The organism is Bacillus horti (assembly GCF_030813115.1).
Taxonomy (GTDB): Bacteria; Bacillota; Bacilli; order Caldalkalibacillales; family JCM-10596; genus Bacillus_CH; species Bacillus_CH horti.
Genome location: NZ_JAUSTY010000002.1, coordinates 115,344 through 230,686 on the forward strand (window position 1 = coordinate 115,344; position 115,343 = coordinate 230,686).

The window sequence follows — 115,343 nt, forward strand, 5'->3', positions numbered from 1 at the left end:
TGAGCTTGAAAAGAAATGGGATCAATTTATGGCTGTGAGAGATGAGGTGCTAAAGGCTCTCGAGCAGGCTAGAAAAGATAAAGTGATTGGTTCATCGTTAGGAGCTGAGCTACATGTTTATCCTGAAACAGGCACAGCAAGCTTACTACAACAGTTTAAGGAGCTAGACAAGCTATTTATTGTATCTGCTGTGACTGTACACGAGGGCAGAGATGCTGCTCCAGAAGAGGCTCTTAAACTAGAGTTGATCGACGTTATGGTTAAACCAGCAGAAGGCGAAAAGTGTGAGCGATGCTGGGTGATTACACCAGAGGTTGGAACGGACACCGAACACCCTTCCCTGTGTCCTAGATGTGCAACAACGGTTAAGGAGCATTATGCTTAAAAGAAATAAGTGAATATATGCCATAGTATTTGTTCAAATAAAGCCTAAGCTACTGAATTATTGGTAGTTAGGCTATTATTTTTTTATTAGAAAAATCACAACATGAAAATGTTCAGATAACTTTGAACTTTTTTGTTTATTTAGAATGATTATTGGGAATGATAAAAATAGCTGAGAGAGGGACTAACAACTAAAGGAGGGAAGACATAATGCGAAGAATTAGAAAAATTTCTTTTGAGGATCTGGTGCTCGAGAATAAGAGGCTACTCTTAACGGATAAGGAAGCAATGGAACGGATTGAAGATAGAATTGAAAATAAACGAGTAAAAAAATAACGAATAAAAAGCTAAAAAGAGAAGTAATATTTTTAGCTAAACAGATGGTAGCTTATACTTGGCTGACCATCTTTTTTAATTTCCTTTGTTACATGATTTACCTTATCTTAACTGTGTGAAAAAGCAAAACATGATAAACAATAATAAAGGAGTACGGAAAATGAATCGGGTAAAATTTGAAAGGGGCACTTTTACATGGAACACCATACTTATGATCATTTACGCCAGCAATTATTAGCTGAAAAGACAGAGCTTGAAGTGAAAGCTAAAGAAACAAATAACTTCCATTTAGAAAGCAGTATGAGGGATAGTGATGGAGAGCTATCCTTGCATGATAACCATCCAGCAGATTCAGCAACTACTATGTATGAAAGAGAGAAGGATCTTTCTTTGTTGGAGCATTATAGATTGCATTTAGAGGATATTGAACAGGCTTTAAAGAGGATGGAGGAAGGGACTTATGGGATATGTCAAAAATGTGGAGAGCCTATTCCTTTAGAACGCTTAGAGGCAATCCCCACAGCTACTTACTGTATCACACATGAATCAAAGTCATCAGACTTTCATGACCCCCCTGTGGAGGAGGAGGTTCTTACAGGATTTGGACAATTTGATTTTGATGGACGAGATAACGAAACGGAGTTTGATGCTGAAGATTCCTGGCAATCGGTAGCGAGATTTAATGAAAGAGAAAATATTGCAGAAACCGATTATGATGAGGATGAAGCAAGGGGTTATGTAGAGCCTATTGATGGATTTATTATTACGGATGGAGATGGATTAACAGCCGAGGAATCTGATTTTGAGTACAATGAGTTATATAGAAAGTACATGGGCAGTGGAGAAGGCTACGGGTTGATCTGGAGGGATGAGATTTTTACATCTGACCAGATGGAAGAAGACAATGGCTAGTTAGTTTGATCGCTGCTAAGAAACAATGGATGGGGATATATGGAGAAAATAAAAAGAAAAGAAACCGTCTGGTGTGACAGCTCCATTCATGATTGATTCATTTACGGAGCTTTTCAAGCTAAGCCGGTTTCTTTGTATTTCGTTTTTCTTTTTATCTAATACCCGAAGAATATCATTTAAGGTTACACAGTCAAAGCTTTTTCTAAAGCAGATTGAGCTATGTCTTTTAGGCTACGTTTCTGGAGTAGCTGTTTCTACCTGAATAGCTACAATTCCTATGATGATAAGTATGATGCCACTAATTTGGATAAGTGTGAGGGTATCACCAAGGAATTGAACTCCTATTAAAGCAACAGACAAAACCCCGACACCTGACCAAATAGCGTAACCAACCCCTATCGTCATCCCGTTTTTCAGACTTAAAGAAAAGGTGAAATAAGAGGATACAGCAAATACTATGGTTATTATTGTTGGAAATGGTGCAGTAAACCCTTCAGAAAACCGCGCCGCAAGTGCTGCAATAATTTCTAAAAAAATGGCTGTTAAAAGATAAAGATAGGCCAACGTAAAACTCCTCCCTAACTTTTAATAAGTTAACGCTAAATGGCTCCAAGCTCTAGCGCAATAACACCAACAATGATAAGCGCGATTCCGTAAACCTGGACTTTTGTTAGATATTCTTTAAAAAAAAGCAGACCAAAAATAGCTATAACCACTACTCCAATACCAGCCCAAATGGCATAGCCAATCCCTATATTGAGGCCATATTGAAGACTTATAGCAAAGAAAAAGTAGGAAGCTATAATGACTATGATGGTTGCCAAACTAGGAAGGAGTTTTTTAAATCCCTCTGAATATCGGCTTGTAATAGCCCCAGTAACTTCAGCAATAATAGTAAGTGCTAAAAAAAGATAGGCCATATCTCAAAACCTCCTTTATATCTCTATGGTTTCAGTATAAATCTCCAATTGCATCATGTATAATGATTAAAAGTTATATTGATATCATTAATAATGATAGAGGTGGGGGAGTTTGACATGGAATTAAGCGATTTAAAGGTTTTTCAAGCGATAGCTGAGGAATCAAGTATTTCAGGAGCAGCGAAGCGGTTAGATTATGTTCAATCTAATGTCACCGCTAGACTACGTAAGCTTGAGGATGAATTAGGCGTTTTGCTTTTTCATAGAAGTGTTAAGGGTCTTACAATTACAGAAAAAGGCCTACTCTTTCGAAAATATGCCAATACGATTTTACAATTAGCCGATGAGTCAATTAGAGTTTTGCAAGATGAGGATAAACCGAGTGGAACATTACGTATAGGGGTTGTAGAAACGGTTACATGTGGTCATTTTATGAATATCATAGCCACCTTCCAAAAGCAGTACCAACAAGTGACATTACGTTTGGAAACAGGAAACTCTGAAGTGTTAATGGAGAAGATCAAGAATTATGAATTGGATGCTGCTTTTGTAACAGGAGATCTAAGCTCATCTGAATTTAGTCTGGATTACGTGCAAACGGATGAGATTGTCCTTTTATCAAAAGAAGAAAAGTCTATCGCTTCATTATTACAATCTAGATGGGCTGTCTCTCCTAAGGGCTGTCCGTTTAGAAGAAAGTTAGAACAGTGGTATCAAGACTCGAAATTAGAGCTTTCTGAGATTATTGAAATCAGCTCACTTGAGACCTTATTAAGCAGTGTTAAGGAAGGAATTACAGCAACAATATTACCAAAATCGGTATTAACCGGATCATATGAGCACCTACATGTTGTCCCTATTCCAGAGGTGTACCGCTACATTGAAACGGGATTGATAAGCAGGAAGGAAAAATACGTTAATCATGCCTATAAAGCTTTTGCAACTTTAGTTCAAGAACGAGGATTATTTTAAAGAAAGTTGTTGAACACCTGGGGATATGCTAAAATTTGAAAGATATTTATTTTGTTTGATGTTCAAGGAGGAGCGCTCGTGGTTGTATTCTATTTTATCCTTGTAGGGATTGTTATTGCTTTGGACCAATGGTCCAAGTGGCTAGTACTGACGAAGATGTCACTAAGGGAGTCCATTCCTATTATTGATGAGGTTTTATATCTAACTTCTCATCGTAATAAGGGGGCTGCATTCGGCATTTTACAGGATCAGCGCTGGTTTTTTATCATTGTTACATCAGTGGTCATTATTGCTATTGCGTATGTTCTTATTAGGCATCGTTCCTCACTCAGAGGTCTTGTATCCTGGTCTCTTGCATTAATTTTAGGAGGAGCAATCGGAAATTATATAGATCGAGTCAGATTTGGCGAAGTAGTCGATTTTGTAGACGTAAAAATTTCACTATTCTCCTTTTACTATGATTTCCCTATTTTTAATATTGCAGACAGTGCTTTAGTGATTGGCGTTGGCTTATTATTACTGGACACAATTATAGATATGATTAAGGAAAAGAAAGAAAAAAAGGCGGCTATTTCAGAATAGCATGTAGACATATTTAAATAGACATATTTTAAAGGGTGAACGCTAGAATGAATACAGCTGTGCAAATTTTTGATTGGAAATATGAAGAAACGAGCTTTGAACGAATAGATACATTTTTATCGGCTGAGCAGAGTGAATGGAGCCGTTCACAGATTCAGCAATGGATAAAGGACGGACTTGTTACGGTGAACGATAAGTCAGTCAAAGCTAACTATAAGCTGAAAATGGGCGACCTTATCGTTGTGCGTATTTTACCACCTAAGGAGCTAAGCATCGAACCTGAGGATATCCCTCTACATATCGTGTTTGAGGATGAAGATGTGATCGTGGTCAATAAACAAAGAGGGCTAGTGGTTCATCCAGCACCGGGGCATTATTCTGGAACACTAGTTAATGGACTTTTATATCATTGTAAAGACTTATCTGGGATTAATGGAATCCTAAGACCGGGTATCGTTCACCGCATAGATAAGGATACATCAGGATTACTCATGGTGGCGAAAAACGACCAAGCTCATGCTGCTTTAGCTGAACAGCTAAAGGAACATACTACGATTAGAAAATATATGGCTATAGTGCATGGTCAGGTTAAGCATGATAAAGGGACAATTGATGCTCCGATTGGCCGGGACCCAAAGAATAGGCAGCAAATGAGCGTGGTAAAAGAAGGAAAGCCAGCTGTTACTCATTTTACTGTGCTAGAAAGATGGCTTAATTTTACTTTAGTAGAGCTGCAGCTTGAAACAGGAAGGACACACCAAATTAGAGTGCATATGAAGTATATTGGTCATCCATTAGCTGGTGACCCGAAGTATGGTCCCTCTAAAACCCTTCCGATTGACGGTCAGGCATTACATGCTCAGGCGCTAGGGTTTAAGCATCCTAGAACTGACCAGGATTTATACTTTGAAGCTCCTCTTCCAGAAGACATGGAAAAAGCGATCACTCTCGCTCAAGAAAATTAACGAGCAACGTGCAAACATCTTGAAGGTTTTTTAAAGTTTGTGTCGAAATATGAGAGATGGATTGTGTATTTCATGAACGGCTGGTGAAGGAAATGTTGTTTGATGGCTTAACGATTACGGAAATAAAACAAAAAATCTCTTCTGCTACTTCTGTGGAGCTTGAAGGGTATATACCACTACTTGAAACGGATTCCCGAGCAGGAGTTCAACGTCTGGCGGATCAATGCAAGAGGAAGGTAGCAGAAGAGCATAGAAAACTCCTTCATTGGGAGACGATTAATCAGGAGGAAAAAAGGCTTCGTGAGAAGGGATTCCTCCATATAGCTGGAGTTGATGAAGTAGGACGTGGTCCATTAGCAGGACCCGTTGTTACAGCTGCTGTCATCCTACCTGCTGGCTTTGAATGTATAGGAATTAATGATTCGAAGCAACTGAAAAAGGAAGAACGAGAGGCTTTTGCCAAGATCATTAAGGAGCAGGCTATTAGTCATTCGATTGCCTTTGTGGATGCACGGGATATTGATCGGCTTAATATTTATCAGGCTACACTACTTGCCATGAAGCAAGCTGTTGAATCCTGTTCTACGCCACCAGATTATTGCTTGATTGATGCGATGAATCCTTCCATTTCTATCCCTTACGAATCCCTCATCAAGGGAGACGCAAAATCTGTTTCCATTGCAGCGGCCTCTATTCTAGCCAAGGTTACGAGAGATCAATGGATGACAGAGATCGCTCAGCTTTATCCGCAATACGGGTTTGAGAACCATATGGGCTATGCGACCCCTGAGCACCAAGAGGCATTGCGTAAATATGGTCCAACCCCCATTCATAGACAAACGTTTATTAAAGCGTTTATTAATGAAAAAAGGGAGGCTGATTAGGATGGCTTTAGGAAATATCTTACAATCCATGTTTCGTACTCCAAGAGCGTCTAATAATCATGTCCTGACACTTACATCAGGACAGGTGGTTAAAGGCGAGGTTTTGCAGCTTTATCCAAATGATCATGCTTTGGTTAAACTAGGCTCTATGCAGGTTCAGGCTAAGCTTGAGGCTCCTCTTGAAGCTGGCTTACGTTCGTGGTTTCAGGTCCAAGGCTCTGCTCACCCCATTACACTTAAGCTCGTTTCTGCGCCTCAGCATTTAGGGCATCAGGGGCAAACTGATTTAGCTCAATTGCTCCAATTTTTCGGAATGAAGTCTTCAGCGTTAGGGGAAAAGCTCCTTCAGTTTTTTCTTCAGGAGCAGTTGCCTATGACCAAGCAAAATGTTCGATCAGGAACGCAGATTCTTGAGCAGCTTGGAACTAGAAGTGAGACTCTCCAAGCGATAAAATTTGCTGTTCAAAAAGGACTCCCTTTATCCAAAGAAATTATTCAATCCCTACAGAGCTTCTCACAAAACTCATCCTTAGCTTATCAAATCAGAGATGTGGCGGCAGCTCTACCCTCACAGGCTAGAGGGGAGCTACAAAACCTACTGCAAAGAATGGGGCAGGATATTGTTCAAAGACCCAACGGTTTATTGCTGTTTTTACAGCGGATGGGTGTCCAATTAGAATCGACCATGTCTAAAGCCATGACATCCTTCACACCTGCACCTGTTCCTCCAACCCCTTCTACCCAACAAGCTTCTGTCGTTCAACCTGTCACTCATACTGGAACACAGGAGCAAGTGACTCAGGCAGGCTTTTCTTCCTCGTCTGGGGCTATTGGCTCACCATCTAGTCCTTCTTCATCTTTATTGGAGAATAATAGGGTAGCCTTGACTCGTGAACAAGGAGGTCAGGTTCCTGGACGAACAGCTGAAGCAAATCCAGGGGCACAGGGTGACAGAGTTCCCACAGAATCTCGACAGGTCAATATGAATGCTCAATCTGTGACAAATGCTTTAATGGATACAGTTTCTAAGGTTACTCAAGCTACCGGTCAACAAGGGCAGCCTGCTAATCATACACCTGTCCAGTCATTTGCGAGTGAAACGGCTGTTTTTACTCGTTCATCAGAAACAGCTCGTGCACAAGAGACAGGACAGGCTAACCAAGGAAGCAATACTACTGTTACAAACAGTTCACAGGGAAGCTCCTCTTCGCAATTTACAGATACTATGCTAAGGGGAACAGAGGCCGGGGGCGGACGCCTTTTTTCAGATATATCTACAGCTAATACTTCTGCTATTCAGAATCAATCTGCGGAGGGACAGCAACCAACAACTTTAAAGTCTTATCTAATGCAGCTTTTACAATCCCAAGAGCTATCCAAGCAGGCAGCTGAAAAGGTACAAGGTCTCATTCATACGATTCAGGGACAGCAGATTCTTCTATCCTCTGAAACACAGCAGCCGATTCAAACGTTTATGTTTCAAGCCTTTTATCCGTTTGGAGCAGAGCTGAGGTCAATTTACGGGCAGATTTCAGGTAAAAAGGAAAAAGGGAAAATTGACCCGGAAAACTGTAGAATGTTTTTTCACTTAGAGCTACCAGAGCTAGGGCAAACTGAAATAGATGTTACCATTCAGTCCAATTATCTAGCTATTACTTTATATAGTAAGCAGGTACCGCACGAAGGACATGAATGGCTAAAAGAAAATGAAGTACAGGTCAAGGAAGCTATGAACCAGTTAGGCTATACGCTAACGTCTGTGAAGTGGAAGGAAGTTCAAATGAATGAACCTATGATGTACCATCCAAGTATTGAAGCATCCCGCCTGTATAGTCAGAGTTCCTTTCAAGGAGTGGATATTCGTTTATGAACAACAGGACGGAGCAGTATAAGAAAGCAGTTGCTTTACACTATCAGCCTGATTCCAGTAAAGCGCCAATGGTCAAAGCAAAAGGGAATGGACTAGTTGCTGAAGAAATTATCAAATTAGCTAAGGAAAACGGAGTGCCTATTCAAGAGGACCCAGCCTTAGTTCAGCTTTTAGCTCAGATTGAGATAGATAAAGAAATTCCTGCTGAGCTTTATGGAGTGGTGGCCGAAGTGATGGCTTTGGTATATAGAATGGAGAAAAAGGCTGCGGGCTGGCATGACTAAACGAAGACAGGCTATAGGAAAATATGGGGAACAGCTCGCACTAAAGCAGTATGAATTGGCCGGGTATTCCCTACTTTTCCACAATTATCGCTGTCCTCTCGGTGAAATTGATTTAATTATGCGTAAAGGCCACACCATATTGTTTATCGAGGTGAGGACTCGCACAAGTACAACATATGGGACAGCTGAAGAATCGGTGACTCCAAGAAAGCAGCAGAAAATACGAAAAGTATCTAGTTTTTTTCTCCAGAAAAACCCTCAATACCTGCAAGTTAATCTCCAGTTTGATGTCGTAACCGTATACCTTGATCTTGATGAAAAGAAAGCGTGGTTTAATCGTATTGAACATGCCTTTTAAACAGTTAAATGATCTTTGACCTATCCCTGTTTTAATCCTATTGTATGTTCTTCTATAGCTATATTCCCATAAGCCCTTCTATCAAGATATTTAATTCCTCAAAGATATAGATCCCTTATGAAATATATGTATTTCTATGCGTTTCCTAATTAGAAAGCCTTCTAATAAAAAACTCACCTCGTATCAATGATTATTACATTCCTAAAAGTTCCCTCTGCGTTTCTCTAATCGTATACAATGCCCAACAATAGATTTTATTTCAATATCATTTGTCACAGTTTAAATTAGCCAAAGGAGGTTTTCTATTTGTATGTAAAATGCTTTAGTGCGTATGTCCATGGTCTTGAAGGTCAGATCATAGAGGTGGAGGTGGATATTTCATCCGGTTTACCTCATTTCGATATTGTTGGTCTTCCAGGCTCTGCTCTGAAAGAAGCAAAGGAAAGAGTACGTTCGGCTATAAAAAATAGCGGATTTCAATTTCCAAACAAGAGAATTACAGTAAATCTAGCGCCTGCAAATTTACGTAAGGAGGGTAGCTACTTTGACCTTGCTATCGCTTTTAGCATTCTTATAGCAGATCAACAAATTAAAAGAACGAAATGGTTAGAGGATCAATTAAATGAAGCGTTGATCATTGGAGAGTTAGCTTTGGATGGTCAGGTTAGAAAAAATATGGGCATTCTGCCTCTTGTGATTGCTGCGAAAGAGAAGCATGTACAGCGTATTATTGTCCCTCAGGATAATGTATTAGAAGCTAACGCCTTACGGGAGGTTCGAGCAACGGGTGTAGCTCATTTAAGGGAATTTGTGCATAATATGCAGCAGGGTAGAGGACAACAAAGAGAGCTAAGAGAAGATGTTGTAAGAGCTGTTAATCCTATGGAAGTTGCTTCTCAGCAGAAGCCTTCAACTCTATGGCAGGGAGAGGATTTCGCTGATATTCATGGTCAGATACATGTGAAAAGAGCTTTTGAAATAGCGGCATGCGGTCATCACCACCTGCTTCTAAGCGGTCCTCCCGGCAGTGGAAAAACCCTCCTTGCCAAGAATTTTGTTTCTCTACTGCCTAAGCTCACAGTAAAGGAAGCCATTGAGGTGACTAGGATTTACAGTGTGGCAGGGTTGTTGAAGGAAGAAGAGGGTCTACGCTGGAAAAGAGCCATTCGCTCCCCACACCATACAACGACCCAAGCGGCCATGATAGGAGGAGGTGTTCCGATCAAGCCTGGTGAAATATCACTAGCCCATTATGGTGTCCTATTTTTAGACGAATTCTTAGAGTTTAGAAGAGGAGTCGTAGAAGCTCTAAGAGAGCCTTTGCAAGAAGGTACAATAACCATAAATCGAAGTCATCATTCGTATCATTTTCCTGCTCATTTTCAGTTAATCCTCGCTTTGAATCCGTGTCCATGTGGATACTATGGGTATGAGACAGAACGCAAGTCGTGTGTTTGCTCTGCCCATCAAGTAGCTAGCTATCAGAATAAGCTCTCTGGTCCACTGTTTGACAGGATTGATATGCACTTAGATGTCCCTCCGATCACCTATCAGGATTTAACCCATGGCAGTAAGGAATCTAGAAAGAAAATCACAGACATCAATTATAATTATACTACTGCTAAAATGCGCTCAAGAATCGAAGAGGGGAGAGAGTACAAGCAATGGCGTTCCCCAACAGCTCCCTACAATGGCTTACTAAGCCCTAAAGAGATCAAGAAAGAATGTGTACTTACTCCTGCTGCGGAGGAATTAATTAAACTTGCTTTTGAACAACTCCATATCAGCGCTCGATCCTATCATAAGATTCTTAAGCTTGGTCGCACTATTGCGGATATGAATAAATCTAAGGACATCGATGAAGTAGCGATTGCTGAGGCTATTCAGTTTCGTGTGCTGGACAGAGGATAAAGTATAAAAGCTTTAATTTCATAATAATAATTTGTATCTTTATTAGATTAATGAGGTAATCATATAATGGATTCTTGTAAAGTTAGTTTATTGATTAAACACGTTAAAGTAAAGTCAATGATTTTTTAGTTTTTTTTATAGCCTTGGTTATTAAAGGAACGGTTATTGCTAATAGTAATATAAATGCCAGAAACATAAAAAATGTATTGTAACTAAAGTATACCAAGTTTGTATACTTATTTAAGCCAATAACTGAATCTTGAATGTAATCCTCAGAATTATACATTCCCCTTTCATGTAAAGCATTTCTTAGATTATTTGGAATCGTGTTGTAGTAATTGATTTGCATTTTAATACCAATAGATATGTATACTAAAATTAAAATTGAAATAATAACTTTAATAGTGGCTTTAAGTCTTAATCTTGAAAACCATTTATATAATTCAATTGCAGTCCAAATGGCAAGAGGTATTATGATTGCTAATGGAATTATTGCTGGATTTCCATTTCCACCTCCATAACTGTTTTTTGTAGTAAATAAATCAACAACACTTAGTAGTAACAAGTTTATTACAATTAGAAAAAGGATTTTATATTTCTTTAACACAAACAACCTCTCCTTATAGGAAATCAGTATAAAATTTGTGTATACTGCTTTATTTAAGGACTATCTCTAAGAAATGCGTGACAAACTAATATGAGGAGCATTAGGTTCCCAAGCAAAGGTCTGTGAAGTAGTTAAATTTCGACCTCCATCTGGTCCTTCACCCTAACATAGTCTACACCAGATGTTTCACTATTCTCTGAAATATATATAAACCCCTCTTTTTTAAGAAAATTTAAATCATTAACGTTTTACCATTTTCCTAATTCCAAATAGTTTTGGCATTACGTTTTAAAAAGCTGAGTTGTTTCACGTTTAGTAAGACCACGATACTTTCTAGCTTTCAGAAATCTATGTTGGAATGTGTCTTCTGGGAGTTTTTTGAATACCCTTAGATAGTATAAAGGTATACCTAGTAGATCTGATAACAACCTTCGTCTCCTCAGTGAAGAAATTACCGCTCGTTTAGCTAAAGACTATGTGAAGAATATTGCCTTAAATGATCAAATCGAACCACAAGCACTGGAAATGGCTGATGTGATGACTACTGGAATCATTCAACAATTCCCATCAAATTTTCTGAGATAATATTTTATATCTAAAAGAAATCATATAGTTAAATTCAAATGATTAGCCCCAATTAAGCTTAAGGGGCTTTTTTACAGTCTAAGGATTTATAAAATTTGATACAATGATTTCTTCAAGTTTTATAAATTCTGGCTGCATGCAAAAGCTTCCTCTAATGATGGACTAGACAACCTCTTCGAGAGGGCTTCGATAGAAGCTTTTCTTACGTTGGTAAGAGGGTTTAAGGTAAATATTAGAATATGTTAAGATAAATAAGTGGAGAAAATTGGATTAAGGGGGGATGAAAAATGGAAGATATGGTTGCAGTACGAAAGAAAAAGAAATTAACATTTCAATGGGTCTTTTATACATACTCTTTTTTAATGCTTCTATTCTATATCGCCTATGTATTTATTACGAACGATCGATTTAGTAAAGCAGATCAGAGAATGTCAGGAAATCCTCTTTCGGGAGCTGAACTTGAAAATATTCGTCAATCATGGATGTGGACACAAATTTTTGAAAATTTGTTTCTCGTGTTATTCTTACTAATGTGTCTCGTCTGTATTTTTATAATATCTTATAAAAAAGACAGGAATTTGTATTATCAATTTATGATGACAAACTCTTCCTTAATTCTAGGAATTATCGCATTAAGTTTCGTTTTTAATCAGACTACAATGTTACCTATTGGTAATCTATTACAGATTATATTTATTCCTATAATCACTTTTGCTATTGCCTACTTTTATTTATTATGGGTATTGAGAAAGAAAAGGGGCCCTAGTTGATTGCATGTATAACTCTTCCATGTTATTATTAAACTAACAAAAGGGCGGTGCGCTACACCGTCCTCATACAACACTCGGGTGGGCAACCTCCTGATAAAACGTGAGAGATAACCTGCACCGTGGCGCTAACCTGGGCAGGTTATTTTCGTTTCAAATAAGTAAGAACAGCGAGGAAGAACATTCCAAGCATAATCACTTCTGAAAGCGAAAAATTCATAAGCATCACCTCCATTCTGAGGCATGCTTATCCCACCCAAGCTCTGTTGTATATGTATATTATACCAAATTTTCAGACACAAGTCCGCAGAAGACATGTGTTTTTTATATGGGGAAACGCTAGTGCATCATAGAGATCTTTTCAAGAATATTATGGATTTATTATTAATCCAGTCAGATACGAGGACTTAGAAATCACCATAAAAGCTCATTATAATCCCTTTAATCCAAAGACTTAATTGGTTTATCACTATATAAGCAACAACAGTTAGTGGTACTACAAATAAAAGACTTTTTAAAAAACCCATATTCATATTAAGAAAGATCTTTGTTCTAGAGTTAAATAATAAGATTGCCAGAAAAAAGCAGACCATTACTGTTTGAAGGACTAATAAAGAACCGTGTAATGGCTGAGTAATGATAACGTATTTGGAGACAACAAATGTATAAAGATGAACTAAATAAAGGTATACTGTCGTCCACCAACCCCATTGTTTCCCAAAAAGTAATCCAATCGTTGGGATCATATAAAATGAGATTTCCCATAGTCCTATAAATGTAAGGTATGCATTGGAAATATTAAAATAAAAAGTCCCTATTGAAATCATTACGATTAGGTGAAACAGACATATGCCTATAATGGGGAGTGGGTAATTTTTCATTAGAGTTCCTCCTGATAGTAAACATTAGTTACCTTGATTAAATGTAAACTCATACTCATTAGGCCAATCGATCCAAATATAATCAGGTCCTCTCATTGTACATATTGTGTTTGAATTAATGTAAGAGAAATCTTCTGAACTGATCTTTTCGTCAATAGTAGGATTTAAAATTTCAGAACGAAGAGTTTTCTTGCTATCATTGTATCTCAGAGTCAATAAGCTTCCAGCGGTTAGGTGTATGTCTTCTAAGATTTTTTCATACTCTAATTCGGTATCTTCATTGAAAGCAGCAGATGAATCAATCTTTTCTTTTACTTATATGTAAGCAAGGTCTTGTTGTTTTAAGTATTTTACTAAATCTCTGTAGTCTTTCTCGTAATCGGCAGTCAAATTAACTTCAGTAGGGAAATCTTCATTACTCAAGTCAATGACAATTTCAGGTACTTCGGCATCGAGGTTAATAGTGACATTCCTATTCATGTACTTGTTGAAAAGCATGTTATAATCCGCACTGTTGAGATCTGCCTCTTGATACCGACTGACAAATACTAGAGGCGAAGGAAGGTATGACTAGAACTGAAAAAAGGTAACGAGAACTAATTGAAATGTTAGAAGAATGCACTGTGGAATAGAAGATCACCTTTTACTCATACTAACAAATAAGGAGCGTGATACGGAAATGAAGAAAAATAAGAAATACTATAAAAATATACAAATTCCCTTAGATCAATGGAACAAAGAAATCGATCCAGCTATTATGTCAGGTCAGCATTGGGAAAAAGAAGGACATTCTGTGGGAGAGGTTGATAGTGGCTGGGCAACTGAAGAGAATCAAGAGCTTTTAGAGGGTAAGCCACCTATGGGAGGTATATTTATGCATCCTGTTCATGATGTTACCTATGATGCAAGTACGGTGCAAGATGATCTAGATGAGGAAGATGGTAATGGTGATTAACAGCTTAAAAACTTCTCCTTTCAAGGGAATAGGTGCAGTTTCAAAAGTATTTCCATGAAAATAAGATAAACCGCAGATATAGACAAAAGCAATGGGAACGGAGTCTAGTTCCTTTGTTTTTTGTCGTATATAGTCTTATAGACTTATTTTCTTTAGCAAAATATAGATCAAAAGAAGGAATTTTTTGATTAACAGAGAAGTAGGTATACTTATATACAGATTTATGGCTAGGAATAGAAAGACTGAAAGGGTGTAGCTTAAGGTAAAAATACAAAATAATTAAACAAAGAAATTGTACATATGTGAACATTGAGCAAAAACACGTAAAAAGACAGACACTTATATAGAGATAGAGAGAGATAAAGATATATTTTAAACAGGGGGCATTCGAAAGGAGTAAAATGTGTGCGAAATTCTTCCAATCGGATCCTTTTAACATGCTTGTATATAGGAGCACTTTCATTACTGTCAGCCTGTAGCCAAGTAGCTTATGAGCCTAAAGACCCCGCTTTGCCTATTGATCAGCCTATTTCAACCACAGAAGAACAGAGTGATGAGGCAGGGGCACTCAGTAGCCTATCCATCTCGAAGGTATCCATCATTTCTCAGGATGGTGTAGAGGTTCCACTAGACTCAACAGAGTTTGAGGCAAAGTGGGAAAGTGTATATAGTAGCTTTGTTCCTTCTGAGCAGGTAGCACAGAGAATGCATTATACGGTCATTAGCTGGAATGATGAAGGACAGCCAGCCGTTATGCAGCTTTATCCAGATTCGCTTAAAGTTGGACAGGATTTCTTTAGTGGGCAGGGTTATGAAAGCTTTCTTCAATGGGTTAGAGAATCCCTTGGTTCCCATTATTTCGGTGAGCTTGATTTAGAAAGAATGACCCTTCAAGCGTTAGATATTGGCATGAAGGCTCAGGTTCCTGAGGCGAAAGCAGATTCACTGTTTTCTTTATTGCAGCAAGCAGTTCTTCAGAAAGGGGACATTAGAATTAAGTCTCCTTTATACCCGTATTACAAGGTGGATGTAGAGTATGGAGGTAAAAAATATCTAAGCTTTGATATTATTACTCCTACCCTCATATCTTTACAGGACGGACAGGACCGATGGTACTATCAACTAAATCAATCTTTGCTTTCTGAGCTAGCTGAGGTTATACCACTGCAGGACTATTCCGTTTATCATGTGAAGCATTTATTTCAGGCTAGCGGGCTTGAAGTTGATGATGGAGAGGCAAAGATTCTCTTAGATGAGGTTACTGACGACCAGCTAAGGATTAGATCACATATTCATGAAATCACAAGGTATTTAGCAACAGCACAGCCGGTTGATTTATTGGAGCATTGGGGTTCAAATGACCAACAGCTTCTAGCCACGTTTACTTACCCAAACGAGCAGAATCAACAGGTGTATATTTATGACCATTATTTTATCTATGAAGATCAGTTTTACGACTTAATGAATGTACAGGAAAGATTTAAAGAACTAGTTGCTAGCTTCCAGTAAAACAAGCATTTAGCATGGCGAAATAAAGTTCGACAAACGTTCAAAGATATTGTAAGCTGATAAAGGAAGAAAAACACTACACAGTCAAATGTCATTGGATAGGAGGACGAAAGATGAATATCCATGAGTACCAAGGGAAAGAAGTACTAAGACAGTACGGAGTTAGCGTTCCAGTTGGAAAGGTTGCTTTCTCTGTAGATGAAGCGGTAGAAGCCGCTAAAGAATTAGGTACACAGGTAACCGTTGTAAAAGCTCAAATCCATGCTGGAGGAAGAGGAAAAGCTGGTGGAGTTAAAGTAGCCAAAAGCCTAGATGAGGTTCGTACTTACGCATCTGAAATTCTAGGGAAGGTGTTAGTAACTCACCAAACAGGTCCAGAGGGGAAAGAAGTAAAGCGTTTACTTATTGAGCAAGGCTGCGATATTAAAAAAGAATATTACGTTGGTGTTGTAGTAGACCGTGGTCGCGTTGTGATGATGGCATCTGAAGAAGGTGGAATGGATATTGAAGAGGTAGCGGCTAACACTCCTGAAAAGATTTTCAGTGAAGTGATTGATCCAGCTATCGGTTTAATGCCTTTCCAAGCGCGTAAGTTAGCTTATGCTATCAACATTCCTAAAGAACTAGTGAATAAGACAGTAAAGTTTATGACAGCTCTATATCAAGCATTTGTGGACAAAGATTGCTCTATGGCTGAAATTAATCCTCTAGTTGTGACTGGAGATGGAAACGTTATGGCTTTAGATGCTAAGCTTAACTTTGACTCAAACGCTTTGTTTAGACATGCAGATATTGTTGAATTGCGTGATCTAGAAGAAGAGGATGAAAAGGAAATTCAAGCGTCTAAATATGACTTAAGCTATATTGCTCTTGAAGGTAACATTGGCTGCTTAGTTAATGGAGCTGGACTAGCTATGGCAACGATGGATATTGTTAAGCATTACGGTGGAGAACCCGCTAACTTCCTTGACGTTGGGGGCGGAGCTACTACTGAAAAGGTTACAGAAGCCTTTAAAATTATTTTATCTGATGAGAGCGTTAAAGGCATCTTCGTCAATATCTTCGGCGGTATCATGAAGTGTGATATCATCGCTAACGGTGTTGTTGAAGCGGCTAAGCAGGTAGGATTAGAGCGTCCACTTGTTGTTCGTTTAGAAGGAACGAATGTAGAACTTGGTAAGAAGATTCTAAACGAATCTGGATTAAACATTGTAGCGGCTGGCTCTATGGCTGACGGCGCTGAGAAAATTGTCTCATTAGTAAAATAAGAAAGGCGGTATAACGAGCATGAGTGTCTTAATTAACAAAGATACAAAAGTAATTGGTCAAGGTATAACGGGTTCTACGGGACTTTTTCATACAAAGCAAGCCATTGAATATGGCACTAAAATGGTTGGTGCTGTAACACCTGGTAAAGGTGGAACAAAGATCGAAGAGATCGATCTTCCTGTCTTTAATACAGTAAAAGAAGCTAAAGAAGCTACTGGAGCAACAGCTAGTGTAGTTTATGTACCTCCTGCTTTTGCCGCTGATGCTATTTTAGAAGCTGCTGATGCTGAGTTAGATTTAGTTATTTGTATTACTGAGGGTATCCCTGTATTAGATATGGTTAAGGTAAAGCGCTATTTAGAAGGTAAAAAGACACGCCTTATCGGACCAAACTGTCCAGGTGTTATCACTCCGGATGAGTGTAAAATCGGGATTATGCCAGGATATATTCATAAAAAAGGTCACGTTGGAGTTGTTTCTAGAAGTGGAACTCTAACTTATGAAGCAGTGCACCAATTATCTACTCGTGGTATTGGACAGTCCTCTGCTGTTGGTATTGGTGGAGACCCTGTTAATGGGACAAACTTTATTGACGTGCTAAACATGTTCAATGAAGATCCAGATACGTATGCTGTGATTATGATTGGTGAAATCGGTGGTACAGCAGAAGAGGAAGCAGCAGCTTGGATTAAAGCAAATATGACTAAGCCTGTTGTCGGATTTATTGGTGGTCAAACAGCTCCTCCAGGGAAGCGTATGGGGCATGCTGGTGCTATCATTTCAGGTGGTAAAGGAACAGCTAGTGAAAAAATCGCAACTCTTGAGTCCTGCGGTGTTAAGGTAGCAAGAACTCCATCTGTTATGGGTGAAACTTTAGTAGGTGTACTAGAGGAAAAAGGTCTTCTAGAAAAGTGTGTGACACATAAAAGTGAATAAACAACGTTAACTTTCAAGAGCTACACCAACGCAGGTGTAGCTCTTTTTATTAAAAAGGAGTGAAGAAGTGGATAAGCTATTTCTAGGTTTAAGCTGTACGCCTGGTGTAGGCTGGAGCACTATTCATAAGCTGTTGAGTCATGGAATGGATCAAGAATCCATGGGCTGGAGTCAGGAGCAATGGAAGCAGCATTATCCTTTTTTAAAGGATGAGCAGTGTAACCAGTTAAGCAAACATGTACATATAGATTTTTTAGAAAAGCTATTGCTTGAATTAAAAGCTAAAGATATTTATCTCATTCCCATTACAGATCCTCGTTACCCTCCTATGCTAAAGGAAATTTTTGATCCGCCATGGCTACTTTTCGCTAAGGGATCAATCTCTCTATTATCCCAACCGTGTCTTTCCTTTGTAGGTTCGAGAAAAACAACAAAATATGGAATTGCTGCAACAGTCAAATTGGTTACCTCATTAGTTCAACAGGATTGGTGTGTTGTAAGTGGAATGGCGTTAGGAATTGATGCGGTTAGTCACCGAGTTGCTTTACAAGAAAAAGGGGCTACCATAGCCGTTCTTGGATCAGGGATTGATATTCCTTATCCTAGTCAGCATAAGCAGTTATATGAGCAAATCACACAGAATGGTTTGATTCTTTCTGAGTATCCTCCTGGGGTTAGAGCACATCCTGGTTTTTTTCCTAAACGAAATCGTATTATTTCGGGTATAAGTTATGGTACAGTGGTGATTGAAGCGAATAAAAGAAGCGGTTCATTAATCACGGCTCAGCTAGCTTTAGAGCAAGGTAGAGAAGTGTTTGCTGTACCTGGGTCAATTTTTGACCAACAATCTATTGGGACAAATCTACTCATTCAGCAGCATGGGGCTAAGCTAGTTTTAGAGCATTCAGATATTACTCAGGAGTTTTCTCATTTAGATCTAAATAATGACATGCAGGGAAATAAAAAAAGACTAAAGATCGAGGAAAAGGTGGATGATATAGAAAAGCGTGTGTTAGCACAGCTCGCCTTTGAGAAAAAGCACGTACAGGAGCTATGTGAAGAGCTTGAGCTTTCTTTTTCAGAGCTATCTAGTCTACTTCTTAGACTAGAAATGAAGAAGCTTGTTCAAGCGTTACCAGGCTCATATTATCAGAGCATTGGTTCATAATTATATAGAAAGAAAAATGTCCAATTATCGATCTTTTAACGATCTAGTTCATGATCTGTTTGACAAATGGAAGATTATTGTTCCATAATGAAGAAGATTTTATTTCACATGAGAGGGGGAGAACATCTCATGGCAGAATCCTTGGTTATAGTGGAATCTCCCGCTAAGGCTAAAACAATAGGCAAATACTTAGGGAAAAAGTTCGTGGTCAAAGCGTCCATGGGACATGTCAGAGATTTACCTAAAAGTCAGATGGGAGTCGATCCAAAGGATAATTTTGCTCCCAAATATATTACGATTCGTGGTAAAGGAAACGTATTAAAAGATTTAAAAGATGCCGCAAAGAAAGTAAAAAACATCTATCTGGCAGCTGACCCTGATCGTGAAGGTGAAGCGATCGCTTGGCATTTAGCGAATAGCTTAAATATAGATCCTAATTCGAAATGTCGTGTTGTATTCAATGAAATTACAAAGGATGCCATTAAAGAGGCGTTTAAGCATCCTCGTCCAATAGATATGGATCTTGTTGATGCTCAGCAGGCTAGGAGAATTTTAGATCGTTTAGTAGGCTACAATATTAGCCCTATTTTATGGAAAAAGGTGAAAAAGGGCTTAAGTGCAGGACGTGTACAATCTGTCGCTGTTAAAATGATCATTGATCGTGAAAATGAAATTAAACAGTTTGTACCTGAGGAATATTGGAGTATTACCGCGAACCTTATTAAGGATAAGGTAGGGTTTGAGGCTAAATATTACGGAGAAAAAGGGAAGAAGAAAGACTTACCTAATGAAGAAAGCGTTAAGGAAGTTTTAGCTAAAATCAAAAATAAACCGTTTGTGATTCAATCCGTTCAAAAAAAGGAAAGAAAAAGAAACCCGTCTCTTCCTTTTATCACAAGCTCATTGCAACAAGAGGCGGCTAGAAAGCTAAACTTCCGAGCAGCCAAAACGATGATGATTGCTCAGCAACTTTATGAAGGGGTTGACCTTGGCAAACAGGGTACAGTCGGTTTGATTACATATATGAGAACGGACTCTACCAGAATTTCAGATACAGCGAAAAAAGAAGCGAAGGATTATATTGTTGGGAAGTTCGGTGAATCCTTTGCTACAAAGGGTCAAGCTCAAGCAAAGAGCAACTCGAAAGCACAGGATGCGCATGAAGGGATACGTCCTACATCGGCTGTCCTTACTCCAGATGAGTTAAAGACTTATCTATCTAGGGATCAATTGAGATTGTATCGCTTAATATGGGAACGTTTTATAGCTAGCCAAATGGCTCCAGCTATTTTGGATACGATGACTGTTGATTTTGATGTGAATGGAGCAACATTCCGTTCCACTGGATCTAAGGTGAAGTTTCCTGGATTTATGAAGGTATATATTGAAGGAAATGATGATGGCAAGAAGGAAGAGGATAAAATTCTTCCTAATATGGATGAAGGTGAAACCGTTAAGGCGAAAGAGATCGATCCTAAGCAGCACTTTACTCAGCCACCACCAAGGTACACAGAAGCAAGACTTGTCCGTACTTTAGAGGAATTGGGTATCGGTCGTCCTTCAACATATGCGCCTACACTAGAAACGATTCAGAAGCGTGGTTACGTAGCATTAGACGAGAAGAGATTCGTTCCTACTGAGCTAGGGGAGATCGTGATCGAGCTCATGGTAGAATTTTTTCCTGAAATTCTTGATGTTACGTTTACAGTTGATATGGAAAGTAATCTAGACCATATTGAAGAAGGAAATGAGAACTGGGTTCGAGTTCTCGATCAATTCTACCAGGATTTCGAGAAGCGAGTTACGTATGCAGCGGAAGAAATGAAAGAGGTTGAACTAGAGGATGAGGTTTCGGACGAGGTTTGTGAGAAGTGTGGCAAACCACTGGTTTATAAGCTAGGTCGATTTGGTAAATTCTTAGCTTGCTCTGGATTTCCCGACTGTCGGAATACAAAACCAATTATGAAGGAAATCGGAGTCGAATGTCCTAAATGTAAGAAGGGACAAATCGTAGAGCGAAAGTCAAAGAAAAGAAGACTTTTCTACGGCTGTAACCAATATCCAGAATGTGATTTTGTATCATGGGATAAACCAATCACAAGAACGTGTCCAAAATGCTCTCAAATGCTTGTAGAGAAGAAGTCCAAGAAGGATACAAAGATTCAATGTGTTGCTTGTGATTATGAAGAAAATAAAGCGTAATGCCATAGAAGGGATTGTAGCAGCATGGGTCAGCAGGTTGTACATGTAATTGGAGCAGGATTAGCAGGAAGTGAGGCAGCTTGGCAAATAGCTAAGCAAGGTGTTCAGGTGCATTTATACGAGATGCGTCCTGTTAGACAGACACCAGCCCATCATACTGAACAATTTGCGGAGTTGGTTTGCAGTAATTCACTTAGAGCGAATCAACTCACTAATGCTGTTGGAGTTTTGAAGGAAGAAATGCGAAAGCTCGATTCTGTCATTATTCGAGCAGCAGATGAGTGTGCCGTTCCAGCAGGTGGAGCCCTCGCAGTAGACAGACATGAATTTGCGGCAAAGGTAACAGAATATGTTCAAGGACATCCGAATATTACAGTGTTTCGAGAAGAGGTAACAGAAACTCCTTCCGGTGTTACTATTATGGCGACAGGACCATTAACTTCTGCTGCCCTATCCGAACAGCTTAAGCAGTTAACTAGTGAAGAATATTTGTATTTTTACGATGCTGCGGCTCCAATTATAGAGAAAGACTCTATCGATATGGAGAAGGTATTTCTAGCTTCAAGATATGATAAGGGTGAAGCGGCCTATCTAAACTGTCCAATGAATGAGGAAGAATTTAATCGGTTCTATGAAGCATTAATGGAAGCAGAGACCGTTCCCTTAAAAGAGTTTGAGAAAGAAATCTTTTTTGAGGGCTGTATGCCTATAGAAGTCATGATAAAGCGCGGGAAGCAAACGGTGTTATTTGGTCCAATGAAGCCAGTTGGATTAATAGACCCTAGAACCGGAAAACAGCCTTTTGCCGTTGTCCAACTGAGGCAGGATAATGCTGCTGGAACCTTATATAACATAGTAGGGTTTCAGACTCATTTGAAATGGGGAGATCAAAAGAAAGTTCTTCAACTCATTCCTGGTTTAGAGCAAGCGGAAATCGTACGTTATGGGGTCATGCACAGAAATACATTTATAAATTCACCTAGACTATTAAACCCAACCTATCAATATAAGGATAACCCTTCTTTATTTTTCGCCGGGCAAATGACCGGAGTTGAAGGATACGTGGAATCTGCAGCCTCTGGACTTATAGCTGGAACGAATGCAGGGCGGTTAGCTCAAGAACTAGAGCCACTTGTTTTTCCTAAGGAAACAGCAATTGGTAGTATGAGTCATTACATTACCTCAGCTAGTCCTACAAACTTTCAGCCAATGAATGCTAATTTTGGCTTATTACCACCACTTGAGAAGAAAATTAAAAACAAACAAGAACGAAATACGGCATTAGCTGAACGAGCACTGACAACAATTCAGAATTTTTCACAAAATATACACACTTAGGATTGCATATGTTTTGTACAGTATGGTACTATTAAGTTGCTATTGAGGGTGATCTTGATGAAAACTGCCAACGAAGATATGCTTCGATCCTTTATAGAATATCTTCAAGTAGAAAAAAATGCTTCCTCACATACGATAAGCAACTATGAACGAGATATTCATGATTTTGTAGAATTTATGAAGCAGCAGATCATCACTGATTTTGCTGCTGTTTCTTATTTCCAAATTAGAGGCTATTTATCAATTTTATACAAGAAAGAGTACAATCGGAGAACCATTGCCCGAAAGTGCTCCAGTTTAAGGAGCTTTTATCGTTTTTTAATGCGTGAGGGAAACCTATCTTTTAATCCGTTTCAACTTGTAACAACGCCTAAACTGGATAAAAGATTACCTCAGTATTTTTACCCTCAGGATTTGGAGCCATTATTTCAAGTATCTGATACATCACAGCCATTAGGTCAACGGAATCAGGCAATGCTCGAAGTCTTATATGCTTCTGGCGTCCGTGTTAGTGAATTAGTTGGTTTAGATGTTCAAGATATTGATTTAGATGTTGGTATGGCATTAGTTTTTGGTAAAGGAGCTAAGGAGCGCTACGTTCCTTTAGGACAATTTGCACTTGATGTCCTAGATTTGTACATCCAAGACGGACGAAAAACACTAAATACTAAAAATGAACAGGCACTATTCCTGAACTATCGCGGTAGTAGAATCACAGATCGTAGTGTTCGAAGGTTATTAACTCAAATGATTGACCAAACTTCTATTAATCAGAATATTACCCCTCATAAATTAAGACATACTTTTGCTACACATTTATTAGAGGGGGGTGCAGATTTACGTTCTGTTCAGGAGCTATTAGGTCATGTTAATATATCAACGACTCAAATTTATACTCACATTAGTAATGAACGACTTAGAGAGGTTTATCGAAGAGCTCACCCTCGCTCAAAATGAAACCTTATAGGACTAAGAAAAACGAATGGATGCATAGATTTATCATGGACTGAAACTGTGATGAGGAAAATGCGTAGAACAAGAGAGGCATCAATAGCGGAAGTGAGCTATTTGGTGTAGGAATGTAGAATTTAGGAGGCGAAAGCGATGGAACACAAATTTCACGCTACAACGATTTTTGCTGTTCATCATAATGGTGAAGCTGCAATGACTGGTGATGGTCAGGTTACTTTTGGGAATGCCATGGTAATGAAGCACTCAGCGAAAAAAGTACGCAGACTTTATAAAAATCAAGTGGTCGCTGGATTTGCTGGTTCTGTAGCAGACGCTTTGACTATTTTTGAAATGTTCGAGGGAAAGCTAGAGGAATATCATGGTAGCTTAAAGCGTGCCGCTGTTGAATTAGCAAAGCTATGGAGAAGTGATAAAGTATTAAGACGTCTTGAAGCGATGATGATCGTGATGGATAAGGAGGATTTATTGCTTATATCTGGTACTGGTGAAGTCATCGAGCCAGATGATGGAATTCTTGCCATTGGTTCTGGTGGTAGCTATGCCTTATCTGCCGGGAGAGCTTTGAAACGCTATGCTCCTCACCTTTCTGCTCAAGAAATCTCAGAAGCTGCTTTAACGATGGCAGGAGAGATTTGTGTCTATACGAATGATCAACTGATTACAGAGGTATTAAAATAATACTCTGACAAGGGAGGGTGTTTTGTTTTGACTAAGCAGGCGTATACTCCAAAACAAATCGTCGAGGAGCTCGACAAATATATCGTAGGTCAGAAGCAAGCCAAAAAATCTGTTGCCATTGCGCTGCGTAACCGATATCGCAGAAGCTTACTTGCTTCTCATTTGCAGGACGAAATTGTTCCTAAGAACATCTTGATGATTGGGCCTACAGGTGTAGGGAAAACAGAAATTGCTCGACGTCTCGCAAAGCTTGTGGGGGCACCTTTTGTCAAAGTAGAAGCAACGAAGTTCACTGAGGTTGGTTACGTTGGTCGCGATGTTGAATCTATGGTCAGAGATTTAGTAGAGACGTCTATACGTATCGTCAAAGAAGAAAGGCTTGTCGATGTTCAAGAACAAGCTGAAATAAATGCGAATGAAAGATTAGTGGATCTCCTTGTTCCTACAAAAAAACAAAAACAATCCTTTAAGAACCCATTAGAAATGCTTTTTGGTGGTCAAGAGGAAGATAAGCCTGATGATAATCAAACAAAGCAAGAAGAGGATCTTATTTTGCGAAAGCGTCAGATGAAGCATAAGCTCGATCTTGGGGAGCTTGAAGATCATCTAGTGGTTATTGAGGTTGAAGATCAGGGTCCAAACATGTTTGAGATTTTCTCAGGTCAAGGCGTTGAACAGATGGGGATTAACATGCAGGATTTGTTCGGTAATATGATGCCTAAAAAGAAGAAAAAGAAAAAGCTCCCTGTCTCTGATGCACGAAAAATATTGACACAAATTGAAGCGAATAAGTTAATTGATATGGATGAAGTGCAACAAGAGTCCATTCGCCGAGCTGAACAAAGCGGAATTATTTTTATCGATGAGATTGATAAAATCGCTGGTAAGCAAGGAAATCAATCAGCAGATGTTTCTCGTGAAGGTGTGCAAAGAGATATACTTCCAATCGTTGAGGGTTCAACTATTGTAACGAAATATGGACCGATTAAAACGGATTATATTCTTTTTATTGCAGCTGGCGCCTTCCATATGGCTAAACCATCTGATCTTATTCCCGAACTCCAAGGTAGGTTTCCAATTCGCGTTGAGCTAACAGACCTTCTGGTTGAGGATTTTATTCGAATCCTTACCGAGCCTAGAAATGCATTAACAAAACAATATACAGCCTTATTAGAGACAGAAGGTATAAAAATAGAATTTTCTGACGAAGCTATAGCAGAGATAGCCAATATTGCCACTCAAGTGAACAGAGATACAGATAATATTGGGGCTAGACGATTGCATACAATACTGGAAAAGCTACTCGAGGACTTATCCTTCGAGGCACCAGACATCACCTTAGAAAAAATCGTGATCACACCGGCCTATGTAAATGAGAAGCTTGGTGGAATTATTAAGAATAAAGATCTATCTCAGTATATCCTTTAATTTTGTTTAATAGATTCCGATATATTTGATATTGATAACAAATGAAAATATGACTAAATAGGAGGCACAGCAATGGAATTATTATCAAGAACTAGACGAATTAACAGCATGCTGCAAGCAGCATCTGGCCCTGTAAACTTTAAAGAAATGGCAGAGGTTCTCAGTGAAGTAATAAGTGCAAACATCTTTGTAGTAAGTCGTAAAGGAAAACTATTAGGAATCTCTATTGCTCAAGAAATCTCAAATGAAAGAATGACACATTATTTAGAAGACAAGCAATTCCCTGAGGATTATACACAAGGTATTTTGAAGATTACGGAAACTTCTGCAAACTTAGATATTGATAGTCCATACACGTCATTCCCAGTTGAAATGAAGTCTTTCTATTCTGAAGCTCTCACAACTGTTGTTCCTATTCTTGGTGGTGGAGAAAGAATTGGGACACTTGTACTTGGAAGAGTGAAAGATAAATTTGAAGATGATGACCTCATTTTAGCGGAATATGGAGCTACAGTTGTTGGGATGGAGATCCTCCGTGAAAGAGCGGAAGAAATTGAACAGGAAGCAAGAAGTAAAGCCGTTGTTCAAATGGCGATTAGCTCCCTTTCCTATAGTGAATTAGAAGCGGTTGAACATATCTTCGAGGAGCTTGATGGAAAAGAAGGTCTTCTTGTAGCAAGTAAGATTGCTGATCGTGTAGGAATTACTCGTTCTGTTATTGTTAACGCTTTGCGTAAGCTTGAAAGTGCAGGTGTGATTGAATCAAGATCACTTGGTATGAAAGGAACGTACATCAAAGTGTTAAATGAAAAGTTAATCGGAGAATTAGAAAAATTAAAGCAATCTTAATAGCCCCAGCCAGCTATATCATGAAATAAAAACAAACAAAGCTAGTAGGAAGTGTTTGATACACCTTCTACTAGCTTTTTGTTTTGATCATTTTTTAGTATGAAAATGTTTATAGACAAAAAGGAAAAAACATGCAACACTTTGTAAGAGTTTGTCAAAAGAAGGATGTAAATATATGTAGTTATCTGTTGGATTTCAAGAGGGCATCTTCCTTATTTTTTAAAAAGTAATTCTAATCATTATGCACAATTAGACCTATTCGGTTAAAATGCTCTGTTTCTGTCTAGGACTTTTAGCCTGTTTTCTTATTTTTCGAAAAAAATAAGAGGATTTTAGCGTATTTTGTAGAATTTTGTTTACTAGAGTTTTAGGAACTTTTCAGGTAAAGGAGGTAGGTTGACTAGTGAATCTTTTTCCAAGCAATTTTCAAAGATTAGAAGGTGCTATGAATGCTGCAACATTAACACAGAAAACCATTTCGTCTAATATTGCAAACGTTGATACGCCAAATTATAAAGCTAAAGAAGTGGCTTTTCAATCCGAGCTAAAAAAAGCTATGGACAGTCAAGCACATTTACGAGCACATAAGACAAATGAACAACACATCTCATTTAGCACTGAGGCTCAACAAACCATACAACCAAAAATAAGAGTTCAAACAAATACACTGTTTAATCACAATGGGAATAACGTTGATTTAGACTATGAAATGGCTCAGCTAGCCAAAAACCAACTGTATTACGACGCAGTTAAGGAAAGACTAAATGGGCATTTAAACAGTTTGAGAACAGTAATTACTGAAGGGAGGTAAGTAGATGAGCTTATTTAGCGCATTAAATAACAGTGCTTCTGCTTTAACAGCTAATCGTTTTCGAATGGATGTTATATCTAGTAATGTAGCCAATGCTCAGACGACTAGAGCAAGGTTTGTGAACGGTGAATGGCAGCCTTATCAAAGGAAAATGGTACATATTGCACCGTCCGGAACAAAAAGATTTGACTCCTTGCTTCAAAAGGCGATGGGCAAACAGGATGAAAGCTCACAGGGTGTAAAAGTAACTAGGATTGTTGAGGATCAAGCTCCATTTAAGCTTGTTTATGACCCCGACCATCCTGATGCTAATGAGGAAGGATATGTGAGTCTGCCAAACGTAGATATAGCTAAAGAAATGGTAGATTTAATGTCGGCTACTAGATCATATGATGCAAATGTAACTGTATTGAATGCAACAAAAAGCATGTTTGTAAAAGCATTAGAAATCGGGAAAGGATAGGAGGCTTAGAATAATATGGATAACATTGGATCCATTCAGTCGACAATATTGTCACCTAGACAGTCAGTAAATACAGTTGAAAAAGAAAGCCAAGGCACCTCTTTTTCTTCCGTTCTTACGGATGCTCTTGATCAGGTAAGTACATATCAGCGCGAATCGCAAGCATTAACTAACCAATTAGTTACCGGGCAGGTCGATGATGTTCATCAGGTCATGATCGCCGCACAAAAAGCGAGTCTTTCTTTACAGCTCACCGTCCAGGTAAGAAATAAGATCGTTGAATCTTACCAGGAGATAATGAGAATGCAGGTTTAATTGGTCGAACTAAGGCGGGGTGAACTATGAGAGAGCAGCTACTAAGAATAAAAGATAGAGGTTTAGAAACGTGGAGCCAGCTGGCAAATCGGCAAAAAGTCATTATTATTGGTATTATTGTCCTTCTACTTGTATCCTTAATTCTCTTGATCAGCTGGGCATCTAAACCGGAATATGCAACGTTATACACAAACCTATCTCAATCGGAAACAGGCGAGATTGTTTCAGAGATTGAATCAAGAGGAATTCCAGTTCAGATAGCTCCAGACGGAAGAAGTGTTAGTGTTCCGCGAACAGAAGTAGAAAGATTAAAAGTAGAATTGGCTTATGCTGGAATACCACGTAGTGGAAACATTAACTATAGTGTGTTCAGTGAAAACATGGGATTTGGTACAACGGATCGTCAATTCGATGTTGTTGAACGAGATGCGATGCAAAATGAATTGCGTTATTTAATTGAACAAATCGATGGGATTGATCAAGCTAAAGTGATGATCACTTTACCAAAGGAAAGTGTTTGGCTCATGAATGAGGAACAAGCTGCAACAGCGTCGGTATTGCTGACTACAAGACAGGGATTGGAGCTTAACCAAGTTCAGGTTCAAGGTCTATATCACTTGATAAGTAAAAGTGTTCCTCAGCTACCAGTTGAAAACATTGTTGTAATGGATCAAAATTGGGGCAGCTATGAGCTTGCAGATCCTACTGAGCTAGATACGACCTTATCACAGCATCAGCAACAACGTCAGGTCATTCGAGATATTGAGAGAGATATTCAAAGAGAATTACAGCAAATGCTTGGTATCATTATGGGCCAAAATCGTGTTGTAGTTTCCGTATTTGCTAATGTGAATTTTGATCGAGAAACACGTGAGGAGCATCTTGTAACACCAACTGCGCCAGACACGAATGAAGGAATTGCTGTTAGTATCGAGAGAATACAGGAATCCTTTGAAGGTCAAGGAGGTACAGTCGGAGGTATCCCTGGAACTGGTGATGGAGATATAGCCGGCTACCAAGGGGCAGAAGGCTCTGGAGATAGTGAGTATGAAAGAATAGAAGAGCGAATTAATCGCGATGTAAATAGGATATTTCGTAATATTGTTGCTAGCCCATATACAATTGAAGACTTGACCATCAATGTCGGCTTTGAGCCTGTTGATCCAGAAACTGATTCTGAGGAGACTGTGGAGGGTATCAGAGGGATTTTGAGATCTGTTGTAAGTACATATATGAGTACAAGCAGCGTAGAGTTTACTCAAGATGAACTAGATCAGAAAATTAATGTCTTCACAAGTACATTCAGCGGCACTCCAGAATTTGAAACACCAACGGCTGAAGCAAACAACATTTGGCTGTACATTCTAGGTGGAGTAGCAGCATTAGCCATCGGAGCTCTTGCTTACGTGTTAATTAGAAATCGTCGTAAGAATGAGGAAGCTGAAGCTGAAGAAGAGATTCCAGCAGCTCCTTTCTTAGAGGAATTTGATTTTGATCAAGAAAATGAAGAAACAGCAAGAAGAAAACGCATTGAAAGATTAGCGAAGAACAAGCCAGAGGAGTTTGTTAAGCTGTTAAGAACATGGTTAGCAGATGACTAGGAGTGAGAGACATGGCTAAAGCATTAAAGGAAATTACCGGGAAGCAAAAAGCAGCTTTGCTTATGGTTTCCCTTGGACCAGAGGTATCAGCGCAAATCTTTAAGCATTTAAATGAGGATGAAATTGAACAACTAACGTTAGAAATTGCAAATGTTCGTAGGGTGGATCAAGCACAGAAAGAATCTATACTGGATGAGTTTAATGAGATGTGTTTAGCTCAGGATTACATTAGCCAAGGTGGTATAGCTTACGCTAAGGATATTCTGGAGAAGGCTTTAGGACAAGAGAAGGCCCTAGGTATTATCAATCGTTTGACAGCCACACTTCAGGTTAGACCATTCGATTTTGCTAGAAAAGCTGATCCTAATCAGATTTTAAACTTTATTCAAAATGAACACTCTCAAACAATTGCCTTAGTTTTATCTTACTTGGAGGCAAGTCAGTCTGCGCAAATTCTATCTGAGCTAACTCCTGAGAAGCAATCAGATGTGGCCAGAAGAATTGCATTGATGGATAGCACTTCTCCTGAAGTGATTAATCAAGTTGAGCGTATTCTAGAGCAAAAGCTATCGGCTACTGTCACTCATGATTATACTCAAGCCGGGGGAGTAGAAGCAGTTGTTCAAGTGCTTAACGGTGTAGACCGTAGTACGGAAAGAACCATTTTAGATGCTCTTGAGATTGAAGATCCAGAATTAGCTGAAGAAATTAAGAAGAGAATGTTTGTCTTTGAAGATATTGTTACTCTTGATAACCGATCCATTCAAAGAGTTATTAGAGATGTTCAGAATGAGGATCTATTACTTGCCCTGAAGGTCTCAAGCGAAGAAGTAAAAGAATCACTATTTGCCAATATGTCCAAACGTATGGCGGATACGTTTAAAGAAGAAATGGAATATATGGGGCCTGTACGCTTACGTGATGTAGAGGAAGCTCAGACAAGAATTGTAGCAACTATTAGACGCCTAGAAGAGGCTGGAGAGGTTATCATTGCTCGTGGCGGAGGAGATGACATCGTTGTCTAACGTTTATAAGTCTAGAGTTGTATCTAGTATTGGTCAAAAGATGCTTTCTCACCAAAAGATTCATAACAAGCAGCAGGAAGATAAATTAATTGGTTTAAATGTTGAGCAGATAAAAAGTGAGATTGAGATTGTAACAGAGCAAAAAAAGGTGCTAGAGCTTGAGGTTGAAGGGTTGCTAGCTCAGCTTAGAGAGCTTGATGAAAAAATCAACACAGATAAAAGGACAGCGCAAGATGAGATTGAGCAATTGTGGCAGACAACGAAGCAAGAAATAGAGCAGCTTTCAGAAGAGACTTTGAAAAGCGCTCAGGAGCAAGGCTTTGAACAAGGCTATCAAGCTGGATATAAGCAAGTGCAGGAGGAATTGGAGCATAAAAAAGTAGAATTGCGTTCCATCGTTGAGAAGGCCTATGAGCATAAAGATAGAATCATCCAAGACTCTGAGCCTTTTCTGCTAGAGCTTAGTGTAAAAATGGCAAAGAAAATTTTACAGCATGAGCTCGAAACATCTGAAAAGCAGATTATAGAAATGATTCAGCATAGCTTGAAATTAGTCAAAGAACGTGGAGATATTGTTATTGAGGTTAATCCAACTGATTATCCTATTCTATTAACACACTTAGATGAGCTAGAGGAGTATCTGGATGATTCACAGGAGCTAAAGGTTATTCCCGCTGACGTTTCTCAGGTTAGTCAAGGCTGCTTCATTCATACCGAACGAGGTACCTATGATGTTACGATTGACAATCAGCTACAGGAGCTGAAAAACCAATTGCTTGCCTTGTTTGAGGAGAGTGTCTGTGAATGATTAACACGACCGAGAATTACCTCAGATGTGTAGAGGAAAGTCAGACTATTAAAAAGCATGGAAAAGTGTCGCAGGTGATAGGATTAACGATTGAATCTGACGGCCCTGAATCAAACATTGGGGAAATTTGCTATATCTACCCCCAGAACAACGGGAATCCAATTGAAGCTGAGGTAGTTGGCTTTAAAGGAAATAAGGTTCTGCTAATGCCGCTAAATGATATTGCACAGATTGGTCCAGGTAGCTTGGTTGTAGGAACAGGGGAGCCACTGCAAATAAAAGTAGGCTCAGCTATTCTAGGGCGTGTCCTTGATGGGAGAGGAAAGCTATTAGATGGTGGTAGATTTCCTAGAGGATTAAAAAACTACTCAACAAATAATCCGCCTCCTAATCCTATGAATCGCCCACGAATAACAACACCTCTTGAGGTAGGCGTAAAATCAATTGATGGCTTGTTGACATTAGGAAAAGGTCAAAGGGTCGGGATTTTTGCCGGAAGTGGTGTAGGAAAAAGTACTTTACTAGGAATGATCGCTAGAAATACGACGGCTGATATTAATGTGATTGCTCTGATTGGAGAAAGGGGTAGAGAGGTTAAAGATTTTATAGAACGTGACTTAGGCCCGGAAGGACTTGCACGCTCAGTTATTGTAGTCGCTACCTCAGACCAACCAGCTCTTCAACGGATTAAGGGAGCTTTAACGGCAACTGCTATTGCGGAGTATTTCAGAGATCAGGGCAAAAATGTGATGCTAATGATGGATTCGGTCACAAGGTTTGCAATGGCCCAGCGTGAGGTAGGCCTAGCTATCGGTGAACCACCAGCAAGTAAAGGCTATACGCCAAGTGTGTTTGCCCTATTGCCAAAGCTGCTAGAACGAGCTGGTACATCAAATCAAGGGTCTATTACAGCTTTTTATACGGTACTGGTAGATGGGGATGATCTAAACGAGCCAATTTCCGACGCTGTTCGAGGAATTTTGGATGGTCATATCGTTTTGGATCGAAAGCTGGCGCAAAAGGGACAGTTCCCAGCTATTAACCCGCTAAAAAGTGTTAGTCGTCTGATGTCGGAAATTGTGGGAGAAGAACATCTATCATCTGCTGAAGCATTTAAGAGCTTACTTTCCACCTATGAATCATCAGAGGACCTTATTAATATCGGTGCTTATAAAAAGGGAGCTAATCGAGATATTGATAATGCCATCCGTATGTATCCTGAGATTCAGAGCTTTTTACGACAGAAAACACATGAGGCTCCTAGCTTTGAAGAAAGCTACCAGACTCTCTATTCAACATTTGGGAAGGGTGACTAAAACTTGTCTACCTATCATTATCCATACCAAAGAATACTAGATGTTAAATCAAAGGAAAAAGAGAATGCTCAACTGCAAATGGCTAAGGCTATTCAGCGTCAGTCTCAGGCCGAAATCAGAATCAATGAACTTGAGCAAAAAATCGGACAAGCTACAGATCGTGTTGAACAGCAGTATGTGGCTGTAACTAGAGTACAGGATTTACAGGGAATTGAAAATTATATGAGTGTTCTGCGAAAGAAGCTGAGCTTTGAAAAAAAAGAAGTCGAATTCGCTAAAAAAAATGTCGATAAAAAGCAGGAAGTTTTGCGAGAAAAGTTGAAAGAAGAAAAGACATGGATGGTGTTAAGGGAAAAGAAAGAAAACGAACACCTTGAAGGATTAAAACATATCGAACAGCAGGAATTAGATGAAATGGCAAGTACAAGCTTTAATCGCCTTTCAGAATCTAAGGGGTGATGGAATGGAAGAGAATGAAAAACCATATGGCAGGCTTCAATGGGTGTTTTATATTGTACTAGTCCCAGCCCTTTTTACATTAATTTTAGTAGGGATTATTTTTACATTCTTAGGCTATAACGTGATTGATGCTACAAAGAGCTTCTTTCAAAACATCCCTGTTGTATCTGCTCTATTTAACTCAGAAGATGATGAAACCGAGGGTGTAGCTGAAGAAACAGAGCCGACGATAAACCTTGAAGAAGAGCTCGCTCAAAAAGATACTGAGCTTGAAGGTGTCCAAACAGAATTGATTGCACTCAAAAGTGACTTACAGCAACGTGAAATGAAAATTTTAGAGCTAGAGCAGACGATTGAAGAAATGACTGTTCAAGAAGAACAAAATGTAATCTCTGCTAAAGAACGTACAAAACAAATTCGGGAATTAGCCCAGCTTTATGGGGGGATGTCTGCAAAACGTGCAGCGGCTATCCTAGAAAATTTAACCTTAACAGAAGCAGCATTAATTATTAGAGAAATGGATTCTCAGCAGCGCTCAGGTATTCTGACTAGATTTGATCCTGCATTTGCCGCTCAGTTAACCGTTACACTTCAAGAGTTAGATACAGTAGACGATCCTGAAATGGCTGCTTTGCAGGAAAGAGTAAAGCTTTTAATGGGGATGCTGAACGATAACTTAGAGGCAACTGATTCTCGAATTCCACTCAATAACATGGTTAACACGCTGTCCCAGCTACCTACGGCTCAAGCGGTAGAAATGCTTACAGAGATGAGTGGGTCAGACGCTGATTTTGCTTTAGCTACAACCTTTTTAGCTATTATGAGTGATGAGAGTAGATCCACGATCTTTGCTCAAATGGATCCAGAAGTAGCTATAAAATTCACCAAAGAGCTAACAAAGCTAAGCCCAGCAAATAATTCGAATGCAAACAGTACAGCTTCAAGTACTACAGCTTCAAGTAATACTGATTAATGATATACCCGATTTGAAAGGAGGTGAAACATATGAATATTGCTCAAAGTTTCTTTTCAACAAGCTCTGCCGTTGAAAGCGCGCTGGCTAGTGGTGTTGTAGGTACATCAGAAAAAAATACCAGCTCTTCAGGATTGTTTTCTCAGCTATTTTCTGCACTAACCGCTGAGACAGGACAAGAGGAAAGCATTGAAGGTCTTTTAGAAAAAATGCTTGGTCTACTTGAGCTTGCCGCTCTTCAGGAGGAAGAAAACAAATCCATGGTTCAGCTGCCAGTCTTTGAATTGAGCTTAGGACAAGGCAGTGATGACGAAGCTACACAGGCATTAAGTGATTATTTGCTTAAGCTTTCGGAGCTGTTAGAATCATTTCCTGAGACTCAAATGGATGAAGAATCAATTGAACTGAATCAGGATTTTGTGGATCAGTTGTATCATCAATTTTTACTGCTACCACAAGGCTTTCTTGAAGCTATCAATGCGCAGCCGTTAGCCGATTCAAAGGATGGTCAACAGCTTGTAGCCGCATTAACAAAGTGGAATAGCCTTTTACAAAGCTTAGTACAACAGCAACAGCAGGGGAGTTCAACTCATCAAGCTCAATTGAGCCCGGTACAAGTTCAACAAGTTCAGCAGGTGGTAGAACAGATGAATAATCAGCCAGCTGTTTTACATGGCCTAAAAGAGAAAATTTCCCAGGTGGCATCGACCATAAATGATTATGCGATCCATGCTGATAAGTTGATCAAAGCTCCTAACTTTGTACCAGCATCTATTCTAAAAGAAGCATCAGAAGCTCAAGCAAAACAGACAATAGCCCCGGTTCCTGTTGCTCAGGAGACTGGTCAAGGCCATAGTCAGGCAACTCAAATTATCAATACTCAGCAGGATACAGCTATCCAAGCGCTACAAGCAAGAGGAATGGAGTCTGTTACAGTGACCAAATCTGCTGAAGCAGAACAGCAGCAAACGGTAAGATTCAGCCATTTAATTGAAGATGTTCAAAAAGTTTTAAAGCAGCAAATTCAGCTTAAGGCGGGTCTAGAAGGAAACCAAATTAGGTTGAAATTAACGCCTGAACATCTAGGTCATTTAGATATTCGCTTAACTACCGTTGAAGGAAAAGTGATGGCTCAGTTTCTGGTAAGCAGTCAGATGGCGAAGGATGCCTTAGAGCTTTCCGTTGGTCAATTGCGAATTTCTCTTCAGCAACAGGGAGTCCAGGTGGATCGAATTGAGATTACCCAGCAGCAATCACAGCAGCAATCTCTGCCCGACCAAAGAGAAAGCCAAAGCTTTGCTCAGCAGCATAATCAATCCAAACAAAAATCTAGCTATCAGGATGATGAACAATCCTTCGGTGAGATGCTAGAAACGGATGAAGTAGAGCAACAAGGTATTGATTTTAGAGCGTAATATTTCCGGTAATTGAAAATGCAAGAAAGGAGAGAGCGTATGAGTGGATTTTATACGATGAATACAAATTCAACTCCTTCTTCGGTGTTTAATAGTGATTATTATAAAAACACGAAAGACTTTCATGAAAGCAGTCAGCTAGGACAGGATGCTTTTCTCAAGCTTTTACTAGCACAGCTTCAGCACCAGGATCCACTAGAGCCTTTACAGGATAGAGAATTCATCGCTCAGATGGCTCAGTTCAGTAGCTTGGAGCAGATGACTAACTTGAATCAATACATGAAGGGTTTCATTGATTTTAATATTAGTACCGCCATTGTGCAGTATTCTCATCTTATTGGTCAAAAGGTGTCCTATAAAGAGGATGCAGATGGGCTTGAGATTGATGGAGAAGGAATTGTTAAAGGAATTTCGATGAAAGACGGTATGCTATCGATAGAACTAGAGAGTGGGGCAAGAATTCCACTGGATAGCATTTATAAAATTGAAGATGTACGTGGAGATACAGATGAAAGCAATTAAGGCTGGACATTCTTATCAGATAAACGCTCATCCTATCCATAAACCGCTCCAGCAGCAAAAAGTAAATAAAGGGCAATTTAAAACCGCATTTGAGCTTCAATTACAGCAGACTTTAATCCATTCGGACGTAAAATTTAGTCAGCATGCACGTACTCGAATGGAAGAGCGAGGAATTGAGATGAATCAAGACTTAATTCAAAAGATTAATCAAGGAGTAAGTAAGGCTCAAACTAAAGGTGCTAAGGAATCACTGTTTCTCATCGATAATCATGCATTTGTAGTGAGCGTCAAAAACCAAACCGTTATTACAGCGATGGAAAGAGACGAATTACAGGATCAAATGGTTACTAATATCGATAGCGCTGTATTACTGTAAAAGACTTTTAGGATAAGACGGCTGGACCTTTAAGGAGGCCGTGTGTTGCTGAATGATCGAAGCAACGCCATGCAAATAGTAGACATTTTATTTTGAGTATGAGAGGGGAAACAAGATGTTACGTTCATTATATTCTGGTGTTTCTGGAATGAAAAACTTCCAAGTGAAGCTTGATGTAATTGGTAATAACATTGCTAATGTTAACACTGTAGGCTTCAAAAAGAGTAGGGTTGTTTTTCAGGACGTTTTAAGTCAAAACATGGCTGGGGCAACAGCTCCTGAGGATGGAGAAAGAGGAGGAATCAATCCAAGGCAAGTAGGACTAGGTTCCCAAATTGGAGCTATTGATGTGATTCACACTCCTGGATCTCCGATGACTACTGGTGTGCCAAACGATTTAATGATTGAAGGAGATGGCTTCTTTCTAGTAAGCCCCCCAGGAAATGAGGAGATGCAATACCTAACAAGGGCTGGAAACTTTACTCGTGACGCATTAGGATATTTAGTTACATCTAGTGGATATTACGTACAGGGTACAGGTGGACCTATCCAAATTGACATGGAAGATTATATGCAGTACGAAATTGCTGCCAATGGTGATGTGATTGGCTATAACGAAGAAGGTGAACCTGAGGTTATTGATACTCTTGTTCTAGGCTTTGTTCAGAATCCTGGCGGTCTAAGAAAAGTTGGTGGTTCATTATATGAAATAACTGCTAACGCCCACTCAGAAGAATTAGAGCCGACAACGATTGAAGATGCTGAAGGAAGAAACGTTAGAATTATCGCAGGTATGTTAGAAATGTCTAACGTTGATTTAACAGAGGAATTTACTGAAATGATTATCGCTCAGCGTGGATTCCAATCCAACTCTCGTATTATCACAACATCCGATGAAATTCTACAAGAGGTTGTTAATCTTAAGCGATAGGAGGTAAGGCTGGGAGAGCCTTCTCCCAGCCCTAACATCTACAATGATTAAAGTGACCAAGCTTAACAAAGAAACATTTATACTAAATGCTTTGTTTATTGAAAGAATTGAAGCTACTCCAGATTCTGTAATCACCTTAACGAATGATAAAAAATTCATTGTTCGTGAGAGTATTGAGGAGATTAATAGCTTGGTAACAGAGTTCTATCAAAAAATTAATCTTTTTCAAGTGATGAAAGAGGTGAATAATCATGACGAATAAACTGTTTAATATGTCTCTAATCATTTTAATTGGTATTGCCCTTCTAGGAGCAGTAGCTGTTGTGTTATGGCAAACAACAGTGAGTGGCCAGAGGGAGGTCATTGTTGATGAGAATCGCCTAAGTGCAGATCAATTCCTTGCACAGAGTGTGCAGACAGAGGAAATTACAACTAATCTAAAGACAAACAATTTTATTATTGTGAAGTTTAACGTCTTAATGGATAGTAAGAAGTCCAAAGAGGAATTTGAAAAAAGAGCGGCTCAAGCTCAATCCATTATCATCTCAACTCTTTCTAGCCTTTCTCCTGAAGAACTTCAAGGTGAAGAAGGTATACAGCTACTAGAGGAGTTGCTCATTGAAGGATTTAATGAGGTTATGCAATTAGGAAGAGTCATTGGTGTCCGTACAATTGATCTAAAAATCCAGTAGTTCACAGTGTAAAGTTCTACAGTTACTGATTAGGAACATCTAGATCATTTCATAAAGGAGGTGAGTTATTTGCCAGAGGTATTATCACAAGGAGAGATTGATGCTCTTTTATCAGCTTTATCCACAGGAGAGATGGATGCTGAGGAACTAAAGAAAGAAGAAACAGAGAAGAAGGTCAAAGTCTATGATTTTAAAAGAGCCCTCCGTTTCTCAAAGGATCAGATCCGAAGTATAACTCGAATATATGAGAATTATGCTAGGCTACTAACGACTTATTTTTCTGCGCAGCTTAGAACCTTTGTTCAAATTACTGTTGCTTCTGTTGATCAATTACCCTATGACGAATTTATTCGCTCCATTCCTAAAATGACTATTTTAAACGTATTTAACGCTGATCCTCTAGAAGGAAGAATGGTTATGGAGGTTAATCCGAATATTGCTTTTGCGATGCTGGATCGAATGCTAGGCGGTCAAGGGAATGGTCTAAACAACATTTCAAGCTTAACAGAAATTGAAACAACGGTTATGGAGCGTATGTTTATAAGAGCTTTACAATCCTTTGAGGAAGCCTGGAAATCTGTATTAGACCTTAATGTAGAGCTAGACGTGTTGGAGATAAATCCACAGTTTATGCAGATTGTATCACCAAACGAAACGGTAGCTGTTGTTTCATTAAGTACTAAAATCGGTGAGTCTACAGGAATGATAAACTTCTGTATGCCTCATGTAACTCTAGAGCCAATTATTCCTAAGCTATCTGCTCACTACTGGCTTTCTACGCAGAAAAAGATTAGGGAACCTCAGGAAAAAGAAGAGCTAGAAAAAAGAGTGAGAAAGACAAAGCTTCCTGTTATCGCTGAATTGGGTCACTCAACGATAAACGTCCAAGAATTTACTCAATTAACCAAAGGGGACGTTATTCGATTAAATGAGTCAATTGGTGATCAATTATGTATAAAGGTTGGTCATAAACCAAAGTTTCTTGCACAACCAGGTACATATAAAGGGAGGGTTGCTGTGCAGGTTACGGAAAAAATAAGCGAGGAGGAGGAATAACGATGACGAGTGACATGCTTTCGCAGGACGAAATTGACGCACTATTGAAGCAAGGCGGAGATGACCAAGCTGATGAAGAGCTAAGTGTCGTGAATTATATCACTGCATTGGAGCAAGACGCGTTAGGAGAAATCGGAAATATAACGTTTGGCACGGCTTCAACTGCTTTATCTACCCTACTTAGCCAAAAGGTTGATATTACTACACCGAAGCTAACCATCGTAAAGAAGGAATCACTAGCAGATGAGTTTCCAATGCCTCATGTTGCTGTCCATGTGAATTATACAGATGGATTCGAGGGTGTAAATTTACTTGTTATGAAAACAGATGATGCAGCCATTATTGCGGATTTAATGCTAGGAGGAGATGGTACTTCTCCAAATCATGATATGTCTAGTATGCACATCAGTGCCGTTCAAGAGGCAATGAATCAAATGATGGGCACAGCTGCAACATCAATGTCAACCATCTTTAACAAAAAGATTGATATCTCCCCACCAGGAGTTGATATGTTTGATCCAAGTGTGGATGAACAACAAGTTTCAATGGTACAAGAGGATATCCTAATAAAAGTGTCATTTAGAATTAAGGTAGGAGAGCTTATTGATTCTAATATCATGCAGCTTATCCCTGTATCATTTGCTAAGGAGATGATTGATTTGCTCATGAATCCTGAGGCTCAAGAATTCTCTGAGGAGATTCAAGAGGAAATCGCTCCTGAGCCTACATCATCCAGCTATCAACCAGCTGCTGAAGTACAGGTTCCACATCAAGAGATTAATTACTCAAGTCAGCCATCAGTGCCAGCTCAGTCACAAAACGTGACAAGTAGGGCAGCTAACGTACAACCTGTCCAATTTGCTAGCTTTGAGCAAAATAGTGCAGCCCATGGGGATATACATAACCTGAATCTACTTATGGATATACCTTTACAGGTCACCGTAGAGCTCGGACGCACTAAAAAGCTTATTAAAGAAATCCTCGAACTCTCTCCAGGTTCAATCATAGAACTAGATAAGTTAGCTGGAGAGCCAGTGGATATCCTCGTGAATAATAAGCTGATTGCTAAGGGTGAAGTGGTTGTTATTGAAGAAAACTTTGGAGTTCGTGTTACAGATATATTAAGTCAGATTGATCGCATTCAAAAACTTCAATAAATAATAGATTCATAAGGAGGAACATACGGTGTCAAAAATTTTAATAGTAGATGATGCAGCGTTTATGAGAATGATGATTAAAGAAATTTTATCTAAAAATGGTTTTGAGGTTGTGGGCGAAGCTAGCGATGGTGTACAAGCTATTGAGAAATACAAAGAGTTAAATCCAGACTTAGTGACAATGGATATTACTATGCCTGAGATGGATGGTATTACAGCCTTAAAGGAAATTAGAAAGTTAAATCCGGATTCAAAAATTATCATGTGCTCTGCGATGGGTCAACAGGCCATGGTTATTGACGCTATTCAAGCTGGAGCTAAGGATTTTATCGTTAAACCGTTCCAAGCAGATCGTGTTATTGAAGCAGTTAGTAAAACTTTAAGCTAATAGAGCGACTTTTTTAGAGAGTGTCCATGGATATATGGAGGAAAGGGTGTACAGCATGACAAGTATTTTTCTAAGACATCGAAGGGTTTGGCAGGTTATTGTCATTATTTGCTTATGTAGTCTACCCCATATATCATTCGCTCAAACCGTGGAAGAGATGTACAACAATGAGCAAAATCTTGAGGGTGAACAGGAAAGTACAGATGGAGTAAATGATTCTTCCTCTTCTGACCCAGAATCTAGCAATGCTTTAGTTGAAGGACAGTCCGATCATCCTATTAAATTAATTGCTACTTTTATTTTTTACCTTATTATTGTCATCATCCTAATTTATGCCCTGGTTCGCTTTCTATCTATTAGGCAGCGGAAAATGCAAAGTAACGGGGTCTTCCAAAATCTTGGTGGGTTGGTATTAGGTCAAAACAAGAGCTTGCAGCTTGTGCAGATTGGACAAGAGCTCTATGTCATTGGTGTTGCTGATCAAATTCAGCTCATTAAAGAAATTAAAGATGGTCCTGAAAAAGAGCTTATTCTACAGCAAATTGCTGAACAGGATAACGCATTAAATACGCGTTTCATGACCTCATTACCTTGGAGGAAGAAGGAGAATCAAACAGACACTCCAAGCTATTCCTTTCAGGATTTATTTAAACAAAGTATTAATCAGCAGAAAGACAGTCAGCTAGTAGCAGAGAGAAAGCTAGATTCAATGAATACAGAGCAAAGAGAAGGTAGAATTAAGTGACAGAATTGATATTCGCAACCCCAGCTAACCTATTAATACCTGGAATTGATTTGAATATTGGAGGTTCTTCAGAGCCTGGTGATGTTGCTGTCACTTTACAGCTTTTACTTCTGCTAACCATTCTTTCTTTAGCACCAGCCATCTTAATTATGATGACGAGCTTTACTCGGATTGTTGTGGTGCTATCGTTTGTACGTACATCATTAGCTACTCAAACGATGCCCCCTAATCAGGTGCTGATTGCCTTGGCTTTATTTTTAACCTTTTTCGTCATGTCACCCGTGTTCGCTGAAATTAATGAGACAGCTCTACAGCCTTATCTAGCTGAAGAGCTTACACAGCAAGAGGCTTTAGATGCAGCAACCATTCCTCTGAAGCAATTTATGGCAAAGCACACACGTGACAAGGATCTTGCCTTATTCATGAAATACAATCAAGCTGAACGACCAAGTTCAATAGAGGAAATTCCTCTGACTATGCTTGTCCCAGCCTTTATCATTAGTGAGCTAAAGACAGCCTTTCAAATCGGATTTATGATCTTTGTGCCGTTTCTAGTGATAGATATGATTGTAGCAAGTACCTTAATGGCGATGGGAATGATGATGCTTCCACCTGTTATGATCTCATTACCATTCAAAATATTATTGTTTGTTTTAGTTGATGGATGGCATTTAGTCGTACAATCACTACTTCTAAGTTTTTAACTAGATCATAAGGGAGAAAGCAAATATGTCACCAAATATGGTTATTAATTTAGCTGAACAATCCGTATACACGATTTTACTAGTAGCTGGACCAATGCTTATTCTTGCACTAAGTGTGGGTTTACTAGTGAGTATATTCCAGGCTACAACTCAGATTCAGGAGCAAACACTTGCGTTTGTTCCAAAAATCGTTGCTGTGTTGCTTTCATTGGTCTTTTTCGGACCTTGGATGTTGAGTACATTGATTAACTTCACAACCAACCTATACGAAAATATTTCTAATATTATAGGGTAAGCTTGAGAGATGATAGAGACTTGGTTAGAGCAACTCTCAGTATTTCTGCTTTTCTTTGTAAGGATGACTGCATTTTTTCTAGCAGCTCCTGTATTTTCGTTTAGGACCCTACCAACAGCATTTAAGGTAGGATTAGGTTTTTTTTCAGCTTTGGTTGCTTTTTCAACAGTAGCAACTGATGTTGAAATTCAGGTTGACGCTGCTTTTATTGTTTTAATTGTTAAAGAGGCTGTTGTTGGTCTTGCTTTAGGTTTTGTGGCGGCATTATTGCTTTATACGTTACAAATTGCTGGAGGCTTCATTGATTTTCAAATGGGCTTTGCTATCGCTAACGTAGTAGATCCACAAACAGGAGCACAGGTTCCAATCATAGGTAACTTCAAATATGTTTTTTCATTACTATTTTTACTTTCTGTTAATGGTCATCATCTACTTATAGACGGAGTTATTCGAAGCTATCAGATGGTTCCTGTTGAAAATATGTTTATTTCAATTGGCTCTGAATCGGTGGCGTTATTTATCACAGAGCTGTTTGTCAGCATCTATTTAATCGCTTTTCAAATTGCCATTCCGATTGTAGGATCATTATTTTTGGTAGACGTAGCAATGGGGCTTATAGCAAGAACTGTTCCACAGCTGAATGTTTTTGTAGTCGGTATTCCTTTGAAGATATTTGTTGGCTTTTTGATGATTTTCCTAACACTAGGCATGTTTTTTTATCTGTTGCAATCCGTTCTAACGAAAATGATTGAAACGATGGGACAGCTCTTGCAGCTTTTTGGGGGCTAAAGAGATGAGTCAATACAGACCAATTAATTTACAATACTTTGCACAGGAAAAAACAGAAAAAGCAACTCCAAAGAAACGGCAAGAACAAAGGAAAAAAGGGCAGGTTGCAAAAAGTGCAGAGGTTGCGTCAGCTCTAATTATGCTTTGTGTATTTCTGGCTCTTTTGTTTCTTGGAGGCTGGCTAGGAGAAATCTTGCTGGGAATATTCAGACATACGATTATAGAATTTGTTCAATGGGACTTCAGTGAAACAAATATCGCGAAAGTGTTCCAGGAATTGTCCTTAGAAGCAGCCAAAGCAGTAGCCCCAATTATGCTAGTTTCCATGACAGCTGGAGTGTTTGCAAATTATATTCAAGTAGGGTTTTTGGTCGCTACAGATCCATTAAAAATGAAGCTGGAGAGAATTGACCCTATTAAAGGGTTCAAACGAATATTTTCTGCAAGAGCATTAGTAGAGTTTTGCAAATCAATTTTCAAAATCTCTTTAATCGCCGTGGTAGTTTTCGGTATATTGTGGAGCAGACGAGATGACATTATGCTCTTGTCACAGAAAAGCGTAGGAAATGCTCTTTCGTATATCGGTGGGCTTACTGTCCAAATAGGCTTGACTGTGGCTGTCATACTCATTTTTATTGCCATGCTAGATTATCTTTATCAAAAATATGACTTTGAAAAGAATATCAGGATGTCCAAGCAAGACATTAAAGATGAACACAAAAAGTCGGAGGGTGATCCTCTAATTAAATCCAAGATTAAAGAAAGACAGCGTCAGATGGCTATGCGTCGAATGATGCAGGAAGTTCCGAAGGCTGATGTTATTATTACAAACCCAACGCACTACGCTATTGCTATTCAATATGATCAGGAGGAAATGGAAGCTCCTGTGGTCATAGCAAAGGGTGTTGACTATCTCGCATTTAAAATAAGAGAGGTTGCTGGCAAGCATAGTATAGTGACAATGGAAAACAAGCCATTAGCTCGTGCTTTATATCAGCAGGTAGAGATTGGGGAAAGTGTACCTGAAGAGCTATATAAAGCAGTAGCAGAGGTGTTAGCGTATGTATATCGCATTAAAGGCAAAGTGTAATCAAGAGATTGATGACCTAGTAGGAGGGAAAACTTGTGGTATTTAGAGATTACATCATATTAATAGCTGTCATCATGATTGTCCTTATGATGGTTATCCCTCTTCCAACTATATTACTTGATATATTAATTATCTTTAATCTAGCCATTGCATTAACGATTATTCTAGTAGCCATGAATACGAAGGAAGCTCTGCAATTTTCAATCTTTCCTGCGTTGCTACTATTAACTACCCTATTTCGAATTGCTTTAAGTGTTTCAACCACTCGTTCTATTTTAACGAATAAAACTGCAGGTCAAATGGTAGAAACGTTTGGACAATTTGTGGTAAGTGGTAGTGCCATTATTGGTTTTATCGTCTTTTTAATCTTAGTCATAGTCCAATTTATTGTTATTACAAAAGGTGCTGAGCGTGTCGCTGAAGTATCAGCTCGTTTTACACTTGACGCGATGCCTGGAAAACAAATGAGTATTGATGCTGATTTGAATTCAGGGTTGATTTCAGATAAGGAAGCACGAGAGAGAAGAACCAAAATTGAAAAAGAGTCTGATTTTTACGGAGCTATGGATGGAGCAAGTAAATTCGTAAAAGGGGACGCTATAGCAGCGATTGTTATTACGATCATTAATATTCTTGGTGGTTTTGCTGTAGGGATGACAGTACATAACTTATCCATGGGTGAATCTATTGAAGTATTCACGATTCTTTCCATCGGTGATGGATTAGTCAGCCAGATTCCTGCCTTATTAATTTCTACAGCTATGGGGATTATCGTAACAAGAGCTGCTTCAGATGGAAACCTAGGGACGGATATTACTAAACAGATTTTTGCCTATCCTAAGTTGCTTTATATTGTGGCTGCTTTTGTAGCGATGTTCGGCTTTCTCCCTACAATTAATCCAATGGTTCCGTTTGCTATTGCTGGTCTTGTTGCCGTTGGAGGATATCAGATGCAGAAGAATCTGAATCGGACTGAAGAGGAATCCTTTGCTGCAGAGGAAGAACAGCAGCTTGAAGAGGTACGCAGTCCTGAGAGTGTAATGAACCTCTTACATGTTGATCCAATTGAATTTGAGTTTGGCTACGGCTTGATTCCATTAGCAGACGCCAACCAGGGTGGAGATTTATTGGATCGAGTAATCATGATCAGGCGGCAGTGTGCTTTAGAACTAGGAGTGGTTGTTCCTGTCATTAGAATTCGGGATAATATCCAGCTTCAGCCGAATGAATATGTGATTAAGATTAAGGGGAACCAGGTGGCAAGAGGTGATCTATTATTAGACCATTATCTAGCGATGAGTCCAGGAGTTGATGATCCTTCCATAGAGGGAATTGAAACGACTGAACCTGCGTTTGGTTTACCAGCATTATGGGTGAATGAAGAGATGAAGGACTTAGCAGAACTGTCAGGCTATACAGTCGTTGATCCTCCTTCTGTTGTTTCAACTCATCTGACAGAAGTGATTCGCAGACATGCTCACGAGCTGTTAGGCAGACAGGAAGTAAAATCGTTAATTGATCATGTTAAGGAAACGGCACCTGCCTTGATTGAAGAGCTTATTCCAAGCTTGTTATCTATAGGAGAGGTTCAGAAGGTGTTAATCAAGCTATTAAAGGAAAAGGTTTCCATACGAAATCTAACTGTTATTCTTGAGACACTTGCCGATTATGCACAATCATCGAAGGATACTGATGTGCTAACTGAATATGTGCGCCAGAATCTTTCCAGACAAATCACTTTACAATTTGCACAAGCAGGTGAGCCACTGAAAGTCATTACAGCTGGCGCTAGCCTTGAAAAGAGATTAGCGGATTCTATTCAGCAAACGGAGCAGGGAAATTATGTTGCTTTAGATCCGGAATCTACACAAAAAATCTACCAGCAGGTGCTAGAACAGGTTCAGAAGGTTCAGCAGACAGGCACTCAGCCTATTTTGCTTACTTCACCGGCAATTAGGATGTACCTAAGGCAGTTTTTAGAGAGATACATGTTTGATCTGCCAATTCTTTCATACAATGAGCTTGAACCAGAAGTAGAAGTGCAAAGCATAGGGGTGGTGAATGTATAATGAAGGTTAAAAAATTTATTGTAAATTCAATGCCTGATGCGATGCAACAAATAAGAAGTGAGCTGGGAAATAATGCGATCATATTGAACACGAAAAAGGTGAAGACCGGAGGATGGCTTGGACTCTTTGGCAAACAGCAGATTGAGGTTATTGCAGCCGTTGATCAAGAAAAGTCTAACTCTACTAACCGCCAACAGTCTGTTAGCCCTCAACAGTCTAAAGGCACTTATAACGGAATTAGCAAAAGCTTTGATAGGCAGCAGAGTTATTTACAAACAGATAAGCCCACACCGATGTCTGATCGTTCAATCCATCTAAGTGATGCCTACAAAGATCAGGAGCAAGTACCGAAAAAGCAGCCTACTCAAGATAAAAATAGTCTTGCTTTTTCGGATCAAGGGGAGCTTCTGCAAGAGCTCAAACAGATGAAAAAGGTCATGTCTAGCTTGATATCAAATCAAGATACTCCTTTACCTGAAGGATTGAAGGAATTAGATAGTCTATTAAGGGCTCAGGAGCTTTTGCCAGAATTACACGCTGATCTCCTAAGTTATGTTCTTGGAACAGCACCAGATAAGAACGACATCTTATCTAAAGAGGCAGTACTAATGGCTGCTAAAGAGTATGTTACTAAGGTTGTTCGTCGAAATGTAGGGCGTGTACCTGTAACTGAAGAGAAACAACAGAGGGTGCAATGCTTTGTAGGACCAACTGGAGTAGGAAAAACAACAACCATAGCAAAGCTTGCTGCCAATATTATGTTTAATGAAAAAAAGAAGGTTGGCTTTATTACTTCTGATACGTATCGCATTGCAGCAGTGGAGCAATTAAAAACGTATGCGAACATTATGCAAATCCCATTAGAGGTTGTTTTCTCACCAGATGACCTTCAAGACGCTTTAACAAGCTTAAGGGAATGTGATGTTATTCTCATGGATACCGCTGGTCGTAATTATAAGCAACAGGAGTATATAGCTGAACTGAGGGAGCTACTCTTGAATGGGAGAGATGATATGCAGGTTCATATTGTTTTGAGCCTGACATCCAAGTATCCAGACATGGTGGCGATTATGGAACAATTTAAACAAATCGAGCTTAATGGTCTTATTTTAACAAAGATGGATGAAACACAGTCTTATGGACCGATCATTAATCTGTTACATCAGTACTCAACACCATTAGCTTTTATGACAAATGGCCAAAACGTTCCTGCTGACCTTATCCATGCTGACGAAGAAACAATCGTAAATTTATTGCTGGGGGAACACACTCATGAAGGATCAAGCTGAACAGCTGCGTAAACAGCTTTTGCAACTCCAGCAGCAGAGTAAGGAGCTTGAGCCACGAAAAACTAAGGTTATTACGGTCTGTAGCGGTAAAGGTGGAGTTGGAAAATCAAACTTTTCTCTAAACTTTGCCCTTGCACTACTTCGACAACAGAAAAAGGTACTAATCTTTGATGTTGACCTAGGCTTAGCTAACATCGATGTCCTCTTAGGTATTCCACCTAGGAGAAACATGTTGCATATGATTGAGCAGGATCTTCCGATTACAGACATCATTGAAGAAGGACCAGAGGGACTTAAATTCATTGCTGGAGGTTCAGGGTTTAATCATTTAATACATCTGGAACAGCAAAAAATTGACAGACTATTTGAGGAACTATCTCATCTTCATGGGCAGGTTGATTACATCATCTTGGACACTGGAGCTGGTCTCTCTAATGAGTCTCTGCGATTTATTCTTGCAGCAGACGATGTCATTGTGGTAACTACACCAGAGCCTACAGCGATTACTGACGCATATGCGGTCTTGAAAATGGTTTACACACAACAACAAAAGCCAAATATTAGGCTAGTTATTAATCGTTGCTCCTCTCATAAGGAAGGTAGAGAGACGGGCCAGAAGCTAAAGCTTGTAACAAGAAGGTTTCTTAATCAGGAGATAGGGGTGTTAGGTTACATTCCGGACGATCCAAATGTGATGAAGGCTGTAAAAAAACAAAAACCTTTTCTGATTCAATTTCCTTCCACCGATGCTTCTGTCGCTTTAAGTAATCTTGCAAGAGCTTATTTGGATCTCCCTATTGAGAATCAGGGTGGAATAAAAAGCTTTTTAACAAAGTTTCTAAAAAGCCGTTCTAAAATAGGAGGATAACCTGATCACATCACCGTCTTTACTATCATCTAGAGGGCTATCATCCTAGAAAGGGGTCAGCAATGTCGAAAATAAAGGTTTTAGTAGTGGATGACTCAGCTTTTATGAGAAAAGTCATTAGTGACATGATTGATTCTGATCAAGAACTCGAAGTAATTGGGACAGCCAGAAATGGAAAGGATGCCTTAAAAAAACTTGAAGCTCTAGCTCCAGATGTGATCACATTGGATGTAGAAATGCCAGAGCTAGACGGTCTTGAAACATTAAAGAGGATTCAAACGGAGTTTAAGCTCCCAGTGATTATGCTTAGTAGCACTACGACAGCTGGAGCTGAAAATACTTTGATTGCTCTAGAGCATGGTGCGTTTGACTTTATCTCTAAACCGTCTGGACCCATATCGCTGGATTTACATAAGGTACAGGATGAGTTGAAGGAGAAGGTTAAGCTCGCTTATAGCTCACACCAAAGAAATAAGCAGAAACTAGAGCAGCGTGCAACAAAGTCACCAACTGTAAGAAAAACACTGGTATCAAAACCAGTCGTTCACACTAGTCCAATACAGCAATCAACTCAGAGAACAAGGATGGGGAATCAGGCTTCATTATCTTCAATCATTTTAATTGGTACATCAACAGGAGGGCCAAAAGCATTACACCAATTGCTATCATACCTACCAAAATTAGAGAATGTTGCAATCTTAATTGTTCAGCATATGCCACCAGGATTCACAAAATCCTTGGCTAATCGTTTAGATCAACAAACGGATCATACGGTAAGGGAAGGTTTGCATGGAGAGGTTGTTAGGCCAGGACATATTTATATTGCTCCTGGAGGGTATCATATGATTTTATCTCAGCAAGCCAAAAACCAGCCCATCACCATAGAACTAAATCAAGAGCCACCTGTAAATGGGCATCGTCCTAGTGTTAATACCCTTTTTCAGTCAGCTATAAGTATAAAACAGGATATACCACTATTGACCGTTGTTATGACTGGTATGGGGAAGGATGGCACAGAAGGATTAAAAAGTCTTGCTGAAGCTAAAACAGTTTACACTTTGGCAGAGGATGAGTCTACTTGTATCGTTTACGGTATGCCTAGGGCTGTGGTTGAAGCACAGCTGTCGAATGAAGTTCTTCCTTTGCATGAAATACACCTAGCCATTGAGAGATGGTTAATTCATTAGGAGGTGTCCAATACAGATGGACATGAATCAGTACTTAGATATGTTTATTGATGAGGCTAGGGAACACCTGCAAGCAATCAATGATAACCTGCTTGTATTTGAAAAAACACCGGAGGATATCAGTATTGTTAATGAGATCTTCCGCTCTGCTCATACGTTAAAGGGTATGGCGGCAACAATGGGCTTTGAGGATTTAGCAGCTCTTACTCATGAAATGGAGAATGTGTTAGATCTAATTCGTCAGCACAAGCTGGTTGTCACTACACCTGTAATCGATGTGATCTTCCAGAGTGTTGACGCACTTGAAAGTATGGTTACTTCTATTATTGAAAAGGGTGACGGTAAGCTTGATGTCACAGATATTGTGGCTAAATTAGCTGCTATCGTGTCAGGTAAGTATGACCCGAAGGAGTTCGAGACTAATTCTTCAGCTATTAGTATCGCAAAGGCAGAGGTAGCTGTAGCTACTGCTGTTCCAGTACAAACACAGGAGCTTACTGGGCTTGAGCTTGATGATTTTGAATTGACGGTGCTTAGTCAATCACGTGAATCAGGTTATCACATCTATCACATTCAAGTCGTTATCCGCCAAGAATGTGTGTTAAAAGCTGCTAGAGCGTATATGGTTTTTGACTTGCTAGACAAGAGTGGAGAAGTGATTAAGTCTAACCCTTCAGTTGAAGAGATTGAAGAAGAGAAGTTTGATACTTCGTTTGATCTAATATACGTATCAACTGAATCTGCGGATCACTTACAGCAAGTAATTCTGAGAGTATCTGAGATTGAAGAGGCCAATGTACAACAGTTAGAGTTAGAGTTCTTTCAGCAAAGTAATCCAGCAACTGAAGATACACAGCCTGTGGTGCAAACAGAATCAACTCAAGTACAGCCGCCACCAGTTGCTAATGCTACGGTGGAACAAACTGTACAAAATGAAGCTACTTCAGATGCGGATCAATCAAATGCTGCAAGTAGGAATGTAAACAAAACGATTCGTGTGAGCATCGACCGCTTAGATGTACTGATGAATCTATTTAGTGAGCTTGTGATTGATAGAGGACGATTAGAGCAAATTTCACGCGATTTACACAACAATGAATTACAAGAAACGGTTGAGCATATGAGCCGTATTAGCGGTGATTTACAAGGTTTAATTCTAAACATGAGAATGGTTCCAATTGAACAAGTATTTAATCGCTTCCCAAGGATGATCAGAAGTCTTGCTAAAGAACTGAATAAATCGGTAGACTTGCAAATTTCAGGAGCTGAAACTGAACTAGATCGTACGGTTATTGACGAAATAGGTGATCCGTTAGTTCACTTATTAAGAAACGCTCTAGACCATGGTCTTGAAACGGCAGAAGAACGACGTAAAGCTGGGAAACCTGAAACAGGAACTATTCAGCTTAAAGCCCTTCATAGTGGTAATCATGTCATCATCCAAATCGTAGATGATGGAAATGGAATTAATAGAGAGGCTGTTCTAAAAAAAGCCTTGCAGAATAACATTATCTCTCTGGAACGAGGGAGGGAAATGTCTGATCAAGAGGTCTATCAGCTGATCTTCTCTTCAGGCTTTAGTACGGCAGAAAAAATCTCTGATATTTCTGGTCGCGGGGTAGGTTTAGATGTTGTTAAGAATAAAATAGAATCTCTAGGTGGTTCTGTATCCATTGAATCTCAGTTAGGGAAAGGAACAACGTTTTCTATTCAACTTCCACTAACCTTATCTATTATTTCAGCTATGCTTGTAGAGGTTGAGGAAGAAAATTATGCGATACCATTAACATCGATTATTGAAACAGCCGTGTTTAAGCGGAGTCAAATTCTATCAGCACATAGGCAAAAGGTTATTGATTTTAGAGGTAAGGTTGTTCCACTTGTTTCTATTAAAGAAGTATTTGAATTAGAGCAAGAAAATGAAGAGGATGAGGTAGTATCCGTAGTGATTGTCCGTAAAGGAGACAAAATGGCTGGATTAATCGTAGACTCCTTTATCGGTCAACAGGAGGTTGTTCTAAAATCACTAGGGAAATATTTAACGAATGTATTCGCGATATCAGGAGCTACGATTCTTGGTGATGGTAAGGTTGCACTAATTATTGATTGTAACACTTTAATTAAATAAGGGGAGTGAAGGGAATGCTTGAGGCAAAACAAATGCTTAATGAAATGAAGGTCATTGTATTCCGGTTGAAGGATGAAGAGTATGGTGTTGAGGTGCAGCAGGTTCGATCCATTGAACGCATTCAGCATATTACAAAGGTTCCTAAAACTCCAGCTTTTGTAAAGGGGGTTATTAACCTAAGAGGTGTTGTCACACCGATTATTAATCTTCGTAGCCGTTTTGAGATTGAAGAAGAAGAGTATACAGATAGCACTAGAATGATTATTGTTGCAATCAATGATATGGAGGTAGGTCTCATTGTGGACGCAGCCAATGATGTTATTGACATCCCTGTGAGTGAGATTGAGCCTCCTCCAGAAGTAGTAGGAGGAATTGAAGCTGATTACCTAAGAGGTGTAGCCAAGCTGGATGACCGATTGCTGATTCTTCTAAATTTAGATAAGGTATTGAATCCAGAAGAGATGAGACAAATCAAGAAGATTGAGGCCTAAAAATGAAATCCTGGGAGCAAATGAAAGAAGAGCAGCTTGATGTATTAAAGGAAATTGGCAACATTGGTTCAGGGAATGCAGCAACAGCACTTGCTAATTTAACTGAAAAGACCATCGATATGAAGGTTCCTTATGTTCGTATTCTAAGCTTTGATGAGATAACTGAATACGTGGGAGGCGCTGAACAAATTGTCACCTGTATCTTTCTACGAATAGAAGGGGACATCACAGGGAGCATGTACTTCTTTTTTGACACAGAAGCAGCGAAAACAATTGTCGATAATGTTCTTCGTAGAAATAATGAAAATTCGGATGAGGACTTAATCCTAACAGAGCTAGAGGCCTCCGTCCTACAGGAGGTAGGCAATATTTTAAGCGGCTCCTATCTCTCTGCTTTAGCAGACTTTACTAAGTTAAATTTACAGCCTACAGTACCTGCCTTAGCTATGGATATGGTGGGCTCACTTTTAAGCTATGGATTTATCGAATCTGGAAAAGTAGGAGATGTAGCACTAGTTATTGATACACGCTTTCTGGAGCTTCAAGATGAAAAGGTTATTCCGATTAAAGGACAATTTGTTCTGCTTCCAGATCCAGAGTGCTTTCAAAAATTATTTGAATCCTTAGGACTTTCACTATGAGTCAGGTTGCCACAGTAGTTACAGTCGGTATTGCAGATGTAAATATAGCTCAAAATCCAAATAAAATAAGAACAGCTGGCTTAGGTTCCTGTGTAGGCGTATGTTTGTACGATCCTGTTGTAAAACTAGCAGGTTTAGCTCATATTATGCTCCCATCTTCAGATATCGCCAAAAAGGGTGATACGAATTTTGCTAAGTACGCCGATACAGCCATACCAAAGCTTTTAGAAATGATGGAGCAGCATGGAGGAAAAAAAGCTAGATATATAGCTAAGATAGCTGGTGGAGCTCAAATGTTCGTTTTCCAGGTTAACTCGGATACTCTGAGAATTGGACCTAGAAATGTTGAGGCCTGTAAACGAATTTTAAATCAGTTTCACATTCCTATCCATGTTGAGGATACTGGAGGGAATTGTGGGCGTACGATAGAGATTGATACAGATACGGGACTCTTAAAGATTCGTACTGTAAACCAAGGAACAAAGGAAGTTTAGCAGATGAGTAAAAATTCATTTTTTATGCTTGGTAGTTTGTTCGTAGCTCTAATTAGTTTAGGTGTATCCATTCAATCCAATGTGATAACGGCAGCTCTGTTGCGTTCTGCTATTGTTTTTATAAGTACTTTTAGTATTTTGTTAGCTGTTTCTTACATTATTGGTCTGATCGTAAAAACATCTGAGCAAGGCTCAACAACGCATATAGATGCTGGTGAAGAGAATCAGGCAAGTGATGGTCAGGTAGTAGCAGCTAATGCGGGCATTCAGAATGATGAAAGCTTTAAAGGTGGAACAATTAATTTACAAACGCCAGATGATGATCATTTTGAGCCCCTACAGCCTCAAAACATCAATAAGCAGGAAGATTAGGTGGTGAAGTCCTTTGTCTCTAAAGAAATTTAGTCAAGAAGATTATGACAATTGGAGAATGTGGAGGGAAGATAGAGATCCTGAAGCAGGAAATAGGATCGTTTCAAAATATTTACCCCTAGTTGAATATGTGGTTCACCGTTTAGCCATTAGTCTACCTCATTCCGTTCACCGAGATGATTTAATGAGCTTTGGGTTTAATGGTCTTCTTGACGCGATTAAAAAATTTGATTTGGATCGTGGGTTACAGTTTGAAACTTATGCAAGCTGGAGAATAAGGGGAGCCGTTATTGATGGACTGAGACAAAGTGATTGGCTTCCTCGTTCTGTTCGTGAAAGAGCTAGAAAAATTGAAGAAGCCTATGCGATTCTGGAACAGGAAAAAATGAGATCCGTATCTGATAAAGAAGTCGCTCAATTTTTGGACATGACTGAGGAGGAAGTAAATCAGACGATTGTGGAAACTTCACTCTCCACTCTTGGTTCAATCGATGAGCCAATCTATGATGAAGAAAATCATCAAACAGAAAGAGTCAATATGATCCTAAATGAAAGGGCAGAGCTTCCGGAGGCCCATATTCATAAGCAATTCATTAAGGACACGTTAGCTCAAGTGATTAATCGGCTTCCTGAAAAAGAAAAGATTGTCATCTCGCTATTTTATTTTGAGGAGTTGAATCTCACTGAAATTGCAGATGTTCTTGGTTTATCTACCTCAAGAATCTCCCAGCTGCATTCAAAAGCAATGCTACGACTTAAAGCTTCTATGACGAGATATGAGGAAATGATTCGTACCATTTAGCTAAGTATGGCTATCTAGATGTGATCAGATCCCTTTTAATGAAAACAGTTCGTTAGCTACTGTTTTCATTTTCATTGAAAATTATATTGACAAGTAATTTTAATTATCGGTATCTTAAAGAAGAAGTAATTACTTGTGTTAGGGGTGAATAAAATGAGTACTCCACTAACAAGTCAGGATCTGTTTCCATTTGAGGGAGAACTTGAGGTTCAGCTTTCTGCTGACCAAATGAGCGTTAGTTTAACTTATTTTCCATCTGCAGAAAGTCAAGAAGCCGATACAGATAAGCATGAATTCAATAAAGAAACAATTGTAAGGTTTTTAGAAAGTCGAGGAATCACTTTTGGTATTTTAGATGATGTAATCTCGCAATTTGCTGCTAATCCAGCTAGCTTTGCTCAGAAGGAGTTTATGGTGGCCGAAGGAAGAGCTGCGGTAGCTGGAGATGATTCTTATTTGGAAATGCTTTGTTATTCGAGCAATCAAAGTAAACCAAAGGTAAAAAGGGATGGTAGTGTAGATTTCTACTCTATGACGAATATTGCAAATGTCGCCAAGGGGCAAATTCTTGGTAAAAAAATCCCTTCTACTGAAGGAAGAGACGGGATGACAGTTAGAGGTGAAATTCTTTCTGCAAAGGCTGGAAAAGATCTTCCGCTTAAAGCAGGAAAAAATGTCGTCATTGATCGGGAGAGCCAAGCTCTATATGCTGCACTTGATGGACAAGTATCCATCACAAATGTCATTAATGTATTCCCTGTTTTCGAAGTAAATGGAGATCTAGATCTATCTGTTGGAAATATCGATTTTGTAGGGAATGTTGTCATTCGAGGGAGCGTTCCTAGCGGCTTTAAGATTGTAGCCAAAGGTGATGTACGTATAACAGGAGGTGTGGAAGGAGCAGAGATCATTAGTGATGGCTCAATCCATATACAATCCGGTATAACTGGACAGCACAAAGGATTGGTTAAAGCAGGCTTAGATATTCAGACTGGATTTATTGTAAACGGCACCGTCCAAGCGGAGGGCAATGTACTAGTATCTCAATCCATTATGCATTCTCACGTAATGGCCGGTGAACAGGTAGAGTGCAAAGGAGATAAAGGTCTAATAGTAGGTGGGCATATTCAAGCTGGTAAAGCCGTTATTTGTCATACCATTGGAAATTCCATGACTACTTCAACAACTGTAGAAGTTGGAAGTCAACCTAAAGCATTAAATAGGAAAAGGGAAATTGAAAAGGAATTTACGGAGATTAGGGATACTTTGGACAAAACGGCAAAAGCAGAGGCGGTACTCCACCAAATTGCGAGCAAATTGGGACAATTACCAGCTGACAAACAGCAAATGCTTATCAAGCTGACCAATACAAAGCTTGAAAATGAGAACAGATGGCGTGATTTAAAGGAAGAAATGGCTGAGCTAGAACAAGAACTCCAGAATTCTGAGCAATGCAAAATAGTAGCTTCTAAAACCTTATATGCTGGAACGAAGATTATTTTAGGAAAATACATGAAATATATTAAAGATACACAGACACGTATTGAGTATGTATTGGAGAATAGTTTAATCGTCGGGAAACCCCTCATCTAAGATTGGTTGAATTTTACACATGAATCTACTCCAACGACGAGTAAAGGAGAGCTGAACATGAGTTTAAAATCAATTGAACTGCAGGTCGCCATTCCTCGTACACAGGAAGCAGGTAGAATGCAGGAACAGATGAATCAGCGAGGAGTCATACAACATCATCAATCTGCTGAGGAACAAAAGCACCAGGCAGAGCTACAACGTATGAGAGCAGCTCAGGCAGAAGCGAAAGGACAGGCGAAAATTTCATCCGAAGATCCTCAGTCTCAAGGATCTCCACAGCAAAATTCGCAGCAGAAAAGCCAGCAGGACGAGGAAAAGAAAGCGAAGCCAGCCAAACATCCATATAAAGGTGGGCAGATTGATATATCGCTGTGAAAATCGATGAGGAGTAAACAGAATGTATATCATTATAGGCATTAGTTTTTTAGTTCATATTTTCACTATATTAGCTATTGTTGTTTTGTATCAACGACGCACGCTAGAACGAGTCTCTTTGCCTTCGGTGAAGGAAGATGTGGAAACGCTTCACCAGAGCATGGAGGCTTTTATTGATGAAATTGAGAAGGAAAATGAGGGCCTCTATGAGCGTATGGTGGGCTATATTCAAGAGAAGGATGAATCGTATCAAAATGATGTGAAGCTTCTCGAAGAAAAAATTCAAAGATTGGAAAAAGAAATGTACCATCCCGAACGAAACTCTAGCAAAACAGAGGGGCATATTAAGTCCAAAGCAGTTGAACAGTCCTCAATGGATGTCGTGCGTGGAGATGAGTCTAGCGAAGAAGAAAGTCATGATATGACTGAAAGAGCGTCGGAACCTCCCTTCCAAACAGAAGCAACTGATAGAGAAGAGGCTGCTATAGAAGGTCCAACTATAGAAGAATCAGCCATGGAAGAACCAGCATCTGCTCCCAATAAATTTGAGCAGGCCAAGGAGCTTTATAGACAAGGGTTTTCTATAGACCATATTGCAAAAGTGTTACAAATGGGAAAAGGTGAGGCTGCTCTAGTTGTTCATTTAATGAAGAGAAAATAATTAGAACCATACGCTAAAGTATAAAGGCTTATTTCTAGGGCTCACTAGGGGTAGGCTTTTAACTTTTTATCAACTATAAAAACTTGTTTCAGAGCATTGAATTATTTTTTTCATTGTGTTATATTTACAAATGGTGTTAATCATTACACACGCAAGCCTTAGAGTAGATCATGGTGCTTAAGACTTATACTTAAGTTTGATATGCTGGCATAAAGCCAAGGCTTAGCGGAGGAACAAAACCAAAGGAGGAAACAAACATGGCAGTAATTTCTATGAAGCAGTTGCTTGAAGCTGGTGTTCATTTTGGACATCAAACACGTCGTTGGAACCCGAAGATGGATCGTTACATCTTCACTGAAAGAAATGGTATTTACATCATTGATCTACAAAAGACAGTGAAGAAGGTTGACGAAGCGTATAACTTCGTTAAAGAATTAGCAGCAAACGGTGGGAAAATGCTTTTTGTTGGAACAAAAAAGCAAGCTCAGGATTCCGTTAAAGAAGAAGCGATTCGTTGTAACATGTTTTTCATCAACCAACGTTGGTTAGGTGGTACTTTAACAAACTTTAAGACGATCCAAATTCGTATTAACCGCCTGCACAAGCTTGAGGCTATGGAAACAGACGGAACGTTTGAAGTATTACCTAAAAAAGAAGTTATTTTACTTCGCAAAGAAAAAGAACGTCTTGAGAAATTCTTAGGCGGAATTAAAGATATGAAGGGCTTACCAGACGCATTGTTTGTTGTTGACCCTCGTAAAGAGCGTATTGCTATTGCAGAAGCTCGTAAGCTAGGTCTTCCAATCGTTGCGATTGTTGATACAAACTGTGATCCTGATGAAATTGATTACGTGATTCCTGGTAATGACGATGCGATTCGTGCCGTTAAATTACTTACAGCTAAAATGGCAGATGCTATCTTAGAAGGAAACCAAGGAGAGCAGACTACTACTGCTTAAAGACTAGGGTGGTCTAGGGTGATTGCCCTTAGACCACCTTTTCACTATGTTTTAGAGATTACTACATATCCCTACTGGGGATAATAAGGATATAGAAGGAGGACAATAAAATGGCTATTACAGCTAGTATGGTTAAAGAGCTACGCGAAAAAACAGGTGCGGGTATGATGGACTGTAAAAAGGCTCTTACAGAAACAGATGGTGATTTTGAAAAAGCGATTGAGTTCTTACGTGAAAAAGGATTAGCATCAGCTGCTAAAAAAGCTGACCGTATTGCAGCAGAAGGCTTAACAGCAGTTGAAGTTGATGGGAATGCAGCAGTATTACTTGAGCTGAACTGTGAAACAGACTTTGTTGCTAAGAACGAAGATTTTCAGGCCTATGTATCTGGATTAGCAAAGCACCTTTTAGCAAAGCGTCCTGCAAGTGTTGAGGAAGCTTTAGAGCAACAAATGGTTGGTACTGATTCTACAGTAAAAGAAAAACTAAGTGCCCTAATTGCTAAAATCGGTGAAAATATGAACTTCCGTCGTTTTGAAATTGTAGAAAAAGCAGACAAAGATTCTTTTGGTGCTTATGTTCATATGGGTGGACGTATCAGTGTATTAACAGTTGTAGAAAACTCTACAAATGAAGATATGGCTAAGGACATCGCTATGCATGTTGCGGCTATTAACCCTAGATTTTTATCTACAGCACAGGTTTCTAATGAAGTAATCGAGCAAGAAAGAGAAATCTTGACACAACAAGCTCTTAATGAAGGAAAGCCTGAAAACATCGTTCAAAAAATGGTTGAAGGCCGTATGCAAAAGTTTTATTCAGAGGTTTGCTTACTAGAGCAACCATTTGTTAAAGATCCTGATGTTACGGTTGCTAAGCTTCTTAAAAAAGAAGGGGACAACGTTACAATCAGCAGCTTCTTCCGCTTTGAATTAGGTGAAGGAATTGAGAAGCGTCAAGAAAACTTTGCTGAAGAAGTTATGTCTCAAGTTAAAAAATCATAATATAAGCAACAGATTAGGGAACACGATGTGTTCCCTATTTTTAAGGTAGTTGATACGATTTATGGAGTAGAACATAAGAAAGCTGCTTGTATGGTCATAAATGCTAAGAAAAAGACGAAAAATGCAGGAGTCCAGACATACATGTAGAAATATTTAGATTGGAGGATTCTCTATGGCTCTTAGAAAATATAATAGAGTAGTGTTAAAATTAAGTGGTGAAGCCTTAGCAGGTACATTAGGATATGGGATTGATCCTACTGTGATCCAATCAATTGCCAAACAAATCAAAGAAGTTGTAGAATTAGATGTAGAGGTAGCTGTAGTTGTAGGTGGTGGGAATATTTGGCGCGGACTTGCTGGGAGCTCTAAGGGAATGGATCGAGCAACAGCAGACTACATGGGAATGCTTGCAACGGTTATGAATGGTTTAGCTCTTCAGGATGCGTTAGAAGCAGATGGAGTACCTACACGTGTCCAAACATCGATTGAAATGAGGCAGGTTGCAGAGCCATACATACGTAGAAGAGCAATCCGCCATTTAGAAAAGAAACGGGTGGTTATCTTCGCTGGAGGAACTGGTAACCCATACTTTTCAACAGATACAACAGCTGCTCTGCGTGCTGCTGAAATTGAGGCCGAGGTTATTCTTATGGCCAAAAATAAGGTAGACGGAGTTTATACGGCAGATCCAAGTAAGGACCCTACTGCAAAGAAATATGAAGAGCTTTCCTTCCTAGACGTGATTAAAGAAGGTTTGGGAGTTATGGATTCAACAGCTTCTTCTTTATGTATGGATAATGACATTCCATTGATCGTCTTCTCTATTATGGAAGAAGGAAATATTAAAAGAGCCATTACTGGTGAAGAAATAGGAACTATAGTAAGGGGGAGTAAGTAAATGCCGAATCAAGTGATTGCAGATGCACAAGAGCGAATGGATAAGTCGATTGCACAGCTTAGGAAAGAGCTCGCTAGTCTAAGAGCTGGGAGAGCCACTCCTGCTTTATTAGATAGAATTCAGGTCGAATATTACGGAGCATTAACTCCACTTAATCAATTAGCTAACATTGCTACTCCAGAGGCCCGTTTATTAACGATTCAACCTTGGGATAAAAGCTCGTTAGCTGATATAGAAAGAGCTATCCAAAAGTCTGATCTTGGCTTAACTCCGAATAACGACGGAACGATCATTCGTTTGGGTATTCCTGCTTTAACAGAGGAAAGACGTGCAGAGCTTGTTAAGACCGTTAAAAAGTACGGTGAAGATTCTAAGGTAGCCGTTAGAAATGTGCGCCGAGATGCAAACGATGATATTAAGAAAATCGAAAAAGAGGGTACTATTTCTGAAGATGAGTCCCGCCGTCATCAAGAATCCATACAGAAAATTACAGATGAAAATATCGTATCCATAGATAAAATCGTTGCAGAAAAAGAAAAAGAAATAATGGAAGTTTAATCTATGGTGAGCTAAGTCACCCTCCGTCTAAGAGGGTGATTTTATTCATCACCTCTTTGGGGGAATGAATATGCTACATAATCTAAAAAAGTGGCTAAAATGGAAGAAAACTAATAAAGAGGAATTACTACTTGAGAATATACCAAAACACGTTGCTATCATTATGGATGGTAATGGACGCTGGGCCAAAAAGCGAGGGTTACCTAGGGTAGCCGGACATCGTGCTGGAATGAAATCTGTTACTGAAATAACAAGAGCAGCCCATGAACTTGGGGTAGAAGTGTTAACACTATATGCTTTTTCCACGGAAAACTGGAAGCGTCCAAAGGATGAAGTAGATTTCCTGATGAAGCTTCCCCAAGACTACTTAGCTTCAGAACTAGAGGACCTTGTTCAAAAAAACGTGCAAATACGTTTGCTTGGAACAGAAGAGGGTTTACCTTCACATACGTTACAAGCTTTATTTGAAGCACGACAAAGAACAGAGCAAAATACAGGAATGATTTTAAACTTTGCTTTAAACTATGGAAGCAGAGCAGAGATCGTTCAAATGGTTAAAGAGATTTCCTCTAAAGTCAAATCTGAAGAAATTGATAGCGATCAAATTGATGAGAAGCTGGTTGGGCAGTTTTTACATTCAAGTGAGATGATTGACCCTGATCTTCTTATTCGGACAAAGGAAATTCGTTTAAGCAACTTTATGCTTTGGCAGTTAGCGTATACAGAGCTATGGTTTATAGACGTATACTGGCCAGATTTTCGCAGGGAGAACTTTGAACAGGCCATTCTTGAATATCAGCGCCGGGTAAGACGATATGGAACAGTAAAAGAAGATTCATGATCATAAACGCTTTTAAGCAGGAACAGATCAGGAGGAAATGACGTTGAAGCAGAGGATAATAACAGGTGGTATTGGAGGGATTGGCTTTATAGCAATTCTCGTAATAGGTGGGGGTTGGTTCGCTACTCTTATTAGTCTGTTAGCGATAATAGGTTATATTGAGCTTTTGCGAATGGCAAAAATTAAAGCATCTAGTATTCCTGCCCTATTAGGTCAAATCATGCTCATACTCATCCTAACATCAGCATTTGTTGAGCCATCCTCCACTTTTCTAGAACAGTACCATCTTCAGGTACTTGTTGGGGTAAGCTTGCTTTTATTGACATCGATTGTTTTCTCTAAAAATGCTTTTACTATTGAACAAGCAGGTCTATTATTTATCGGTCTTATATATATTGGTTATGGCTTCTATTTTTTAATTGAAACTCGCTTAGAGCTTGGATTACAATGGACATTTTTTATTATTCTTATCATTTGGTGTACGGATTCAGGAGCTTACTTTACGGGCCGACGCTTTGGTAAAAGGAAGCTTTGGCCCACGATTAGCCCAAACAAGACGATAGAGGGCGCAATAGGTGGTATCATTTTTGCGTTGATTGTTGGTTTGATTTTTTATTGGACAACCAAATTAGAATCACTATCAGTTCTATTACTCGTCTCTATTATCATATCTATCATAGGACAGCTTGGTGATTTAGCTGAATCAGCGATTAAGAGACACTTTCATGTAAAGGATTCAGGAAGGCTTCTTCCAGGACATGGTGGTGTACTAGACCGTTTCGACAGTATACTTTTTGCTTTTCCAATGGTTTATATTTTACAGATCTTCATGTAACTTTAATTAATGAAAGAGGAGTAGTAGAATGAAATATATTGCAGTCTTGGGTTCAACGGGATCAGTGGGTACACAGACGATGGACGTGCTTCGTGCTAAGCCTGAACATTTTAAGCTAGTGGCATTGGCAGCAGGGCAGAATGTACAAGTCGTTTTGGAACAGATTCACGAATTTCGACCTGCTCTTGTTTCCGTAGCTACAAAAGAAGCAGCAGAGCAAATCAAAGCACATGCTCCTCAAGGGGTTAAGATCATATATGGAGAAGAAGGGCTGCTTGAGGTGGTAACATACCCTCAGGCAGATGTTGTCGTTACGGCCATCGTAGGAAGTGTTGGTTTAAAGCCAACCTTAGCTGCCATAGAAGCTAAGAAAACGATTGCTCTAGCAAATAAGGAGACGTTGGTTACAGCTGGAAAGCTAGTGATGGAGCAGGCAAGGCGTTTTAACGTAGATATTCTTCCTGTCGACAGTGAGCATTCAGCTATATTTCAATGTCTTCAGGGAGAGAATAGGAAAAGAGTAGAGCAAATTATAGTGACTGCCTCTGGAGGTAGTCTGCGGCATAAGAACAGAGCAGAGCTCGAACACGTTACTGTACAAGAAGTGTTAAATCATCCGAATTGGAGCATGGGATCAAAAATAACAGTGGATTCAGCTACAATGATGAATAAAGGTCTTGAAGTCATTGAAGCTCACTGGTTATTCGATATTCCGTTTGATCAAATTGAAGTGCTCCAGCATGATGAGAGCATCATTCATTCAATGGTTGTGTTTGAGGATAGTGCTGTTATGGCTCAATTAGGAACACCGGATATGAAGGTTCCTATTCAATATGCTCTAACTTATCCTGATCGTTACTCTATTTCTGGAAAACGATTAAATCTCGCGGAAATAGGGAAACTACATTTTCGCAAAATGGATTTTGAGCGCTTCCCTTGTCTTAGAATGGCTTATGAAGCTGGAAGGGCAGGCGGAACAGTACCAACCGTATTAAATGCAGCGAATGAAGTGAGTGTAATGCGTTTTTTACAAGGAGACATCTCCTTCTTAAGCATTGAGCATATCATTTCTAACGTGCTGGATAAGCATAGCATTATCCAAAACCCTGGTCTTGAAGATATTCATGCAGCAGATTTATGGGCTAGGGAACTAGCTTTATCTATGAGCTAGACGAAATATGAGGAAGGTGACAACGTTATGACATCTGTTATCAGTATAGTGGTTGTGTTTGGTGCACTTATCTTTTTTCACGAGTTAGGTCACTTAATTCTGGCCAAGCGTGCAGGAATCTTATGTAGGGAATTTGCTATTGGTTTTGGTCCGAAGCTATTTTCCTTTGTTAGAAATGAGACGGTTTATACGATCCGTTTATTACCGCTAGGTGGATTTGTTCGTATGGCTGGAGAGGACCCTGAGCTTATTGATATAAAGACGGGTCATGACGTTGCAGTAATAACGAACCGAGAAGGTCAGGTTGAGAAGCTGATCATTAACAATAAAAAAGACTTTCCTGAAGCTAAGACGATCAATGTGAGTAAGATTGATCTTGTGCATAAGCTTGTCATTGAAGGGTACGATCATGAGGATCAGCTGTTAAGCTTTGATGTACACCCTCAAGCGAAAATGGTCTATAACGGAAAGGAAACACAGATTGCTCCATGGGATCGTCAATTTGGGAGTAAGACGGTGGGGCAACGGGCTCTTGCTATTTTTGCCGGACCATTAGCCAATTTTCTTCTTGCTGTTGTCTTACTATTTGCCTTTGCTTTGTATAATGGCTTGCCTGGTGAGGAAGCGTTAATTGGAGAGGTTATCCCTGACTCTGCTGCTTTAGAGGCAGGTTTGCAGGATGGAGACCTTGTGACGGCTATTAATGGAGAATCTATTCAGCGCTGGACTGATTTTCAGCGTATCATTAGCTCCTATCCAGAGCAGGAAGTAAATTTAACCATTTCAAGAGATGGACAACAGATAGAGGTACCAGTCACACCGATGTCTCGTGAAACACAAACACTCGAAGGAGAGGTTGTGTATGAGGGCTTCATCGGAGTAGCACCAGCTACAGAACGCTCCTTCTTAGCGGCAATACAGTATGGCTTTGTTCGAACATATGAAATCATAGCCTTACTATTCCAGGCCTTGGGAATGTTAGTTACTGGAACGTTCACAATTGATGATCTAGCTGGACCAGTAGGTATTTTCCAAATTACAGGTCAGGCTGCTGAGCAAGGTTTAGCTGTTCTTTTACAATTTGCTGCCTTCTTAAGCATAAACCTAGGGATTATGAATCTCCTACCAATACCTGCATTAGACGGTGGAAGGCTGATATTTATTGGATTAGAGGCGTTACGTGGTAAGCCGATCGATCCACAGAAAGAAAGTCTCGTTCATTTTGTGGGCTTTGCTTTATTAATGCTTTTAATTCTAGTCGTAACATGGAATGATATTCAACGCATTTTCTTTTAATATAAATGGTTTGTTCTAGGGGAGGAGTATTACACATGCGCCAGCAACATTCTTTCTTACCAACATTACGAGACGTACCAGCAGATGCAGAGGTGATTAGCCACCAGTTAATGCTTCGAGCTGGATTAATGAGACAGATCGCCTCAGGGCTTTATTCCTATCTTCCACTGGGACAAAAGGTTATTCGTAAGGTACAAGAGATTGTCCGTGATGAAATGAATAAAACAGGCTCTGAAGAGGTTTTACTGTCTACTTTGCACCCTGCAGAGCTATGGCATGAGACAGGCAGATGGGATGTATATGGACCAGAATTAATGAGGCTAAAGGATCGACATGAACGAGCCTTTGCTTTGGGGCCAACACATGAAGAGGTCATTACAAGTCTTGTCCGTGATGAGATTAAATCCTATAAAAAGCTCCCTTTATCCATGTACCAAATTCAAACAAAATTCCGTGATGAGCGCAGACCACGGTTTGGTGTACTACGCTCACGCGAATTTATCATGAAGGATGCCTACTCCTTCCATGCTACTGATGAAAGTCTGGATGAGATGTATCAGAAAATGTATAGCGCTTATATGAATATTTTTACTCGCTGTGGTCTTAACTTTCGGGCTGTCGAAGCGGATTCTGGAGCGATCGGTGGAACAGATACACATGAATTTATGGTGCTCTCTGAGATCGGAGAAGACACGATTGCTTTCAGTAATTCCTCAAGCTATGCGGCTAATATTGAAAAAGCGGAAGTCACTCAAACAAGCTATGAGCAGCTTGTGGTAGATGGGGATAAAGAAAAGCAGGTTGTTGATACTCCAAATGTGAGAACGGTAGAAGAGCTTGCTGCATTCTTAGCTGTTGAGCCAAATCAAATCATTAAAAGTGTTGCCTTTGAAGTTGATAGTGAAATAGTTGTAGCGCTTGTTCGTGGTGATTTTGAAATCAATGAGACAAAGGTTAAGGTGCTTTTAGGAGGACAAACCATTGAGTTATTGAGCCCTGAAAGTGTGGTACAAGACCTCAAATCTGTTCCAGGGTTTGTTGGGCCTGTTGGGCCTGTTGGATTACAGGTGAAAATTGTAGCTGATAATAGTGTCAAAGGAATGGCTGGAGCAGTTGTAGGAGCTAATGAAAAGGATAAGCACATACAGTATGTGAGTCCAGAAAGAGATTTCACTGTTGAAGGATACTACGATTTACGAAACATAGTTGAAGGCGATCCAAGTCCTGATGGACAAGGCATCATCCAATTTGCTGAAGGAATAGAGGTTGGACACGTCTTTAAGCTTGGAACGAAGTATAGTGAAGCGATGGGGGCAATCTTCCTTGACGAAAATGGAAAGGATAAGCCAATGATTATGGGCTGTTACGGAATTGGCGTGACGCGTATCCTGGCTGCTGTCATTGAACAGAACCATGATGAAAAGGGGATCGTGTGGCCTGTGTCTCTAGCCCCGTATGATATTCACCTGATTACGGTAAATCCGAAGGATGAACAGCAGCAAGAGCTAGGAGAAAAGCTTTATCAAGAGCTTAGAAATCAGCGATTTGATGTTCTGTACGATGATCGTAAGGAAAGACCGGGTGTTAAATTTAACGACTCTGATTTAATGGGCCTACCAGTACGAATTACAGTAGGGAAGAAAGCTCAAGAGGGGATCATAGAGGTGAAAGCTAGGAAGAGCGGAGACATGGAGGAGATCCATGTGAACGAACTAGAGGCTTATCTACAGAAATTTTTTGATCAAGCGACCTCTTAGTTTTACTTTATAATTTAACTTACTGTATAGAAGTACAAATGAAAAAACACAAAGAATTAATTTAAATAGTCTATCTTTTATCAGCATACTATCAAGTGAATGAAAGACTAAGAAGTGCTCACGGTTTCTTTCTGGATAGAAAGGATCTAGAGAGCACTTTTTTTTACCGCCCTTTTAGAAGCCATGTGATTGCTTATAATAATTGGCTTTTGATAGTTCAACTTCTTTGTCTAGCTTCATTCTTCTAAAAGCTTTTTCAAGAAGATTCTTTTTGTGATCAGACGAAATAGAAAATTGAATCTGTAGAGAAAACAGACGTAAAGTTAACATGATATCATCCTTTCGAATTAACGTTTTTATTTGATAATGTAAGTATATAAGGAATACTCTTGGTCTCAAACGTACATCAGCAGGATTACCCGCTACGTCTAAGGACTGATTTTATATCAGGAACTAGAAGGAGAGTACCAAGTTTTTATCCCCATAATTGTTCTAATTCTGATAAAATGAAAAAAGAGTTTTATTTGTATCATCAGAATGATTCATATTTCAGCTGAAGCAATACTTTTATGAAGGATCGAGAGATAGAAGGGTTATACGGAGTAAGGAGGGAATGAAATTGTCCAAAGAGAGATTGACTAAACATGAGAGATTCAAAATGCTCGTTGAGCAGGTTAGCATTCCCCAAGAAAATATGGATATGTTAGATCAAGCCTACATAGATAAGCTGCAGGTGGATAGGCAGCAAAAAGTCTGGACGTTCTATCTGGTTATTCCTCGGATCGTTCCACATACACTTTATCAATTGCTCTGCGCTAAAATAGATGAGAGCTTTCAGCATATTGCTCAGGTTTATGTGAATGTAGCCTTTGCTGATCCATGTGATAAATCAGAGCTTTTTCAAGAATATTGGCCCTTATTTGTGGAGCAAAATAAAACACAGCTAAATGGATTGTATCGGCGCCTGCAGGAAAAACCACCAGTATGGCATAAAGATGGTATCTCGTTTACACTTCAAAATGAGTTTGAAACCAATATCATTAAAAATAAAATAGAGCCTTTGGTGGGACAGTTCTTTTCACAATTTACGGAATGGAATGTGAAGGTTAGTTTTGAGCTAGAGGAATCAGACACAGCGTTCCAGCAATTCGTAGAGGCTAGAGATAAAGAGGATAAGAATCGAGCAGAGCAAGCCTTAAAAGAAATGGTAGAAGCAGAGGCGAAGCAGCCTGCCAAGCAGCCAGCTCATGGTGGGGGTGGATATGGTGGCGGTGGCCAAGGGAATTACCAGCGCCGGGCGAGAAATCGTGATGCTTCAAGTGATGTGCTCGTCGGTTACCGAATCAAAGAGGAGCCAGTCCCAATCAAGCAGATTCAAGAGGAAGAAAGAAGAATCTGTATGCAGGGAACAATCTTTAATATAGATTTAAGAGAGCTGCGTAGTGGTCGGACTTTACTAACCTTCCATATTACAGACTATACAGATTCTATTTGTGTAAAAATGTTCTCTAGAGATAAAGAGGATGTTCCGATTTTTGAGTCACTTAAAAAGGGCATGTGGGTTAAGGTTCAAGGCTCTGTGCAAATGGATACGTTCCTGCGTGACCTCGTGTTAATGGCTAATGATATTAACCTGATTACAGTCAAACAAAGAGAAGACCAAAGCGAAGTAAAAAGGGTTGAATTGCATACCCATTCCAATATGTCTGCCATGGATGCGATCACTCCAGTTGGAGATCTTGTAGCTCAAGCAGCTAAATGGGGTCATCCAGCTATAGCTATTACCGATCATGGAGTTGCTCAGGCGTTTCCTGAAGCGTACAGCGCTTCTAAAAAGCATGGCATCAAAGTGATTTATGGTATAGAGGCTAATCTAGTGGATGATGGTGTGCCTATGGTATACATGCCTCAGCCAAGAGAGCTGATTGATGAGACCTATGTTGTCTTTGACGTAGAGACGACCGGTTTATCGGCTGTGTATAACAAAATCATTGAGCTAGCCGGTGTAAAAATTCGACGTGGAGAGGTGATCGAACGCTTTGAGCGGTTTGTAAATCCTCATGAGCCAATAACAGAACTAATCACGCAATTAACAGGTATAACTGATGAGATGGTCAAGGATGCCCCTGAGCTAGTGGATGTCCTTCATGATTTTAAAGAGTTTATCGGAGATCATACTCTTGTTGCACATAATGCTAGCTTTGATATGGGTTTTATCCACATGGGCTATAAGCAACTAGATATCGAGATTAACAACCCAGTTCTTGATACATTAGAGCTCGCTCGATTTCTTTTTCCAGAAATGCGCAATCACAGGCTGAATACACTATGTAAAAAGTTCTCCATTGAACTGCTAAATCATCATAGAGCCGTTTATGATGCGGAGGCAACAGGGTACCTGCTATGGAAGCTTATTATAGCGACAAATGAAAGAGAGATTACTAGATTAGATCAACTCAATGAGCACAAAGGGGAAAACGACTTTCACCGACTAAGGCCGTCTCATTGTATTTTATTAGTTCAAAACCAACAAGGCTTGCGTAATCTGTATAAGCTAATTTCCTTATCCCATATTCAATACTTTCATCGAACGCCAAGAATTCCAAGAAGTCTCCTACAAGAGTACAGAGAAGGAATCATTGTAGGGTCAGGCTGTGATAAAGGTGAGGTCTTTGAAGGGATGATGCAGAAATCTCCAGAGGAAGTGGAGAAGATAGCTGAGTTCTACGATTATCTCGAAATTCAGCCAGTAGGAAACTATAGTCATTTAATCGCAAGAGAGCTTGTTAAGAATGAGGCTCATATTCAAGAGATTCTAGCCAACATTGTAGAATTAGGTAAGAAGCTGAATAAACCAGTTGTAGCGACAGGGAATGTTCATTATATTGAACCAATCGAAAAAGTCTATCGCAAAATTCTTATCACAACTCTTGGTGGGGCTTCTCCACTAAATCCAGAGCAGCTCCCTGATACACATTTCCGTACCACAGATGAAATGCTAGAGGAGTTTCAATTTCTAGGTCCAGAGCTAGCTAACGAGGTGGTTATTTCAGCTACTCACCATATTCAAGAACAAATTGAGCAAGTAAAGCCGATCCCTGATGACCTTTATACACCTAAAATTGAAGGTGCCGAGGATGAGATCCGCAATATGAGCTATTCTAAGGCAAAAAGCATTTATGGAGACCCTTTGCCAGAAATTGTTGAGAAACGCTTAGAAAAAGAGCTAAACAGTATTATTGGACATGGCTTCTCTGTTATCTATCTGATCTCTTCTAAGCTAGTAAAAAAATCATTAGCAGACGGTTACTTAGTTGGATCAAGGGGGTCGGTTGGATCTTCCCTGGTGGCGACTTTTACAGATATAACAGAGGTTAATCCATTGCCTCCTCACTATGTCTGTACTTCCTGTCATTATCATGAGTTTTTTGATGATGGTTCAGTAGCATCTGGCTATGACCTGCCGGTAAAAAATTGTCCAAGCTGTGGAGAGGTATTGTTCAAGGATGGTCAGGACATCCCCTTTGAAACCTTCCTAGGATTTAAAGGAGACAAAGTTCCCGATATTGATCTTAACTTTTCCGGAGAATATCAGCCTATTGCCCATAAATATACTCAGGAGCTGTTCGGTACGGATTACGTTTATCGAGCAGGTACGATTGGTACAGTGGCTGATAAGACGGCGTTTGGCTTTGTGAAAAAGTATGAGGAGGAAACAAGCTCTACCTTCCGCTCGGCTGAAATTCTGCGCCTTGCTTCAGGCTGTACGGGAGTAAAAAGAACAACGGGACAGCATCCTGGTGGGATTATTGTTGTCCCATCCGAATATGAAATCTATGATTTTTGTCCCATCCAGTTTCCAGCGGATGATGTGGATTCAGAATGGCGCACCACGCATTTTGATTTCCATTCCATACACGATAATTTGCTGAAGCTTGATATACTTGGGCACGATGATCCTACAGTGATCCGTATGCTTCAGGATCTATCTGGTAAGGATCCAAAAAGCATTCCACTTGACGATCCCAAAGTTATGTCGATCTTCAGTAGTACAGAAGCCTTAGGCGTTACATCAGAGCAAATTATGTCTGTGACAGGCTCATTAGGAATTCCAGAATTCGGTACGAGATTTGTTCGTCAGATGCTTGAGGATACTAAGCCTACGACCTTTGCAGAGCTGGTTCAAATTTCTGGACTGTCTCATGGTACGGACGTTTGGTTAAACAATGCCCAGGAGCTGATCAGACAAGAGATAGCTCCGCTTTCTCAGGTTATTTCAACGAGGGATGACATCATGGTTTACCTCATTCATAAGGGCTTAGATCCTTCAAAAGCTTTCACAATCATGGAAAAAGTAAGGAAGGGTAAAGGTCTTGAGGAAGACGATATCCAATATATGAAGCAATTCGATGTGCCTGACTGGTACATTGATTCATGTCAGAAGATCAAATACATGTTCCCTAAGGCTCACGCCGCAGCGTATGTTCTAATGGCTGTTAGAATTTCATACTTTAAAGTATACGAGCCGATTCTATTCTATGCTTCCTACTTCACTGTTCGAGCCGATGATTTTGATGTCTCTTTAGCCGTAAAAGGATCTTCTGCTGTGCGCAAAAGAATAGAAGAGATTAATGAGAAGGGGAACGATGCCCTGCCTAAGGAAAAGAGTTTACTTACCGTTCTAGAGCTTTGTCTTGAAATGCTAGAAAGGGGTCTGCACTTTAAAAAGGTAGACTTGTATCGCTCTCATTCCACACAATTTATCGTAGATGGGGATGGCTTAATCCCGCCATTCAATGCGATCCCTGGAGTAGGGACGAACGCGGCCATCAATATTGAAAAGGCAAGAGAGGGAGGAGAGTTCCTATCTAAGGAGGATCTGCAATCCCGCTGTAAAATTACCAAAACGGTGCTTGAATATCTAGATGAGCAGGGCTGCTTAACCGGATTGCCTGAAAGCAACCAGCTATCCTTGTTCTAATCAGCTGTAGATAGGGTAAAAGTTGCCTGCTCTAGAAGGTTATGATATAATCTTTTTGGTAATACTGAGAATAAACTTTTCGTGAAGAGTGGGGATTCCCACTCTTTCGTTTTTAGTCTCATAGATTTAAAAGGAGGAAACTAGGTGAGCAAGAAGGTTACTGAGCTTACAGAAGAATTAGTAACACCAATCCTTGAGAGCAAAGGCTTAGAGCTAGTCGATATAGAGTTTAAAAAAGAAGGTGGCAACTGGTTTTTACGGGTATATATTGATAAGGATGGCGGTATTGACATTGATGAATGTGGAGCCGTTAGTGAGGAGCTATCCGCTCAGCTCGACAAGCTTGATCCGATCCCTCAGGCTTATTTTCTAGAGGTTTCTTCTCCAGGTGCAGAAAGACCTTTAAAGAAAGAGAAGGACATTCATCAAGCAATAGGAAAAAACATAGCGATCACTACATATGAGCCTATTGATGGGGAGAAGGCCTTTGAAGGGCTACTTACTCAGTTTGACGGTGAATATCTTACATTAGAGGTTAAGGTAAAAACAAAAAAGAGATCTGTAACTGTACCATATGATAAAGTAGCCAGCGCAAAACTGGCCGTTGTTTTCTAATTTGAAAGGAGGAGAAACAAGCAAATGAATACTGATTTTATGGAAGCATTGGCAGCAGTGGAAAAGGAGAAGGGGATCAGTAAAGAGATCTTAATTGAAGCGATTGAAGCAGCCTTGATCTCAGGCTATAAAAGAAATTTCCACTCAGCCCAGAATGTACGTGTGGACATTAATAGAGAAACTGGCTCAGTGCACGTATTCGCTAGAAAAAATATCGTCGAGGACATCGTTGATCCTAGACTTGAAATTAGCTTAGAAGGTGCTCAGGGAATAAATCCTAATTATCAGATTGATGATATTGTTGAGATTGAGGTTACACCAAAGGATTTTGGCCGGATAGCTGCTCAAACGGCAAAGCAGGTTGTTACACAGCGAATTAGAGAAGCTGAGCGAGGCATTATCTTCAATGAATTTATTGACCGTGAAGAGGATATCATCACTGGAATTGTTCAGCGTCAAGATGCACGTTTCATCTATATCGATCTTGGTAAGGCAGAGGCATTACTTCCAGTTAACGAAAAGATGCCTTCAGACCAGTTTAAGCATGGAGATCGAGTTAAAGCATTTATTACTAAGGTTGAAAAAACAACAAAGGGTCCACAGATTGTCCTTTCACGTACACACCCTGGTCTGCTTAAAAGACTGTTTGAACTAGAGGTTCCTGAGATTTATGAAGGTGTTGTAGAAATTAAATCAGTAGCACGTGAAGCAGGCGATCGTTCAAAGATTGCCGTTTATTCTGCTAACCCTGATGTTGATCCGGTTGGAGCGTGTGTTGGTCCAAAAGGCTCTCGTGTCCAAACGATTGTCGATGAGCTTAAAGGCGAAAAGATTGATATCGTACACTGGTCTGAGGATCCAACGGTGTATGTCGCAAACGCTTTAAGCCCGTCAAAGGTTATTCACGTTGATGTGAATGAAGAGGATAAGATGACTCAAGTTATCGTTCCTGATTTCCAACTATCATTAGCGATTGGGAAAAGAGGACAGAATGCAAGACTAGCTGCTAAGCTTTCTGGCTGGAAAATTGATATCAAAAGCGAAAGTGATGCAACAGAGCTAGGACTATACCCTAAGGATGATCAGGCACAGGCTGAGCTCGATGAGGATTATGATGGAGTGGATAACGCAGATGATGAGGAGTACGAAGTAGAAGCCCAAGAAGTAGCTGATCATGATGAAAAATAAGAAGATTCCTCTTCGAAAATGTATCGCTTGTCAAGAGATGAAGGAGAAGAAATCGCTAATCCGTATTGTTCGTACCCCTGAATCAGAAATAAAGCTAGATCCTACAGGAAAAGCTTCTGGCAGAGGCGCATATGTGTGTACGGAAGTAGAGTGCTTAGAAAAGCTTCAGAAAAATAAAGCACTAGAAAGATCCTTCAAAATGAAAATTTCTAATCAAGTCTATGATGAACTTCTCCTACAACTAAAGGCAGACAAAGCATAGCTATTTTTGTACAGCTCGGTGGTTAAAGGAAAATGTCATGAGTAGGTTGTGAGGTGGTAAACTTGATGAATCAGCAAGGCTTTCAGCTTCTTGGCTTAGCAATGCGAGCTGGAAAGGTTATTTCTGGTGAGGAAATCGTCATTACAGGAATAAGAAAGGGGCAGGTGAAGCTAGTATTTCTGAGTCAAGACGCATCGGAGAATACGGCAAAAAAGGTGCTGGATAAAGCGAAGACTTATCAGGTTTCCGTAACAACTGTACCCACTCGAGATGTATTAGGACGTGCTATTGGAAAAGATCAACGAGTTGTTGTAGGAGTAACCGATTTAGGATTTGCCAGAAAGCTTTATAGCTTATGCGAGAATGAATAATTATCGGGGGTGAACGTATGAGTAAAATTAGAATTTATGAATATGCTCGAGAACAAAATATATCAAGTAAAGAAATTATAGAAATGCTAAAACGCTTGGGTCACTCTGTAGCGAACCATATGAGTGTCATCGAAGAGTCACAGATAAAAGAGGTAGAAAATTATATGAATCAATTAAAAAATGGGGAACAGACATCAAATAAACAAAAAGAAGTAGCTCGGGAACAAACGACACAAAACAAAGCTCAGAAATCAACAAACACTAGTAAAGGAACAAATACTCAAAGCAACAACAACAGTAACAAACATAGCAACAACAATAGGAAGCCAGGAAATTCTACAAACGCACAACAAAAGCAAGGAACACAAAATAAGGCTTCTGTTGGCACACAACAAAATAAATCAAAACCAAGCACTCCATCTAATTCTAAAAACGTTAAATCTAAAGACGCGAAAAATGATGAGAAAGAGTTTGCTGGTTCAAAAGAAAAAACCAAAAAAACAAAAGCTCATGATAAACATTTTAATGATGATAAATCAGTTCCTGCTAATAAAAAAAGAAGGAATAAAATCAAGCATCAGCGTGCGGAAGCAGCAGCGAATCAGGATGAAGTGAGCCATCTTGTGATATCTGGTCCAATTACTGTTGGTGAGCTAGGTAAGAAACTAGGCAAAGAGCCATCTGAAATTATTAAAAAGCTTTTATTCTTAGGAGTTATGGCTACAATCAACCAAGAGCTAGACATCGATGCAATTTCATTAATAGCTGAGGAGTACGGGGTAACGGTTGAAGAGAAGATCGAGGTGGATGAGGATCAATTTGAGCTTTTCAATGAAGAGGATGATCCTGCTACATTAAAGGAAAGACCACCAGTTGTAACGGTAATGGGGCATGTTGACCATGGTAAAACAACCTTGCTTGACGCGATTCGTCATACAAGTGTAACCTCAACTGAAGCAGGTGGAATCACTCAGCATATCGGTGCATATCAGGTTGAATATAATGAGAAGCAAATCACTTTCTTAGATACACCTGGTCATGCTGCCTTCACAACAATGCGTGCTAGAGGAGCACAGGTGACTGACATTGCCATTATTGTTGTAGCTGCTGATGATGGAGTGATGCCTCAGACAAAAGAGGCTGTAGCCCACGCCCAAGCTGCCGAGGTTCCTATCATTGTGGCTGTGAACAAAATGGATAAAGAGGATGCCAATCCAGATCGAGTGAAGCAGGAGTTAACAGAGCTTAACCTTGTTCCAGAGGATTGGGGTGGAGATACGATCTTTGTTCATGTATCAGCCTTAAAAAATGAAGGTTTAGATGATCTAATGGAAATGATCTTACTCGTTTCTGAGGTCAATGAATATAAAGCAAATCCTGATCGTCTAGCACTAGGAACCGTTATTGAAGCCGAGCTAGATAAAGGTAGAGGACCAGTTGCTACAGTACTTGTACAAAGCGGAACTCTACAAATCGGAGACTCCATTGTTATTGGAAATACGTATGGTCGAGTTCGTGCCATGGTTAACGATAAAGGACGCAGGGTGAAGACGGCAGCTCCTTCCATGCCGATAGAAATCATCGGGATGCATGATGTTCCACAGGCTGGAGATAGCTTTAAAGTGTATGAGGATGAGAAAAAAGCACGGAGCATTAGTGAAAAACGTTCTATCAAACAAAGAGAACAGGAGCTAGGTTCTAATGCTAAGGTAAGCCTTGATGAGCTTTTCCAACAGATCCAAGAGGGAGAAATTAAGGATCTGAACGTCATCATCAAAGGTGATGTACAAGGTTCAGTAGAGGCATTAAAAGGTTCTCTTGAGAAGATTGAAGTAGAAGGTGTTCGTGTTAAAATTATCCTTACAGGTGTAGGGGCTATCACGGAATATGACATAATGCTTGCATCTGCTTCTAATGCCATAGTGATCGGTTTTAATGTTCGTCCAGAGCCTAACGCAAGAGTAACGGCTGAGCAAGAAAAGGTTGATGTACGCTTACATCGTATTATTTATAATGTAATTGATGAGATTGAAAGTGGTATGCGTGGTTTACTTGATCCAGAATATCAAGAAAAAGTATTGGGAACGGCTGAGGTCCGCCAAATCTTTAAGGTATCTAAAGTAGGTACGATTGCTGGATCTTATGTAACTGAGGGTAAAATTACAAGAGATTCCTCCGTACGACTTATCCGTGAAGGAATCGTTATCCATGAAGGAAAAGTGGATGTTTTAAAACGATTTAAGGATGATGTGAAAGAGGTTCAGACAAACTATGAGTGTGGAATTACGTTAGAGGGCTTCCACGATATCAAAGAAGGCGATATGATTGAAGCCTATATTATGGAGGAAATTCCTCGCTAACGTTCAGTAGCCATTTAAGCGAATCTTTCGCTATTCTTTACTGAAAGATGAGGAAAACACCAAGATGAATAGAATCTTGGTGTTTTTCACCATAGGAGGGAATGAAGTTTATGAGTAATGTTCGAGCACATCGTGTCGGAGAACAAATGAAGAAGGAGCTTGGGCTCATTATTCAAAGAGAATTAAAAGACCCGAGAATCGGATTTGTAACGGTAACAGCCGTTGAGATGTCTGGGGACTTGCAACAGGCGAAGGTGTTTTTAACTGTGTTTGGAAATGAAGGTCAAAAAGAAGACTCGCTTAAGGCGATTGCAAAGGCATCAGGCTTTATTCGTTCTGAGCTAGGCAAACGTATTCGATTAAGACATACACCGGAGCTAATTTTTAAATTTGATGAGTCCATTGAGTATGGCAGTAAAATCGAAAAGATGCTCGATGATCTAAACTCGGAGCAGAAGGACTAAAAAGAAATCAACTAAAGTAAAGCATATGAGTACAGTACGTTTATTTATTCAGGTAGGATTGTTTTTTATAACAAAGCGGGCTGAAATCCGGTTGAAGGAGAGAGCAATGAATAACAATAATGTGGAAGCTTATCAGCATATGTTAGAAAAAGCGGCACAATTTATAAAAGATAATGATGATTTTTTGGTTCTTGCTCATTTGAATCCGGATGGTGATGCCATTGGTTCAAGCCTTGCCACCATGCATTTGCTTAGAAGCTTAGGAAAAAAAGTCCATGTGGTAAATGAAGGAGAATGCCCTAAGAGATTCTCCTTCCTACCAGGCTTTGAGGAAATCATTGATTTATCTAAAATCTCATTAAATCGTTCTTTTTCAGCTGTTATTTCTGTAGATGTAGCTGATGAAAAGAGATTTGGTAAGATAGGCTCCGTTATAGCTGATGATGCGCAGATTTTAAATATTGATCATCATCCTACAAATACAAACTTCGGAGTGTTAAATGTCATTCAACCTACTGCTGCTTCTACAACAGAGATCCTATTTGATTTAATTACAGCCCACTTTTCTCCGCAGCTTGACAGTCCCACTGCTAATGCACTCTATACGGGCCTGCTAACAGACACAGGTGGTTTTCGCTATGCTAACACCAAACAAAGTGTATTAGACATGGCGGCAAAGCTGTTGGGGTATGGCGTGCAGCCAGACCAAATTGCTGATTATGCTCTTGAGACTGTTACGGCTTCTCATATTGAGCTATTAAAGTATGCCCTTCAAAGCCTATCCTTTCATTACGAAGGTCAGGTAGCCATAATTTTAGTATCCCAAGAGGATATGAAGGCTGCTGGAGCTTCTAAGGATGATGTAGATGGAATTTCCTCTTATCCTCGAAAGATTGAAGGAGTAGAGGTAGGAGCGTTGTTTAAAGAGTGGAGCGAAGGAGAGGTAAAGGTATCCTTACGATCTAATAAATATGTAGATGTAGCACTGCTGGCTCAGAGAAATGGTGGAGGCGGGCATGCTAAGGCGTCTGGCTATACCTTTAATGGAAATCTTCAGGCTGCTAAAGAGGATCTACTAAATCAATTGAAAGATATCATACAGAAGTAAAAAAATAACCTCAAGAGATATTTGGTGATATAGGATGAGTAAACATGGCATTATTGTATTAAATAAACCAAGCGGAATGACCTCCCATAGCTGTGTAGGAAAAGTTAGACGTTTGGCCGGAACAAAGAAAGTAGGACACACTGGCACTCTTGATCCAGCCGTTACTGGTGTTCTACCTATTTGTATTGGTCAAGCTACTCGGGTAGCGGAGTATATATTAGACTATGACAAGGAATACGTTGCCACTATTGTGTTAGGACGCTCCACAGCTACGGAGGACCAGACAGGCGAAACAATTGAAGAAGCCCAGCTGGAAGAAGCACCTACATTAGAAAATGTTCAAGAGAAAATCCAAAATTTTATAGGTGAGATCGAGCAGATTCCTCCTATGTTTTCTGCTGTTAAAATAGATGGGGTGAGATTACATAAACTAGCTAGGCAAGGGAAGGAAGTTGAACGCAAAGCTCGCAAAGTTATGATTTATGATATTGAGCTATTACAATACACTCCTGAGCTACCTTATCCTACAATAAAGCTTAGGGTTCGTTGTTCGAAAGGTACGTATATCCGTACCCTTGGTGTTGATCTTGGACGAGCCTTAGGCTATCCTGCTCATATGAGCTCTCTAGTTAGAACTAAAAGTGGCCCTTTTACACTTGAGGATTGTGTAACATTTGATGAGCTGGAAGGATGGAACGAGGAACAATGGCAGAATGAAATGCTGCCGCTGGAAAAGGCAATTGCACATCTTCCAGATCTTATCGTGTCAGGAGATTTAAAAGAAAGAGTATTGTTTGGTCAATCCCTTGTTATTGAGCAGCAGGTTGAAAATGATCAGTTATACAGAGTTTTAGATCAGAACGGAAGGTTCCTAGCGATTTATGAAGGAAATCATCCAAAGCTAATTAAACCGAGGAAAGTTTTTCACATGGAGTGAGTCCTGTTTTTGAGTATGGAAAGATTTATTTAGCTACTTACATATAGAAAGTGCTTTATAATTTGAAGTACTACCATTAAGTAAAAATGTAATGAGCTAGTGAAGGAGTTTAGTAGGTATGGAGATCGCCAGAATAACAAATTCTCAACTAATTAAGGATACAAGCCAACGCCTTCCTTCAAGCGTAGCTTTTGGAAATTTTGATGGAATTCATATAGGTCATCAGCAAGTGATTCAGCAAGCTATACGTGTAGCCAAAGAACTTAAAGTAGAGTCAGGAGTCATGACCTTTTATCCCCATCCGTTAGAGGTATTAACAAAGGTTGAACACCCTAGCTATCTTACTCCTTTAGAAGACAAGCTTGCTCTTTTTAAAGACTTGGGTGTTGATGTTGTATTTGTTGTAGATTTCACCCTTGACCTTGCTAAGTTGTCTCCGCAGGAATTTATACAAAGGTATATTGTCGATCTACAAATCAAACATGTGGTCACAGGCTTTGATTTTTCCTTTGGACACAAAGGAAGCGGCAGGGTCGAGCATTTAGAGAAGTGGGGCTTGGAGAATAAAGCCTTTACAGTAGATGTTCTTTCCTCTGTGGATCAGGATCATATGAAGATTAGCTCATCAAGAGTACGTTCTGCTCTCCATGATGGACGAGTAGGGGAGGTCAGTGAGCTTTTAAATCGTTATTACAAGGTTAAAGGTACTGTCATTCACGGAGAGAAAAGAGGAAGAACAATAGGCTTCCCTACAGCTAACCTTGAGCTCACGCAGGCATATGTGCTTCCAAGGCAAGGTGTTTATGCAGTATATGTTACGATTCAAGGTATCCGTAGGCAAGCTGTTTGTAATATTGGGAAGAAGCCTACGTTCCACAATAAAGGACAGGTATCACTTGAAGTCCATATTCTAGATTTTGAGGGTCATTTGTACGATAGTGTAGTAGATGTTGAATTTGTAGCATTCCTGCGTTCTGAGCAGAAGTTCAATGGAATTGATGAGCTTGTGAACCAGATTCATTTAGATATTAAAGAAACGAAAAAGTATTTGTAAATTAATAGGGCATTCTAAAAATATGATATCTTGCTTCTTTTCTTCCTATAAAAAGGTGATTTTAAGGTCATTCTATTTATAGGAAGTTTTTTGTGCACACAAAAAGCTACTCTCATCAGGTTGTCTACGAGGTCATTTTGTTAGTTTTGACTTATGGCGACTTAGGTAAGAATAATTCAGCTAGAACTGTTTCTTAAGAAAACTTAAGAGTTATGGTTTATAAAATATGCTATATTTGAGCATATATTTAATAGCTTTTCACACTAGCAGTAAGAAAGCGCCGGGTAGTTGTAGGAGGGATTTACATGTCAGCAGGAACAATTTTATTGGTGGATGATGAAATAGAAATTCGAAACCTGCTAGAGATTTACTTGAAAAATGATGGGTACTTTGTCTTGCATGCTAACAACGGAGGAGAGGCTCTTCAGCATTTGAGGGAGCAGGAGGTAGATTTAATCATATTAGACGTAATGATGCCTGAAATGGATGGTATCGAGGCTTGTATGAAGATCAGAGAAGAGAAGCAAATGCCCATTATTATGCTCTCTGCTAAATCTCAAGATATAGACAAAATCACAGGACTAAGTATTGGGGCAGATGATTATGTAACAAAGCCGTTTAGTCCCCTAGAAATCCTAGCAAGAGTGCGTTCTCATTTACGGAGATATCGACAGTTAAATACTGGTGGTCAACAGAAAAATGAATACGAGCATCAGGTGGATGGACTTGTCATCAATATGATTACACATAAAGTAACTGTACATGATAAAGAGGTCAGACTGACTCCACGAGAGTTTGCTATCCTAGAGGCATTGATTCGAAATAAAGGAATTGTATTGAGTATGGAAAAAATATATGAAATGGTATGGAACGAGCCCTTTTTTGATGGAAATAATACATTGATGGTGCATATCCGCAAGCTTAGAGAAAAAATAGAAAAGGACCCAAGTAAGCCTGAATACATTAAGACTGTCTGGGGAGTTGGATACCAAATTGAAGGATGATCATGAATGAACGAGTTGAGGACAATTAGCTTTATCCAAACGATACGCTGGAAGTTTATCTTCGTGATTGTAATCAGTATTGCTTTAGCTATAGGTACTATCTTTTTATGTTATTACATGGGTTTTCTATTAATTAAAATTCCAGTTCTATCAGCTCCTTTGAAATGGCTTGTAGAAAGAATTGGTTCATCACCCGTGATGTGGGTGAGTGGGGTTGTGCTATTCTTATTATATTTTTTCATATTAAGTAGACGAGTGATTGCTTATATTGAAAAGATCACAGTCGGTCTTCAAGAAATTTCGGAGGGAAACCTCGATTATAAGCTTGAAGTGAAGAGCTCCGATGAATTAGGGATGATGGCAGGGGCAATAAATGAGATGGCTCAAAAATTGAAAAAGCTTATGGAGGATGAAAGAAAAGCAGAGAAAAGCAAAAATGAGCTAATTACCGGTGTTTCTCATGATTTGCGTACCCCTCTCACATCCATTTTAGGCTATTTAGAGCTCATAGAGGATGATCGCTATAAGGATGAGGTTGAGTTTCGATATTACACAAATATTGCTTATACAAAAGCATTAAGGTTGAAAAAGCTAATAGATGATCTATTTGAATATACGTCTATTCATGATAAAGGCCCTTTACTTAAAAGTGAAAAAATCAATGTAAGTGGATTTATTAATCAAGTGGTGGAGGAGTTTGCACCTGTTTTGGAGGCGGAAAGCATGTCCTATCAAACAGTTATTGAGGATCCCACATTATATATCCAAGCAGATGGAAACCTGCTCGTACGAGCGTATGAAAACTTAATGATGAATGCTGTAAGATACGGTAAGAAAGGGAAGCACATTGATGTTAGAATAAGAGAGCAGGGTGGAGAGGCTGTGATTGAAATAATCAACTATGGAGAGCCTATTCCTGAGCGTGATTTACCCTTTATCTTTGACCGATTTTACCGTGCTGAGAAATCGAGAACATCGGAATCTGGAGGAACAGGCCTTGGTTTAGCGATTACAAAAAGCATAGTTGAGCTGAACGGTGGTAGGATCTCTGCAAGTAGTGATCAGCAAAAAACAACGTTTCAAACGAAATTCCCTATAGTGCCAGTTTAGACAATGGAATAGCATCACCCGAGTAAATAATAAGCTGTCTTTTGAACCCCTTTCCAAGGAATCAAAGACAGCTTTTTTATATGATAAGAACCTATTTATTTTTATTAGGAATTTCTTAAGATTTTGGTAAGCTGAGCTTAAGTGGCTGTTAACCTGCACCCTCTATACTTAACTTCAGTTCTCTTGATAGCAGATTGAAGGACAAACTCATGTCAGGAACACAAAGTACAAGGAAGACAATGAGGATAGCGTCTTTCATATTTACTAGTAGGAGGATATCGACAAAAATAGATAGAGGTGCAGCATGAATAAGAAGTGGATGATTTTATTCTTTGCCTTGCTTATTTTAGCAGGAGGAATAGTTTTCGGAGTGAAGGCTTTCAAGGATAGCAGAATAAGTGTTACTGTTGATATGCCAGCTTCAAAGCAGGAATTAATGGAGGTTGTCTCTGTAGATACGTTAAAGGAAAACTATGATGCGATTGTAGTTGGGACAGATCCTGAAGGACTAGCCGCTGCGATTTCAGCAGCTAGAAATGGGTTAAGCACTTTACTTATTGAAAGCAGAGAGCGTGATGTACTAGGCGGTTTAATGACGGTAGGATGGTTAAATAGCATAGATATGAACTGGGATCGAACAGTATCAACTAAATTAGGGAGTGAGCCTAGTTATTTAAATAAAGGGATATTTGAAGAGTGGTATGAGCAGATTGAAGGGCATTCGTTTGATGTAACGTCTGCGGCTAATGCTTTTTATAAGCTTGTGAGTACAGAAGAAAATATTGATTTATATATGGAGGCCTCTGCTATTGAGCCTCTGGTTCATACAGAAAATAATGGACAAGTTGTTGAAGGAATTAAGGTATCACATTCAGATGGGACGAAGCAAAGCATATCAGCTCCAGCGGTTATTGATGCTACACAGGATGCGGACATTGCTTCCGCTGCAGGTGCTGCATTTACAATAGGTAGAGAGGATTTGGGAGACAAGAGCTCTCAAATGGCAGTAACCGCTGTGTTTCGATTGAAAAACATAGATGATCAAGTATGGAAACAGGTCGCGAAAAGATTAAATGGGAATAATGATCCAAACACTGGTGTAGATAAGCTTTCTGCATGGGGATACGGCAAGGAGATGGCTGATTATAAATCAACGAATCCTGAGCGTACCAAGATGAGAGGTCTTAACATTGGTCGACAGCTTGATGAGACGATGCTGATTAATGCTCTTCATATTTTTGAAGTAGATCCATTAGATCCTGATTCTCAGAAGGAAGGGCTTGAGATTGCGGCTAGAGAAGCAGATAATGTCGTGACATTCTTAAGAAATTTTAAGGAGTTTAAGAATATTGAGTTAGACTCTATTGCTTCAGAGCTTTACGTACGTGAAAGTCGACATTTGCAAGGTTTGTATCGATTAAATATTATAGATTTATTAGAAAATAGAGATCACTGGGATCGCATTGCCTTCGGTTCTTATCCAGCAGACATTCAAAGAACCTCACCAGACGATAACGGGGCAGTCATTTTAAACCCACTTAAATATGCTGTCCCGTTTCGAAGCATTGTTCCTCAGGAGGTAGATGGATTACTGGTTATTGGGCGTTCTGCAAGCTTTGATACGCTGGCACATGGTAGTACACGTGTCATCCCAACTGGAATGGCAGCAGGACAGGCTGCTGGAGCAGCTATAAGAGTGGCTGTAGATGAGGGGGTAACGTTTAGTGAGCTTGCTGAATCTAAGGAATCTATTGAGAAGCTACAGAACATGCTAAATGAGCAAGGCATGGAGCTAGAGGAGTACAGTTTAGAACCCCAGTCCTATATGAAGCACAAGGATTATCCAGGTTTAAGGGCAGCCGTATATATGGGAATAACGTTTGGATCCTACAATAATGAATTTAATTTAGATGATATCTCTAATCCACAGCGTATTGTTAATAAGCTTTATAGTATAGTGAAGCTATATCCAGAGTTTTTCCAAGGTGATCCTGGAAAGAGCTTAATAGCTGTATTGAAGCCTAATGAAGAAGATCTAAGTATAGAGCAGGCTAGCTATGCAATAGCCAAGACGATAGGATTAGAGGCAACATTTGAAAAGGCTAAATCATTGTTAATTGAGCGGGGAATTCTAAATCCAAACACATTAGAAGGAATTAAAAATCTGAAGAGAATAACAGATGGTGAAATGTATATGCTACTCAAGGATGCAGTTGAGAGTCAGACAGGGATAGAATTTGACGCACTTTAAAACAGTTTATAAACAAAAGCTGTATCAAATCCAAGCACATGGAGATTTTATTTCATGTGCTTTTTTAATTCATGTATAATAGTTTCATACTAGTAACCATGTTCTTGATGAGATTCATCATGTTAATAAAACAGAGGATAAAAGAGATCTTACCAGCTAAAAGGTGTCTAATACAAAGAGGTGGGGAGAGCAGAATGGATATTTTTAATGAACAAATAACTTCTTTAGAGGAATTAGAGGAGCTTCGACCGATTTTAGGTCAGCCTAGCAAGCTTGTACAGGAGAAAGTGGTTCATTCTCTAGATTTATTGAGTAAAGAATTTATAGCTAAATCTCCTTTTTTGTTAATCGCTACATCAGATGCAAAAGGGTGCTGTGATGTTTCTCCTCGTGGTGATGCTCCAGGCTTTGTCCATGTTATTGATGATAAGCATCTTTTTATTCCTGAACGTCCAGGAAATAAAAGAATGGACTCCATTCGCAATATTTTAGAGAATCCGCATATTGGATTAATTTTTCTTATTCCAGGGCTAGGGGAGACATTTAGGGTAAACGGCAAGGCCTGTATTAGCCGTGATCCTCAGCTTTTGGAGCGGACAGCTGTAAATGGCAAGGTTCCGTTACTCGGTATCGGTGTAGAAATCGTGGAGGGCTATATGCATTGTGCTAAAGCGTTTAAAAGGTCGGGGTTATGGCAGCCAGAAGCATGGTTATCTGAAGCAGAACGACCAACCGCAGCAAAGATTATTGCAGCCCATGTTAGTACTAAATCTGCTATTACGGAAAAAGAAGTGACTGACTCATTAAATGAAAGCTATACAAAGAGACTGTATTAACTTTTTGAAATTGGCTGATACCATGGTTATTATAGACGGTAAAAGACCAGAGAAGGGGATTCTCTGGTCTTTTATTCTAGATTATAAAAGGGCGTTACTTTCTGACGGCGGGACATAGGACGACTTGCAACTTTAGTTGCTTAGCGTCACTTGCGCACTTTGTGTGAAAGCTTCCTCTAATGATGGACTAGACGACTTCTTCGAGAGGGCTTCGATAGAAGCTTTTCTTATTTAATGCAACATTCATGTAGTCGATTTATATAGTTATTTAAAGATTTCTGTTGCGTCGGACGGTAATTGATGAACATGCTGAAGATAGAACGTTACATTTTCATCATCTTGATGTGGGTATTCGTACTGAAGCTGACTGGCAACCTCTAGTGCTACTTTTCTAAATAGACGCGTCATAGCAAATAAAGCTCTCCAGGCATCCTCATAGCTACCAGAAGGATAAGTGGACAACAGCTCTTGCCAGAATTCAGCTGTTACATATTTCTCTAAGTACTTACCACTTTTCCCTACATTAATAGAAAAATTTGTTTGAGAACCTACGTTCCATTCTAGCATTCTCATCAGCATTGGACGCATATATGAATGTAGATGGTCTAATGCAAACAATAATTCCTTCCTCCACAACCCTTTTGCTACATAAGTAGAAACCCACCAAAATTCGTTGCAGCAATCAGCAAAATGGGCAGCAGTTGGAGGCTTAACCCAATAATCTTCATCTGTAGGCGCAGGAAGGTCGGGTAGGGAATGGTCTTTATCCAATAAGATGCGAATTAATTTATCATCCTTGACATACTTATCTTTCTCTTCTATAGGGATTAGAATAAGGTCAATTCGATTCCCGTCTTTAAAAAGCATGAGATAGGAAAACCACCCTCCAAGATCAGGGGGGAACAAAGACATATCTTCGGGAGTTTGCATGATAATCGTTTCTCCAAAAACACTAGTCCAATTAGGATCTTGAATAAAGGACTGCATGTCTGTTACTAGATAGACAATATCATAGTCTTGAAAAATGTCTACAGGAGCGTTTGGATTTGTTCTAGATCCGTTCATAGCTACTGCTCGAATTCGGTCATCCTGCTGGGCCACTGTTACTACAAGATCATACATTTCCTTTTCACTTCTCATTTCAGCGTACCTCCATCTATCTTTATTTATCTGCTCTGGCTAAGATCAAGCTACTAGGAGGTCCACGAATTTGGGTAAAGGTTGTAGGGGTATCGACAGGAGGCTATAAGTTGTTAAATCTTTTTTTCAAGAAGCTTTTTCTCCTTTCGTTCTTTTTTCTTAGATAAAGTTCCCTCAATTTGTATTTCTAGTATAATAATGAATAACAGGCTAGCTTATCTGTAGGCTATCATGGAAATGAATGATAGACAATGGTAGGACTTTTTTACCTCAATGGTGTATCCTAAAATTAGGAGAAAATGTAGAGGTGATAATTTGCTAAATCTATTTTTTTATTTGGTAGGCATTGGCTATATTCTTGTACATATTGCTGGTGTAATAGTTTGTTGGAGAATTGGTTTTAGGGGAGGTTTCTATTTCTTTCTTATTTTAAGTATTGTAGAGCTGTATAATAGTATATCACCTTTGTTTATATCTGGATTTATAGATAGTGCTGCTAATAATCTGCCACACAGTATTACTTTTGGTGAATTTGTAGCTTTTATTACTTATGTTCCCATGGGGATTCAAGCTATCGCGTACCTCATTTTAATTATTAGCTTGTATAAGGCATTTACAAATAAAAAGGTATTTAAAAAGAAAGAGGCAAACACTGAGTTTGAATAAAGAACTGATAGAACCTGATTAATTAGACTATAAATAAGCTTGAAGGGAGTAGAACAAATGACAGAGGATTTTTATTGTGAAGAGGTTTTAAGTGGGAAGACAGCCGTTCAAAAGGTATACGAAACAGATCGAGTGTTAGCGTACTACCATACACGTCCCTTTTATGAGGTACATATTGTTGTTTTTCCTAAAGTACATATTGATTCACTTCTGACAATGAGAGTAGAGGATAACGATTTATTAATAGAGTTATTAGAGGTCATTAAACATGTTTCTGCACAGGTTGTAGAAGAGTATGGGGCTTGCCGTGTTCTTACAAATCTTGGAGAGTATCAGGATTCGAAGCATTTACATTGGCATGTCATCCATGGCAAGCAGATAAAAGAGGACGGAGCAAGATAGCGAACGATCTTATAGCTTAAATACTCTCACCAGATGTCTAACAATGACGTCTGGTGTTTGTGTTATGATGATTAAAGCAGTCACAAGGTAGCTTCAAATTTCGGATACATATGTGGAGGAAAAGTGTACGTATGGCACATACTTTTTGGATTTGGCTTTTATTATTAGGTTCTAGCTGGACGGCAGCGATTAATCAGGTACATGAGGATAAAATGATTTTTGCTATGCTGGGATGTGCTATATTTTTCAGCTTATTTTTTGTTGCCCCTTTACTTAGAGAAAAACCTAAAGCTTTAACGGCAGTTCTACTTGGCTGTATGGCTGTCACTGCTATAGCACTATGGCCAGAAAAAACAAATGTTGCTCCTAATTATTACACGCTCTTAATTTATTCTATTCTAGTAGGTAAGGCAGTTTTCCGCCTATCTTCCACATATTCAATAGCTATAGGTTTATGTATGACGGTAATCAGTATATTGCCGACCTTATTAGGCTATCCTAGTTTCCCCCTTTGGTTTTTGCTCATTTATGCTATTGCTTTTGGGTTGGGCTGTGGTATTTATAAATGGATATTTAATGAGTGGGAGCAAAATACATATGAAAAAGATGAGATGTTAAGTGAATACAGGAGATTAAAGCGCTCTAGTGTAGATAGTGAGGAAGTGGTAAGGCAGCAGGAAAGATCTAAAATTGCGAGGGATATGCATGATTCTGTAGGACATAAGCTTACCGCTCTTTTAATGCAGCTTGAGGTATTTCGTATGCAATCTACTGGTGAAACGGCTGAGAGAGCGGAAGCACTTAAGCGCCTTGCAAAGGAAAGCTTAGAGGAAACACGTCACGCCGTAAAGGAGTTAAACGTACAGGAAACGATTGGCTTTCAAGCGATTATCCATTTAATTCGCAAATGGGAATCTGAGAATTTTGTACGCGTACAGTTTTCCTTGCGTCAAGGTGTTCTTACAGCACAGCTCAATAATGAACAATCCGCGGCTATTTATAGGGCTGTGCAGGAGGCTCTAACAAATGCCATTCGCCATAGTTCTTCCAGAGAGATCAATATAGAATTTGAAGCTCCAGGTGGAAGAGCACTATTGTTTAAAATCTCTAATCCTTGTACAAAAAAAGATAATTTTCGAGAGGGCTTCGGACTTTCAGCTATGCGTGAAAGAATGGAACAGCTTGGTGGTCAGTTAGAGATTATATTTGAGGATCGACAATTCACTGTTAAAGGAAGATTACCTTTATAGAGAGGGAGCAGGCATATGATTAGAATACTAATAGCAGAGGATCAGGCAATGGTCAGGCAGGGCTTAAAGATGATGATAGAAACGGATCAAGAGCTTCGGGTGGTTGGTGAAGCAAGTAATGGACAAGAAGCTATTCATTTATGTGAGCGGCTTCAATTTGATCTTGTTGTGATGGATATTCGCATGCCTCAAATGGATGGATTAGAGGCTACACGTATTATCCGTTCTCGTTGGCCAAAGCTAAAGGTATTAATCTTAACTACGTTTAATGATGATGAGTATGCTTTAACTGCGTTACAGAACGGAGCAAATGGGTATATGCTCAAGGATGCAGAGCCAGACCTCTTGATCCGAGCTATTCGTAGCTGTTTAACTGGTGGCTTATCATTGGAAGAAAACGTAGCTGCAAAGGTTATGCCACGATTACTACACGGTAAAGAAAATGAGGAGCAGTTCGAGGTAGACTCATCACTGACTCCTAGAGAGCTAGATATTTGCCGCTTAGTAGGTCTGGGAAAAAGCAATCGAGAGATAGCAGAGGAGCTGTCGTTGTCTATTGGAACGGTAAAGAATCATATTAGTCTAATTTTGGATAAGCTTGAGTTGCGAGATAGGACACAGCTTGCTATTTATGCCATACGTCATCATCTAGTATAAGTAAATGCCTAGTTTAGTCTGTCAATTATTCAACAATAGTTTGAAACAAAGGTTTGATACAAAGTAACATGACTTAAGTCATGGTCTGCTAGAAAAGTTATGACCAAAGACAGTGGGAACACTGTCTTTTTGTCATTATACTTGAGTTATAAAAATGCGAATGAATTAGAGAGGTGACTCAATTGATACTTGAAACGGTTAGCATAGAAAAAAGCTACAAAGGAAAAAAGGTCGTGGATGATGTAAGTATTTACTTAAATAAAGGAGAGTCAGTTGGTTTATTGGGGCCGAATGGAGCCGGAAAATCGACAACTATTTCTATGATTTCTTCCCTAGTAAAACCAAATCATGGTGATATTAAATTAAACGGTAAGAGTATCTTAAAGGACCCTAGAGACATCAGAAGAGTACTTGGTGTTGTTCCACAGGAAATTGCTTTATATGAAGAATTAACAGCTTATGAGAATTTAAGATTTTTTGGACGGTTATATAGATTAAAAGGAAATCAGCTAGAATCTAAAATCCAAGAAACGCTTGAGATGGTTGGATTGAGGGATAGACAGAAGGAATTAATCCGTACTTACTCAGGGGGAATGAAAAGAAGAGTAAATATTGCTGCCGCTCTTTTACATGACCCTCAGCTTATCATTATGGATGAACCTACGGTTGGCATTGATCCTCAATCACGCAATCATATATTAGAAACGGTTCGTCTACTTAATCGAGAAAAAGGAACGACTATTTTATATACAAGTCACTATATGGAAGAGGTAGAGCAACTTTGTAATCGTGTTTATATTATGGACTATGGAAAAATGATTGCTTCGGGACGCAAGGACGAACTGCTCAGAATTCTTTCTGGTGATGACACCGTACATGTACAACTCAACAGCAAAAGCTATGAAATGGCTAAGGAGCTTCGAGGGATTGAGAGCATAAAGCAGGTTGAAGAAACGGAAAAAGGGCTAAAGCTAATCGTAACTAAGCAGAGCTCTATTTTATCCCAAATTGTCCGTGCGGCAGAGCAGTTTAATGTACAAATCAATAGCGTTCATATTGATACGCCTAGCTTGGAGGATGTATTTTTGCATTTGACAGGACGGAAGCTACGGGACTAAAAGGAGGCCAGACCTATGTTTTTTAAAAAAGATATCCTCCTTTTTTGGAGAGATAAAAAAAATATCCTATTTCTTATCGCAGCTCCATTCATTATGATTTTGATTTTAGGTTTTTCGATGAGGGGTATGATGGAAACCTCTACGGCTATAGAACAAATCAGAGCAGCTGTAGTTATAGAGGATCAAGAGGTGGAAGGTAGAGAATAGTTCTACGATAGGCTTGAAGAGCTTGGTGGATCGGTTGAAGAAAAAAACACTCTTAAACAAGCGGCTATATCCTTCTCGCCCCAAGGGCTTATTAGGCAATTATTTGAAGAGGAAGCTGTCGCTGCTCTTGTGCAGCTTGAGGAAATGAATCGTTCGGATGCCCTTGAAGCGTTAGAGGAGGGAGAGATTCAAGCTATCTTAACGATACCAGAGCACTTCACTTCTACTGTCTTAAATAAACTGTTTTTAAATGAAGGGACAACTCCTCCTTTAACTTTAATAGCTGAAAACTCTTCTGCTATGAGCATAGATATTTTACAGGATATCATCGAGATCTTTATGAGAGCTATTAATTTTCAAACGGTACTTAGTCAATCAATGAACGAGGGAGCTGCCTCCCTAGAACAGCTAAATGCACAGCTTCCAAAAGGAGGCATAGAAACGATATACAACGTGGAGCAAGTAAGTTCGTTCCAATACTTCACTTTTGCCATGAGTGTGTTATTTGTCTTATTTGCTGGTGGAGTTGCAGCTGAAAGAGCCAATACGGAAAAACGTGAGCGTGTTTTTGAGCGTATTTTACTAACGGGAAGCAAGCCCCTTCGGTTTTTAGGGGCGAAGCTGGGTTCAACGTTCGTCATTGCTATGTTGCAGCTAGTAGTACTATTTATCCTATGTCATTTTATTTTTCAGCTATTTCCGGGCAGAACGTTTCAGTTTTGGATAGGTTTAGGGGTTATTTTGGCAGCACTTTCTCTTTGTGTAGGAGCGATTGGGGCGTTGCTCACCTCCTTAAATTTCCGTATGCAAAGCCCTGATGCAAGCCGATTGTTTAACTCCATTCTGGTTACGATTATGGCCTTGGCAGGCGGGAGCTTCGGACCAATGTCCATTTTGCCTAACTGGATTACTGTTATAGGGGAGTGGACACCTAATGGCTTATCTCTTTCTATGCTTATGCTCTGGATACAAAGTGAATCATTTTCAGATCTTATAGGACCTCTACTTAAGCTTCTAAGTATATCTCTTATTCTATTACTGGTAGGGTTGAGAATTTTTCCACAAAGGAGGCAAGGCTGATGATACCCGTATTTTTAACACAATGGCTGAAGGAAAGACGCTCTCCTTTACTTGTTCTCATGCTCATGGGACTTGGGATTGCTCTTGCTCTTTTGTTTGCTTCAAATATGGGGGGGAAGTTAGAGGTAAAGGTGTTTACTAATGGGGTGGAAGAAGAGGAAGCGTTAGAGTGGATAAGTATTTTAAATGAGGGCGAGTCTATCGACTTTCAACTAGCAGACGAAGAAAAAGTGATGAAGGACGTACGTGAGGGGCGGTTAGATGTGGCCGTCAAGTTAGTTCAAGGAGATTATAGAATAATTACGGCTAGTGATAATTATAATGTTTATTATGTTGAGCGTTATGTACAAAGAGTAATGGAGGAGGAGGTAAGGCTGCTTGCAGCCATTCATCAAGCTGACAATCCAGAGCTGTTTCGTCTAGAGGTAGAGCAACGTCTTCAACAGCCATTGTTAACATTAGAGACACAAGTGCCAGACGGTAGTGAGAGAGTAAGAGAGCATTATAGTATTCAGCTTTTCTATGCTTTTACCTTGTTTATGAGTATGTTCATTATCGGTTTTAAAGTAAATGCAATTACAGAGGAGAGAGTGGGTGGCATCTGGGAACGGATGATTTTATCACCCGTTCGGAAAATAGAAATCTATTTAGGACATATGCTTTACACATTTATGATAGGCTTTGCTCAGGTATTGGTTGTGTGTCTTTTATTTATCTATATTTTTGGCTTTGATATGGGGGAGCGATTTGGTCTTCAACTCCTCATTATTGTTATTCATACTTTTGCTTGTGTGGCACTAGCCACATTATTTACTGGAGTCTTTAAGACGCCTGAACAATTTGGTTCATTTTTTCCTATTATTGTCCCAATAATGCCCTTGATAAGCGGAGCTTATTGGCCGGAGGGATCGATAAGTAATCCATTTCTGCTTATACTGGCAGAGTTTGTTCCACTTACTCACGCTTTAGATGCTTTAAAAGGAGCTGCATTATACGATTATGGGTGGGTGGAATTAATGCCACCTTTAGTTAAGCTAGTGTTAATGTTTGTCGTTTTTATGGGAGTCGGCATCAATTTAGTAGAGCGTGTTAGAAAGTAAAAATGACTAAAGTCATGGTTTGAATTCAAATAAAATGACTTTTTTCATTATTAAAATTTGTATTGATGTGGCTATAATGGATGAAAGAATGATGATCTGGTTTGAGGAGGAATGGGTAGAAATGATACTGGAAACGGTCGATTTGAAAAAGGAGTTCAATGGGAAGCTAGTTGTAGATGGAGTTAATCTTTACCTGAATGAAGGGGAGTCCGTAGGCTTATTAGGTCCAAACGGTGCGGGGAAATCGACAACCATTTCGATGATATCCTCTTTAGTTAAGCCAACGTCTGGAGATGTTAGGCTTAGTGGTAACAGTATTCTAAAACATCCTGCTGAGCTACGCCGAGTCCTTGGCGTTGTACCTCAGGAAATTGCTTTGTATGAGGACTTGACTGCCTATGAGAACCTAAAGTTTTTTGGACGTATCTATAAGCTTAGGAGCAAGGCATTAGAGAATCGTATTCAAGGAGCATTAGAGCTTGTTGGTTTGCAGGATCGTCAAAAGGAACAGATCAAGCACTATTCTGGAGGAATGAAGCGCCGAATTAACATTGCTGCTGCATTACTACACGAACCGAAGATCGTGATTATGGATGAACCTACAGTGGGAATTGATCCTCAATCCAGAAATCATATTTTAGAAACGGTCCGCTTGTTAAATAGAGAGAAGGGTTTAACGGTCGTTTATACAAGTCATTACATGGAAGAGGTTGAGAATTTATGTGATCGTGTCTATATTATGGATGATGGAAAAGTGATTGCTTCAGGAACTAAGGATGAGCTGAAAAATATTCTAGCTGGTGAAGAGATGTTGACGATTGAAGTAGAGCAAGAAAATCAAAGTTTCGTTGAGCATCTCGGTAAACTGGAAAGTGTGCAGCAGATAAGCGCTCAGGACAAAAAGATTAAAATGATCGTATCTAAAAAAACTGGACTGCTGCCTCAAATTTTTCAGCTTGCTGAGCAGGAGCATGTCACTATCTTACATACACAGCTATATACACCCAGCTTAGAAGATGTTTTCCTACACCTTACGGGCCGAAAACTACGAGATTAGAAGGAGAGGGGCCTGATGGGAACTTTTTTTAAGAAGGATATGATGATTTTCATAAGAGACCGGAAGGAATTTCTAGTCATTCTGTTAATGCCTATTGTTTTAATCATTATCTTAGGATTCTCTCTTAAGGGTTTTATAAGTGGAGAAGAAATCACCTTAAATATTCAGATAGCTCTTGTAAATGAGGATACGGAAGCTGAGGGATTAGAGGCCTTTAAAAAAGAGATAGATGAAGGGCTATATACTGAAGAGGAGAAACTAGGGATTAAGGCTTCAGTGGATGAGCTTAGACCATTTGTTTTACTAGAACAGCTATTTGCCAATGAAACGGTTCGCGATTGGGTGGAGGTTCTAGAAATGGACGCTGAGAGCGCTAGAGTAGCACTGCAGAAAGAAGAGATTACATCCATATTGTTTATTCCTCCAGATTTTACGTATGACACACTAAAAAGAATGATCATGCGTGAGGGAAACGGAGCAAGTTTGTTCATTACAGTTGGGGAGCAATCTCCTCTAAGGGCACAAATTTTCGAAGAGATCATTACAGGATTTGCACGTACTCTTAATTATGATACGGCATTGGGTCAGGCTTTAGGTCTTGAAGCATTTGGAGCGGAAGAGGTTGGAGAGATTGAAGGTGGACTGGAAGCGGTGAATGAACTTGCGCCCCTTTCCTCTATGCAATATTACACGTTATCGATGACGGTTATGTTTGTTTTATTTGTGGCCTCTTCAGCTTCAGGTAAGGCTTTCACCGAGAAACATCAGCATGTGTTTGACAGAATGCTTTTGGCTGGTATTCATCCACTGAGTTACTTGTCAGGAAAGCTCGCATCAGCAGCTTGTATTGTTATAGGGCAAATCGTAATATTGTTTATCAGCTCTCAGTTACTTTTTCAATCTTTTACTGGCCACCCAGTATCATTTTGGCTTGCTATCGCAAGTATTATCAGTGTTTTAGCTTTGTGTGTCGGTGCTTTAACTGCTTTATTAACATCCTTGAACTTCCGCTTAGATAGTCCAAATGCAAGTATATTTTTTGGGAATGCCATGGTAGCTATGATGGCATTTGTAGGAGGAAGCTTTATGCCGGTATCTTCACTTCCTGAATGGTTTGGGATTGTAGCCGGTTGGATTCCGAACGGCTTAGCTTTATCCGCTTTTATGCAGGCCTTTCAAGGAGCAGGATTTGATGTCTTATCTTCTCCTTTGCTCAGACTTCTGATTATTTCCATTGTGTTAGTAGGACTTAGTTTCATCTTGTTCCCGAAAAGGAAGGTGACGTAACGATGATTGCTGTATTTTTGGTTCAGTGCCAGCAGCTTATAAGGAAGCCGGCTATGGTGCTACTTATGTGTATCCTTACGATAATCTTTACCTTTTTCTTAGGAATGAGTGCTAATGAAAAACTGGTTCTCTACGCATTTGGAGCTGAAGAACATGAGGAAGGCTTCGTTGAGGAATGGGTTGAAGCATTAAATCATTCTGAAGCCTATGAGTTTAAGCTAGCGGATGAATTTACAGCTAGACAATCTGTAGCGGAGGGACATGCCGAGCTAGCGGTGATGATTATGGAAAAGGATTACAGAATAGTGGCTGTTGCTGAGAACCCTAACATTGGCTTAATTGATAATTATATTAGGTCTGTTTATACCGAGCAGGTGAAGCTTCTTTCTGCTGAGCAGCAGGCTGAGGATGTACAGCAGTTCAGGGAAAGTGTTGAACAAAACCTCGCCTATCCAGTGCTAAGTGTAGCAACAGAGACAGCTAGACAAGATAACAATGTGGCGAGGGAAGATGGCGACTTTAAATATGATCCTAAGATACAAGCTTTGTTTGGATTCACCTTATTCTTTTCTATTTATACGATTGGAGCTGGCATTAAAAACGTACTAGAAGAGAAGCGTCAAGGAATTTGGGATCGGATGATTCTGTCTAGAGTTAGAAAATCGGGAATGTACTTAGGACATCTTTTCTATAGCCTTTTCATTGGCTTTGGACAAATGCTGCTCATGTTTATGCTGTTTAAGTATGTATTTTCCTTTGAACTGGGGAGTAATTTTATTGGAATCATGCTAATCTTACTGGTTTATACCTTTTCTATTGTAGCCTTATGTCTGCTGCTTACTGGCATAGTGAAGACTCCGCAGCAATTTGATGCTATTATTCCTGTTGTTTCTGTAAGTATGGCTATGCTTGGTGGAGCTTATTGGCCAATTGAGATCGTTACAAGTTCTATTTTACAGGGATTGTCCAAGGTAGTTCCAGTTTACTATGCGATGGAAGGGCTTAAGGGAATTTCACTTTATCAGCATGGTTTTAGTGAGCTGGTCCAGCCCTTAGTTGTGCTATTGCTAATTGGGATAGTATGTATGGGTGTAGGAATTAATTTAATGGAACGTAGACATGTTTAAAGGGTAAGAGGGAATAATAATATAAGTAGGAATGATATGTGCAAAAAAAAAACCGTAGTTCAAGGTTACTTGACTACGGTTTTATCTTTAATCGTTGAGAAACGTATCAATGGCTGAGCGAATACCATGAGATAAAATATGTTCAACATGTTTCTGAATTGTTTCCGGTAGAGCTGGAATTTGGGCTAAGTTCACACCCCAGAACTCTTCGTTACTAAGGAATTCTTGAACTGTGTACTTCAAATCCTGCTGTTCGCCCTGCCATAGCTTTTCAATCGAATGAGTAACCTCAGCACTGTCCCGAATCGGATAAGGAGTATGACTCTCTAGACGTATACCAAACACCTGACCATCTTCAGTTCGCTGTGGACGGTAGAAAGCAAGTAGGGCTGAGAGAGAAAATGTCAATGCCTGTGGTAACGTATCATTCTTTTGAACAAACTCCATAAAAGAAGGTAGAATACGAGTGCGCCATTTAAAAATGGAGTTCAAAGAGATATCTAGTAAGTAATGCTGATTAAAAGGGTTCAAAAATCGTTCAAGAGTAGCGTTTGCAAAGCCTACTTTTTCATCTTCTGGAACGTTTAGTAGAGGTAAGATTTCCTCATAAACTCCTTTACGTATAAATCGAGAGATGTAATTGTCATCCATGGCTTCCTTTACAGTATCAATTCCTGCTAAAAAGGCAGCTGCGAACATCAGGGTATGTGCTCCGTTAAGAATGCGTACCTTTCTTTCTCTAAAAGGAGCAACAGGCTTCCAATGAACATTTAACCCGGCTTCTTGAAAAGGAAGGAGGTCAGCAATATCCTTATTTGCTTCAATAGCGAACAGATGGTAGGGCTCACTAACAGTCAAAAGAATATCCTCATAACCTAGCTCCTCGTTAAATTTCTCAATAGAATCCTTAGGAAAGCCAGTCACAATCCGGTCGACTAAGGTGTTACAGAATAGGTTATGCTCCTGCACCCAAGCTGTAAATGCCTCTGGTAGATTCCAATCCTTTGAAATTTGCAGGACGATTTCCTGTAAGTGATCGCCATTATTATCTATAAGCTCACAAGGGATAATAATCATCCCTGCCTCAGCTGAAGCTTCAAAGAACGTGTACCTATGGAATAAAAATGCTGTAACCTTGCCAGGGAAGGATAAGGGAGATATGTTCTCTTGGAAGTCTTCTCTTAAGTAGGTTAATCCCGCCTCAGTGGTATTGGAGAACATAAAACGAATGTCTCTATTCTCCGCTACTTTGAGCACGTCCTGCCAATCGGAATAAGGATTGATACCACGACTTATCGAAGTAATCACTTCTCTTCTATCTACTTCTATTCCAGCCTCTACTCCTCTTTGCGCTAACGTATATAGTCCATCCTGAGCATTAAGCTTGGGGACAACCTTGCCCCTTGGAGTAGGCTGAACGGCAACTATAGAGCCGTTAAACAGCCCCTTTTTATTAAGCTCATGAATCATCCAATCGATAAATCCTCGCAAAAAATTTCCTTCACCAATCTGAATAACGCGCTCTGGAAGCTCTCTTTCTACTTGCTGCCTAGCCTGTTCTACGATTTCAGATTTTTGCTGCTGCAAAAGTGTTTTTGATAGCTGTTCCATCCAAATATCCCCCCGACCTCAATAATTGAACTAAACTCATCTTTTACAGGGTAACTCCATCTTTAAATATGGCAATTTCCTTAAAGCCATACTGCTCATTGTTTGTCTTTTTCTCTCCTGAAGCGATTTGTATAAGGTAGTTGAAAAAGTCCTGTTTAACATCGTCCATATTTGCTCCATCAACTAGCTGTCCAGCGTTGTAATCGATCCAGTTTTTTTTCTTTTCGGCTAAAGGTGTGTTTGTCGAGATTTTTACTGTCGGTACTGGCCCCCCGAACGGAGTCCCTCTACCGGTTGTAAAAAGCACAATATGAGCACCAGCGGCAGCTAGATTAGTAACAGAAACTAAATCATTTCCTGGTCCTTGAACAATACTTAGCCCTTTTTTTGTCACCTTAGAGGCGTAAGGAAGAACATCAACTACTGGAGCAAAGCCACCTTTTTGAACACAACCTAATGATTTTTCCTCTAGTGTAGTAATACCACCTTTTTTATTACCTGGTGATGGATTTTCATAAACGGGCTGATCATAACGGATAAAATACTCTTTAAAGCCATTAACCACATCTACTAGGTCAGTAAAAACCTGCTCACTTGCTACACGATCCATGAGGATGGTTTCTGCTCCAAACATTTCTGGAACTTCGGTCAGGATTGTTGAACCCCCTTCAGTGATCAGCATATCGGAAAATGCCCCTACTAAGGGATTAGCCGTAATACCTGAAAAACCGTCAGATCCTCCACACTTAAGTCCGATTTTTAACTCTGATACTGGGATAGGCTCTCTTTTAAATGTCGCCGCGTAGTCAACTAGATCCTCTAACAATTCAAGTCCTTCTTCAAGCTCGTCCTGTACATCCTGTACAGCCATAAACTTCACTCGATTTTCGTCAATTTCCGGTAGGACCTGTTTAAATGCTTCAATAAAATTGTTTTCACAGCCTAAGCCTAGAACAAGTACAGCTGCCGCATTTGGATGATCTACTAGACGGCTTAGGACCTTTTGTGTATAGCTTAAGTCATCCCCTAATTGTGAGCAACCAAGTGGGTGAGGGAAGTGATAGATTCCGTCGATTTCTTCTTGCTTAAAAGAATCATTTCCCATCTTCGCTAACAGCTCAGCTGTCTTATTAATACAACCAACAGTATTAATAATCCAGACCTCGTTACGAATACCTACTTCACCATTATGCCGCTTATAGCCTTGAAAGGTTAGGTTTGTTGGAGAGATAGCAAATTCCTTTTTTTGACCTTGATACTCGTAATCTAGTGTACCAGATAGCTTAGTTACTACATTGTCGGTATGCACCCAGTCCCCGGCTTTTATAGCTTTGCTAGCTTTCCCAATAGGAAAGCCGTATTTTATGATATCCTGTCCTTCTTCAATATCTTCAATGGCTACCTTATGCCCTGAAGGGATATCTGTAGTTAACATGACTGCTTTATCTAGAAAGTCCAAGTGTAGGGAGTCATTCGCTGATAATTCCTTTAAGCTTACAATTACATTGTCATTCGGATGAACCTGAATAAATTGAGTAGACATTATAAACCTCCTTATTATTTAAAAATATCGCTCCTGCTCACATGGATTGGCTGCCTATGATTTAAGAGAATAGGGAAGGGAGCCAGAGTGAGATCGCAGGGAAGTAAGCAATAAGCAGGATAGCAATAATTAACACAATCCAGAAAGGCCATACTTCTTTAATAAAGTCTTCAATTTTTACCTTGGTAATAGCCGATGTAGTGAACATAATGGTTCCAATTGGAGGTGTTATCGTACCGACACTAAGGCATAAGATAAAAAAGAGACCAAAATGAACGGGATCAATACCAAACGTATTAATCATTGGCATGAATATAGGTGTTAGGATTATTAATAGCACGTTTCCTTCAATAAACATACCAACTACTAGTAAGAAAATCATAATTACAAATAGGAATAAAGCTGGACTTTCAATAAAGCCAGTAACTGTGGCCGTTAACTGCTGCGGAATTTGCTCAAGCGTTAGAATCCAACCGAACGCTGTCCCTGCTGCGATAATAATCATGATTGTAGCTGTAAGGTTTACAGATTCCTTTAGCGCTTCGATGAGTTGATTTCCTTTCATTTTTCGATAGACAAAGAATCCTAGAAAAAGAGCATAGATGATGGCAATGGCCCCAGCTTCAGTAGGGCTAAACACCCCGAAGCGAATTCCTCCGATAATGATAATTGGTAAAAAGATAGCAAATGCTGCATCCTTTGAAGCAATAAGCATTTCCTTTGGTTTTGCTGCTTTTTTTACTTCTGTTTCAAAGCCTCTTTTCTTAGCTATAAAGTGTACTAGGATTAAGAAGATAACCGCTAGCAGTAGTGCTGGTACTATTCCTGCTAGAAAGAGGTTCCCGATAGAGACATTCCCTATATACCCATACATAATTAATGCAATACCCGGCGGAATTATGGGTGTTATAAGAGATGTTGCCGCTGTTAAAGCGGTTGAAAACGCTGGTGGATAGCCTCGCTTTGTCATTTGCGGGACCAAAACTTTAGACTGCATTGCTGCATCAGCAATATTTGATCCTGATAATCCACCCATAAGGACACTAAGCAATACGTTTACCTTTGCTAAGCCTCCGCGCATATGACCAGTGATCACATGAGCAAAATTAAGCATTCTTTCTGTGATTCCTGTGTAATTCATTAGAATACCAGCTGTGATGAAGAAAACGATAGCTAGTAAAGGAAAGGATTCAACACCACTCATCATTCTTTGAATGAGTATTTCATGAGTAAAGCTATCATTCATAATAAAGTAATAGGCACAGCTAGCAATGATGGCGTAAGCTACTGGAACATTCAGTAGGATAAGCAAAAACATGATGATAAGAGTTATAGTTAAGTCCATTCCTATTCCAGTCCTCTCTCTTGATGAATGTAAGCTCTGTCTTTTCTAATGAACACTCTACTCAAGTGGTAAACTGCAAGAAGTGACCCTAAGGGTACAGCCATATTTATGAATGTATAGCTAATTCCTAATACAGGTGTCACCTTTGCTACACCATGAATAGCAAACCCCATTCCCCAATAAACAAAAACAACAACTGTTGTAGCAAAAATGATGACCAATCGTAGGGTCTGAGTAATATGGTATATTCGAGCAGGCAGCTTTCGTACAAAGTAGTCAATTCCAACATGAGAGTTATGCTTAATTCCAGAGCTTATTCCGATAAAAGTGAGCCAGATAAACAAACCAAGGCTTACTTCCTCTGTCCAAGTAATAGGATTGTTTAATACGAATCTAAAAATAACGTTGGAGCTAATAAGAATAATAATACCGGATAGAGCAATGACAGCTAGATAATCGTCCATATTATGAATTAAACGTTTCACAAGATCACCTTCATTTCATTTTTTACATCATGTGGACTTGTTGAACAGCCCAATTTTTCTGAGGACTATTCTCGTGCTTCGAGCAGTTCTTGAATTGTTTCCTGTAAGTCAGGACTCCATTCTGGAATTCGATTAAAGATATCCTTTGCTCTTTCTCTAAAAGGTTCTGTATCAATTTCATTGATAACAATTCCTTGAGCCCTAAAATCATCGAGCACCTTTTGTTCTTCTTCAACCACAATTTGTTGTTCAAATTCACCAGCTTCATTTCCAGTAGCTTTTAAAATTTCTAGAAGGTCTGGTGGTAGGGTTTCTATAAAGTCATTTCCAGCAACCCAAGGGCTAATGATTTTCGTATGACTTGTTAACGCTAAATATTTTGCCACCTCATGTGTCTTCGAACCTGACAGAACAGGAAGTGGGTTTTCGGCACCATCAATAACACCTTGTTGGAGAGAAGCATACATATCTGATAGAGGAAGCGGAGTTGGCGATGCTCCTAGCACTCTAAATGTTTGAATGTACATTTGATTATTAGGCACACGTATTTTCATCCCTCTAAGATCCTCTGGTGTCAGTACCTCTCTAGTTGTCATAAGATGACGCTCTCCATATAGTGTATTGGTATTTACAATTTCAAAGCCTTGCTCTTTTAAATCCTCCTCTAGAGAAGCAAACCAATCTGTTGTTGTTAAATAAAACAAATCATTCACGTCTTCCACTAAATAAGGAGCTGTCAATACACCTAAATCAGGGACAAAATTCATCAAGAAATCATACCCCGTAAAAATAATAACATTACTTCCGAATAGGGCTTGCTCTACAACATCGGCCTCTGATCCAAGCTGTGAACTTGGATACAAGCGAATATCTAATCGTCCATCACTTTGTTCTTCAGCTAATTCCTTCCATTTTCGAGCCATTTGGTCTACTGGTTCACCCGGTTGATTTCCATAGGCAATATTTACAGTGTAGACCTTATCTGGATCAGCTGCACTGTTTGTGGGAGAACAAGCTGTTCCTACAATGAGTAAGACTACAAACAGCAAAAATAAATAGCTTTTTTTCCATTTATTCATTTGACTCAGTCCTTACTTTATTAGTGTGTTTAATGCATCTTCAGATGATGTGTTAGCGTTTTCAATTGACAACTAAGAGATCATACAATTTCTTCATTAAGCTAAAAGTATAAATATTTAATAGCCGGTGCTTCTTTTATAATAGTGTGGGTAGAGAGGTAGAAGAGAATGCATAAACCAACTTCTACTCCCACAAATATTTACTAAACTTCTACCATGGCTTTGATCACTTTAGATTCTGGCAGCAGCCAATCCTCAAAAACGTTAATTAACTCATCAAAACTAGAGCGATGTGTAATGTATTGATTTAGGGGAATTTGTCCTTTTTTTAGTACGCTTAGCACATAATCAAAATCCTCCATTGTTGCATTTCGACTTCCCATTAAGGTCATTTCTCTTTTATGAAATTCAGGATCATCAAACTGGATAGGTCCCTTGACCAGCCCAACGTATATGAGCTTTCCACCATGGGCAACATAATTAAAAGCCTGAGTCATGGAATGTACATTCCCCGTAGCGTCAAACACCGTTGTTGGAAAGTCACCAGACGTTTGCTTAGAAAGGTTTTCAAGCGGCTCGTGGAGAGCATGAACAATGTCATCAACCTTTGCCCAGCTTTTACAAAAAGCTAATCGTTCGTCATTTACATCCATAGCAATAACATGGGCACCTTGTTCTTTGGCGAAAGCCATAACTCCTAGTCCTATCGGTCCAGCACCAATCACTAATATTTTCTCTCCTGGTGTAATTTCTGCTCTTCTTACAGCGTGAGCACCAATAGCGAGAGGCTCAATAATAGCCGCGTGATCAAAGGAAAGATCATTGGTTTCAATTAATTGATTAATCGGTACGGCTAGAAGCTCGCGCATTCCTCCATCTACATGGACACCAAGCACATTAATAGAGGTACAGCAATTTGCTTTCCCATTTCGGCAAGCAATGCAGGTTCCACAGCTTAAGTATGGAACAATACTGACCTGATCTCCTACCTTTAAACCTTTTGGATTATCTGCAATTTGTTCAATCACGCCTGATAGCTCATGTCCAAGCACTCTTGGATACTGAAAGAAGGGCTGATTCCCCCGATAAGCGTGTAGGTCGGTTCCACAGATACCAATTCTTTTTATTCGGATAAGCGCTTGATCCTCATTTATTGAAGGCGCTTTCTCATTCGTCATAATAAACTGATTAGGTTCTTTACAAACAATGCTTTTCACTTTTTTCCTCCTCGTACGATTTCTCTCCAGATGGCTTAGTTCATTTTATCACCATAAATAAGATATAAATATTGCGTATTTTGCTTTATATATACCCTTTTTTGATATACTATTGAAATATTGAGATTTTAGTATGATTATAAGAGGTGTTCGCCATTGGAGCCAGTTCGTAAAACATTTGATTCGGAGCATGAATTCCCCTTTTTTTTAGCCTATAAGGATACGAAAACTCCTAACCATGAATTACCAGATCACTTACATGATTGGTATGAAATTGTGTATGTGTATCAAGGTAAAGGGACATTCTTTATTGATCAGCAGCTCTTTCAAGCTGAGCAGGGGGATATTATTATTATTCCGGGAAATACGATTCATAGAGCTGTGCCTGCAGCAGAAAATTTAATTACTTCAACAGCTATTTTCTTCAGCCCTGTTCTACTCCAGCGATCTGTTTTTTGGGATTGGGCTTCCTTTCTTAGACTATTTCATGAGGCCAGAGTAAAGAAAAATTATAGGTATCATCTTGATGAACGTGACTGTGTACAGTTAGAGGATTATCTTGACCAGCTCAGGGACGAGCAGCAAAAGGAAAAGGTTGATCAGAAGCAAGCAATCGCACTTCTTTTACAGCTTGTCCTTGTATTCCTAAATAGACATTGCTTAAATAAAGAAATGACTGTGAGAGGTAGTACGGCGATTGGCCCAACATGGATAAATGAGACGTTAGATTACATTGAACAGCGTTTGGAAGGTGAGCTAGAGCTTACAGAGTTAGCTAAGCAAGCAGCGGTTTCTACAGCCCACTTTAGCAGAGTTTTCAAAGAGCTGATAGGTATGAATGTAACGGAATATATCACGACCAAAAGAATGATTCGTGCTAAGAATTTGTTAGCAACAACACAGGAAAACATTGCTTTAATTGCTGAAAAGTGTGGGTATAACAGTATGCCTCATTTTTATCGAACCTTTAAGAGAATGACAGGTCGAACTCCTTCTGAATATCGAAATAGCTCAGAGCATTGAGCAAATTAGCAGGTAGGGTGTTTCTACCTTATTGATCTCCAAGTCTAAATCAGCTACAATAGATAGGTCGGTATTGATAATCATTCTCATGAGAATGATTGAAAGATTAAACTAATTTCATCGAGTGCTTGGAGAGCAAGTACATATTGACAACAACTTGATAGAAGAGAGTGAGAGCATGAAATGATTAAACGATTTTTTTCCTATTATTTGCCCTACAAAAAACTATTTCTATTAGATTTTGGTTGTGCCGTTATTGTTGGGTTGCTAGAGTTGATCTTTCCTATTGCGGTGAACCTGTTTATTGATAAGCTTCTTCCTAGTGGAGATTGGTCTATAATTTTCGTAGCGTGTGCCATTTTATTAGGGATATATATGCTAAATTCAGTACTTTTGTTTGTCGTCGATTATTGGGGGCATAAGCTAGGAATTAATATTGAAACGGATATGAGGAATAAGCTTTTTAATCACCTACAAAAGCTGTCCTTTAGATTTTTCGATAATAACAAGACGGGTCGTCTGATGTCACGGATGTCTAATGATCTAATGAACCTAGGAGAGATTGCTCATCATGGACCAGAGGATTTATTTATTGCTGTGATGACTCTGTTAGGAGCATTTGGTGTCATGCTTTATCTCAATGTACAGCTTGCTTTACTAACAGTTATCATTATTCCTTTCCTTCTTGTCATTACACTGTTCTTCCACAAGAGGATGACTGGTGCATTCAAAAACATGTTCTCTGACATTGCAGATTTCAATTCTCGTGTTGAAAATAATATCGGTGGTATCCGTGTTGTTCAAGCGTTCGGAAATGAAGAGCATGAGAAAAAGCAGTTTGCTGTAGATAACGGACGCTTTCGCTTATCTAAGCTAGGTTCGTATAAAATTATGGCTATGAATTCTTCTATTAGTTACATGCTTATGCGTCTGGTAGTTTTGTTTGTGTTGGTTTGTGGGACTTGGTTTGTCATCGAAGGGTCAATGACTGCAGGAGAGTTTGTTGGTTTTATCCTAGTAACCAATATCCTATTTAGACCAATTGAAAAAATAAATGCTGTCATTGAACTATATCCGAAAGGGATTGCTGGCTTTAAGAACTACACAGAGCTACTTGATACAGAGCCAGATGTGGTTGATGCTCCTGATGCTAAAAGCTTAGATCAAGTACAAGGTGAAATTCATTACCAAGGAGTAACATTTGGATATGAAGGGAAAGACAAGGTGCTTCGAAATATAGACCTATCTATTCGTCCTGGGGAAACTGTTGCTTTTGTTGGACCATCAGGTGCAGGAAAAACAACCTTATGTAGTCTTCTACCAAGATTCTATGATGTAGATGAAGGAAGCATTAAGGTGGATGGATTAGATATTCGTCAGATTAAGTTAGCTTCATTACGTAAGCAAATAGGAATTGTTCAGCAGGATGTGTTTTTATTCTCAGGAACATTAAGAGAAAATATTGCGTATGGAGATTTAAGTGCTTCGAACGAGGCTATTCTCGAAGCAGCGAAGAAAGCCCAATTAGAGGAAGTCATCAATAATCTCCCTGAAGGTCTTGAAACGATTATAGGGGAGAGAGGAGTGAAGCTATCTGGAGGCCAAAAGCAACGCTTAGCGATTGCCAGAATGTTTCTGAAAAACCCTCCTATTCTTATTCTGGATGAGGCTACGTCGGCTTTAGATACAGAAACGGAAAAGGCTATTCAGCAATCATTAGCTGAATTATCTGAGGGAAGAACGACTCTTGTGATTGCCCATAGACTTGCCACAATAAAAAATGCAGACCGTATTGTGGTCATTACTAAAGATGGTATTGTTGAAGAAGGGAAGCATGATGATCTTTTAGCGGCTGGAGGCTTCTATAGTCGTTTACATTACGCTCAATTCAGTGAGGATAGTCCTATTTATAAATAAGTGGGAAAAAGATTAAACATTAATACTAGAAAATCACATGTGAAATAGGTGCCGTAAGGAAAATAAATAGAAAATACAAATGAAAAAAGCTGATTCTTCAAGACATAGTGAGTTAATAACTCCCATATGGCTCTTGTAGAAATCAGCTTTTTGATTTGCAATCATTTAGACTAGCTTTGTAAATTGTATATCAACTTCATAATTCTACAGTTGATATTATGAGATACATTATCTTATCTTAATGATTTAATATTTCTAGATTTATCGGCAAGAACTGGTTTGTAGGAAGCGTCAATAAAAGTAGACGCTGAAACCTCTGTAATCACCTGTGGATACGCCATACCTTCCTCAGGCATGATCGTTTCCGTATGGATAATGGCTTGCTCTCCATCAAAAGTGATAGATTTAATTTTGATGCCATATCCAGGGTGTGGTGCTGTTGCTGTTACAGTAACTTGTTTAACACTAGAGTTAATAGATTTTTCTTCTAAAGCAAGATCAGCTAAGGGGCTTTCTACCACTGGTTCCTCTTGTGCTGCTTCATCATGCTGTTGAACAAATTGACGAGCTTGGTAAAGCCAGCTTGCTGCGTCGCTTCTAGTCACTGAAGCTTGAGGGTAAAAACGCCCTTCTTGATCTAATAAATCAAAGCGAGCATTTAAGAGATTTTGAATACCACCCATGAAATTCTCTGTAAACTCTGCTTCATCAGCGATAAAGAAATACATTTTAGTGTAGCCGTATTGCCCTGTAGCATTTATCCCTTGATACAGATAATGAATAAATTGCTCTCTAGTTAGCTCATCATCAGGGCTTACATCCCTAGGCACTTCAATACCGTTAAGGCGAGCGATGATAAACGCTTCAGCATACCAAGCTTGGTCACTTAAATTCGTGTAAGAATCGCTAGCTTTAGGGACGGTATTAAACGTTTCACTTTCTAGTGAAAGGTCTAAAGCTTTCACTATCGCAGAAATTCCTGCGGCATACGTTAGTTTCTTGTTCGGGTGAAATAAACCATCTGCTTCTCCTGAAAGAATACCCGCTTCCTTCAGCGCTTTAATCTGTTCTGCATGCGGATCATTTTGAGTGTCTGTAAAAGCCCACGCAGATTGCCCTAGGGTAAAGACTAGAACTAGAGCAAGTGCTAACATCCATAATCTTTTCATTTCATTCACCTCAATGTTCATTTTTTTGCCGCTGTTGTATTAAACGCTTCTTTTCCAAAGAATGTTTCAAAAATAATAGAGATTTTGTTACTTATATTTATTTTTACTAGATGAGCTGTTTTTAGATTCGTGCTTCTTTTTCTCCTCTTTTTGCTCCAATTTTATATCTTCAAGGGGGAGGGGGTCAACATGAAGAGAGCTCTCATACTTATCAAAGAGACTCTCTTTTTCAGTAGGGTATTGCTCAGGATGATCTCGATCTTTTTCATTTTCTTTCCTTTCCTTCATTTCTGCTTTGTTGGAAGGAGTTTGACGATCATCTTTTTGCTGAGCTTTCTTTATACGATCTTGCTTTGACTTCTCTTGCTCTTTATTATCATAATCTGACTTTTTCATTAAAATCAGCCTCCGTTTTAGTGTTAATGTTCTATTCCTTTCAGCAGGAAAAAATAAACATGACGGAGGTTAATGAGAGATAGTTTAAAAGAATCTTATATGACCGTTACAGATGGGTGCAATAGGCAAACAAAAAACTGTCTCTAAGAAATCTACTTAGAGACAGCCACTTATTATTCCACATATTATTATAGAGAAGAACTAATTAGCCGATTCAAAAAGATGCTCGTAACCCGCTGTCGTGTTAATGACACCTACACCTGAGTATTGGATGACGTGTGATTTCACATTATCTACTGGAAGAAGCGTATAGCTATATGGTGGAGTATAGTTAACTGTAGACGTTGTTGGCATACTGCCTGTGCTGTTGACATATTTGTTGTTTACAACATGATAGTAGCCAATTTGGGAGCTGTATAAAGAAACAATTGGATCTTTGGAGTTTTCGAAATGGTTATGCTCAATTCTTAATCTGGCCCCCATTCTAGTATTAATACCTGTATCAATGATGTTGTTATAGTAGTTATTAAACAGATGTCCTTGCCCGAATCTGAAGAGTGGGGCTCTTGAATTAATGTTTTCCCAACGATTGTGATGATACGTTATTTTTCGATCAAAGTTATCCGAATCGGAGGAGCCTACTAACGAGGTTTTCCAGCTATCATGGAAGTAATTATAGGATATGGTGATATACTCGGCGTTTCGCTTCACATCTAGAAGTCCATCATAGAAATCCTTGTGCACATCTAAACTGTTATATAGCTCATTATGGTCGATCCAGATGTTAGAGGACGGACCTTCTATACTAATAGCATCCTTATCTCCGATGTTAACGTGATGGATTTTTAAATTTCTTATGATAATGTTATTTGCACGCCAAATTTTAATTCCTATTCCGTTTAATTCTCCTCTTGTTCCAACACCAAGAATAGAAACATTATCAACGTCTTTAATATCAATTTTGCTTAACCCAGTGGAGTTCGATGGAGTTATGGTACCGTTTACAAAAATGGTCAGTGGACGATTAGCATTTTTGTTTTTTAGAGCATTTTGAAGCTGAGTTCCTGTTGTAACTGTAACCACATCGGAGTTAGGACCTGACCCACCTGTTGTTCCCCCATTTAATGAGGCAAAGCCAACAATTTGATTCATGTTTTGCAGCTCTACATTATGAGATGGAACGGGAGATAAATCTGCACCAACGGTAATGCTCGCTAGTGAAAAAACAAGAAGAAAAGAAAGAGCCAAGAAAAAAAATCGTTTCATTTGATCAGTCTCCTTTTTGTTTAAAATCAGTCCTTCCAAGGGGAATTTAATTCAGTAATGATTCACCGAGTTAAATTCCGTAATGTGATTATATTAATATAAGACAAAGAAAATGATTTATTTTATAAAAAAGGACAGTTAATTCACGGTTTAAATCTAAGAAGGTAAGGGTAATGGAATAAAATAGATTGTCTCCAAAGAACTGTGTAAAGCTACCGTACCTCTAATGAAGCATGTGAAGTCGGTAACTTTAATGGTTTCAAAAGAGGATTTTTAGGAAAAAAGGGGGTGTAAGCAGTATATTGTTGTACATAGTTAAGGGCTCAATCTACTTATGCTAACAAATTAACCTGTAAGATTGTGTTCAACTAAATGGAATAGAGAATCACTTACATAATGATATACAGCTTTCTATAAAGTTGACTCTTCAGTTAATTAAGCATGTAAAATAAAACTCTGGAGGTCATCATGAAGAAAAAATCGATTATTTTATTCTCAGCATTAGCTCTAGCATTATCATTTACATTGGGTGTAGGAGCAGCACCTGTATTAGAGAGAATTACAGCTAACTTAAACTGGTCTATTGAGTTTCAAGTAGATGGAGAGCCATGGGCTCCTACGGACCAGAACGGAAATTCTATAGCTCCTATCTCCTATAACAATACAACATACCTTCCAGTAAGAGCTGTTTCAGAAGCACTTGGGACAGCAGTAGATTGGGATCAAGCGACTCAAACGATCACCTTGGGTGAGAAATCAGATACGACAGCCATTACTTCTGAAAAGGTTGACACAGCTCATTCTTCGAACATTACAAGTGATAAGCAATATACTGTCCAAGCTGGCACTGATTATCAGACTGGTGTAATTATCGAATCTGTTAATTCGGCTGCTAAGGCCATTACTATACATCCTGCTGGGAAGTATCAAACGTTAGATTTATCTGTATTTGCTATTAATTCTTCGGACGATATTACCGTTACCATATCTAATGGAGATGTAGTTGTAAGAGAACTAACGCTTACATCTAGTAACTCTTCCAGCGAGGTTACTCTTGATATTGGTGGAATTCAAGAATTAAAAATAGCGGCTCAATCTCGCCCTGGTGCTGATGAAAAAGTATTTGTAACGGGTAGCTATAGATAAGCTGTTTAAATCTATTAATTTCTAAATAAAATTGATAATCCCTTCTAGCTATTAATAGGATGTCGAATGATTCCTATATTAGCGGAAGGGATTTTGCTATCTGATAAACTATATATTAGACTATTAATATATTATAAAGGTAAGTTCATATCTCTTGAAATATTTAGGTGGTAGAATGAGTCAACTCAAAAAAGTAGGAATTATCATTAGTTCCTTCACAATGGTCTTTTCTTTGATATTAGGCTTTATTAATTACATTTTTTACGTTAATGTGATTCCCTATAGCTATCTGATTAGTTTTTTTGGTATACAGCTAAGTAGCCTGATTCATTTTATCAGAAAAGATGTAGGGAACAGATTTTTCTACGGATATTTATTACTTTCTATTCTACATTCAATTTTTCTGCTAGTAGCTGTTCCTCACTACACATATGAGCAAGCTGTGGAAGCAATTGTCGCAGAGATAGAAGAACAGTTTGAGGTAATTCCCTTATCAACAGGGGAAAAAAGGACACCTAGAATTAATTCATATACGTTTATAGCGGCCTCCTATTACATCCTGTTACGGCCAGAAGATGGTGAGGATTTACACTTTATCTTTCATCCAGAAAGAGGAGAGTATGTCGAATATGAGTATTATTTTTTAAGATAAGCATGGTTTATAGATGTAACTAAGTCAACTCAAATTACAGTTAGGGTCGGATGTCGACCTGTGTACCTACTTTTACATAAGATGCAAGTTCTAAAACATCTGCATTATACATCCTAATACAACCATGTGATACCATTTTTCCAATAGAAGAAGGATTGTTGGTTCCATGAATGCCATAATGGGGCTTCGATAAGCCCATCCACAATGCTCCAAAAGGTCCTCCCGGATTGGGAACTTTATTTATGATGACAAACTGCCCTCTTGGTGTCTGTAAGGCTATTCTCCCTATACCTACTGGAAAACCTCTCACCACACGATTATTCAACAATAAATACAGCTGTCTATCCGATAAATCGACAATAATTCTGTAATTAGGCATAACGCTATCACCTCTTATGCAGTCTATGCTAAGACATAGGCTAGAGGTTACTCAAGGGAATTAATAAATAACTGTAAATTTATTTGTGTATTTTTAAATTTTGAATTTTATATAGATTTTTTTTCGAAAAATGATACAATAGTTTTAAATAACAACATGTACATGATCAATCACTTCGAAATACAGACTTCTATTCCTACAACAAGATGTTTTATACCTCAAATTTTCATTCTTATCAGTCAAAATATTACACTATTTGTAAAGTAACTAGTCGAGGTTGGACTAGATGAAATAGATACTACAACAACATAATACAGTAAAAGATATACTCTATACACAACAATAACAATAACAAAGAACTTCAGCTAATAAGAGAAATTGAAGAAAGGAGTGTAATTTTCACACCCGTAATTACCAATATATATTAAAAAAAGATTTTTTTTCTATTTGTTTAACAGGAGGGTGCTGTATGGATAGAATTAAGGTTCTTGTTGTGGAAGATGATTCAGACTGGACTGCAAAGCTTATGAAATGGTTAGTTCAAGAAAATGATATTCAAGTTGTTGGACGAGCAACAACAAGAGAACAAGCCGTGCAGCTCGCAAAGACTATACATATACATATAATACTTATGGATATTAATCTGTCCGTAAATAAATTAGATAGTATATATGCCACCTTAGAAATAGCGAAGGCTTGTCCTGCAAAAATGATCATGCTCACTTCATGTATTGATGAGGAGTTAATTGAGAGGGCATTTATTGTAGGAGCAGCTCATTTTATTTCAAAATCAAAATATAAACAGTTACCACAAATTATACGAGAGGTACATTACGAGACAACCCCAGTAGAAATAATTATGAGGAAATATCGTATCTTGAAAAAGGAAGAGCAACTTAACATTCTAACACCAGCTGAAAAGGAAGTGTATGAATTAGTCGAACAGGGATATACTCGATCACAAATTGAGCAGAAGCTTTCTAAGACAAGGAACACAGTGAAAAATCAAATTAAGAACATTCTTAAGAAGCTCGGTGGTTCGACATTAAAGGAAGCGATTGCAAATATTGAAATGAGATGTCTTTTTACACCGGATATTTTAAATAAAAAGAGAAATTCAGACAAGGTTAATCTGTAAAATTGAAATTATTAAGATTATTCATTCATAAATAGACAAAATTAGGGGAAAGGGGCTATAAAATATAGCCTCTTTTGTCATTTAGAGCTATAAAAGTTGATCCTTACAGTATTATTGTTTATTTTGTAAAATTGAGATAATTAAAAATAAGCATGGTATTGATTACTATGTATAGTCTAAAGGAGCATGTCTATGTGGTTTTTAGCGTTATGGGGTATGGGACTTATTTCTGCTTTAGTTCATTTATTTATCGTTGGTTTTCCAGAAAACATTAGCGAAACGAGTACGATTATTTTGCTCCATCAATTCATCGTTACATTTGGTTTAGTTGGTATTATTGGTGTCATCGTAAACATCGTCTATGCTGAGAGCACAGCAAAGAAATTAGGCTGGCCGGGAGGGCTCTTTCAGATAAAATATGGATTTTCTCAGCTTGGCCTTGGAATCATGGGTGTGATGGCCATTTGGTTCGGTGGTACTTTCTGGTTAGGTGTTATCGTAAGCATGTATATCTATGGTTTAAGTGGACTTTGGAGCCATACGTACATCATGGTTCAGAATAAGAAAGCTGATGCTGATAGTGTGGGGAATATTATTATGTGTCTATTATACATGGCTTTTCTGACCATCCTATCAATCTTAGCAGGAGATATCTGGGTTACAGGCTCTATGCTTTAAGGAGATGTAATACCATTTAATAGCTTGAAAGAAGGGGGCTTTCATTGTGTCATCAAAAACTTTTGAATTAGCTGAGAACCAAAAAGGAATTTATTTTGACTGCCAGGTTGATAACCCCTTAGATTACAATATATCAGCGACGATAAGGTTACAAAACGTGGATGAAAAGCATTTAGAAAATGCTTTAAAGTTAGTTGTTTGGGAGCAGGAGGCTCTTCGGACAAAGATAGACATTCAACATGATTTCCCTGTCTTTTCAACACTAGATGAGATTGATTTTATGTGGGTTAAACAGGATTTGTCACAAGCTTTAAACCAACACGAGGAACTAAGTGCCATTATCAGGGAAGAAATAGGTACAGCTTTTGATCTATCTTCAGCTCCATTGTTTCGTGCTAGGTTAATCAAACTGAATGAAGCAGAGCACCTCTTTGTAGTGTGTATCCATCATATTATTTCGGATGGTATGTCTCTAGAGATATTCAGGCATAGCTTACTGGATTATTATGATCGTCTGATTCATAAGAAAAAAATCGTCTTGAAACAAAATACGGGCTTTTCAGATTTTATTAAGCAGGAAAATAGCAAGCTTACAGAAGGTAAGTTCGATAAACAAAAAGAGTATTGGTCTACAAAGCTACAAGGTGCAGAGCCGGTCAGTATACAGCATGATTACTCTATCAAACAATTTGAAAACGGGGTCGGGCGAGAGAAGAGGTTTGAGGTTCCGCAAGCTTTGGTTGATAGAGCTAGCCAGTTAGCTAGAGAACATGAAGTCACGGATTTCATGTTCTACTTGGCTATTTTTGGTGTATTTTTAAACAGATATACACAGAGAGAGGATATTAGCTTTGCCACATCACTTTCCTACCGTCCAGATATGGATTTTGAAGAAACGATCGGGTATTTTGTTTCTATGCTTCCTATGAGATTCGACGTACAAAGTGATCAATTTTTTCCGAGTGTGCTTAAGCAAGTTTCACAGGAATTAATACAAGCTTATAAAAACATTGGATATCCGAACAATTTAATTTTACGTGATCAACAGTTAGCTACGACTCCTGGGACACCTTCTATTTTTGATCTGTCCTTTATTTATGATGCTTATGAAGAAGTGGGGGCAGATGTACTTCAATCGGAAATCGTAGAACAGGATCATGTTACCTTTCCAGGAAACCTCATGGTGATTTGGAATAAAACAGAGCAAAGAAGTCAATTAAAAATTCAATATAAGCCGGAAATGTTCTCAGACCAGTCTATAGAACTATTAGGGTGTAGATTCCTAAAAATTATTGAAGCTCTCACTCTACAGGTAGAGAGTAAAGTGGGAGAGATTGATCTATTATTGGAAAATGAAGAAACGCGCATTTTCCGTGATTTTAATAGGGTTTCTCCACAACCGTATAAGCCACAGTCGATCATCGATATTTTTAATACTAAGGTACAGCTTCATCCTACAAGAGTTGCTCTAATCTACAATGGGCGAAGTGAGACTTACGCTTCTGTTCAAGCAAAAGCCAATCAATTGGCTCGAAAAATCATAGAACGAGTTAATGGTGAGCAGAGGGCCATTGGCGTACAATTGCAGCGTTCACCAGACTTAGTCATTACTCTATTAGCTATCTTAAAAGCTGGCTGTGCCTATGTGCCTATTGATCCGGCTTATCCAAGAGCAAGGAAAGAGTATATTTTTCATGATGCTAGCATTCCTCTTCTCATTACTTCACAGCAGCTTCCCCACGAGCATAATTGGGAGGTGGACTTGTTATTCGTCGATGATTCAGACACGTATACCGGTCCTGTAATCAGTCCGCTAGAAGAACTAGATCCTACTAGTTTAGCCTATATCATTTATACATCTGGCTCAACAGGTAAACCTAAGGGGGTTATGATTGAAAATCATAGTGTTGTGAACACGCTACTAG

115 protein-coding genes (2 of these 115 cut by a window edge) are annotated in these 115,343 nt (G+C 39.2%); 99 read left to right on the plus strand and 16 right to left on the minus strand.

All coding sequences use genetic code 11. The annotated features are described in order from the left end of the window. The 3 genes from ileS to J2S11_RS02605 all read left to right on the plus strand — a co-directional run. Nucleotides 1–385 carry the 3' end of an isoleucine--tRNA ligase gene (ileS, locus tag J2S11_RS02595; RefSeq protein WP_307390527.1) on the plus strand. 2,381 nt of this gene lie to the left of the window's left edge, so only the last 385 of its 2,766 coding nucleotides appear in the window; its start codon lies off the left edge, out of view; its stop codon occupies nt 383–385. Nucleotides 386–594: 209 nt separating this feature from the next. Then, nucleotides 595–720: an FbpB family small basic protein gene (locus tag J2S11_RS02600; protein ID WP_307390529.1), complete on the plus strand. Its 126-nt coding sequence runs from the start codon at nt 595–597 to the stop codon at nt 718–720. Nucleotides 721–915: 195 nt separating this feature from the next. Beyond that, nucleotides 916–1,632, plus strand: a complete 717-nt coding sequence (locus tag J2S11_RS02605; RefSeq protein ID WP_307390532.1) for a TraR/DksA C4-type zinc finger protein — start codon at nt 916–918, stop codon at nt 1,630–1,632. A gap of 231 nt (nt 1,633–1,863) precedes the next feature. On the opposite strand, the gene J2S11_RS02610 is transcribed toward J2S11_RS02605, so the two are convergent. Next, entirely contained in the window at nt 1,864–2,196 is a 333-nt protein-coding gene (locus tag J2S11_RS02610; RefSeq protein WP_307390535.1) for a DMT family transporter, read from the minus strand. A 35-nt stretch (nt 2,197–2,231) separates the two neighbouring features. Continuing rightward, nucleotides 2,232–2,552 carry a DMT family transporter gene (locus tag J2S11_RS02615; RefSeq protein WP_307390537.1) on the minus strand — a complete coding sequence of 107 codons (321 nt, stop codon included), beginning with the start codon at nt 2,550–2,552 and terminating at the stop codon, nt 2,232–2,234. Nucleotides 2,553–2,669: 117 nt separating this feature from the next. Here J2S11_RS02615 and J2S11_RS02620 point away from each other — a divergent pair, with 117 nt between their 5' ends. The 8 genes from J2S11_RS02620 (at nt 2,670) to J2S11_RS02655 (ending at nt 10,378) form a co-directional block, all read left to right on the plus strand. Next, nucleotides 2,670–3,524: a LysR family transcriptional regulator gene (locus tag J2S11_RS02620; protein WP_307390540.1), complete on the plus strand. Its 855-nt coding sequence runs from the start codon at nt 2,670–2,672 to the stop codon at nt 3,522–3,524. 78 nt (nt 3,525–3,602) lie between these two features. Further along, nucleotides 3,603–4,106: a signal peptidase II gene (gene lspA, locus J2S11_RS02625; RefSeq protein ID WP_307390543.1), complete on the plus strand. Its 504-nt coding sequence runs from the start codon at nt 3,603–3,605 to the stop codon at nt 4,104–4,106. Between the two features lie 47 nt (nt 4,107–4,153). After that, complete coding sequence (locus J2S11_RS02630; RefSeq protein WP_307390545.1) at nt 4,154–5,071, plus strand: RluA family pseudouridine synthase; 918 nt, start codon at nt 4,154–4,156, stop codon at nt 5,069–5,071. Nucleotides 5,072–5,163: 92 nt separating this feature from the next. Next, nucleotides 5,164–5,955, plus strand: a complete 792-nt coding sequence (locus tag J2S11_RS02635) for a ribonuclease HII (RefSeq protein ID WP_307390548.1) — start codon at nt 5,164–5,166, stop codon at nt 5,953–5,955. A 1-nt stretch (nt 5,956) separates the two neighbouring features. Further along, entirely contained in the window at nt 5,957–7,825 is a 1,869-nt protein-coding gene (locus J2S11_RS02640) for a hypothetical protein (RefSeq protein ID WP_307390551.1), read from the plus strand. Then, entirely contained in the window at nt 7,822–8,109 is a 288-nt protein-coding gene (locus J2S11_RS02645) for an EscU/YscU/HrcU family type III secretion system export apparatus switch protein (protein WP_307390553.1), read from the plus strand. Before J2S11_RS02640 ends, J2S11_RS02645 begins: the two co-directional genes overlap by 4 nt. Further along, a complete protein-coding gene (locus J2S11_RS02650; RefSeq protein ID WP_307390556.1) occupies nt 8,102–8,467 on the plus strand; it encodes a YraN family protein in 366 nt (121 codons plus the stop codon). The genes J2S11_RS02645 and J2S11_RS02650 overlap by 8 nt, the downstream gene beginning before the upstream one ends. Before the next feature lie 306 nt (nt 8,468–8,773). Further along, entirely contained in the window at nt 8,774–10,378 is a 1,605-nt protein-coding gene (locus tag J2S11_RS02655) for a YifB family Mg chelatase-like AAA ATPase (protein WP_307390559.1), read from the plus strand. A 103-nt stretch (nt 10,379–10,481) separates the two neighbouring features. Here J2S11_RS02655 and J2S11_RS02660 read toward each other — a convergent pair whose 3' ends face one another. Next, a complete protein-coding gene (locus J2S11_RS02660; RefSeq protein WP_307390562.1) occupies nt 10,482–10,985 on the minus strand; it encodes a hypothetical protein in 504 nt (167 codons plus the stop codon). A 1,759-nt stretch (nt 10,986–12,744) separates the two neighbouring features. Further along, entirely contained in the window at nt 12,745–13,218 is a 474-nt protein-coding gene (locus J2S11_RS02665) for a hypothetical protein (protein WP_307390565.1), read from the minus strand. A gap of 679 nt (nt 13,219–13,897) precedes the next feature. Here J2S11_RS02665 and J2S11_RS02670 point away from each other — a divergent pair. From J2S11_RS02670 to J2S11_RS02945, 56 genes are all read left to right on the plus strand, one after another. Next, on the plus strand, nt 13,898–14,173 hold the full coding sequence (locus tag J2S11_RS02670; RefSeq protein WP_307390568.1) for a DUF3905 domain-containing protein: 276 nt from the start codon (nt 13,898–13,900) through the stop codon (nt 14,171–14,173). A gap of 405 nt (nt 14,174–14,578) precedes the next feature. After that, the gene (locus tag J2S11_RS02675) at nt 14,579–15,682 is read left to right on the plus strand and encodes a hypothetical protein (protein ID WP_307390570.1); all 1,104 of its coding nucleotides are present in this window, start codon (nt 14,579–14,581) and stop codon (nt 15,680–15,682) included. A gap of 113 nt (nt 15,683–15,795) precedes the next feature. Next, nucleotides 15,796–16,950, plus strand: coding sequence for an ADP-forming succinate--CoA ligase subunit beta (gene sucC / locus J2S11_RS02680; RefSeq protein WP_307390571.1), 1,155 nt, complete (start codon nt 15,796–15,798; stop codon nt 16,948–16,950). 19 nt (nt 16,951–16,969) lie between these two features. Then, nucleotides 16,970–17,887 carry a succinate--CoA ligase subunit alpha gene (gene sucD, locus J2S11_RS02685; protein ID WP_307390573.1) on the plus strand — a complete coding sequence of 306 codons (918 nt, stop codon included), beginning with the start codon at nt 16,970–16,972 and terminating at the stop codon, nt 17,885–17,887. 67 nt (nt 17,888–17,954) lie between these two features. Further along, a complete protein-coding gene (dprA, locus tag J2S11_RS02690) occupies nt 17,955–19,055 on the plus strand; it encodes a DNA-processing protein DprA (RefSeq protein WP_307390577.1) in 1,101 nt (366 codons plus the stop codon). Nucleotides 19,056–19,184: 129 nt separating this feature from the next. Continuing rightward, a complete protein-coding gene (gene topA, locus J2S11_RS02695; protein ID WP_307390580.1) occupies nt 19,185–21,257 on the plus strand; it encodes a type I DNA topoisomerase in 2,073 nt (690 codons plus the stop codon). A 24-nt stretch (nt 21,258–21,281) separates the two neighbouring features. Then, nucleotides 21,282–22,595: an FADH(2)-oxidizing methylenetetrahydrofolate--tRNA-(uracil(54)-C(5))-methyltransferase TrmFO gene (gene trmFO, locus J2S11_RS02700; protein ID WP_307390583.1), complete on the plus strand. Its 1,314-nt coding sequence runs from the start codon at nt 21,282–21,284 to the stop codon at nt 22,593–22,595. Nucleotides 22,596–22,652: 57 nt separating this feature from the next. Next, nucleotides 22,653–23,552, plus strand: a complete 900-nt coding sequence (xerC, locus tag J2S11_RS02705) for a tyrosine recombinase XerC (RefSeq protein WP_307390586.1) — start codon at nt 22,653–22,655, stop codon at nt 23,550–23,552. Nucleotides 23,553–23,699: 147 nt separating this feature from the next. After that, nucleotides 23,700–24,245 (plus strand): ATP-dependent protease subunit HslV, encoded by a 546-nt coding sequence (gene hslV, locus J2S11_RS02710; protein WP_307390589.1) that lies wholly within the window; start codon nt 23,700–23,702, stop codon nt 24,243–24,245. A gap of 27 nt (nt 24,246–24,272) precedes the next feature. Then, complete coding sequence (hslU, locus tag J2S11_RS02715) at nt 24,273–25,673, plus strand: ATP-dependent protease ATPase subunit HslU (RefSeq protein WP_307390591.1); 1,401 nt, start codon at nt 24,273–24,275, stop codon at nt 25,671–25,673. Between the two features lie 72 nt (nt 25,674–25,745). Further along, nucleotides 25,746–26,522 (plus strand): GTP-sensing pleiotropic transcriptional regulator CodY, encoded by a 777-nt coding sequence (gene codY, locus J2S11_RS02720; protein WP_307390592.1) that lies wholly within the window; start codon nt 25,746–25,748, stop codon nt 26,520–26,522. Nucleotides 26,523–26,925: 403 nt separating this feature from the next. Continuing rightward, on the plus strand, nt 26,926–27,333 hold the full coding sequence (gene flgB / locus J2S11_RS02725; RefSeq protein ID WP_307390594.1) for a flagellar basal body rod protein FlgB: 408 nt from the start codon (nt 26,926–26,928) through the stop codon (nt 27,331–27,333). Between the two features lie 4 nt (nt 27,334–27,337). Next, on the plus strand, nt 27,338–27,796 hold the full coding sequence (gene flgC, locus J2S11_RS02730; RefSeq protein ID WP_307390597.1) for a flagellar basal body rod protein FlgC: 459 nt from the start codon (nt 27,338–27,340) through the stop codon (nt 27,794–27,796). A gap of 15 nt (nt 27,797–27,811) precedes the next feature. Continuing rightward, entirely contained in the window at nt 27,812–28,111 is a 300-nt protein-coding gene (fliE, locus tag J2S11_RS02735; RefSeq protein ID WP_307390599.1) for a flagellar hook-basal body complex protein FliE, read from the plus strand. A gap of 26 nt (nt 28,112–28,137) precedes the next feature. Then, on the plus strand, nt 28,138–29,712 hold the full coding sequence (gene fliF, locus J2S11_RS02740) for a flagellar basal-body MS-ring/collar protein FliF (protein ID WP_307390601.1): 1,575 nt from the start codon (nt 28,138–28,140) through the stop codon (nt 29,710–29,712). Nucleotides 29,713–29,723: 11 nt separating this feature from the next. Continuing rightward, on the plus strand, nt 29,724–30,737 hold the full coding sequence (gene fliG, locus J2S11_RS02745) for a flagellar motor switch protein FliG (RefSeq protein ID WP_307390604.1): 1,014 nt from the start codon (nt 29,724–29,726) through the stop codon (nt 30,735–30,737). Further along, on the plus strand, nt 30,730–31,545 hold the full coding sequence (locus J2S11_RS02750) for a FliH/SctL family protein (protein ID WP_307390606.1): 816 nt from the start codon (nt 30,730–30,732) through the stop codon (nt 31,543–31,545). Before fliG ends, J2S11_RS02750 begins: the two co-directional genes overlap by 8 nt. Further along, a complete protein-coding gene (gene fliI / locus J2S11_RS02755) occupies nt 31,542–32,861 on the plus strand; it encodes a flagellar protein export ATPase FliI (RefSeq protein ID WP_307390609.1) in 1,320 nt (439 codons plus the stop codon). The genes J2S11_RS02750 and fliI overlap by 4 nt, the downstream gene beginning before the upstream one ends. A gap of 3 nt (nt 32,862–32,864) precedes the next feature. Further along, on the plus strand, nt 32,865–33,320 hold the full coding sequence (fliJ, locus tag J2S11_RS02760) for a flagellar export protein FliJ (RefSeq protein WP_307390612.1): 456 nt from the start codon (nt 32,865–32,867) through the stop codon (nt 33,318–33,320). Next, on the plus strand, nt 33,271–34,293 hold the full coding sequence (locus tag J2S11_RS02765) for a MotE family protein (RefSeq protein WP_307390615.1): 1,023 nt from the start codon (nt 33,271–33,273) through the stop codon (nt 34,291–34,293). Before fliJ ends, J2S11_RS02765 begins: the two co-directional genes overlap by 50 nt. Before the next feature lie 32 nt (nt 34,294–34,325). Then, the gene (locus tag J2S11_RS02770) at nt 34,326–35,708 is read left to right on the plus strand and encodes a flagellar hook-length control protein FliK (protein WP_307390618.1); all 1,383 of its coding nucleotides are present in this window, start codon (nt 34,326–34,328) and stop codon (nt 35,706–35,708) included. 39 nt (nt 35,709–35,747) lie between these two features. Beyond that, a complete protein-coding gene (gene flgD / locus J2S11_RS02775) occupies nt 35,748–36,230 on the plus strand; it encodes a flagellar hook assembly protein FlgD (protein WP_307390621.1) in 483 nt (160 codons plus the stop codon). Further along, nucleotides 36,217–36,606, plus strand: a complete 390-nt coding sequence (locus J2S11_RS02780; RefSeq protein WP_307390623.1) for a TIGR02530 family flagellar biosynthesis protein — start codon at nt 36,217–36,219, stop codon at nt 36,604–36,606. Before flgD ends, J2S11_RS02780 begins: the two co-directional genes overlap by 14 nt. 115 nt (nt 36,607–36,721) lie before the next feature. After that, complete coding sequence (locus tag J2S11_RS02785) at nt 36,722–37,537, plus strand: flagellar hook-basal body complex protein (RefSeq protein ID WP_307390626.1); 816 nt, start codon at nt 36,722–36,724, stop codon at nt 37,535–37,537. A 43-nt stretch (nt 37,538–37,580) separates the two neighbouring features. Then, nucleotides 37,581–37,799 carry a flagellar FlbD family protein gene (locus J2S11_RS02790; protein WP_307390627.1) on the plus strand — a complete coding sequence of 73 codons (219 nt, stop codon included), beginning with the start codon at nt 37,581–37,583 and terminating at the stop codon, nt 37,797–37,799. Then, a complete protein-coding gene (locus tag J2S11_RS02795) occupies nt 37,789–38,229 on the plus strand; it encodes a flagellar basal body-associated FliL family protein (RefSeq protein ID WP_307390630.1) in 441 nt (146 codons plus the stop codon). Before J2S11_RS02790 ends, J2S11_RS02795 begins: the two co-directional genes overlap by 11 nt. A gap of 69 nt (nt 38,230–38,298) precedes the next feature. Then, a complete protein-coding gene (fliM, locus tag J2S11_RS02800) occupies nt 38,299–39,285 on the plus strand; it encodes a flagellar motor switch protein FliM (protein ID WP_307390634.1) in 987 nt (328 codons plus the stop codon). A gap of 2 nt (nt 39,286–39,287) precedes the next feature. Then, nucleotides 39,288–40,442: a flagellar motor switch phosphatase FliY gene (gene fliY / locus J2S11_RS02805; protein WP_307390637.1), complete on the plus strand. Its 1,155-nt coding sequence runs from the start codon at nt 39,288–39,290 to the stop codon at nt 40,440–40,442. A 28-nt stretch (nt 40,443–40,470) separates the two neighbouring features. Next, a complete protein-coding gene (locus tag J2S11_RS02810) occupies nt 40,471–40,830 on the plus strand; it encodes a response regulator (protein WP_307390640.1) in 360 nt (119 codons plus the stop codon). Between the two features lie 55 nt (nt 40,831–40,885). Further along, a complete protein-coding gene (locus J2S11_RS02815) occupies nt 40,886–41,575 on the plus strand; it encodes a flagellar biosynthetic protein FliO (RefSeq protein ID WP_307390643.1) in 690 nt (229 codons plus the stop codon). Then, nucleotides 41,572–42,279: a flagellar type III secretion system pore protein FliP gene (gene fliP, locus J2S11_RS02820; protein ID WP_307390645.1), complete on the plus strand. Its 708-nt coding sequence runs from the start codon at nt 41,572–41,574 to the stop codon at nt 42,277–42,279. The genes J2S11_RS02815 and fliP overlap by 4 nt, the downstream gene beginning before the upstream one ends. 25 nt (nt 42,280–42,304) lie before the next feature. Then, entirely contained in the window at nt 42,305–42,574 is a 270-nt protein-coding gene (fliQ, locus tag J2S11_RS02825; protein ID WP_307390647.1) for a flagellar biosynthesis protein FliQ, read from the plus strand. A 9-nt stretch (nt 42,575–42,583) separates the two neighbouring features. Beyond that, nucleotides 42,584–43,363, plus strand: coding sequence for a flagellar biosynthetic protein FliR (gene fliR, locus J2S11_RS02830; RefSeq protein ID WP_307390649.1), 780 nt, complete (start codon nt 42,584–42,586; stop codon nt 43,361–43,363). Between the two features lie 4 nt (nt 43,364–43,367). After that, complete coding sequence (gene flhB / locus J2S11_RS02835; RefSeq protein ID WP_307390651.1) at nt 43,368–44,453, plus strand: flagellar biosynthesis protein FlhB; 1,086 nt, start codon at nt 43,368–43,370, stop codon at nt 44,451–44,453. Between the two features lie 74 nt (nt 44,454–44,527). After that, a complete protein-coding gene (gene flhA, locus J2S11_RS02840) occupies nt 44,528–46,522 on the plus strand; it encodes a flagellar biosynthesis protein FlhA (RefSeq protein WP_472924662.1) in 1,995 nt (664 codons plus the stop codon). Continuing rightward, on the plus strand, nt 46,522–47,811 hold the full coding sequence (gene flhF / locus J2S11_RS02845; protein WP_307390658.1) for a flagellar biosynthesis GTPase FlhF: 1,290 nt from the start codon (nt 46,522–46,524) through the stop codon (nt 47,809–47,811). Before flhA ends, flhF begins: the two co-directional genes overlap by 1 nt. After that, nucleotides 47,795–48,679 (plus strand): MinD/ParA family protein, encoded by an 885-nt coding sequence (locus tag J2S11_RS02850; protein ID WP_307390662.1) that lies wholly within the window; start codon nt 47,795–47,797, stop codon nt 48,677–48,679. The genes flhF and J2S11_RS02850 overlap by 17 nt, the downstream gene beginning before the upstream one ends. Nucleotides 48,680–48,741: 62 nt before the next feature. After that, complete coding sequence (locus J2S11_RS02855) at nt 48,742–49,866, plus strand: protein-glutamate methylesterase/protein-glutamine glutaminase (RefSeq protein ID WP_307390664.1); 1,125 nt, start codon at nt 48,742–48,744, stop codon at nt 49,864–49,866. A 16-nt stretch (nt 49,867–49,882) separates the two neighbouring features. Further along, nucleotides 49,883–51,994 (plus strand): chemotaxis protein CheA, encoded by a 2,112-nt coding sequence (locus tag J2S11_RS02860; RefSeq protein WP_307390667.1) that lies wholly within the window; start codon nt 49,883–49,885, stop codon nt 51,992–51,994. A 14-nt stretch (nt 51,995–52,008) separates the two neighbouring features. Continuing rightward, complete coding sequence (locus J2S11_RS02865; RefSeq protein ID WP_307390669.1) at nt 52,009–52,485, plus strand: chemotaxis protein CheW; 477 nt, start codon at nt 52,009–52,011, stop codon at nt 52,483–52,485. Nucleotides 52,486–52,487: 2 nt separating this feature from the next. Beyond that, nucleotides 52,488–53,126, plus strand: coding sequence for a chemotaxis protein CheC (locus tag J2S11_RS02870; protein ID WP_307390671.1), 639 nt, complete (start codon nt 52,488–52,490; stop codon nt 53,124–53,126). After that, entirely contained in the window at nt 53,123–53,620 is a 498-nt protein-coding gene (locus J2S11_RS02875; protein WP_307390674.1) for a chemotaxis protein CheD, read from the plus strand. Before J2S11_RS02870 ends, J2S11_RS02875 begins: the two co-directional genes overlap by 4 nt. A 3-nt stretch (nt 53,621–53,623) precedes the next feature. Continuing rightward, on the plus strand, nt 53,624–53,992 hold the full coding sequence (locus J2S11_RS02880; RefSeq protein ID WP_307390677.1) for a hypothetical protein: 369 nt from the start codon (nt 53,624–53,626) through the stop codon (nt 53,990–53,992). 13 nt (nt 53,993–54,005) lie between these two features. After that, on the plus strand, nt 54,006–54,794 hold the full coding sequence (locus J2S11_RS02885) for a FliA/WhiG family RNA polymerase sigma factor (RefSeq protein ID WP_307390680.1): 789 nt from the start codon (nt 54,006–54,008) through the stop codon (nt 54,792–54,794). Between the two features lie 153 nt (nt 54,795–54,947). Continuing rightward, nucleotides 54,948–56,387: a FapA family protein gene (locus J2S11_RS02890; RefSeq protein ID WP_307390682.1), complete on the plus strand. Its 1,440-nt coding sequence runs from the start codon at nt 54,948–54,950 to the stop codon at nt 56,385–56,387. Between the two features lie 57 nt (nt 56,388–56,444). Then, entirely contained in the window at nt 56,445–56,762 is a 318-nt protein-coding gene (locus tag J2S11_RS02895) for a hypothetical protein (RefSeq protein WP_307390684.1), read from the plus strand. Nucleotides 56,763–56,784: 22 nt separating this feature from the next. After that, nucleotides 56,785–57,423, plus strand: coding sequence for a DUF6115 domain-containing protein (locus J2S11_RS02900; protein ID WP_307390687.1), 639 nt, complete (start codon nt 56,785–56,787; stop codon nt 57,421–57,423). Between the two features lie 257 nt (nt 57,424–57,680). Next, entirely contained in the window at nt 57,681–58,382 is a 702-nt protein-coding gene (gene rpsB, locus J2S11_RS02905; protein WP_307390689.1) for a 30S ribosomal protein S2, read from the plus strand. Nucleotides 58,383–58,492: 110 nt separating this feature from the next. Next, nucleotides 58,493–59,386 (plus strand): translation elongation factor Ts, encoded by an 894-nt coding sequence (tsf, locus tag J2S11_RS02910; RefSeq protein WP_307390691.1) that lies wholly within the window; start codon nt 58,493–58,495, stop codon nt 59,384–59,386. Between the two features lie 172 nt (nt 59,387–59,558). Next, on the plus strand, nt 59,559–60,284 hold the full coding sequence (pyrH, locus tag J2S11_RS02915; protein ID WP_307390694.1) for a UMP kinase: 726 nt from the start codon (nt 59,559–59,561) through the stop codon (nt 60,282–60,284). After that, the gene (gene frr, locus J2S11_RS02920; protein ID WP_307390696.1) at nt 60,285–60,842 is read left to right on the plus strand and encodes a ribosome recycling factor; all 558 of its coding nucleotides are present in this window, start codon (nt 60,285–60,287) and stop codon (nt 60,840–60,842) included. 70 nt (nt 60,843–60,912) lie between these two features. After that, nucleotides 60,913–61,683 (plus strand): isoprenyl transferase, encoded by a 771-nt coding sequence (locus tag J2S11_RS02925; protein WP_307390699.1) that lies wholly within the window; start codon nt 60,913–60,915, stop codon nt 61,681–61,683. Nucleotides 61,684–61,726: 43 nt separating this feature from the next. Further along, the gene (locus J2S11_RS02930; protein WP_307390701.1) at nt 61,727–62,518 is read left to right on the plus strand and encodes a phosphatidate cytidylyltransferase; all 792 of its coding nucleotides are present in this window, start codon (nt 61,727–61,729) and stop codon (nt 62,516–62,518) included. 28 nt (nt 62,519–62,546) lie between these two features. Further along, entirely contained in the window at nt 62,547–63,689 is a 1,143-nt protein-coding gene (locus J2S11_RS02935) for a 1-deoxy-D-xylulose-5-phosphate reductoisomerase (RefSeq protein WP_307390702.1), read from the plus strand. A 27-nt stretch (nt 63,690–63,716) separates the two neighbouring features. Beyond that, a complete protein-coding gene (gene rseP / locus J2S11_RS02940) occupies nt 63,717–64,985 on the plus strand; it encodes an RIP metalloprotease RseP (RefSeq protein WP_307390704.1) in 1,269 nt (422 codons plus the stop codon). Nucleotides 64,986–65,020: 35 nt separating this feature from the next. After that, nucleotides 65,021–66,742: a proline--tRNA ligase gene (locus J2S11_RS02945; RefSeq protein ID WP_307390707.1), complete on the plus strand. Its 1,722-nt coding sequence runs from the start codon at nt 65,021–65,023 to the stop codon at nt 66,740–66,742. Between the two features lie 174 nt (nt 66,743–66,916). Here J2S11_RS02945 and J2S11_RS02950 read toward each other — a convergent pair whose 3' ends face one another. After that, nucleotides 66,917–67,072 (minus strand): hypothetical protein, encoded by a 156-nt coding sequence (locus J2S11_RS02950; RefSeq protein WP_307390709.1) that lies wholly within the window; start codon nt 67,070–67,072, stop codon nt 66,917–66,919. Nucleotides 67,073–67,355: 283 nt separating this feature from the next. Between J2S11_RS02950 and J2S11_RS02955 the strand changes: the two genes are divergently transcribed. The 14 genes from J2S11_RS02955 to J2S11_RS03020 all read left to right on the plus strand — a co-directional run bounded on the left by J2S11_RS02955 (nt 67,356) and on the right by J2S11_RS03020 (nt 85,283). Next, nucleotides 67,356–71,723, plus strand: coding sequence for a PolC-type DNA polymerase III (locus tag J2S11_RS02955; RefSeq protein WP_307390712.1), 4,368 nt, complete (start codon nt 67,356–67,358; stop codon nt 71,721–71,723). Nucleotides 71,724–71,867: 144 nt separating this feature from the next. After that, a complete protein-coding gene (gene rimP / locus J2S11_RS02960; RefSeq protein WP_307390715.1) occupies nt 71,868–72,338 on the plus strand; it encodes a ribosome maturation factor RimP in 471 nt (156 codons plus the stop codon). A gap of 24 nt (nt 72,339–72,362) precedes the next feature. After that, nucleotides 72,363–73,526, plus strand: coding sequence for a transcription termination factor NusA (gene nusA, locus J2S11_RS02965; RefSeq protein WP_307390717.1), 1,164 nt, complete (start codon nt 72,363–72,365; stop codon nt 73,524–73,526). After that, nucleotides 73,513–73,788, plus strand: a complete 276-nt coding sequence (rnpM, locus tag J2S11_RS02970) for an RNase P modulator RnpM (RefSeq protein ID WP_307390720.1) — start codon at nt 73,513–73,515, stop codon at nt 73,786–73,788. The genes nusA and rnpM overlap by 14 nt, the downstream gene beginning before the upstream one ends. 65 nt (nt 73,789–73,853) lie before the next feature. Then, on the plus strand, nt 73,854–74,159 hold the full coding sequence (locus tag J2S11_RS02975; protein ID WP_307390723.1) for a YlxQ family RNA-binding protein: 306 nt from the start codon (nt 73,854–73,856) through the stop codon (nt 74,157–74,159). 17 nt (nt 74,160–74,176) lie between these two features. Further along, nucleotides 74,177–76,519 (plus strand): translation initiation factor IF-2, encoded by a 2,343-nt coding sequence (gene infB / locus J2S11_RS02980; protein ID WP_307390726.1) that lies wholly within the window; start codon nt 74,177–74,179, stop codon nt 76,517–76,519. A gap of 110 nt (nt 76,520–76,629) precedes the next feature. Then, nucleotides 76,630–76,983: a 30S ribosome-binding factor RbfA gene (gene rbfA / locus J2S11_RS02985; RefSeq protein WP_307390728.1), complete on the plus strand. Its 354-nt coding sequence runs from the start codon at nt 76,630–76,632 to the stop codon at nt 76,981–76,983. A 106-nt stretch (nt 76,984–77,089) separates the two neighbouring features. After that, the gene (locus tag J2S11_RS02990) at nt 77,090–78,091 is read left to right on the plus strand and encodes a DHH family phosphoesterase (protein WP_307390731.1); all 1,002 of its coding nucleotides are present in this window, start codon (nt 77,090–77,092) and stop codon (nt 78,089–78,091) included. A gap of 34 nt (nt 78,092–78,125) precedes the next feature. Further along, nucleotides 78,126–79,028 (plus strand): tRNA pseudouridine(55) synthase TruB, encoded by a 903-nt coding sequence (gene truB, locus J2S11_RS02995; RefSeq protein ID WP_307390733.1) that lies wholly within the window; start codon nt 78,126–78,128, stop codon nt 79,026–79,028. 118 nt (nt 79,029–79,146) lie between these two features. Then, nucleotides 79,147–80,082, plus strand: coding sequence for a bifunctional riboflavin kinase/FAD synthetase (locus tag J2S11_RS03000; RefSeq protein ID WP_307390736.1), 936 nt, complete (start codon nt 79,147–79,149; stop codon nt 80,080–80,082). Nucleotides 80,083–80,387: 305 nt separating this feature from the next. Further along, on the plus strand, nt 80,388–81,086 hold the full coding sequence (locus tag J2S11_RS03005) for a response regulator transcription factor (RefSeq protein ID WP_307390739.1): 699 nt from the start codon (nt 80,388–80,390) through the stop codon (nt 81,084–81,086). Nucleotides 81,087–81,092: 6 nt separating this feature from the next. Further along, nucleotides 81,093–82,196 (plus strand): sensor histidine kinase, encoded by a 1,104-nt coding sequence (locus tag J2S11_RS03010; RefSeq protein WP_307390742.1) that lies wholly within the window; start codon nt 81,093–81,095, stop codon nt 82,194–82,196. A 304-nt stretch (nt 82,197–82,500) separates the two neighbouring features. After that, nucleotides 82,501–84,447: an FAD-dependent oxidoreductase gene (locus tag J2S11_RS03015; RefSeq protein ID WP_307390745.1), complete on the plus strand. Its 1,947-nt coding sequence runs from the start codon at nt 82,501–82,503 to the stop codon at nt 84,445–84,447. 194 nt (nt 84,448–84,641) lie between these two features. Continuing rightward, nucleotides 84,642–85,283, plus strand: a complete 642-nt coding sequence (locus tag J2S11_RS03020) for a pyridoxamine 5'-phosphate oxidase family protein (RefSeq protein WP_307390747.1) — start codon at nt 84,642–84,644, stop codon at nt 85,281–85,283. 264 nt (nt 85,284–85,547) lie between these two features. Here J2S11_RS03020 and J2S11_RS03025 read toward each other — a convergent pair whose 3' ends face one another. Beyond that, complete coding sequence (locus J2S11_RS03025) at nt 85,548–86,423, minus strand: aminoglycoside 6-adenylyltransferase (protein WP_307390751.1); 876 nt, start codon at nt 86,421–86,423, stop codon at nt 85,548–85,550. Between the two features lie 315 nt (nt 86,424–86,738). Here J2S11_RS03025 and J2S11_RS03030 point away from each other — a divergent pair, with 315 nt between their 5' ends. From J2S11_RS03030 to J2S11_RS03080, 11 genes are all read left to right on the plus strand, one after another. Then, nucleotides 86,739–87,089 carry a hypothetical protein gene (locus J2S11_RS03030; RefSeq protein WP_307390754.1) on the plus strand — a complete coding sequence of 117 codons (351 nt, stop codon included), beginning with the start codon at nt 86,739–86,741 and terminating at the stop codon, nt 87,087–87,089. A gap of 57 nt (nt 87,090–87,146) precedes the next feature. Next, nucleotides 87,147–87,491: an HIT family protein gene (locus J2S11_RS03035; protein ID WP_307390756.1), complete on the plus strand. Its 345-nt coding sequence runs from the start codon at nt 87,147–87,149 to the stop codon at nt 87,489–87,491. Between the two features lie 131 nt (nt 87,492–87,622). Next, on the plus strand, nt 87,623–88,741 hold the full coding sequence (locus tag J2S11_RS03040; protein WP_307390759.1) for a sensor histidine kinase: 1,119 nt from the start codon (nt 87,623–87,625) through the stop codon (nt 88,739–88,741). Nucleotides 88,742–88,756: 15 nt separating this feature from the next. Further along, entirely contained in the window at nt 88,757–89,398 is a 642-nt protein-coding gene (locus tag J2S11_RS03045) for a response regulator transcription factor (RefSeq protein ID WP_307390761.1), read from the plus strand. A gap of 185 nt (nt 89,399–89,583) precedes the next feature. Beyond that, nucleotides 89,584–90,516, plus strand: coding sequence for an ABC transporter ATP-binding protein (locus J2S11_RS03050; protein WP_307391080.1), 933 nt, complete (start codon nt 89,584–89,586; stop codon nt 90,514–90,516). 15 nt (nt 90,517–90,531) lie between these two features. Further along, nucleotides 90,532–90,723 carry a YhgE/Pip domain-containing protein gene (locus J2S11_RS03055; RefSeq protein ID WP_307390763.1) on the plus strand — a complete coding sequence of 64 codons (192 nt, stop codon included), beginning with the start codon at nt 90,532–90,534 and terminating at the stop codon, nt 90,721–90,723. A 90-nt stretch (nt 90,724–90,813) separates the two neighbouring features. Continuing rightward, nucleotides 90,814–91,803 carry an ABC transporter permease gene (locus J2S11_RS03060; RefSeq protein ID WP_307391082.1) on the plus strand — a complete coding sequence of 330 codons (990 nt, stop codon included), beginning with the start codon at nt 90,814–90,816 and terminating at the stop codon, nt 91,801–91,803. Continuing rightward, a complete protein-coding gene (locus tag J2S11_RS03065) occupies nt 91,803–92,903 on the plus strand; it encodes an ABC transporter permease (RefSeq protein ID WP_307390766.1) in 1,101 nt (366 codons plus the stop codon). The genes J2S11_RS03060 and J2S11_RS03065 overlap by 1 nt, the downstream gene beginning before the upstream one ends. Nucleotides 92,904–93,027: 124 nt before the next feature. After that, nucleotides 93,028–93,960, plus strand: coding sequence for an ABC transporter ATP-binding protein (locus tag J2S11_RS03070; protein ID WP_307391084.1), 933 nt, complete (start codon nt 93,028–93,030; stop codon nt 93,958–93,960). Between the two features lie 15 nt (nt 93,961–93,975). Beyond that, nucleotides 93,976–95,247: an ABC transporter permease gene (locus J2S11_RS03075; RefSeq protein WP_307390769.1), complete on the plus strand. Its 1,272-nt coding sequence runs from the start codon at nt 93,976–93,978 to the stop codon at nt 95,245–95,247. Between the two features lie 2 nt (nt 95,248–95,249). Then, a complete protein-coding gene (locus J2S11_RS03080; protein ID WP_307390771.1) occupies nt 95,250–96,374 on the plus strand; it encodes an ABC transporter permease in 1,125 nt (374 codons plus the stop codon). An 87-nt stretch (nt 96,375–96,461) separates the two neighbouring features. Here the strand turns inward: J2S11_RS03080 and J2S11_RS03085 are convergent, their stop codons facing one another. The 6 genes from J2S11_RS03085 to J2S11_RS03110 all read right to left on the minus strand — a co-directional run bounded on the left by J2S11_RS03085 (nt 96,462) and on the right by J2S11_RS03110 (nt 103,654). Next, a complete protein-coding gene (locus J2S11_RS03085; RefSeq protein WP_307390774.1) occupies nt 96,462–97,985 on the minus strand; it encodes a tagaturonate reductase in 1,524 nt (507 codons plus the stop codon). A gap of 43 nt (nt 97,986–98,028) precedes the next feature. After that, nucleotides 98,029–99,528, minus strand: coding sequence for a UxaA family hydrolase (locus J2S11_RS03090; RefSeq protein WP_307390777.1), 1,500 nt, complete (start codon nt 99,526–99,528; stop codon nt 98,029–98,031). Nucleotides 99,529–99,589: 61 nt separating this feature from the next. Further along, complete coding sequence (locus tag J2S11_RS03095) at nt 99,590–100,873, minus strand: TRAP transporter large permease (protein WP_307390780.1); 1,284 nt, start codon at nt 100,871–100,873, stop codon at nt 99,590–99,592. A gap of 2 nt (nt 100,874–100,875) precedes the next feature. Next, on the minus strand, nt 100,876–101,358 hold the full coding sequence (locus J2S11_RS03100; protein WP_307390782.1) for a TRAP transporter small permease: 483 nt from the start codon (nt 101,356–101,358) through the stop codon (nt 100,876–100,878). Between the two features lie 65 nt (nt 101,359–101,423). Further along, nucleotides 101,424–102,437, minus strand: coding sequence for a C4-dicarboxylate TRAP transporter substrate-binding protein (locus tag J2S11_RS03105; RefSeq protein WP_307390785.1), 1,014 nt, complete (start codon nt 102,435–102,437; stop codon nt 101,424–101,426). Between the two features lie 203 nt (nt 102,438–102,640). Beyond that, nucleotides 102,641–103,654 (minus strand): zinc-binding alcohol dehydrogenase family protein, encoded by a 1,014-nt coding sequence (locus J2S11_RS03110; protein ID WP_307390787.1) that lies wholly within the window; start codon nt 103,652–103,654, stop codon nt 102,641–102,643. A 156-nt stretch (nt 103,655–103,810) separates the two neighbouring features. Here J2S11_RS03110 and J2S11_RS03115 point away from each other — a divergent pair, with 156 nt between their 5' ends. Together J2S11_RS03115 and J2S11_RS03120 are read left to right on the plus strand one after the other, a co-directional pair. Next, on the plus strand, nt 103,811–104,677 hold the full coding sequence (locus J2S11_RS03115) for an AraC family transcriptional regulator (protein ID WP_307390788.1): 867 nt from the start codon (nt 103,811–103,813) through the stop codon (nt 104,675–104,677). Nucleotides 104,678–104,860: 183 nt separating this feature from the next. Then, nucleotides 104,861–106,594: an ABC transporter ATP-binding protein gene (locus tag J2S11_RS03120; RefSeq protein ID WP_307390789.1), complete on the plus strand. Its 1,734-nt coding sequence runs from the start codon at nt 104,861–104,863 to the stop codon at nt 106,592–106,594. Between the two features lie 233 nt (nt 106,595–106,827). Here the strand turns inward: J2S11_RS03120 and J2S11_RS03125 are convergent, their stop codons facing one another. The 3 genes from J2S11_RS03125 to J2S11_RS03135 form a co-directional block, all read right to left on the minus strand. Next, nucleotides 106,828–107,763, minus strand: coding sequence for an S-layer homology domain-containing protein (locus J2S11_RS03125; RefSeq protein ID WP_307390792.1), 936 nt, complete (start codon nt 107,761–107,763; stop codon nt 106,828–106,830). 87 nt (nt 107,764–107,850) lie between these two features. Beyond that, the gene (locus J2S11_RS03130) at nt 107,851–108,159 is read right to left on the minus strand and encodes a hypothetical protein (protein ID WP_307390793.1); all 309 of its coding nucleotides are present in this window, start codon (nt 108,157–108,159) and stop codon (nt 107,851–107,853) included. A gap of 201 nt (nt 108,160–108,360) precedes the next feature. Next, the gene (locus J2S11_RS03135; protein WP_419095737.1) at nt 108,361–109,425 is read right to left on the minus strand and encodes a pectate lyase family protein; all 1,065 of its coding nucleotides are present in this window, start codon (nt 109,423–109,425) and stop codon (nt 108,361–108,363) included. A 468-nt stretch (nt 109,426–109,893) separates the two neighbouring features. Here J2S11_RS03135 and J2S11_RS03140 point away from each other — a divergent pair, with 468 nt between their 5' ends. Both J2S11_RS03140 and J2S11_RS03145 read left to right on the plus strand, forming a co-directional pair. Further along, entirely contained in the window at nt 109,894–110,571 is a 678-nt protein-coding gene (locus tag J2S11_RS03140; protein WP_307390795.1) for a stalk domain-containing protein, read from the plus strand. Nucleotides 110,572–110,746: 175 nt separating this feature from the next. Beyond that, nucleotides 110,747–111,223 carry a hypothetical protein gene (locus J2S11_RS03145; RefSeq protein ID WP_307390798.1) on the plus strand — a complete coding sequence of 159 codons (477 nt, stop codon included), beginning with the start codon at nt 110,747–110,749 and terminating at the stop codon, nt 111,221–111,223. A gap of 40 nt (nt 111,224–111,263) precedes the next feature. On the opposite strand, the gene J2S11_RS03150 is transcribed toward J2S11_RS03145, so the two are convergent. Further along, nucleotides 111,264–111,602: a L,D-transpeptidase gene (locus tag J2S11_RS03150; protein WP_307390802.1), complete on the minus strand. Its 339-nt coding sequence runs from the start codon at nt 111,600–111,602 to the stop codon at nt 111,264–111,266. A 469-nt stretch (nt 111,603–112,071) separates the two neighbouring features. On the opposite strand from J2S11_RS03150, the gene J2S11_RS03155 reads away from it, so the two are divergent. From J2S11_RS03155 to J2S11_RS03165, 3 genes are all read left to right on the plus strand, one after another. Then, nucleotides 112,072–112,740 (plus strand): response regulator transcription factor, encoded by a 669-nt coding sequence (locus tag J2S11_RS03155; RefSeq protein WP_307390805.1) that lies wholly within the window; start codon nt 112,072–112,074, stop codon nt 112,738–112,740. Between the two features lie 186 nt (nt 112,741–112,926). Beyond that, entirely contained in the window at nt 112,927–113,418 is a 492-nt protein-coding gene (locus tag J2S11_RS03160) for a DUF6790 family protein (RefSeq protein ID WP_307390808.1), read from the plus strand. A gap of 46 nt (nt 113,419–113,464) precedes the next feature. Then, a protein-coding gene (locus J2S11_RS03165; RefSeq protein WP_307390809.1) for a non-ribosomal peptide synthetase/type I polyketide synthase crosses the window boundary here: on the plus strand, nt 113,465–115,343 show its 5' end (the start). Its footprint extends 14,780 nt past the window's final position; only the first 1,879 of its 16,659 coding nucleotides appear in the window; it begins with the start codon at nt 113,465–113,467; its stop codon lies off the right edge, out of view.

Coding starts and splice junctions, on each gene's coding strand:
- J2S11_RS02600 (WP_307390529.1), top strand. CDS start 595: ATGCGAAGAATTAGAAAAATTTCTTTTGAGGATCTGGTGCTCGAGAAT.
- J2S11_RS02605 (WP_307390532.1), top strand. CDS start 916: ATGGAACACCATACTTATGATCATTTACGCCAGCAATTATTAGCTGAA.
- J2S11_RS02615 (WP_307390537.1), bottom strand. CDS start 2,552: ATGGCCTATCTTTTTTTAGCACTTACTATTATTGCTGAAGTTACTGGG.
- J2S11_RS02620 (WP_307390540.1), top strand. CDS start 2,670: ATGGAATTAAGCGATTTAAAGGTTTTTCAAGCGATAGCTGAGGAATCA.
- J2S11_RS02630 (WP_307390545.1), top strand. CDS start 4,154: ATGAATACAGCTGTGCAAATTTTTGATTGGAAATATGAAGAAACGAGC.
- J2S11_RS02635 (WP_307390548.1), top strand. CDS start 5,164: ATGTTGTTTGATGGCTTAACGATTACGGAAATAAAACAAAAAATCTCT.
- J2S11_RS02640 (WP_307390551.1), top strand. CDS start 5,957: ATGGCTTTAGGAAATATCTTACAATCCATGTTTCGTACTCCAAGAGCG.
- J2S11_RS02645 (WP_307390553.1), top strand. CDS start 7,822: ATGAACAACAGGACGGAGCAGTATAAGAAAGCAGTTGCTTTACACTAT.
- J2S11_RS02650 (WP_307390556.1), top strand. CDS start 8,102: ATGACTAAACGAAGACAGGCTATAGGAAAATATGGGGAACAGCTCGCA.
- J2S11_RS02665 (WP_307390565.1), bottom strand. CDS start 13,218: ATGAAAAATTACCCACTCCCCATTATAGGCATATGTCTGTTTCACCTA.
- J2S11_RS02670 (WP_307390568.1), top strand. CDS start 13,898: ATGAAGAAAAATAAGAAATACTATAAAAATATACAAATTCCCTTAGAT.
- sucC (WP_307390571.1), top strand. CDS start 15,796: ATGAATATCCATGAGTACCAAGGGAAAGAAGTACTAAGACAGTACGGA.
- sucD (WP_307390573.1), top strand. CDS start 16,970: ATGAGTGTCTTAATTAACAAAGATACAAAAGTAATTGGTCAAGGTATA.
- topA (WP_307390580.1), top strand. CDS start 19,185: ATGGCAGAATCCTTGGTTATAGTGGAATCTCCCGCTAAGGCTAAAACA.
- trmFO (WP_307390583.1), top strand. CDS start 21,282: ATGGGTCAGCAGGTTGTACATGTAATTGGAGCAGGATTAGCAGGAAGT.
- xerC (WP_307390586.1), top strand. CDS start 22,653: ATGAAAACTGCCAACGAAGATATGCTTCGATCCTTTATAGAATATCTT.
- hslV (WP_307390589.1), top strand. CDS start 23,700: ATGGAACACAAATTTCACGCTACAACGATTTTTGCTGTTCATCATAAT.
- codY (WP_307390592.1), top strand. CDS start 25,746: ATGGAATTATTATCAAGAACTAGACGAATTAACAGCATGCTGCAAGCA.
- flgC (WP_307390597.1), top strand. CDS start 27,338: ATGAGCTTATTTAGCGCATTAAATAACAGTGCTTCTGCTTTAACAGCT.
- fliE (WP_307390599.1), top strand. CDS start 27,812: ATGGATAACATTGGATCCATTCAGTCGACAATATTGTCACCTAGACAG.
- fliF (WP_307390601.1), top strand. CDS start 28,138: ATGAGAGAGCAGCTACTAAGAATAAAAGATAGAGGTTTAGAAACGTGG.
- fliG (WP_307390604.1), top strand. CDS start 29,724: ATGGCTAAAGCATTAAAGGAAATTACCGGGAAGCAAAAAGCAGCTTTG.
- fliI (WP_307390609.1), top strand. CDS start 31,542: ATGATTAACACGACCGAGAATTACCTCAGATGTGTAGAGGAAAGTCAG.
- J2S11_RS02765 (WP_307390615.1), top strand. CDS start 33,271: ATGAAATGGCAAGTACAAGCTTTAATCGCCTTTCAGAATCTAAGGGGT.
- J2S11_RS02770 (WP_307390618.1), top strand. CDS start 34,326: ATGAATATTGCTCAAAGTTTCTTTTCAACAAGCTCTGCCGTTGAAAGC.
- flgD (WP_307390621.1), top strand. CDS start 35,748: ATGAGTGGATTTTATACGATGAATACAAATTCAACTCCTTCTTCGGTG.
- J2S11_RS02780 (WP_307390623.1), top strand. CDS start 36,217: ATGAAAGCAATTAAGGCTGGACATTCTTATCAGATAAACGCTCATCCT.
- J2S11_RS02785 (WP_307390626.1), top strand. CDS start 36,722: ATGTTACGTTCATTATATTCTGGTGTTTCTGGAATGAAAAACTTCCAA.
- J2S11_RS02790 (WP_307390627.1), top strand. CDS start 37,581: ATGATTAAAGTGACCAAGCTTAACAAAGAAACATTTATACTAAATGCT.
- J2S11_RS02795 (WP_307390630.1), top strand. CDS start 37,789: ATGACGAATAAACTGTTTAATATGTCTCTAATCATTTTAATTGGTATT.
- fliY (WP_307390637.1), top strand. CDS start 39,288: ATGACGAGTGACATGCTTTCGCAGGACGAAATTGACGCACTATTGAAG.
- J2S11_RS02815 (WP_307390643.1), top strand. CDS start 40,886: ATGACAAGTATTTTTCTAAGACATCGAAGGGTTTGGCAGGTTATTGTC.
- fliQ (WP_307390647.1), top strand. CDS start 42,305: ATGTCACCAAATATGGTTATTAATTTAGCTGAACAATCCGTATACACG.
- fliR (WP_307390649.1), top strand. CDS start 42,584: ATGATAGAGACTTGGTTAGAGCAACTCTCAGTATTTCTGCTTTTCTTT.
- flhB (WP_307390651.1), top strand. CDS start 43,368: ATGAGTCAATACAGACCAATTAATTTACAATACTTTGCACAGGAAAAA.
- flhA (WP_472924662.1), top strand. CDS start 44,528: ATGATTGTCCTTATGATGGTTATCCCTCTTCCAACTATATTACTTGAT.
- flhF (WP_307390658.1), top strand. CDS start 46,522: ATGAAGGTTAAAAAATTTATTGTAAATTCAATGCCTGATGCGATGCAA.
- J2S11_RS02850 (WP_307390662.1), top strand. CDS start 47,795: ATGAAGGATCAAGCTGAACAGCTGCGTAAACAGCTTTTGCAACTCCAG.
- J2S11_RS02855 (WP_307390664.1), top strand. CDS start 48,742: ATGTCGAAAATAAAGGTTTTAGTAGTGGATGACTCAGCTTTTATGAGA.
- J2S11_RS02860 (WP_307390667.1), top strand. CDS start 49,883: ATGGACATGAATCAGTACTTAGATATGTTTATTGATGAGGCTAGGGAA.
- J2S11_RS02865 (WP_307390669.1), top strand. CDS start 52,009: ATGCTTGAGGCAAAACAAATGCTTAATGAAATGAAGGTCATTGTATTC.
- J2S11_RS02870 (WP_307390671.1), top strand. CDS start 52,488: ATGAAATCCTGGGAGCAAATGAAAGAAGAGCAGCTTGATGTATTAAAG.
- J2S11_RS02875 (WP_307390674.1), top strand. CDS start 53,123: ATGAGTCAGGTTGCCACAGTAGTTACAGTCGGTATTGCAGATGTAAAT.
- J2S11_RS02880 (WP_307390677.1), top strand. CDS start 53,624: ATGAGTAAAAATTCATTTTTTATGCTTGGTAGTTTGTTCGTAGCTCTA.
- J2S11_RS02890 (WP_307390682.1), top strand. CDS start 54,948: ATGAGTACTCCACTAACAAGTCAGGATCTGTTTCCATTTGAGGGAGAA.
- J2S11_RS02895 (WP_307390684.1), top strand. CDS start 56,445: ATGAGTTTAAAATCAATTGAACTGCAGGTCGCCATTCCTCGTACACAG.
- J2S11_RS02900 (WP_307390687.1), top strand. CDS start 56,785: ATGTATATCATTATAGGCATTAGTTTTTTAGTTCATATTTTCACTATA.
- rpsB (WP_307390689.1), top strand. CDS start 57,681: ATGGCAGTAATTTCTATGAAGCAGTTGCTTGAAGCTGGTGTTCATTTT.
- tsf (WP_307390691.1), top strand. CDS start 58,493: ATGGCTATTACAGCTAGTATGGTTAAAGAGCTACGCGAAAAAACAGGT.
- pyrH (WP_307390694.1), top strand. CDS start 59,559: ATGGCTCTTAGAAAATATAATAGAGTAGTGTTAAAATTAAGTGGTGAA.
- frr (WP_307390696.1), top strand. CDS start 60,285: ATGCCGAATCAAGTGATTGCAGATGCACAAGAGCGAATGGATAAGTCG.
- J2S11_RS02925 (WP_307390699.1), top strand. CDS start 60,913: ATGCTACATAATCTAAAAAAGTGGCTAAAATGGAAGAAAACTAATAAA.
- J2S11_RS02935 (WP_307390702.1), top strand. CDS start 62,547: ATGAAATATATTGCAGTCTTGGGTTCAACGGGATCAGTGGGTACACAG.
- rseP (WP_307390704.1), top strand. CDS start 63,717: ATGACATCTGTTATCAGTATAGTGGTTGTGTTTGGTGCACTTATCTTT.
- J2S11_RS02945 (WP_307390707.1), top strand. CDS start 65,021: ATGCGCCAGCAACATTCTTTCTTACCAACATTACGAGACGTACCAGCA.
- J2S11_RS02950 (WP_307390709.1), bottom strand. CDS start 67,072: ATGTTAACTTTACGTCTGTTTTCTCTACAGATTCAATTTTCTATTTCG.
- J2S11_RS02955 (WP_307390712.1), top strand. CDS start 67,356: ATGAAATTGTCCAAAGAGAGATTGACTAAACATGAGAGATTCAAAATG.
- nusA (WP_307390717.1), top strand. CDS start 72,363: ATGAATACTGATTTTATGGAAGCATTGGCAGCAGTGGAAAAGGAGAAG.
- rnpM (WP_307390720.1), top strand. CDS start 73,513: ATGATGAAAAATAAGAAGATTCCTCTTCGAAAATGTATCGCTTGTCAA.
- J2S11_RS02975 (WP_307390723.1), top strand. CDS start 73,854: ATGAATCAGCAAGGCTTTCAGCTTCTTGGCTTAGCAATGCGAGCTGGA.
- infB (WP_307390726.1), top strand. CDS start 74,177: ATGAGTAAAATTAGAATTTATGAATATGCTCGAGAACAAAATATATCA.
- rbfA (WP_307390728.1), top strand. CDS start 76,630: ATGAGTAATGTTCGAGCACATCGTGTCGGAGAACAAATGAAGAAGGAG.
- J2S11_RS02990 (WP_307390731.1), top strand. CDS start 77,090: ATGAATAACAATAATGTGGAAGCTTATCAGCATATGTTAGAAAAAGCG.
- truB (WP_307390733.1), top strand. CDS start 78,126: ATGAGTAAACATGGCATTATTGTATTAAATAAACCAAGCGGAATGACC.
- J2S11_RS03000 (WP_307390736.1), top strand. CDS start 79,147: ATGGAGATCGCCAGAATAACAAATTCTCAACTAATTAAGGATACAAGC.
- J2S11_RS03005 (WP_307390739.1), top strand. CDS start 80,388: ATGTCAGCAGGAACAATTTTATTGGTGGATGATGAAATAGAAATTCGA.
- J2S11_RS03010 (WP_307390742.1), top strand. CDS start 81,093: ATGAACGAGTTGAGGACAATTAGCTTTATCCAAACGATACGCTGGAAG.
- J2S11_RS03015 (WP_307390745.1), top strand. CDS start 82,501: ATGAATAAGAAGTGGATGATTTTATTCTTTGCCTTGCTTATTTTAGCA.
- J2S11_RS03020 (WP_307390747.1), top strand. CDS start 84,642: ATGGATATTTTTAATGAACAAATAACTTCTTTAGAGGAATTAGAGGAG.
- J2S11_RS03025 (WP_307390751.1), bottom strand. CDS start 86,423: ATGAGAAGTGAAAAGGAAATGTATGATCTTGTAGTAACAGTGGCCCAG.
- J2S11_RS03035 (WP_307390756.1), top strand. CDS start 87,147: ATGACAGAGGATTTTTATTGTGAAGAGGTTTTAAGTGGGAAGACAGCC.
- J2S11_RS03040 (WP_307390759.1), top strand. CDS start 87,623: ATGGCACATACTTTTTGGATTTGGCTTTTATTATTAGGTTCTAGCTGG.
- J2S11_RS03045 (WP_307390761.1), top strand. CDS start 88,757: ATGATTAGAATACTAATAGCAGAGGATCAGGCAATGGTCAGGCAGGGC.
- J2S11_RS03055 (WP_307390763.1), top strand. CDS start 90,532: ATGTTTTTTAAAAAAGATATCCTCCTTTTTTGGAGAGATAAAAAAAAT.
- J2S11_RS03065 (WP_307390766.1), top strand. CDS start 91,803: ATGATACCCGTATTTTTAACACAATGGCTGAAGGAAAGACGCTCTCCT.
- J2S11_RS03075 (WP_307390769.1), top strand. CDS start 93,976: ATGGGAACTTTTTTTAAGAAGGATATGATGATTTTCATAAGAGACCGG.
- J2S11_RS03080 (WP_307390771.1), top strand. CDS start 95,250: ATGATTGCTGTATTTTTGGTTCAGTGCCAGCAGCTTATAAGGAAGCCG.
- J2S11_RS03085 (WP_307390774.1), bottom strand. CDS start 97,985: ATGGAACAGCTATCAAAAACACTTTTGCAGCAGCAAAAATCTGAAATC.
- J2S11_RS03090 (WP_307390777.1), bottom strand. CDS start 99,528: ATGTCTACTCAATTTATTCAGGTTCATCCGAATGACAATGTAATTGTA.
- J2S11_RS03095 (WP_307390780.1), bottom strand. CDS start 100,873: ATGGACTTAACTATAACTCTTATCATCATGTTTTTGCTTATCCTACTG.
- J2S11_RS03105 (WP_307390785.1), bottom strand. CDS start 102,437: ATGAATAAATGGAAAAAAAGCTATTTATTTTTGCTGTTTGTAGTCTTA.
- J2S11_RS03120 (WP_307390789.1), top strand. CDS start 104,861: ATGATTAAACGATTTTTTTCCTATTATTTGCCCTACAAAAAACTATTT.
- J2S11_RS03125 (WP_307390792.1), bottom strand. CDS start 107,763: ATGAAAAGATTATGGATGTTAGCACTTGCTCTAGTTCTAGTCTTTACC.
- J2S11_RS03130 (WP_307390793.1), bottom strand. CDS start 108,159: ATGAAAAAGTCAGATTATGATAATAAAGAGCAAGAGAAGTCAAAGCAA.
- J2S11_RS03135 (WP_419095737.1), bottom strand. CDS start 109,425: ATGAAACGATTTTTTTTCTTGGCTCTTTCTTTTCTTCTTGTTTTTTCA.
- J2S11_RS03140 (WP_307390795.1), top strand. CDS start 109,894: ATGAAGAAAAAATCGATTATTTTATTCTCAGCATTAGCTCTAGCATTA.
- J2S11_RS03145 (WP_307390798.1), top strand. CDS start 110,747: ATGAGTCAACTCAAAAAAGTAGGAATTATCATTAGTTCCTTCACAATG.
- J2S11_RS03150 (WP_307390802.1), bottom strand. CDS start 111,602: ATGCCTAATTACAGAATTATTGTCGATTTATCGGATAGACAGCTGTAT.
- J2S11_RS03155 (WP_307390805.1), top strand. CDS start 112,072: ATGGATAGAATTAAGGTTCTTGTTGTGGAAGATGATTCAGACTGGACT.
- J2S11_RS03160 (WP_307390808.1), top strand. CDS start 112,927: ATGTCTATGTGGTTTTTAGCGTTATGGGGTATGGGACTTATTTCTGCT.